The organism is Pseudomonas sp. Marseille-QA0332, assembly GCF_054950175.1.
Genome location: NZ_CM143106.1, coordinates 3,090,954 through 3,202,488, shown reverse-complemented (window position 1 = coordinate 3,202,488; position 111,535 = coordinate 3,090,954). Strand labels below are relative to the sequence as shown.

97 protein-coding genes, 6 pseudogenes and 1 other annotated feature (1 of these 104 running past the window's edge) are annotated in these 111,535 nt (G+C 63.1%); of the genes and pseudogenes, 52 read left to right on the top strand and 51 right to left on the bottom strand.

All coding sequences use genetic code 11. The annotated features are described in order from the left end of the window. On the bottom strand, positions 1 to 473 hold the 5' portion of the coding sequence (locus ACY8GK_RS14830; RefSeq protein ID WP_462401533.1) for a hypothetical protein. 280 nt of this gene lie to the left of the window's left edge; the window shows 473 of its 753 coding nt (coding positions 1-473); it begins with the start codon at positions 471 to 473; its stop codon lies off the left edge, out of view. 113 nt (positions 474 to 586) lie between these two features. On the opposite strand from ACY8GK_RS14830, the gene ACY8GK_RS14825 reads away from it, so the two are divergent. After that, complete coding sequence (locus tag ACY8GK_RS14825; RefSeq protein WP_196180831.1) at positions 587 to 1,219, top strand: 2OG-Fe(II) oxygenase; 633 nt, start codon at positions 587 to 589, stop codon at positions 1,217 to 1,219. An 87-nt stretch (positions 1,220 to 1,306) separates the two neighbouring features. On the opposite strand, the gene ACY8GK_RS14820 is transcribed toward ACY8GK_RS14825, so the two are convergent. Further along, positions 1,307 to 1,795: a transporter substrate-binding domain-containing protein gene (locus ACY8GK_RS14820; protein WP_196180829.1), complete on the bottom strand. Its 489-nt coding sequence runs from the start codon at positions 1,793 to 1,795 to the stop codon at positions 1,307 to 1,309. 223 nt (positions 1,796 to 2,018) lie between these two features. Next, complete coding sequence (gene serA, locus ACY8GK_RS14815; RefSeq protein ID WP_196180828.1) at positions 2,019 to 3,248, bottom strand: phosphoglycerate dehydrogenase; 1,230 nt, start codon at positions 3,246 to 3,248, stop codon at positions 2,019 to 2,021. 172 nt (positions 3,249 to 3,420) lie between these two features. Between serA and ACY8GK_RS14810 the strand changes: the two genes are divergently transcribed. From ACY8GK_RS14810 to ACY8GK_RS14795, 4 genes are all read left to right on the top strand, one after another. Next, positions 3,421 to 4,818: an FAD-binding oxidoreductase gene (locus ACY8GK_RS14810; RefSeq protein WP_462401532.1), complete on the top strand. Its 1,398-nt coding sequence runs from the start codon at positions 3,421 to 3,423 to the stop codon at positions 4,816 to 4,818. A gap of 20 nt (positions 4,819 to 4,838) precedes the next feature. Next, positions 4,839 to 5,504 (top strand): fumarylacetoacetate hydrolase family protein, encoded by a 666-nt coding sequence (locus ACY8GK_RS14805; RefSeq protein WP_196180824.1) that lies wholly within the window; start codon positions 4,839 to 4,841, stop codon positions 5,502 to 5,504. 150 nt (positions 5,505 to 5,654) lie between these two features. Further along, positions 5,655 to 6,581: an SdiA-regulated domain-containing protein gene (locus ACY8GK_RS14800; protein ID WP_462401531.1), complete on the top strand. Its 927-nt coding sequence runs from the start codon at positions 5,655 to 5,657 to the stop codon at positions 6,579 to 6,581. Positions 6,582 to 6,671: 90 nt separating this feature from the next. Continuing rightward, entirely contained in the window at positions 6,672 to 7,580 is a 909-nt protein-coding gene (locus ACY8GK_RS14795; protein ID WP_462401530.1) for an SdiA-regulated domain-containing protein, read from the top strand. A gap of 84 nt (positions 7,581 to 7,664) precedes the next feature. On the opposite strand, the gene rpiA is transcribed toward ACY8GK_RS14795, so the two are convergent. Beyond that, on the bottom strand, positions 7,665 to 8,348 hold the full coding sequence (gene rpiA / locus ACY8GK_RS14790) for a ribose-5-phosphate isomerase RpiA (protein WP_196180818.1): 684 nt from the start codon (positions 8,346 to 8,348) through the stop codon (positions 7,665 to 7,667). Between the two features lie 144 nt (positions 8,349 to 8,492). Between rpiA and ilvA the strand changes: the two genes are divergently transcribed. After that, on the top strand, positions 8,493 to 10,007 hold the full coding sequence (ilvA, locus tag ACY8GK_RS14785; RefSeq protein WP_196180816.1) for a threonine ammonia-lyase, biosynthetic: 1,515 nt from the start codon (positions 8,493 to 8,495) through the stop codon (positions 10,005 to 10,007). 27 nt (positions 10,008 to 10,034) lie between these two features. Here ilvA and ACY8GK_RS14780 read toward each other — a convergent pair. Then, positions 10,035 to 10,412: pseudogene (locus tag ACY8GK_RS14780) on the bottom strand (HAD family hydrolase); the annotation flags it as partial. Between the two features lie 162 nt (positions 10,413 to 10,574). Next, positions 10,575 to 11,119 (bottom strand): annotated as a pseudogene (locus tag ACY8GK_RS14775) (transposase). A 317-nt stretch (positions 11,120 to 11,436) separates the two neighbouring features. Between ACY8GK_RS14775 and ACY8GK_RS14770 the strand changes: the two are divergent. From ACY8GK_RS14770 to ACY8GK_RS14750, 5 genes are all read left to right on the top strand, one after another. Continuing rightward, positions 11,437 to 12,402, top strand: a complete 966-nt coding sequence (locus ACY8GK_RS14770; RefSeq protein ID WP_462401529.1) for a transporter substrate-binding domain-containing protein — start codon at positions 11,437 to 11,439, stop codon at positions 12,400 to 12,402. A gap of 190 nt (positions 12,403 to 12,592) precedes the next feature. Further along, positions 12,593 to 13,234: an amino acid ABC transporter permease gene (locus tag ACY8GK_RS14765; protein WP_462401528.1), complete on the top strand. Its 642-nt coding sequence runs from the start codon at positions 12,593 to 12,595 to the stop codon at positions 13,232 to 13,234. Positions 13,235 to 13,243: 9 nt separating this feature from the next. Beyond that, the gene (locus ACY8GK_RS14760; RefSeq protein WP_462401527.1) at positions 13,244 to 13,909 is read left to right on the top strand and encodes an amino acid ABC transporter permease; all 666 of its coding nucleotides are present in this window, start codon (positions 13,244 to 13,246) and stop codon (positions 13,907 to 13,909) included. Beyond that, a complete protein-coding gene (locus tag ACY8GK_RS14755) occupies positions 13,902 to 14,681 on the top strand; it encodes an amino acid ABC transporter ATP-binding protein (protein ID WP_462401526.1) in 780 nt (259 codons plus the stop codon). Before ACY8GK_RS14760 ends, ACY8GK_RS14755 begins: the two co-directional genes overlap by 8 nt. A 56-nt stretch (positions 14,682 to 14,737) precedes the next feature. Then, on the top strand, positions 14,738 to 15,901 hold the full coding sequence (locus tag ACY8GK_RS14750) for a M20 aminoacylase family protein (protein ID WP_462401525.1): 1,164 nt from the start codon (positions 14,738 to 14,740) through the stop codon (positions 15,899 to 15,901). A 248-nt stretch (positions 15,902 to 16,149) separates the two neighbouring features. Here the strand turns inward: ACY8GK_RS14750 and ACY8GK_RS14745 are convergent, their stop codons facing one another. The 3 genes from ACY8GK_RS14745 to ACY8GK_RS14735 form a co-directional block, all read right to left on the bottom strand. Continuing rightward, positions 16,150 to 17,367 (bottom strand): diaminopropionate ammonia-lyase, encoded by a 1,218-nt coding sequence (locus ACY8GK_RS14745; RefSeq protein WP_462401524.1) that lies wholly within the window; start codon positions 17,365 to 17,367, stop codon positions 16,150 to 16,152. Positions 17,368 to 18,041: 674 nt separating this feature from the next. Then, on the bottom strand, positions 18,042 to 19,628 hold the full coding sequence (ggt, locus tag ACY8GK_RS14740) for a gamma-glutamyltransferase (RefSeq protein ID WP_462401523.1): 1,587 nt from the start codon (positions 19,626 to 19,628) through the stop codon (positions 18,042 to 18,044). A gap of 213 nt (positions 19,629 to 19,841) precedes the next feature. Then, the gene (locus tag ACY8GK_RS14735) at positions 19,842 to 20,657 is read right to left on the bottom strand and encodes an AraC family ligand binding domain-containing protein (protein ID WP_462401522.1); all 816 of its coding nucleotides are present in this window, start codon (positions 20,655 to 20,657) and stop codon (positions 19,842 to 19,844) included. 82 nt (positions 20,658 to 20,739) lie between these two features. Here ACY8GK_RS14735 and ACY8GK_RS14730 point away from each other — a divergent pair, with 82 nt between their 5' ends. Together ACY8GK_RS14730 and ACY8GK_RS14725 are read left to right on the top strand one after the other, a co-directional pair. Then, positions 20,740 to 21,780: a bile acid:sodium symporter family protein gene (locus tag ACY8GK_RS14730; protein ID WP_462401521.1), complete on the top strand. Its 1,041-nt coding sequence runs from the start codon at positions 20,740 to 20,742 to the stop codon at positions 21,778 to 21,780. 133 nt (positions 21,781 to 21,913) lie between these two features. Then, complete coding sequence (locus ACY8GK_RS14725) at positions 21,914 to 22,378, top strand: Lrp/AsnC family transcriptional regulator (protein ID WP_462401520.1); 465 nt, start codon at positions 21,914 to 21,916, stop codon at positions 22,376 to 22,378. Between the two features lie 97 nt (positions 22,379 to 22,475). Here ACY8GK_RS14725 and ACY8GK_RS14720 read toward each other — a convergent pair whose 3' ends face one another. Together ACY8GK_RS14720 and ACY8GK_RS14715 are read right to left on the bottom strand one after the other, a co-directional pair. Next, complete coding sequence (locus tag ACY8GK_RS14720; RefSeq protein ID WP_462401519.1) at positions 22,476 to 22,742, bottom strand: hypothetical protein; 267 nt, start codon at positions 22,740 to 22,742, stop codon at positions 22,476 to 22,478. Further along, positions 22,729 to 23,319: a pyridoxal-phosphate dependent enzyme gene (locus ACY8GK_RS14715; RefSeq protein WP_462401518.1), complete on the bottom strand. Its 591-nt coding sequence runs from the start codon at positions 23,317 to 23,319 to the stop codon at positions 22,729 to 22,731. The genes ACY8GK_RS14720 and ACY8GK_RS14715 overlap by 14 nt, the downstream gene beginning before the upstream one ends. Before the next feature lie 54 nt (positions 23,320 to 23,373). On the opposite strand from ACY8GK_RS14715, the pseudogene ACY8GK_RS14710 reads away from it, so the two are divergent. Continuing rightward, positions 23,374 to 23,945, top strand: a pseudogene (locus tag ACY8GK_RS14710) (transposase family protein); the annotation flags it as partial. After that, positions 23,651 to 23,767 (top strand) — a sequence feature (AL1L pseudoknot). It overlaps the preceding pseudogene by 117 nt. Before the next feature lie 226 nt (positions 23,946 to 24,171). Here the strand turns inward: ACY8GK_RS14710 and ACY8GK_RS14705 are convergent. After that, complete coding sequence (locus ACY8GK_RS14705) at positions 24,172 to 25,461, bottom strand: amino acid permease (protein WP_462401517.1); 1,290 nt, start codon at positions 25,459 to 25,461, stop codon at positions 24,172 to 24,174. Positions 25,462 to 25,852: 391 nt separating this feature from the next. On the opposite strand from ACY8GK_RS14705, the gene ACY8GK_RS14700 reads away from it, so the two are divergent. Next, positions 25,853 to 27,100, top strand: a complete 1,248-nt coding sequence (locus tag ACY8GK_RS14700) for an allantoate amidohydrolase (protein ID WP_462401516.1) — start codon at positions 25,853 to 25,855, stop codon at positions 27,098 to 27,100. A gap of 242 nt (positions 27,101 to 27,342) precedes the next feature. On the opposite strand, the pseudogene ACY8GK_RS14695 reads toward ACY8GK_RS14700, so the two are convergent. Both ACY8GK_RS14695 and ACY8GK_RS14690 read right to left on the bottom strand, forming a co-directional pair. Beyond that, positions 27,343 to 28,006 (bottom strand): annotated as a pseudogene (locus tag ACY8GK_RS14695) (IS5 family transposase); the annotation flags it as partial. A gap of 66 nt (positions 28,007 to 28,072) precedes the next feature. After that, positions 28,073 to 28,147 (bottom strand): annotated as a pseudogene (locus tag ACY8GK_RS14690) (HAD-IB family hydrolase); the annotation flags it as partial. 140 nt (positions 28,148 to 28,287) lie between these two features. Here ACY8GK_RS14690 and ACY8GK_RS14685 point away from each other — a divergent pair. Both ACY8GK_RS14685 and ptsP read left to right on the top strand, forming a co-directional pair. Further along, positions 28,288 to 28,767 carry an RNA pyrophosphohydrolase gene (locus ACY8GK_RS14685; RefSeq protein ID WP_181129267.1) on the top strand — a complete coding sequence of 160 codons (480 nt, stop codon included), beginning with the start codon at positions 28,288 to 28,290 and terminating at the stop codon, positions 28,765 to 28,767. 22 nt (positions 28,768 to 28,789) lie between these two features. Further along, positions 28,790 to 31,069: a phosphoenolpyruvate--protein phosphotransferase gene (ptsP, locus tag ACY8GK_RS14680; protein ID WP_196180812.1), complete on the top strand. Its 2,280-nt coding sequence runs from the start codon at positions 28,790 to 28,792 to the stop codon at positions 31,067 to 31,069. A 40-nt stretch (positions 31,070 to 31,109) separates the two neighbouring features. Here ptsP and ACY8GK_RS14675 read toward each other — a convergent pair whose 3' ends face one another. After that, complete coding sequence (locus ACY8GK_RS14675) at positions 31,110 to 31,856, bottom strand: NRDE family protein (protein WP_462401515.1); 747 nt, start codon at positions 31,854 to 31,856, stop codon at positions 31,110 to 31,112. 133 nt (positions 31,857 to 31,989) lie between these two features. On the opposite strand from ACY8GK_RS14675, the gene ACY8GK_RS14670 reads away from it, so the two are divergent. Genes ACY8GK_RS14670 through ACY8GK_RS14660 form a run of 3 tightly spaced genes read left to right on the top strand, consistent with a single transcriptional unit; the run spans position 31,990 to position 34,618 of the window. Beyond that, the gene (locus ACY8GK_RS14670) at positions 31,990 to 32,772 is read left to right on the top strand and encodes a sulfite exporter TauE/SafE family protein (RefSeq protein WP_462401514.1); all 783 of its coding nucleotides are present in this window, start codon (positions 31,990 to 31,992) and stop codon (positions 32,770 to 32,772) included. Between the two features lie 16 nt (positions 32,773 to 32,788). Further along, complete coding sequence (gene lgt / locus ACY8GK_RS14665) at positions 32,789 to 33,598, top strand: prolipoprotein diacylglyceryl transferase (RefSeq protein WP_196180806.1); 810 nt, start codon at positions 32,789 to 32,791, stop codon at positions 33,596 to 33,598. A gap of 48 nt (positions 33,599 to 33,646) precedes the next feature. Continuing rightward, on the top strand, positions 33,647 to 34,618 hold the full coding sequence (locus ACY8GK_RS14660; RefSeq protein WP_462401513.1) for a thymidylate synthase: 972 nt from the start codon (positions 33,647 to 33,649) through the stop codon (positions 34,616 to 34,618). A 38-nt stretch (positions 34,619 to 34,656) separates the two neighbouring features. On the opposite strand, the gene cadR is transcribed toward ACY8GK_RS14660, so the two are convergent. Beyond that, the gene (cadR, locus tag ACY8GK_RS14655) at positions 34,657 to 35,100 is read right to left on the bottom strand and encodes a Cd(II)/Pb(II)-responsive transcriptional regulator (RefSeq protein ID WP_462401512.1); all 444 of its coding nucleotides are present in this window, start codon (positions 35,098 to 35,100) and stop codon (positions 34,657 to 34,659) included. Between the two features lie 80 nt (positions 35,101 to 35,180). Between cadR and ACY8GK_RS14650 the strand changes: the two genes are divergently transcribed. Beyond that, positions 35,181 to 37,472, top strand: coding sequence for a heavy metal translocating P-type ATPase (locus tag ACY8GK_RS14650; protein ID WP_462401511.1), 2,292 nt, complete (start codon positions 35,181 to 35,183; stop codon positions 37,470 to 37,472). Positions 37,473 to 37,544: 72 nt separating this feature from the next. On the opposite strand, the gene ACY8GK_RS14645 is transcribed toward ACY8GK_RS14650, so the two are convergent. The 3 genes from ACY8GK_RS14645 to ACY8GK_RS14635 all read right to left on the bottom strand — a co-directional run bounded on the left by ACY8GK_RS14645 (position 37,545) and on the right by ACY8GK_RS14635 (position 40,783). Next, a complete protein-coding gene (locus tag ACY8GK_RS14645; protein WP_462401510.1) occupies positions 37,545 to 37,937 on the bottom strand; it encodes a hypothetical protein in 393 nt (130 codons plus the stop codon). A gap of 109 nt (positions 37,938 to 38,046) precedes the next feature. Continuing rightward, positions 38,047 to 39,411, bottom strand: coding sequence for a GTPase/DUF3482 domain-containing protein (locus ACY8GK_RS14640; protein ID WP_462401509.1), 1,365 nt, complete (start codon positions 39,409 to 39,411; stop codon positions 38,047 to 38,049). Further along, entirely contained in the window at positions 39,404 to 40,783 is a 1,380-nt protein-coding gene (locus tag ACY8GK_RS14635) for a DUF2868 domain-containing protein (RefSeq protein ID WP_462401508.1), read from the bottom strand. The genes ACY8GK_RS14640 and ACY8GK_RS14635 overlap by 8 nt, the downstream gene beginning before the upstream one ends. 75 nt (positions 40,784 to 40,858) lie before the next feature. Here ACY8GK_RS14635 and ACY8GK_RS14630 point away from each other — a divergent pair, with 75 nt between their 5' ends. Beyond that, positions 40,859 to 41,377: a dihydrofolate reductase gene (locus ACY8GK_RS14630; RefSeq protein WP_196180789.1), complete on the top strand. Its 519-nt coding sequence runs from the start codon at positions 40,859 to 40,861 to the stop codon at positions 41,375 to 41,377. A gap of 57 nt (positions 41,378 to 41,434) precedes the next feature. Here the strand turns inward: ACY8GK_RS14630 and ACY8GK_RS14625 are convergent, their stop codons facing one another. The 3 genes from ACY8GK_RS14625 to ilvD form a co-directional block, all read right to left on the bottom strand. Then, entirely contained in the window at positions 41,435 to 42,826 is a 1,392-nt protein-coding gene (locus ACY8GK_RS14625) for an L-cystine transporter (RefSeq protein WP_462401507.1), read from the bottom strand. 112 nt (positions 42,827 to 42,938) lie between these two features. Next, positions 42,939 to 43,298 carry a hypothetical protein gene (locus ACY8GK_RS14620; protein ID WP_462401506.1) on the bottom strand — a complete coding sequence of 120 codons (360 nt, stop codon included), beginning with the start codon at positions 43,296 to 43,298 and terminating at the stop codon, positions 42,939 to 42,941. Between the two features lie 123 nt (positions 43,299 to 43,421). Further along, positions 43,422 to 45,263 carry a dihydroxy-acid dehydratase gene (gene ilvD, locus ACY8GK_RS14615; RefSeq protein ID WP_462401505.1) on the bottom strand — a complete coding sequence of 614 codons (1,842 nt, stop codon included), beginning with the start codon at positions 45,261 to 45,263 and terminating at the stop codon, positions 43,422 to 43,424. A gap of 509 nt (positions 45,264 to 45,772) precedes the next feature. On the opposite strand from ilvD, the gene mgtE reads away from it, so the two are divergent. After that, complete coding sequence (mgtE, locus tag ACY8GK_RS14610; protein ID WP_462401504.1) at positions 45,773 to 46,828, top strand: magnesium transporter; 1,056 nt, start codon at positions 45,773 to 45,775, stop codon at positions 46,826 to 46,828. A gap of 222 nt (positions 46,829 to 47,050) precedes the next feature. Here the strand turns inward: mgtE and ACY8GK_RS14605 are convergent, their stop codons facing one another. Together ACY8GK_RS14605 and ACY8GK_RS14600 are read right to left on the bottom strand one after the other, a co-directional pair. Beyond that, positions 47,051 to 48,247: a class I SAM-dependent rRNA methyltransferase gene (locus ACY8GK_RS14605; RefSeq protein WP_462401503.1), complete on the bottom strand. Its 1,197-nt coding sequence runs from the start codon at positions 48,245 to 48,247 to the stop codon at positions 47,051 to 47,053. 76 nt (positions 48,248 to 48,323) lie between these two features. Further along, a complete protein-coding gene (locus tag ACY8GK_RS14600; protein ID WP_196175609.1) occupies positions 48,324 to 48,860 on the bottom strand; it encodes a type 1 glutamine amidotransferase domain-containing protein in 537 nt (178 codons plus the stop codon). 193 nt (positions 48,861 to 49,053) lie between these two features. On the opposite strand from ACY8GK_RS14600, the gene ACY8GK_RS14595 reads away from it, so the two are divergent. Both ACY8GK_RS14595 and mutM read left to right on the top strand, forming a co-directional pair. Further along, the gene (locus ACY8GK_RS14595) at positions 49,054 to 49,866 is read left to right on the top strand and encodes an HDOD domain-containing protein (RefSeq protein WP_462403025.1); all 813 of its coding nucleotides are present in this window, start codon (positions 49,054 to 49,056) and stop codon (positions 49,864 to 49,866) included. A 3-nt stretch (positions 49,867 to 49,869) separates the two neighbouring features. Beyond that, positions 49,870 to 50,682 carry a bifunctional DNA-formamidopyrimidine glycosylase/DNA-(apurinic or apyrimidinic site) lyase gene (mutM, locus tag ACY8GK_RS14590; protein ID WP_196175611.1) on the top strand — a complete coding sequence of 271 codons (813 nt, stop codon included), beginning with the start codon at positions 49,870 to 49,872 and terminating at the stop codon, positions 50,680 to 50,682. 34 nt (positions 50,683 to 50,716) lie between these two features. Here mutM and ACY8GK_RS14585 read toward each other — a convergent pair whose 3' ends face one another. Further along, the gene (locus ACY8GK_RS14585; protein WP_196175613.1) at positions 50,717 to 50,968 is read right to left on the bottom strand and encodes a YfhL family 4Fe-4S dicluster ferredoxin; all 252 of its coding nucleotides are present in this window, start codon (positions 50,966 to 50,968) and stop codon (positions 50,717 to 50,719) included. 107 nt (positions 50,969 to 51,075) lie between these two features. Beyond that, positions 51,076 to 51,555, bottom strand: a complete 480-nt coding sequence (coaD, locus tag ACY8GK_RS14580) for a pantetheine-phosphate adenylyltransferase (protein WP_196175615.1) — start codon at positions 51,553 to 51,555, stop codon at positions 51,076 to 51,078. 294 nt (positions 51,556 to 51,849) lie between these two features. On the opposite strand from coaD, the gene ACY8GK_RS14575 reads away from it, so the two are divergent. After that, positions 51,850 to 52,704: a sulfurtransferase gene (locus ACY8GK_RS14575; protein ID WP_196175616.1), complete on the top strand. Its 855-nt coding sequence runs from the start codon at positions 51,850 to 51,852 to the stop codon at positions 52,702 to 52,704. Between the two features lie 49 nt (positions 52,705 to 52,753). Here the strand turns inward: ACY8GK_RS14575 and ACY8GK_RS14570 are convergent, their stop codons facing one another. The 4 genes from ACY8GK_RS14570 to ACY8GK_RS14555 form a co-directional block, all read right to left on the bottom strand. After that, positions 52,754 to 53,746 (bottom strand): hydrolase, encoded by a 993-nt coding sequence (locus ACY8GK_RS14570; RefSeq protein ID WP_462401502.1) that lies wholly within the window; start codon positions 53,744 to 53,746, stop codon positions 52,754 to 52,756. A 172-nt stretch (positions 53,747 to 53,918) separates the two neighbouring features. After that, positions 53,919 to 54,509, bottom strand: a complete 591-nt coding sequence (gene rsmD, locus ACY8GK_RS14565) for a 16S rRNA (guanine(966)-N(2))-methyltransferase RsmD (RefSeq protein WP_462401501.1) — start codon at positions 54,507 to 54,509, stop codon at positions 53,919 to 53,921. Continuing rightward, positions 54,509 to 56,005 carry a M16 family metallopeptidase gene (locus ACY8GK_RS14560; protein WP_196175622.1) on the bottom strand — a complete coding sequence of 499 codons (1,497 nt, stop codon included), beginning with the start codon at positions 56,003 to 56,005 and terminating at the stop codon, positions 54,509 to 54,511. The genes rsmD and ACY8GK_RS14560 overlap by 1 nt, the downstream gene beginning before the upstream one ends. Next, the gene (locus ACY8GK_RS14555) at positions 55,998 to 57,353 is read right to left on the bottom strand and encodes a M16 family metallopeptidase (RefSeq protein WP_462401500.1); all 1,356 of its coding nucleotides are present in this window, start codon (positions 57,351 to 57,353) and stop codon (positions 55,998 to 56,000) included. Before ACY8GK_RS14555 ends, ACY8GK_RS14560 begins: the two co-directional genes overlap by 8 nt. 230 nt (positions 57,354 to 57,583) lie before the next feature. Here ACY8GK_RS14555 and ftsY point away from each other — a divergent pair, with 230 nt between their 5' ends. From ftsY to rpoH, 4 genes are all read left to right on the top strand, one after another. Beyond that, the gene (ftsY, locus tag ACY8GK_RS14550; RefSeq protein WP_196175626.1) at positions 57,584 to 59,062 is read left to right on the top strand and encodes a signal recognition particle-docking protein FtsY; all 1,479 of its coding nucleotides are present in this window, start codon (positions 57,584 to 57,586) and stop codon (positions 59,060 to 59,062) included. After that, positions 59,059 to 59,730: a cell division ATP-binding protein FtsE gene (gene ftsE, locus ACY8GK_RS14545; RefSeq protein WP_196175628.1), complete on the top strand. Its 672-nt coding sequence runs from the start codon at positions 59,059 to 59,061 to the stop codon at positions 59,728 to 59,730. Before ftsY ends, ftsE begins: the two co-directional genes overlap by 4 nt. After that, the gene (ftsX, locus tag ACY8GK_RS14540; protein WP_196175630.1) at positions 59,727 to 60,752 is read left to right on the top strand and encodes a permease-like cell division protein FtsX; all 1,026 of its coding nucleotides are present in this window, start codon (positions 59,727 to 59,729) and stop codon (positions 60,750 to 60,752) included. Before ftsE ends, ftsX begins: the two co-directional genes overlap by 4 nt. Positions 60,753 to 60,863: 111 nt before the next feature. Next, the gene (gene rpoH, locus ACY8GK_RS14535) at positions 60,864 to 61,718 is read left to right on the top strand and encodes an RNA polymerase sigma factor RpoH (protein ID WP_196175632.1); all 855 of its coding nucleotides are present in this window, start codon (positions 60,864 to 60,866) and stop codon (positions 61,716 to 61,718) included. A gap of 96 nt (positions 61,719 to 61,814) precedes the next feature. On the opposite strand, the pseudogene mtgA reads toward rpoH, so the two are convergent. After that, positions 61,815 to 62,557, bottom strand: a pseudogene (gene mtgA, locus ACY8GK_RS14530) (monofunctional biosynthetic peptidoglycan transglycosylase). A 29-nt stretch (positions 62,558 to 62,586) separates the two neighbouring features. Between mtgA and ACY8GK_RS14525 the strand changes: the two are divergent. From ACY8GK_RS14525 to trmB, 4 genes are all read left to right on the top strand, one after another. Beyond that, positions 62,587 to 62,958, top strand: coding sequence for a DUF423 domain-containing protein (locus ACY8GK_RS14525; RefSeq protein WP_196175636.1), 372 nt, complete (start codon positions 62,587 to 62,589; stop codon positions 62,956 to 62,958). A 97-nt stretch (positions 62,959 to 63,055) separates the two neighbouring features. Beyond that, complete coding sequence (thiS, locus tag ACY8GK_RS14520; RefSeq protein WP_196175638.1) at positions 63,056 to 63,256, top strand: sulfur carrier protein ThiS; 201 nt, start codon at positions 63,056 to 63,058, stop codon at positions 63,254 to 63,256. A gap of 50 nt (positions 63,257 to 63,306) precedes the next feature. After that, a complete protein-coding gene (locus tag ACY8GK_RS14515; RefSeq protein WP_196175640.1) occupies positions 63,307 to 64,101 on the top strand; it encodes a thiazole synthase in 795 nt (264 codons plus the stop codon). Between the two features lie 9 nt (positions 64,102 to 64,110). Then, positions 64,111 to 64,833 (top strand): tRNA (guanosine(46)-N7)-methyltransferase TrmB, encoded by a 723-nt coding sequence (trmB, locus tag ACY8GK_RS14510; RefSeq protein ID WP_196175642.1) that lies wholly within the window; start codon positions 64,111 to 64,113, stop codon positions 64,831 to 64,833. A gap of 75 nt (positions 64,834 to 64,908) precedes the next feature. Here trmB and ACY8GK_RS14505 read toward each other — a convergent pair whose 3' ends face one another. From ACY8GK_RS14505 to ACY8GK_RS14465, 9 genes are all read right to left on the bottom strand, one after another. Beyond that, positions 64,909 to 65,235, bottom strand: coding sequence for a DUF3392 family protein (locus tag ACY8GK_RS14505; RefSeq protein WP_196175644.1), 327 nt, complete (start codon positions 65,233 to 65,235; stop codon positions 64,909 to 64,911). A gap of 9 nt (positions 65,236 to 65,244) precedes the next feature. Then, positions 65,245 to 66,429 carry a radical SAM family heme chaperone HemW gene (hemW, locus tag ACY8GK_RS14500; RefSeq protein ID WP_196175646.1) on the bottom strand — a complete coding sequence of 395 codons (1,185 nt, stop codon included), beginning with the start codon at positions 66,427 to 66,429 and terminating at the stop codon, positions 65,245 to 65,247. After that, positions 66,426 to 67,022, bottom strand: a complete 597-nt coding sequence (gene rdgB, locus ACY8GK_RS14495; protein ID WP_196175648.1) for an RdgB/HAM1 family non-canonical purine NTP pyrophosphatase — start codon at positions 67,020 to 67,022, stop codon at positions 66,426 to 66,428. The genes hemW and rdgB overlap by 4 nt, the downstream gene beginning before the upstream one ends. Further along, positions 67,019 to 67,453, bottom strand: coding sequence for a DUF4426 domain-containing protein (locus ACY8GK_RS14490; RefSeq protein WP_196175650.1), 435 nt, complete (start codon positions 67,451 to 67,453; stop codon positions 67,019 to 67,021). Before ACY8GK_RS14490 ends, rdgB begins: the two co-directional genes overlap by 4 nt. A 22-nt stretch (positions 67,454 to 67,475) precedes the next feature. Then, entirely contained in the window at positions 67,476 to 68,096 is a 621-nt protein-coding gene (gene metW / locus ACY8GK_RS14485) for a methionine biosynthesis protein MetW (RefSeq protein WP_196175652.1), read from the bottom strand. 7 nt (positions 68,097 to 68,103) lie between these two features. Further along, complete coding sequence (gene metX, locus ACY8GK_RS14480; protein ID WP_196175654.1) at positions 68,104 to 69,243, bottom strand: homoserine O-succinyltransferase MetX; 1,140 nt, start codon at positions 69,241 to 69,243, stop codon at positions 68,104 to 68,106. A gap of 101 nt (positions 69,244 to 69,344) precedes the next feature. Further along, the gene (locus ACY8GK_RS14475; RefSeq protein ID WP_196175656.1) at positions 69,345 to 69,935 is read right to left on the bottom strand and encodes a YggT family protein; all 591 of its coding nucleotides are present in this window, start codon (positions 69,933 to 69,935) and stop codon (positions 69,345 to 69,347) included. 10 nt (positions 69,936 to 69,945) lie between these two features. Further along, positions 69,946 to 70,764 (bottom strand): pyrroline-5-carboxylate reductase, encoded by an 819-nt coding sequence (gene proC, locus ACY8GK_RS14470; RefSeq protein ID WP_196175658.1) that lies wholly within the window; start codon positions 70,762 to 70,764, stop codon positions 69,946 to 69,948. 38 nt (positions 70,765 to 70,802) lie between these two features. Next, positions 70,803 to 71,489, bottom strand: coding sequence for a YggS family pyridoxal phosphate-dependent enzyme (locus tag ACY8GK_RS14465; RefSeq protein WP_462401499.1), 687 nt, complete (start codon positions 71,487 to 71,489; stop codon positions 70,803 to 70,805). Between the two features lie 65 nt (positions 71,490 to 71,554). On the opposite strand from ACY8GK_RS14465, the gene ACY8GK_RS14460 reads away from it, so the two are divergent. Then, entirely contained in the window at positions 71,555 to 72,547 is a 993-nt protein-coding gene (locus ACY8GK_RS14460) for a type IV pilus twitching motility protein PilT (protein WP_462401498.1), read from the top strand. A gap of 40 nt (positions 72,548 to 72,587) precedes the next feature. On the opposite strand, the gene ACY8GK_RS14455 is transcribed toward ACY8GK_RS14460, so the two are convergent. Continuing rightward, positions 72,588 to 73,220, bottom strand: a complete 633-nt coding sequence (locus tag ACY8GK_RS14455; protein ID WP_462401497.1) for a C40 family peptidase — start codon at positions 73,218 to 73,220, stop codon at positions 72,588 to 72,590. A gap of 158 nt (positions 73,221 to 73,378) precedes the next feature. Here ACY8GK_RS14455 and ACY8GK_RS14450 point away from each other — a divergent pair, with 158 nt between their 5' ends. Beyond that, positions 73,379 to 73,798 (top strand): NINE protein, encoded by a 420-nt coding sequence (locus ACY8GK_RS14450; protein ID WP_462401496.1) that lies wholly within the window; start codon positions 73,379 to 73,381, stop codon positions 73,796 to 73,798. Positions 73,799 to 73,862: 64 nt separating this feature from the next. Here ACY8GK_RS14450 and ACY8GK_RS14445 read toward each other — a convergent pair whose 3' ends face one another. From ACY8GK_RS14445 to ACY8GK_RS14435, 3 genes are all read right to left on the bottom strand, one after another. Further along, complete coding sequence (locus ACY8GK_RS14445) at positions 73,863 to 74,555, bottom strand: SPOR domain-containing protein (RefSeq protein ID WP_196175668.1); 693 nt, start codon at positions 74,553 to 74,555, stop codon at positions 73,863 to 73,865. A gap of 1 nt (position 74,556) precedes the next feature. Continuing rightward, a complete protein-coding gene (gene argS / locus ACY8GK_RS14440) occupies positions 74,557 to 76,293 on the bottom strand; it encodes an arginine--tRNA ligase (RefSeq protein WP_196175670.1) in 1,737 nt (578 codons plus the stop codon). Between the two features lie 213 nt (positions 76,294 to 76,506). Further along, complete coding sequence (locus tag ACY8GK_RS14435; RefSeq protein WP_196175672.1) at positions 76,507 to 78,726, bottom strand: primosomal protein N'; 2,220 nt, start codon at positions 78,724 to 78,726, stop codon at positions 76,507 to 76,509. Between the two features lie 161 nt (positions 78,727 to 78,887). Here ACY8GK_RS14435 and rpmE point away from each other — a divergent pair, with 161 nt between their 5' ends. The 3 genes from rpmE (at position 78,888) to ACY8GK_RS14420 (ending at position 81,366) form a co-directional block, all read left to right on the top strand. Then, positions 78,888 to 79,103 (top strand): 50S ribosomal protein L31, encoded by a 216-nt coding sequence (gene rpmE / locus ACY8GK_RS14430; protein ID WP_023378219.1) that lies wholly within the window; start codon positions 78,888 to 78,890, stop codon positions 79,101 to 79,103. A 2-nt stretch (positions 79,104 to 79,105) separates the two neighbouring features. Beyond that, positions 79,106 to 79,921, top strand: a complete 816-nt coding sequence (locus tag ACY8GK_RS14425) for a thermonuclease family protein (protein WP_196175674.1) — start codon at positions 79,106 to 79,108, stop codon at positions 79,919 to 79,921. A 176-nt stretch (positions 79,922 to 80,097) separates the two neighbouring features. Next, positions 80,098 to 81,366, top strand: a complete 1,269-nt coding sequence (locus tag ACY8GK_RS14420) for a malic enzyme-like NAD(P)-binding protein (RefSeq protein ID WP_196175676.1) — start codon at positions 80,098 to 80,100, stop codon at positions 81,364 to 81,366. A 141-nt stretch (positions 81,367 to 81,507) separates the two neighbouring features. Here ACY8GK_RS14420 and ACY8GK_RS14415 read toward each other — a convergent pair whose 3' ends face one another. Beyond that, positions 81,508 to 83,946: a penicillin-binding protein 1A gene (locus ACY8GK_RS14415; RefSeq protein WP_462403024.1), complete on the bottom strand. Its 2,439-nt coding sequence runs from the start codon at positions 83,944 to 83,946 to the stop codon at positions 81,508 to 81,510. 171 nt (positions 83,947 to 84,117) lie between these two features. Between ACY8GK_RS14415 and pilM the strand changes: the two genes are divergently transcribed. The 11 genes from pilM to ACY8GK_RS14360 all read left to right on the top strand — a co-directional run bounded on the left by pilM (position 84,118) and on the right by ACY8GK_RS14360 (position 99,158). Further along, complete coding sequence (pilM, locus tag ACY8GK_RS14410; protein ID WP_462401495.1) at positions 84,118 to 85,023, top strand: type IV pilus biogenesis protein PilM; 906 nt, start codon at positions 84,118 to 84,120, stop codon at positions 85,021 to 85,023. Next, positions 85,020 to 85,556, top strand: coding sequence for a PilN domain-containing protein (locus ACY8GK_RS14405; RefSeq protein ID WP_462401494.1), 537 nt, complete (start codon positions 85,020 to 85,022; stop codon positions 85,554 to 85,556). The genes pilM and ACY8GK_RS14405 overlap by 4 nt, the downstream gene beginning before the upstream one ends. After that, complete coding sequence (locus ACY8GK_RS14400) at positions 85,553 to 86,572, top strand: pilus assembly protein PilP (protein ID WP_462401493.1); 1,020 nt, start codon at positions 85,553 to 85,555, stop codon at positions 86,570 to 86,572. Before ACY8GK_RS14405 ends, ACY8GK_RS14400 begins: the two co-directional genes overlap by 4 nt. Continuing rightward, a complete protein-coding gene (locus ACY8GK_RS14395) occupies positions 86,493 to 87,764 on the top strand; it encodes a type IV pilus secretin PilQ (protein WP_196175686.1) in 1,272 nt (423 codons plus the stop codon). The genes ACY8GK_RS14400 and ACY8GK_RS14395 overlap by 80 nt, the downstream gene beginning before the upstream one ends. Before the next feature lie 4 nt (positions 87,765 to 87,768). Then, positions 87,769 to 88,287, top strand: coding sequence for a shikimate kinase AroK (gene aroK, locus ACY8GK_RS14390; RefSeq protein ID WP_196175688.1), 519 nt, complete (start codon positions 87,769 to 87,771; stop codon positions 88,285 to 88,287). 95 nt (positions 88,288 to 88,382) lie between these two features. Continuing rightward, positions 88,383 to 89,480 (top strand): 3-dehydroquinate synthase, encoded by a 1,098-nt coding sequence (aroB, locus tag ACY8GK_RS14385; protein ID WP_196175690.1) that lies wholly within the window; start codon positions 88,383 to 88,385, stop codon positions 89,478 to 89,480. 15 nt (positions 89,481 to 89,495) lie between these two features. Next, positions 89,496 to 91,103, top strand: coding sequence for an AAA family ATPase (locus ACY8GK_RS14380; protein WP_462401492.1), 1,608 nt, complete (start codon positions 89,496 to 89,498; stop codon positions 91,101 to 91,103). 368 nt (positions 91,104 to 91,471) lie between these two features. After that, positions 91,472 to 95,917, top strand: a complete 4,446-nt coding sequence (gene gltB, locus ACY8GK_RS14375; RefSeq protein WP_196175694.1) for a glutamate synthase large subunit — start codon at positions 91,472 to 91,474, stop codon at positions 95,915 to 95,917. A 118-nt stretch (positions 95,918 to 96,035) separates the two neighbouring features. After that, a complete protein-coding gene (locus tag ACY8GK_RS14370; RefSeq protein WP_196175696.1) occupies positions 96,036 to 97,454 on the top strand; it encodes an FAD-dependent oxidoreductase in 1,419 nt (472 codons plus the stop codon). A gap of 180 nt (positions 97,455 to 97,634) precedes the next feature. Further along, entirely contained in the window at positions 97,635 to 98,699 is a 1,065-nt protein-coding gene (hemE, locus tag ACY8GK_RS14365) for a uroporphyrinogen decarboxylase (protein ID WP_196175698.1), read from the top strand. A 111-nt stretch (positions 98,700 to 98,810) separates the two neighbouring features. Next, a complete protein-coding gene (locus ACY8GK_RS14360) occupies positions 98,811 to 99,158 on the top strand; it encodes a YgiW/YdeI family stress tolerance OB fold protein (RefSeq protein WP_196175700.1) in 348 nt (115 codons plus the stop codon). 51 nt (positions 99,159 to 99,209) lie between these two features. On the opposite strand, the gene ACY8GK_RS14355 is transcribed toward ACY8GK_RS14360, so the two are convergent. Beyond that, positions 99,210 to 100,463: an MFS transporter gene (locus tag ACY8GK_RS14355; protein ID WP_462401491.1), complete on the bottom strand. Its 1,254-nt coding sequence runs from the start codon at positions 100,461 to 100,463 to the stop codon at positions 99,210 to 99,212. A 121-nt stretch (positions 100,464 to 100,584) separates the two neighbouring features. On the opposite strand from ACY8GK_RS14355, the gene ACY8GK_RS14350 reads away from it, so the two are divergent. Beyond that, positions 100,585 to 101,481 (top strand): LysR family transcriptional regulator, encoded by an 897-nt coding sequence (locus ACY8GK_RS14350; protein WP_196175704.1) that lies wholly within the window; start codon positions 100,585 to 100,587, stop codon positions 101,479 to 101,481. An 85-nt stretch (positions 101,482 to 101,566) separates the two neighbouring features. Continuing rightward, positions 101,567 to 102,340, top strand: coding sequence for a ParA family protein (locus ACY8GK_RS14345; RefSeq protein ID WP_196175706.1), 774 nt, complete (start codon positions 101,567 to 101,569; stop codon positions 102,338 to 102,340). Between the two features lie 95 nt (positions 102,341 to 102,435). Here the strand turns inward: ACY8GK_RS14345 and trxC are convergent, their stop codons facing one another. The 5 genes from trxC to betA form a co-directional block, all read right to left on the bottom strand. Next, positions 102,436 to 102,870: a thioredoxin TrxC gene (gene trxC / locus ACY8GK_RS14340; protein WP_196175708.1), complete on the bottom strand. Its 435-nt coding sequence runs from the start codon at positions 102,868 to 102,870 to the stop codon at positions 102,436 to 102,438. A gap of 62 nt (positions 102,871 to 102,932) precedes the next feature. Next, positions 102,933 to 104,393: a protein adenylyltransferase SelO gene (gene selO, locus ACY8GK_RS14335; RefSeq protein WP_462401490.1), complete on the bottom strand. Its 1,461-nt coding sequence runs from the start codon at positions 104,391 to 104,393 to the stop codon at positions 102,933 to 102,935. A gap of 94 nt (positions 104,394 to 104,487) precedes the next feature. Further along, positions 104,488 to 107,805 carry a mechanosensitive channel MscK gene (gene mscK / locus ACY8GK_RS14330; protein WP_196175712.1) on the bottom strand — a complete coding sequence of 1,106 codons (3,318 nt, stop codon included), beginning with the start codon at positions 107,803 to 107,805 and terminating at the stop codon, positions 104,488 to 104,490. Positions 107,806 to 107,840: 35 nt separating this feature from the next. Further along, a complete protein-coding gene (locus ACY8GK_RS14325) occupies positions 107,841 to 109,583 on the bottom strand; it encodes a potassium/proton antiporter (protein WP_196175714.1) in 1,743 nt (580 codons plus the stop codon). 178 nt (positions 109,584 to 109,761) lie between these two features. Continuing rightward, the gene (gene betA, locus ACY8GK_RS14320) at positions 109,762 to 111,453 is read right to left on the bottom strand and encodes a choline dehydrogenase (protein WP_196175716.1); all 1,692 of its coding nucleotides are present in this window, start codon (positions 111,451 to 111,453) and stop codon (positions 109,762 to 109,764) included. Between the last annotated feature and the right edge of the window lie 82 nt (positions 111,454 to 111,535).

The window sequence follows — 111,535 nt, the reverse complement described above, 5'->3', positions numbered from 1 at the left end:
GCGATCGCCAGGCTGACTTCGGCGCCCGCCTCGCGCGCCGGCAAGGCCTGGGCCAGGTGACCGATGATCAGCTGACGGGTATCGCTGGCCTCGATCTTCGGCAAGCCCTCGGCATTGCGCGCCAACTGGTCCTTGCGCGTGGCCAGCAGCTCGGCGGCCACCACCTTGCGGCCCAGCGGCGACTGGAAGAAGGCCAGCGCCGGGCCAGGCTCGGCCAGGTTGGCGCGTAGTTGCGCCTGAGCGCGACGATCCATGGCCTGGGGCTCGAAACGTTGGTTGCTGTTGCTGACCAGGGCCTGGTAGACCGCAGGCGGCAGGCTGTTGCGATAGCGCTGCTGGGCGGCTTGCACGGCATCGTTGAAGTGAGCGCGCTGGTCGGGCCAGCCGGCGGCCTTGTACAGTTGCTCAAGACTGTCTGCCCAGACAGGCATGGTGCAGATCATCATCAGGAACAGTAAAAACGAGCGGCGCATTCAGGACTCCTGTCGGCAGGGCGCTATTGTCCGTGGGGTCGCCGGGCTTTGTCGAGATGCCAGTGTGGTCGGCAGCCAAATGGCGCTGTTGGTTTTCCCGGACAGTGGATACTATGCGTGCCATGCACATCTCACCTGATCACCCCCTCCTGTCACGCATCGTCGACGACCTGGCCACGCGTGGCTGGTCGCAGCAGCAGCTGCTGTTTTCTCCAGACTTGCTGGACGACCTGGCGTTCGAATGCCGGCAGCGGGCCGCCGACGGAGCGCTTGCGCCCGCGGCCGTGGGCCGCGGTGTGGCCCAGGAGGTTCGCGAAGGCATTCGCGGCGATCATATCCAGTGGATCGAGCCGGGCCAGGCGGATGCCTGCGACCGTTACCTCGACGTGATGGACAGCCTGCGACAGGCACTCAACCGTGGGCTGTTCCTCGGACTCGAGGATTTCGAATGCCACTTCGCCCTGTACCCGCCTGGCGCGTTCTACCGCAGGCATCTGGACCGCTTCCGCGACGATGACCGGCGCACGGTTTCGGTCGTCCTGTATCTCAATGATCACTGGCGCCCGGAACATGGCGGGCAGTTGCGCATGAGCCTGGCCGGCGAGATCGAGCATGACGTGCAGCCGGACATCGGTTGCCTGGTGATCTTTCTCTCGGGCGACATTCCCCACGAGGTCCTGCCGGCCACTCGCGAGCGCCTGTCGCTGACCGGCTGGTTCAGACGCCGTGGCAATGACCCGTTCTGAGCCGCCCCGAGGTTGCTCAGCGCCTGCCTGCCGTGGCCGCTTCCTACAGGACCATTGCGACACGACGACTCAGGCTTGGCCAGGCTCTCACTGCCCCGCCGTTACCTGCATCGGCACGCTCAGCCATTTCTGTTCCAGGGCCGTGAGCCGGCCATCGGCCTGGATTCGCTGCAGTGCGTTGTTGAGTGCGGTCTCGAACGCCGGATTGTCCTTCTGGAAGGGAATGACCAGCGCGTGCTCGCCGTAGGGCTGGCTAGCGTCCAGGCCGGCTTCTGCCAGCCCCTCGAGTTGCCGCTGGCTCAGGGCAATGTCGTACTTGCCGCTTTCGACACCAGACACGATCTGGTCTGCGGGGGTTTCGAGAAAGGCGGCGCGCACATCCAGCTCGCTTGCCAGAGCCTGGCCCAGTTCGACGCCGAACCCGGTCAGGTGCTGAGCCTGCTTGACGGTATAAGGTGGAGTATCGGCCAGCACGGCGATGCGCAGCTCGCCTCGGTCGTTGACGTCATCCATCAGCTCGGCCTGTGCCCAGGGACAGACGAGGATGGCCAGCATCAGGCCTGTGATCAAGCGCATGGAGATCCCTTCTTGGTTCGGCAGATGAAAGTCGTCTGCCGAGGCTTTTTATCCTCGCCAAGGTCAGACGCAGGCTGTGACAGCGAGTCCCGTGCAATATTTGACGCAGCCTCGACTTTTTCCTGTCATGCAGGCCGGTCCGTTTCGCCGTGGGGAAAGGCGTCGGTCGCCAATCCCAATGAAAAAGGGAGACCCATGGTCTCCCTTGTGGTGCAGCGAAAACTCAGAACAATACGCGGGAGCGGATGGTGCCCTTGACCTGCTGCAGCTTTTCCTGCGCCAGGTCGGAATATTCGGCGTCCACGTCGATCACCACGTAGCCGACTTTCTCGTCGGTCTGCAGGAACTGGCCGGAGATGTTGATGCCATTGTCGGCGAACACGCGGTTGATCTCGCTGAGCACGCCCGGGATGTTCTGGTGGATGTGCAGCAGGCGATGCTTGCCCGGGTGGGCTGGCAATGCGACCTCGGGGAAGTTCACCGAAGAAACCGAGGTGCCGTTGTCGCTGTACTTGACCAGCTTCTCGGCGACTTCCAGACCGATGTTGGCCTGGGCCTCGGCAGTCGAGCCGCCGATGTGCGGGGTCAGGATCACGTTGTCCAGGCCGCGCAGCGGGCTTTCGAACTGCTCGTCGTTGGAGCGTGGCTCGACCGGGAACACGTCGATGGCCGCGCCGATCAGGTGCTTGTCCTTGATCGCGCTGGCCAGGTGCTCCAGCTCGACCACGGTGCCGCGGGCCGCGTTGATCAGGATGCTGCCCTTCTTCATCGCGCGGATTTCCTTTTCGCCGATCATCCATTGGGTGGAGGGCAGCTCAGGTACATGCAGCGAAACGATGTCGGCCAGGCCCAGCAGTTCGTTCAGGCTCGCCACCTGGGTAGCGTTGCCCAACGGCAGCTTGGTCAGCGGGTCATAGAAATAGACCTGCATGCCGAGGCTTTCAGCCAGCACGGAGAGCTGCGTGCCGATCGAGCCGTAGCCGACGATGCCCAGCTTCTTGCCGCGGATCTCGAACGAGTTGGCCGCGCTCTTGATCCAGCCGCCACGGTGGCAGGAGGCGTTCTTCTCGGGGATCCCGCGCAGCAGCAGGATAGCTTCGGCCAGCACCAGCTCGGCAACCGAACGGGTGTTGGAGTAGGGAGCGTTGAATACCGCGATGCCACGTTCACGCGCCGCGTTCAGGTCTACCTGGTTGGTACCGATGCAAAAACAGCCGACAGCGACCAGTTTCTTCGCGCACTCGAAGACCTCTTCGGTCAGCTGGGTGCGCGAGCGGATGCCGATGAAGTGTGCATCGGCGATCTTTTCCTTCAGCTCGGCCTCCGGCAGGGAGCCGGTAAGGTATTCGATGTTGCTGTACCCGGCAGCCTTGAGGGTGTCCACCGCGTTCTGGTGGACGCCTTCGAGAAGAAGGAACCTGATCTTGCTCTTGTCGAGAGACGTCTTGCTCATCTGCGTAAACCTGTGTCCCGGAGATAGAAAAGTGACAGGAAGCTAAGCGGCGCGGCATCGGCCTTAGCATGAACAGCGGGAGCGCCATGCTAGCATACGCGACACAATCTGAGCTGATTCCGACAGGTGAAGAGTGCTCAGGCTGACCATGAATGGTTCGAGAGTTAAACCGATGATCACATCCGCGTTACTTGATGAACTGACCCACCTGGTCGATCCCGGCAAGGTGTTGACCGACCCCGCCTCGCTCGAGGCCTATGGCAAGGACTGGACGCGGCAATATCCCGCGGCGCCCTCGGCGATCGTCTTCCCGCGCTCGGCCGAACAGGTGCAGGCCATCGTGCGCTGGGCCAACCGGCACCGGCTCGCGCTGGTGCCCTCTGGTGGCCGTACCGGGCTTTCCGCCGGGGCGGTAGCTGCCGACGGCGAGATAGTCGTGGCGTTCGACTACATGAACCAGATCCTTGCCTTCGACGAACTGGACCGCACCGTGGTCTGCCAGCCCGGCGTGATCACCCGCCAGTTGCAGGATTTCGCCGAGGAAAAGGGCTTGTACTACCCGGTGGACTTCGCCTCTTCCGGTTCCAGCCAGATCGGCGGCAACATCGGCACCAACGCCGGTGGCATCAAGGTGATCCGCTACGGCATGACCCGCGACTGGGTGGCCGGACTCAAGGTGGTCACCGGTAGCGGCGAGCTGCTGGAGCTGAACAAGGGCCTGGTCAAGAACGCCACCGGCTATGACCTTCGCCAACTGTTCATCGGCGCGGAGGGCACCCTCGGCTTCGTGGTCGAGGCCACCATGCGCCTGGAACGGGCACCGCGCAACCTGACGGCCATGGTCCTCGGCACGCCGGATTTCGATTCGATCATGCCGGTGCTGCACGCCTTCCAGGCCAGGCTCGACCTGACTGCCTTCGAGTTCTTTTCCGATAAGGCGCTGGCCAAGATACTGGGACGTGGCGATGTCCCGGCGCCGTTCGAGAGCGAGTGCCCGTTCTATGCCCTGCTGGAATTCGAGGCCAGCACCGAGGCGCTGGCCGACAGCGCGCTGGCCACGTTCGAGCACTGCGTGGAGCAAGGCTGGGTGCTCGACGGCGTGATGAGCCAGAGCCAGGCGCAGTTGCGCAACCTGTGGAAACTGCGCGAGTACATTTCCGAGACCATCTCGCACTGGACCCCTTACAAGAACGACCTTTCGGTCACCGTTTCCAAGGTGCCAGCGTTCCTGCGTGAGATCGACGCGATCGTCAGCCTGCACTACCCGGACCTGGAGGTGGTCTGGTACGGGCATATCGGCGACGGCAACCTGCACCTGAACATCCTCAAGCCCGATGCGATGGCCAGGGACGAGTTCTTTGCCCGTTGCGCCACGGTCAACCGCTGGGTCTTCGAGATCGTCGAGCGCTACCAGGGTTCGATTTCCGCCGAGCATGGCGTGGGCATGACCAAGCGCGACTACCTAGGCTACAGCCGTTCTGCCGCCGAAATCGCCTGCATGAAGGCGATCAAGGCGGTATTCGATCCGAACGGCATCATGAATCCGGGTAAGATCTTCGCTCCCGAATGAAAGCAGCACAGGAGTCGGCAATGAGCTATCAGCATGCGTACGTGGACGGCACGCCCATTCACTTTCCTCTGGGCAAGGTGGTCTGCATCGGTCGCAACTATGCCGAGCACGCCAGGGAACTGAACAATCCCGTTCCATCCGAGCCCCTGCTGTTCATCAAGCCTGGCAGCTGCGTGGTGCCCTTGAACAGCGGCTTCAAGATCCCGACCGAACGCGGCTCGGTCCACTACGAGGCGGAAATCGCGGTACTGCTCGGCAAGCCCTTGTCTGCCCATGCCAGCGAGGAAGAAGTGCGCGATGCCATTTCCGGTTTCGCCCCAGCGCTGGACCTGACCTTGCGTGACGTGCAGGCCGGGCTCAAGGAAAAGGGCCTGCCCTGGGAGCTGGCCAAGAGCTTCGATGGTGCCTGCGTGCTGGCGCCGTTCGTCTCGGCGGGCACCTTCGCGGACCTGGCCGACATCGGTATCCGCCTGAGCATCAACGGCCAGTTGCGGCAGGATGGCAATAGCGCCCTGATGCTCAATCCGATCGTGCCGATGATCCAGCACATGGCCGCGCATTTCTCCCTGCGGGCAGGCGATGTGATCCTGACCGGGACGCCCGCCGGCGTCGGCCCGCTGACTCCAGGCGACGAGCTGGTACTGGAACTGCCAGGCGCGAGCCGCTTCGAAAGCCGCGTACTCTGAACGATCCTGCGTGACGGCAATTGGCCGTCACGCAGGCCCCGCCGATCAGGTTTACCGTTTTTTCACAAAGCTTGCGGATAATGGCGGATCATCCGCTCAACGCCGGCTCCAGGCGACGCCGTCGGCAAGACCATCAGGAACGTCTGCTCAATGCCTCTCATTTCCAGTGCCCCCCTTCCACCATCCGGCAGGACGCGAACCTGGCTGCGCTGGCCTACCTGGCTGGCCGCCGCGATACTGGCTGGCTGCACCCTGGCCGTGAGCATGCACTGGGACGACCGGGGCCTGCTGTGGGTCAAGGAGTACTTCGAAAGCCCTGTCGAGCGCCAGGAAAGTACCTGGCTGCCAGACTACCGTGTGGATATCGATGCCAAGGTGCTGCCGGGAATGGAGGACGACGAAGCCTCCGACCTGGCGTACGACCCGAAGACCCGTACGTTGTTTTCGGTAATGGGCAAGAATCCCTTCCTGGTCGAGCTGAACCTCGATGGCGACGTGCTGCGCAAGATCCCGCTGGTCGGCTGGAGCAATCCCGAAGGGGTCGCGGTTCTGCCGGACGGTCGGCTCGCCATCGTCGACGAGCGCCGCCACGACATGGTCCTGGTGCGGGTGGATGCCCAAACCACATCGCTGCGGCGCGAAGACTTCGCCAGTCACGACCTGGGCGAATCGCCCAATGGCAACAAAGGCTTCGAGGGCGTGGCCTGGGATCCGCTGCGCCAGCGCATCCTGCTTGGCGAGGAGCGGCCACCGCAGCTCTACGCCTGGAACAGCGATGGGCGTAGCCCGCTCAAAGGTGAGAAGTTCGCCTTGCCCAGCGACCAGCTCGACCTGCGCAACCTGTCCGCGCTGAGCATCGATCCCCGCACCGGCCACCTGCTGGCTCTGTCGGCCGACTCGAACATGTTGCTGGAACTCGACGAACACGGCGAGCAGGTGAGCTTCATGACGCTGCTGGGCGGCTTCAATGGTCTGAAGTCGACCCTGCCCCGTGCCGAAGGCGTGGCCATGGACGAAGAGGGCACCTTGTACATGGTGAGCGAGCCCAACCTGTTCTATCGCTTCAGAAAAGACTGACCGCAGATCACGATTCCACGGATGCTGGCATTAAGCTTTGCTTCAGCTGTCGGTGGTTAGATTCGCTTTCCCGAAATCGAGTCCGATCCCATGCGCCGCCTGATCCGTCTACCTGCCGCCATCTGTGCCCTGCTGGTTTGCGTCCTGCTGTTGGGCGTGGCGGGGCAGCAGTTGCGCCTGTTCGAGCGAGCCTGGTTCAACCTCAGGACCTGGTGGCAGCCGGCCGAGCACGGCATGCTGCTGCACGACTATCGGGTGGTGCTCGAGGCCAGGCCTATCGAAGGCTTGCACGATGATGTGTCGGCGCTGACCTACGACCCCGATCGCAAATCGCTGTTCACCGTGACCAATGCCCGTTCCGAACTCATCGAGCTGTCGCTGGATGGGCAGATCCTGCGCCGGATAGCCCTGGTCGGCTTCGGTGATCCGGAAGCGGTGGAATACGTCGGCCCTGGCAGCTACGTGATCACCGACGAGCGCCAGCAACGCCTCATCCGTGTACGGATCGAGGACGAGACCACCTACCTCGATGCTGCCGAGGCCGAACAGCTGACCCTCGGCATCGGGCTCAACGGCAACAAGGGCTTCGAAGGCCTGGCCTACGACTCGGCCGGCAGGCGCCTGTTCGTGGCCAAGGAGCGCGATCCGATGCAGATCTACGTGGTGCAAGGGTTCCCGCATGCCGATCCCGCACAGCCTTATGCCTTGCGCGTGGTACAGGACAAGGAACGCGATGCGCGACTGTTCGTCCGCGACCTGTCGAGCTTGCAGTTCGACGAACGCAGCGGGCACTTGCTGGCTCTGTCGGACGAATCCAGGCTGGTCGTCGAGCTGGACGAGCAAGGCCGGCCGCTGAGCACGATGTCTCTCAAACGGGGCTACCAGGGGCTCAAGCGCAACGTGCCCCAGGCAGAGGGCATCGCCATGGACGATGCCGGCAGGCTCTACCTGGTCAGCGAGCCGAACCTGTTCTACCTGTTCGAGCGAGCAGCGGATTGAGCCTGACGACACGACGCCATGGGCCGGCACAGGTCATCCATTGCGGGGCGAGCAAGCGGTGCGAGTCCCTTGCCAACCGATGTCCTAGCGCCCTTGGCGGGCTTCGAGCTGCTTGACGCCTGCAGCGGTACCGAGCAGCAGCACATCGGCCGGGCGCGCCGCGAACAGGCCGTTGGTCACCACGCCGACGATGGCGTTGATCTGGCTTTCCAGCGTGACCGGATCGGTGATCTGCAGGTTATGCACGTCGAGAATGACATTGCCGTTGTCGGTGACCACGCCTTCGCGGTAGACCGGGTCGCCGCCGAGCTTGACCAGCTGGCGTGCCACGTGGCTACGAGCCATGGGGATGACTTCGACCGGCAGCGGGAAGTTGCCCAGCACCGGCACCAGCTTGCTGGCGTCGGCGATGCAGATGAAGCGACGGGCGACCGCCGCGACGATCTTCTCGCGGGTCAGGGCCGCGCCACCGCCCTTGATCAGGTTCAGATGCTCGTCGCTTTCGTCGGCGCCATCGACATAGAACTCCAGCTCACTGACCGTGTTGAGTTCGTACACCGGGATGCCATGGGCCTTGAGCCGGCTGGCCGTGGCTTCGGAACTGGCGACCGCGCCGTCGAAGGCCGTCTTGTGCAGGGCCAGGGCGTCGATGAAGAAATTGGCGGTCGAGCCGGTGCCGACGCCGACGATGCTTTTCTCGTCGAGCTGGGGCAGGATGAGGTCGACGGCGGCCTGGGCGACGGCCTGTTTGAGTTGGTCCTGGGTCATGCGGGCTCCGGAAGGGGCAGGCGAAAATCGAAGCTGCCTAGTATAGCCGCAAGTGCCGGCAAAACCTCGGCTTTGCAGTGGTCGCCCGAGGTGACGCTGGGGTAGACTGCCCGGCCTTGTCCCGCGGCCAGTGATGCTTTCCCGATGCTCGAACAGTACGTCAAGAAGATCCTCACCTCGCGCGTCTACGACGTCGCGGTCGAAACCCCGCTGCACAGCGCCGGGCAGTTGAGCAAGCGGCTGGGCAACCAGGTGCTGCTCAAGCGCGAGGACTTGCAGCCGGTCTTCTCGTTCAAGATCCGTGGAGCCTACAACAAGCTGGCGCAACTGAGCCCCGAGGAACTGGCGCGCGGGGTGGTCACCGCCTCGGCCGGCAACCATGCCCAAGGGCTGGCCCTGGCGGCCCGCGTGCTGGGCATCAAGGCGACCATCGTGATGCCCAAGACCACCCCGGAGATCAAGATCGAGGGCGTACGCTCGCGGGGCGGCAAGGTCGTCCTGCATGGCGACTCCTTTCCCGAGGCGCTGGCCTATTCGCTCAAGCTGGTCGAGGAAAAGGGCTACGTCTATATCCACCCCTATGACGACCCGCACACCATCGCCGGGCAAGGCACCGTGGCCATGGAGATCCTGCGCCAGCATCCGGGCCGCCTGGACGCGATCTTCGTGCCGGTGGGCGGTGGCGGCCTGATTGCCGGGATCGCTGCCTACGTCAAGTACCTGCGTCCGCAGATCAGGATCATCGGCGTCGAACCGGACGACTCCAACTGCCTGCAGGCGGCCATGGCGGCCGGCGAGCGGGTGGTGCTGCCGCAGGTCGGGCTGTTCGCCGATGGCGTGGCGGTCGCGCAGATCGGCCAGCATACCTTCGACATTTGCCGGCAGCATGTCGACGAGGTGATCACGGTCAGCACCGACGAGATCTGCGCCGCCATCAAGGACATCTACGACGACACCCGTTCGATCACCGAGCCGGCCGGCGCCCTGGGGGTGGCCGGTATCAAGCGCTACGTCGAGCTCAAGGGGGTCACTGGGCAGACCCTGGTGGCCATCGACTCAGGCGCCAACGTCAACTTCGACCGCCTGCGCCACGTGGCCGAGCGGGCCGAGCTGGGCGAGCGGCGCGAGGCCATCATCGCGGTGACACTGGCCGAGCGGCCAGGCAGTTTCAAGGCCTTCTGCGAGGCCATCGGCAAGCGCCAGATCACCGAGTTCAACTATCGCTACCATGCCGAGGGCCAGGCGCACATCTTCGTCGGCGTGCAGACGCATCCGGAAACCGACCCGCGTAGCGCACTGATCGACCAGCTCGCCAAGCAGGGCTTCCCGGTCATCGACCTGACCGACAACGAGCTGGCCAAGCTGCATATCCGGCACATGGTCGGTGGGCATTCCGCCGGCGCCGGCGACGAAATGGTCCTGCGCTTCGAGTTCCCCGAGCGCCCCGGGGCGCTGTTCAACTTCCTCAACAAGCTGGGCGGGCGCTGGAACATCTCGATGTTCCACTACCGCAACCATGGCGCCGCCGATGGCCGCGTGGTCGCCGGCCTGCAAGTGCCCGAAGAGGAACGTCACCTGGTGCCCGGCGCACTGGCCAAGATCGGCTATCCCTACTGGGACGAGACCGACAACCCGGCCTATAGGCTGTTCCTTGGCTGACCGGCGGCGGGTTGGCCCTGCCCCGGCCTAGTCGCGCAGGGAAATGATCTTCCAGCCCCGACGTTCGGCCTCTGCCCGCAGCGTCGGGTCCGGGTCGACCGCCACCGGGTGCGTCACGCGCTCGAGCAATGGCAGGTCGTTCAGCGAGTCGCTGTAGAAGCAGCTGTCCGTCAGGTCGTGGCCATTCTCCAGCATCCAGCGTTGCAGGCGTGTCACCTTGCCTTCACGAAAGCACGGTATATCGGTACTGCGCCCCGTATAGCGGCCGTTCCGCTGCTCGCACTCGGTGGCCAACAGGGTGCGCACGCCCAGGCGGCGGGCGATCGGGTCGGTGACGAAGCGATTGGTCGCCGTGATGATCACCAACTGGTCACCGGCGCCGCGGTGCTGCTCGATCAGTTTCACGTTTTGCCATTTTCGCAGAATATTCTTAAATCTTGTCAAACCTCAGGACATTCTCTTATCAAAGCTGACCTCCTTCCAACTACGTTCCCATTCCTTCGATCGTGTCCCGGGAAGTGGTGTAACTCATCATGGCTCTGGCCAATGAGTTTGCCGTTTAGTTGATCACGGCGGACAGCTTGGCCTGTGGATTATCGCTGACCGCTTCAAAGGCCTCCAACTGCATGTAACGTCGTTGCAGGCACCATTCGTCGTTCTGCTCCACAGCATCGCCCCGATCAGGCGAGTGATTGCCGGATCATTCGGGAAGATGCCCACGACATCGGTGCGGCGCTTGATCTCGGCATTGCGCCGTTCGAGTGGGTTGGTGCTGTGCAACTGCTGCCGGTGGGCCTTGGGAAATGCCATGTGCGCAGCACTTCATTCTCGCAGCTATCCATGGGTGCCGCGATCTTGGGGTATTTTTCGCAGCTGATCAGCGACCAAACGCCATTGCCGATGACATTCGGCGCGGCTGTCTTGGGCAAAGACTGTGCGCAGCAGGGCCGCCACCATGGTGCGCTGACCTTGCCGACGTGGGCCATGGCGTTGCGCATGAAGTGGACGCGACAGCGCTGCCAAGTAGCATTGAAGACCTTGGAAACGGCCGCCTTCAGACCTTCGTGGGCATCGGAGATGGCTAGTTTCACGCCCCGCCAACCACGCCGCATGAGGCTACGCAGGAGTCTGTCCAGAACGGCTCGGCCTCCCACGGCCCAACCCTTGGAAACCCCGGAAGCTGTTCCCTCGAAGCTAAAACACCGCGAAAGCCTTTGCTTCACGCCATATTTTTGCCCGCACCATACGCGAATTTTTCCTGCTTTCTGCCCCGCACCTCTCTTGGGTTGATTACGGATCTGCAAAAATGATGCGTTTTGGTTCTGTTTTTTCGGAAAAATGTGCACGTCAAGAGCTTAAGCTCGTTTCAAGCCTACTTGCATCTAGGTAAGGGTAGCGTTCCCTAAGGCAAAATAAGAAAGGAGAGAGCATGACATCTGTCCAGAACCCGGCCACAGCTTCAAGTTTTCGTACTGCCCGCCACCAATACGATGGGAAAACAATTATGAAAAATGCAGTGCGCCTTACTTCAGCCGCAAGGTTTATCTCGAGCATGCTCTTGACGGGCGCTACGAGCGTTGCTTTAGCATTAGGTGTCGCATCTCTCGCACAGGCATCCACACTTGAGGAAGTCAAATCCAAAGGTGTGCTGAATGTTGCCACTGAGGATAACTATTATCCTTTCGAGTTCATCAAGGGTGGCGAGCCTGAAGGCTTCCATAAAGATATCATTGAAGAGCTTAAAAAATATGCTCCGTTCAAGGTCAATCAAGAAATCATCCCTTGGACAGGTCTGCTCGCCGGTATTACATCGGGTAAATATGACGGTGCCATCACTGGTGCGGGTGTTACGGAAGAACGCTTGGGCGCTTTCGATTTCGTAGCCCCTGTTGCACCAGAAATTTCCTATTATATCAAGCGCGCGGACGACGACCGGATCAAGGGCATTGCCGACCTGTCTAATCTTACTGTAGGAGTACAGGCGGGAGGTGCTCAGCTTGCACGCTTGTCTCAGCTCGACGATAAGCTGAAGGGCATGGGCGGGTCTCTGGGCAAAATCATCCAGTATCAATCCTATCCGGAAGCTTATGCCGATTTGGCCAATGGCAGGCTGGATTACGTCGTGAACGGGCTTGTTCCGGCCAACATGCTGGTGAAAGAGCGGCCTAAAGTTTTCGCGATCGGTGAACCGACTTCCAACAAGGGCCTCATCGCCTGGCCGGTGGCGAAAGGAAATGATGAGCTTGTCGCTTATTTGTCAGGTTTTGTAAATCATCTGCGCGATACCGGTAAGCTGGCTGAACTGCAGAGTAAATGGCTGGGGCAAGCGTTTAATGATCTGCCGCGCGAAGCTATCACGTCCATTGACCAATTCAAGAAGCTAACTGCCCAGTAAAAAGGGGGAGGCGCTGCCGGCGCAGAAGGCATCGGTAGTGCCCTACATATAGAGCATCTTCGCCAAAAATATAAACTTATAAGGCTAACACGAAAACGGCTGCCTCCAAGGCGACTTGCCCATAGGGTTGCGGTCAAAGAATAGAAGCTTATTAAGTAAAAATCTTAGGCGAATATATCAGGGCTTTCTAATGGAAATCAGCGACTGGTTGATCTTACTCAAAGCGGCGTGGACAACTGTCTGGATTTCAGGCGCGTCTATTGTCTTAGGCGTTGCACTTGGGCTTGTGGTTGCAATGTTGCGTGCCGCTCGAATTCCCATGGTCAGCCAGATGTTGACAGTCTACGTGAGCTTGGTTCGGGCAACCCCCATGGTCACGCTAGTCCTGTTCCTCTTCGTAATCGCACCATCTATGGGCTGGGATGTGGATCCTCGTGTGGTGGCCATCGCCGCCATGACCATCAATACCACCGCCTTCAACGCGGAAATCTGGCGAGGTGCTCTCACCAGTTTTTCCAGAGAGCAAATCGAGGCGGCCAAGGCTGCCGGGATGACCACAAGTCTCACTCTTCGCCGGATCATGCTTCCACAGATGTTGACGACAAGTTTGCCTGGACTGGTCAATGAAATGTCCCTGCTCGTAAAGAGTAGCCCGGCCATTGCGATGATAGGGATCGTCGATCTGACTCGTGTGACCAACCGTATTGCAGCGGTTACTTACGACCCCCTTCCTCCAATCTTGGCCGCTGGGGTTTTATACATCCTCATCATCGGTGGGCTTGTACGGCTCCAGCGAGTGACCGATTCGCGCGCCAAGCGACTGGCAATGTAGGAGGCTGCAATGAATGGCTTTCAAATGATCTGGGATAACTTGGAGATCTTTACACAGGGGCTGCAAAATACGCTTGTATTGTTTTTGTTGTCCGCTGTGGCCGCTTTTGTACTGGCCTGCTTTATCGCCTATTTACTTGAGGGGCACGATAATTACCTCAGGAGGGGTATTCGCCAATCATTGGATGTGATGAGGATGCTCCCGTTCCTCATATTCTTGTACCTGCTCTATTACGGCCTGCCGAACCTGGGTTTACGCTTGGATGTCTGGAAAGCAGGGTTTATTGCTCTCATCACTTATCATGCGGCCTACTTTGCCGAAATATTACGCGCTGCGAGGGCTTCATTGCCTGCCGGCCAGGCTGAGGCCGCGTGTGCACACGGGTTTGTTAACTCAGTGATGTACTGGCGTATTTTGCTACCACAAATGGTTATGCGCTCAGGGCCATTGTTTGGCAACCAAATGGTCTGTCTGCTGAAAGATACTGCGTTTCTTTCGATTATTACCCTGACGGATTTGACCGCTGCGGCTTCTGCGGTTCAAGCACAGTATTTCGTTCCTTTGCCTCCCTTTATCTTTGTTATCGCACTTTATTGGGTGGTGACTTTGATTGTAGAAGCAATTCTGCGTCGTCTGAGTAAGTACGCTCAAGCAAGAGGGTTAGTCCATGAATAAGTCTGCGCCGGTAGTTGAGATCAAAGACCTCCATAAAAGCTTCGGTGGCATTGAAGTACTCAAGGGCATAAACCTCAAGGTTGAGCGAGGGCAGACCGTCAGCGTGCTGGGGTCATCGGGTTCTGGTAAGTCCACGATGCTGCGCTGCATTAATTGGCTTGAGGTGCCCAACAGTGGTGAGATTTACATTGGTGGCGACCGCATGGGCGTTAAGGCCGATGGGATCAAGCCCATGTCCAACAGGGAGCTCGCCGCCATGCGAGCCCGCACAGCCATGGTGTTTCAAAGCTTCAACCTGTGGCCGCACCTGACCGTCCTGCAGAATGTCACAGAGTCCCCTGTGCACGTGCTGGGCACAAGCAAGCGAGAGGCACATGAGCGCGCCGTAGAGCTGCTGGCGAAAGTGGGTCTATCGCACAAGCATGATGCTTATCCGTTCTCGCTGTCAGGCGGGCAGCGGCAACGGGTGGCAATCGCCCGAGCTCTGGCGATGAATCCTGAGGTCATCCTCTTTGATGAGCCCACCTCGGCGCTAGATCCCGAGTTGGTGGGAGAAGTTTTGGCGGTGATGCGCTCGTTGGCAGAGGACGGCTTCACGATGGTCATCGTTACCCATGAGATGGAGTTCGCCAGGGTTGTATCGAATGAAGTGGTATTTATTGAGAAAGGGCTGGTGATTGAACGCTCAGCGCCTGAAAAGTTTTTCACTGATGCGGATAGTGAGCGCGTTCGCCAGTTCTTAGGGCGCTACCGGGCGACAACTGCGTGTTGAACTTAAAACCTCTAAACATACATGCATTAGAAGCAACTTGTCATGAGGGGGTAACGATGGGTAATGAAGGGCAGTTTCAAAACCAACTGAAAGCCTGGCGACACCATCTTCATCGCCATCCTGAGGTTGGTTTTGAAGAAATACAAACTTCCGACTATATCGCCGCAGCGCTCACGGAAATGGGGCTTGAGGTTCATCGTGGTATCGGTGGTACTGGTCTGGTAGCCAGCCTCACCATGGGCAATGGCTCCAAGGTGGTAGGCCTGCGTGCCGATATGGATGCCCTTCATATCCATGAGGATGCTCCGGATCGTTGCCATAGCTCCGTTCACCCAGGAAAGATGCATGCTTGTGGCCACGATGGCCATATGGCGATGATCCTGGGCGCCGCCAAGCTGCTGACCGAAAGCCGCGACTTCAATGGCACTGTTCGTTTCATCTATCAGCCGGCTGAAGAGCATGGCCGTGGTGCCAAAGCCATGATTGCTGACGGTCTGTTTGAGCGATTCCCTGTCGATGCGATTTATGGCGCTCATAACATGCCAGGCCTGCCGGCCGGGATGATCTCCACTCGCTCGGGCGGCATCATGGCGAGTGAAGACAATTTCGTAATCAAGATCAAAGGTCAGGGCACCCACGCGGCTCGCCCTCACATGGGTATTGACCCGATTGTGATCGGCTCGGAAATTGTCTTGGCGCTGCAGACCATCGTTGCTCGCAACCTTGATCCGAGCGTACCTGCGGTCATCTCGTGCACCGAGTTCATCACCGATGGTATCCGCAATGCAATTCCTACCCACGTGACCATCAAAGGTGACACGCGAAGCTACGCCCCTGAAGTCCAGGCGATGCTTGAGAAGCGGATGCGCGAGATCAGCGTAGGAATTAGCGAAATGCATGGCGCAACGTGCGAATTCGAATACACCCATGAATTCGCACCGACCGTGAACTGGGAGCAGTGCACCCCGGTTGCTGTTGAAGCAGCGAGTACAATCGTCGGTGCCCAGAATGTGAACGCCGAGGTTCATCCGATGATGATCTCCGAAGACTTCGGTGCCTTCCTACAGGTCGTGCCCGGCAACTTTGTCTTCATCGGCAATGGTGATGCGAATGAGAAAGGCGGTGTGCCGCTTCACAACTCCAAGTACGACTTTAACGATGACGTGCTTTCGATTGGTGCCCACTACTTCGCCGAAGTCGCTAGGGTAGCATTGCGCTGATTCATCCAGGACACAGGCGCCTGAAAAATTTCGAATAGAAGCGTGCCAGGCACTTAGAGATGGAGCGGGCTTTGGACAAGCTAAAGGGAGTAAGCGCACATCAGCAGCCTGCAGCTGACAGTGGGGCGCGATAGGCGAAACGCCGGTTTTGATTGGTCACACATGGACGACTTACTCAAAATCGGCGTTTCTATTGTTTAGAGATCAAAACCCGTCTCGTGGACCACTTTGATCGATCTCCTAGCGGGTTAGGCAGTAGTGGAAGCCCAGACCTTCTGGCGCGCTTCGACTGCTTCGGGAGACTGGCCGACCAACTCTTCGTAGACTTTTGGTGCAGTGGCCCCTTCGGTGCTGATAAGCAGGACGCGCGAGTTCGCATTGATGCCCAGATCCGCTGCCAGGCTGCTGGACTGCGAGATTTGCTTGAGTGCCGACAGACCGGCAACAGCCGACTCGCCAGCCACGACGGGTATGTCAGTGCCGTTCTCAACGGCTAGGCGACGCATGGAAGCGACGGCTTCATCGTCAGTAATGGTCATGAAGAAATCGACGCTTGGCTGCAGGAATTTCCAGGCCAGAGGCGAGGTCTCGCCACACGCCAGGCCAGCCATCACGGAGTCGACCGAGCCAGTTGCTTTAGCCGCTTTGCCTTCGAGGGCGCTCTGGAACAGGCAATCAGCTTGCTCTGGCTCAACCACCACGAAGGTTGGGCGCTTGCTGCCATAAAACTCCCAGAAGTAGCTGACGATGCCTGCAGCCAGGCCACCTACGCCACCTTGCAGCAGTACGTGAGTGAACTCTTCACCCGGTTCCACAGCGTCAATGATTTCCGAAGCAATGGTGCCGTAGCCCTGCATCACGTCACGCGGGATGACTTCGTAACCCTCGTAGGAGGTGTCGGAAACAACGATCCAGTCATTCTGCGAAGCCAGGGCGGCGGCGTGTTCTACAGATTCATCGTAGTTGCCGGCGATACGGACGATCTCAGCACCGTATGCAGCGATGGCTTCTTCACGCTCCACGCTCACGTTGGCGTGCAGAACTATAACGCAACGACAGCCGATGTCTTGAGCCGCAGCAGCCAGACCTTTGCCGTGGTTGCCGTCGGTGGCACTGATTACGACGAAGTTTGCCAAGGTGTCTTTGTAGTCACCGGCCAGCAGGCGACGAGGGTCGAGATTTGAGTCAGGGAAGGTACGCAGAATCAGACGTACCAGCGCGATCGGAGCACCCAGCGCCTTGAAGCTGCCCAGTTCCGAGCGAACCGACTCATCCTTGACTTTCACTTCCTTGACGCCAAGTTCGCGAGCCAACCCAGGTAGGCTGTGCAGAGGGGTGCCCTGGCTACAGATCTTGTCCCAGGACGATAACCAGGCGCGGCTCTCAGCAGCCTTCTGGATGCTCATGATGTCCTGCAGCTGTTGTGGGTAAGCTTGGCGACTGGCGTTCTTGTTGGCAGTAAACATTGTCTCTCCTAGGGAACCTATGTATCGCTATTTGAATGTGCGCATTTCAGCAAAATCGGTCTGGGCTGAACGGCCGGCGGTTAGTTGTTTTATGGTAGATCCAGCTCTGATCAATTACGGCGTGTTTTTTGCATCGTTACTGGTAGAAATCTGCAATCTTTTAGGAGTATTCGGTTATAAAGTGCGTGATCGGTACTTGCATATGACTAGTCGGCTAACCATCGCGTGCGACTGTCAAGGAGCTTTAGTGCTTTAAGAACGAGCGCTCCACCATTGGATTCGTTCAGCTATGGGCGGTGATCCCCTGGCTGACCCGTTAATCAGTGCCCACGCCTCGCGGGGCTGACGTTATTTTTACGCTGGTCAACGATCTGCTGCGCTGATCGTCCAAGACCCACCAGACGACTGCCATGACGGCCATCGATTCTGAGGTTCGCACTAATGCTAACCACTGTCATGCAGGCAAAATTTGCTTATTGCCCTAAGTGAACGCACAAATGTTGCTTTTCTTGCCCGAGGTTGGCTAGTGCAGAGGAAGGCGGTGGTTTGTTTGTGCGGTTTTGTCCAAAAGTTCTGGATCAGAGTTAGCCTTTTGCGCGATGGCGAGGACTCGACGTATTGATATACGGTGGATGCGGGTCATCAGCCTTTCGGCAGATGACCCGACTTGAGGCTCAGTAGCCTAGAGCGCAACTATCTCGACGAGGATCTGCACCTGCGCGGAGGACGCCTGTATTGTGGTCAATCCAAATCGCCTGAGCGGTGCCCATGGGGTTTTGGGCTACCGTAACGTTGTGCCCCAACGCTTTGAGCGCTTGTACTGTTTGGTCGGGGACGGTCTCTTCAACTTCAAAGGTGTTGTCGCGGGCAAAGAAGCGGGGGAAGTCGATGGCCTCCTGAATGCCCATGCCGTAATCCACGATGTTGGTCAGAACGTGAATCTGCCCCATGGCCTGGTAATGAGCACCGGTAACACCGTAAGACATGACCACTTCGTCGTCTTTGGTCAGGAGTGCCGGGATAATCGTATGCAGTGGCTTTTTCCGGCCAGCCAGACGATTAGGGTGGCCATCCTGAAGGGTAAAGCCGCTACCGCGATTTTGCAGGATGATGCCCGATTTGGGCGCCAAGATTGCGCTGCCGAAATCGTCAAAGATCGAGTTGATGAACGAAACCGCGTTGCCTTCTTCATCGACGATCGAGATGTAGACGGTGTCGGCATGGCGAGTATGCAGAAGCTCGTCAAGGTCGCTGAGGCGTGCATCGAGCTTGATCTTGGCTGCCAGCATCGAAGCTCGTTCCTCCGACAGCAGATGCTCTACCGGGACAGGGTGATGGTCAGGATCACACAGGAAGAGATCGCGCTCGGCATAGGCTATGCGGGAGACCTCGGCTTGCAGATGAAGCCGCTCAGGGCCCAGCGGATCCAGCTCGGAGAGGTTGTATTTTTCAAGAATTTTCGCCATCGCCAAGGCTACGATACCTTGGCCGCTGGGCGGGCACTCCCACAGCTGGTAGCCACGATAGCTGGCTGTAATGGGCGTGACGTACTCAGGCGCAAAGTCGGCGAAGTCAGATGGTTTATGAACGCCACCAATGGCCTGAAGTGTTTCTAGGATATCTTGAGCAATCCAGCCTTTATAGAAGACGTCGGCCCCCTCCTCACCGATGCTGTGTAGGGCTTTAGCCAGCATGGGTTGCTTATGCAGATCCCCAGGCTCTGGCGCGTCACCATTCCTATAGAAGGCGTCGGAGAAGTTCTTGCAGTGTGTGAACTGTCCTTTCCTCAGGAGCCAGTCGCGAGCGAGGCGCTCGGTCACCGGATAGCCCTTCTCGGCAGCGTGGATAGCCGGCTGGAGTAAGCGTGCAAAGCTGAGGTTTCCCTCATCAACCGAGAGCTTGTGCCACGCCGCGACGGCTCCAGGAACCGTCACAGCGTGGGCGGTATAGGGGTCGATCTCAGAAATGTTCTTTTGTTTGAGCGATTCGGCGCTTGCACCCTCCGGCGCCCAACCCGCGCCATTCAAGGCTCGGACGGGCTGGCCCTTGCGTTTGAAAATTACGAAGCAGTCTCCGCCAATGCCTGTTTGTGTGGGTTCAACCACTGCAAGCATTGCAGCTGCTGCGATTGCGGCATCGAATGCGTTACCGCCTATCTGCAGGATCTCCAGTGCAGCAGAAGTCGCCAGGCTATGGGAGGTAGCCGCCATGGCCCTGGTGCTCATGACTTCAGAGCGCCCAGGTTGTTGAAAATTTCGCATACGAACTCCTGTTAGATAGTGCAGACGCATTTGATGCGAACGAGAAACAAAGAAAAATGTGCGTGAGATTCCAACCTGAGCTTACTCTCTGCCGTGTGCAAGATTTGTGCGTTTTACCGACTGAATATGCAACAGATAAGACGGTGCAATAATGGCGCTTGGGTTTCCTAAGCCAATTAGGATTTTTGGCAGCGGTTCTATGTGGTCTTGCACTTATTTGAGGTTAGGAAATTTTTTGTGTGCAGGGAAAAAGTCCCCGGGCGTAACGCCAAAGTGAGCCCTGAAAGCGGAAATGAATGCGGATGTGGATTTGTATCCCGAGTTCAATGCAACCTGGGTCACTCTTATCCCTTGGCCCAGTTCTTCCAAGGCGCCCAGCAAGCGCATGCGCTGACGCCACACGCGGAACGGCAATCCAGTCTCGCGTAGAAGAATCCTTCTCAGGGTCTTTTCAGAGGCACCCAGTTCCTCACCCCACTCGGCCAGCGTCCTGTCATCGTCCGGGCAGTCTTGGAGCTTGCGGCACAATTGCAGCACACGATGGTCTTGAGGGAGGGGCAGCGACATGCTCACCTCTTTGGCAGTTCGTAGCTGGTCGACTAACACCTGGGCAAGACGGCCCCCTTCACCGTGCTCGTCATAGTCGGCACTGAGTTGACAGAACTGCTTGATCAGCTCATGGGTAAGGGCCGTGATTTCAACCACCCTACACCGGCTTAGGTAATCACTAATCAGGTGCTTGTCGATGTATAGGCTCCTCATCTCCGTGTTGGCGAAATTAAAAACTTCATGCTCCATCTCGGAGGGGATCCACACAGCTCTCTGCGGAGGAGCCACGAAGCTCTCGTGTGGGGTGTGGACATGCAATACGCCTGAGATGGCGTACGAGAGCTGAATCCAGGGGTGTTTGTGCATTCGGGTGCGCTCTGCGTGCACCGACGACTCATTCCGAGCAAACAACGGTCTAGGGAGCGTAGCCAGCGCCGGCACCGAGCGTTCATGCACTGCAGGTTGTCCGTTTATAGACATTTATTGCCCTCATCCCGTTAGTCGGATATGGCAATGAAGGCTAAGGTAAGCGGGCAGTTCTGACAACAACAGGATTTTCATCATGGCTCGATCACGCTTTCTGCCGGACAATTTTACCCTCACACTCGTCGCAGTGGTGGCTGCTGCCACCCTGCTACCCGCGCGTGATCAAGTCGCCGTTGTGTTCGATTGGATTACCAACATCGCGATCGGGCTGCTGTTCTTCCTCCATGGCGCCAAGCTTTCACGGCAGGCAATTGTCGCCGGTGCCGGTCATTGGCGGCTCCATTTCCTGGTTTTCCTCTGCACCTTCGTGTTGTTCCCGCTGATTGGTCTGGCGCTCAAACCGCTGCTTATGCCACTGCTCGGTGATATGCTCTACATGGGCTTCCTTTACCTCTGCGCACTGCCGGCGACAGTTCAATCGGCGATTGCGTTCACTTCCCTCGCTCGCGGGAACATTCCCGCTGCCATCTGCAGCGCAGCCGCATCTAGCCTTATTGGTATCTTCGCCACGCCCGTGCTCGTGGCGCTGCTTATGGGGGTTCACGGGGATGGTGGCTCGACGCTAGAAGCCATTCGCAAGATCAGCATTCAGCTCCTGGTGCCCTTCATTGCAGGTCAAATTGCACGGCGCTGGATTGGGAACTGGGTGGGCCGCAACAAAAGCTGGCTCAAGTACGTTGACCAGAGTTCCATTCTCCTGGTTGTCTACTCTGCGTTCAGCGCTGCGGTCATAGGTGGCCTGTGGCAGCAGGTGCCACCCACGATTCTCGGCTGGATTGTCCTAGGCTGTTGCCTGCTCCTGACGCTATCGTTGGGGATCACGGCACTGCTCGGGAAGTGGCTGGGCTTCAATATTGAAGATCGCATCACCATCTTGTTCTGTGGCTCCAAGAAGAGCCTGGCGACCGGCGTGCCCATGGCTCAGGTGCTCTTTGCAGGCAGCACGACTGGTTTGCTCATCTTGCCCTTGATGGTCTTCCATCAAATTCAGCTCATGGTCTGCGCCTCGCTGGCTCAGCGCTATGCCCGCAGGCCTGAGTCTCCAATCCTTAAGAGTGAGCCCACCGTGCAGCTCACTCCTGCTGCTGAGTCCGAGCGTGATGGCGTGAAAGGATGAGCTAATGCACTAGGGATTGTCGAAGGGCTCGGCCATGGTCGGGCTCTTTTGACGCCTAAGCTCAAGACCAAGTGCAGGCTGACGGTTTAACATGACCCATTAGGGTTACCGACGCAGTCGGTGGAGGCGGTATATGCAGCTTGATGTGTACGATAAGAAAATCCTGGCACTGCTCCAAGAAAACAACAAACTACCTCAGCGCGAGCTGGCCGAAGCAGTCAACCTGTCTCCGTCGGCGGTTAACAGGCGGATCTCGGCGTTGGAAAGTGCAGGGGTCATCAAGCACAACGTAAGCGTGGTGGATCCTGTGGCCGTAGGTCGACCCATCACGATTATTGTGGAGGTCAAGGTCGAAAACGAACGCCTTGATCTTCTGGATGAGATCAAAGCCAGGTTCGTTGCCCGGGCTGAAGTCCAGCAGGTGTATTACGTGACGGGCGATTTCGATTTCCTATTGGTGTTGAACGTGAAGGATATGTCGGAGTACGAGGCTCTGACGCGAGACATGTTCTTCTATGGAAACATCAAGCAGTTCAAAACCTACGTGGCGATGCAAAATATCAAGCGCACCTTCGCAGTACCGGTGAACCCGAGCTGAGTGCCGTACTCGCGAAGACAGGGCTTTGGGACAAGGCTGAATGCTGCTCTCCCAGGCCCATCTGGCAAATGGATCAAGCCACTTGCGTTGGTTGACGTCATTCACGCTCATACGAAGCGACGGTTGCGACGGGTTGTCCGGCAGGCTGCGCGAGCGCCTTGGCATTAGCCTCGGCGCCGGTGGTGATCAAGAGCACGCGGGACTGGCCGTTGACTCTGACCTCTGTGGCAAACTGGTCGGCTTGCTTCATGAGCGCACAAAAGCGGGCGAGTGCGGAATCCCCGCCCGCGAAGGGACTGTCGCTGCCGGGCTTGACCGCCAGCTGTCGCATGGACGCCGTCTCTTCATCGTCAGAAATAGTCATGAATAAATCCACGGCAGGGCTTAAAAACTCCAAACCCAGGAACAAATCTTACTATTAACCAAACCTGCATTGCACTCTGATACAGGTAGTCTGCATGAGCTGGCTCAATGATGAGGAAGGTCGGGGGGCTTGTTGCCCTAGGGCTGGTAAAGTAGCTGGCTATAACATCAGCCAGTACTCCAATGCCTCCCGGCAGGATCATGTGAACGAAGTCTTCTCTCTGTTCCCCCGCTTCGACGATCTGGGCAGCATTTATGCCATAGCCCCGCATGATGTCGCGGAGAATGATCTGGTAGCCTTCAGGAGAAACACGGACATCAGACTCCAGCCGTTGGCTTGTAAGCTTTGTAGCATGTTCGAGGGCCTCATGACCGTTATTGATGTTTCGGATAACCTCGACGCGAAAGGCGCTAACCGCCGCCTCACAGTCAGTGCTGGTGCTGAGAAGCAGGACAAGTACGCATTTACAGCCGAGGTGTCTAGCAGCGGCTGCGAGCGCTCTACTGTGGCCGCAATTTGCCGCACTGATCGCCGTGAACTCAGGCAGTTCCCTGTGATACTCACTACGCAGCAGCATGCGAGCTCAATCGCCCCGGGTTTTGTGGAGGCCTCAACTCTTGAGATGATGGCCATGAGAAAGACTACGACCTACTTCCCCGAAGTCCGTGAACGTGCCGTGCGCATGGTTCTGGAGCATTTGAACGCCTACTCCTCCGAGTGGGCCGCTATTAAAGCCATGGCGCCGAAGATTGGCTGTGCAGCACAAAGGTTACATGGCTGGATTCGCCGTCATCAGACCGACGTAGGCCAACGTCCAGGCCCGACCACCGAAGAGCGTGAGCGCATCAAGGCTTTGAACGGGAGAACCGCGAGCTGCCCAAAGCCAACGAGATTCTGCGTCTAGCCAGTGCGTATTTTGCCCAGGCGGAGCTCGACCGCCGCACCAAGTCCTCAGAGCATTTGTCCATCGGCATCGTGACCATCTCGGGGTCGAGTCGATCCGCCGTGTCTTGCAGATCACCCCGTCCGGTTACTCGCAGGCACGCGGCGAAGCAGCGCAATCTGGTCGCCAGCTGTACGGTGGAGCGACTAATGCGGCGAGCTGGGCTGCAGGGAATTAGGCGTGGCCAGCAACAAGTCGCTGTGTCGCTGGATCGTGTTCAGCGCCAGCTCCATGCCGACTGCCCGAACCAGCTGTGGGTGATGACGACCTTGAAATGGGTGCACTGGTACAACCATCAGCGGCTGTTGAGTTCAATCGGATATCCCGCCTGCGGAGGCTGAGGCAAACTTCCACCAGCAACAAACGGGTCAGGCTATAGCGGCCTGACTTAAACGAAACAGCCTCCACGAAACCCGGGGCAATTCACCAAGCAGATTGGGCTGAAAATGACTGGCGCCTCTAAGAGAGACGCCGCTGTTGGTCGTGTCAGAGGGCTGTTAGTAGTCCGTTTACAAGGCAGATTATCCCAATGCACACGACGAACTTATTTGAGAATCCACCAATGTATTTGTTGAGTGGTGCTGATTTTCTGTATGCCACCTGAGGCAGGAAGTACACGACAAACACGCTGATTGGAACAATCGCTACCTTGATTAGGTTCAGGACGTTCCAGTTCAGCAGAGCTGGGATCAGGGTCGCTACGAAGATGAAGGTAGCCAAGCAGACACGGAACAGCTTGCCCTTGGTGGCCGCCACGGTGCCCCCCAGCCAACTGGTCACGAAGCCCTTGGCGCTTTCTTGAGTCGCTAGAAAGTGAGCGAAGAAAGACTTGACCGTAGCGAAGAAAACTATAATTTGCGAGGCATAAGCCAGCATTGGATTATCGAATTTCTTGGCGAGGTAGGACAGCGCGGTCAGGTTGTTTTCTTTGGCGGCCAGGAAATCTTCGGGAGTCAGTGCAAAGATTACGCTCCAGGAGAAGAAGACAACTGTGAATATAATCAGCGCTACGGCCACCGCCAGAATCTGATCGCACTTGCGGGGCGCGTTGGAGCCGTACTCGCGTTTCTGGGCGACTACAAAGCTTGAGATGATCGATGCAAAACTGAATGCATAAATCGCAGTAGGGAGAGCCGACCAGGTGGCGGAGAACAGACCGCTCGCTCCTCCGAAGTCGGAAGCAGTCGTGAAGAACGATGTGTTCCAATGGGGGATAGCCATAAAGCCGAATGCGAAGAGCGAGATGATGAACGGGAAGACCATCACACTCATCATCTTGACGATGGCTTGCGGGTTGAACTGAACTAGGGCTACCAAGGCCGCCACTACAGCGGGTGCGACGATGAAGCGAGAAGGGGCCTCGATGTGAAGCTGTGAGGTGCAGAAGTCGATGATCGTGTTGGTCAGCGTAATAGTATAGATCATCATGACAGGAAATACATGCACGAAGTACATTAGGGTAAGCGACTTTGCCCACTTCCGCCCCAAATGTTCTTCTACAGCATCGATAATATTGCCTTCACGCGCTCCTTCTTTCACTGCTGCTGCTTGCACCAGCAGTGAAAATTTCTTGTTAGTGTAATAGGTGATTGGAACTACTAGGGCTGTGAGGATCAGCATCGGCCAGATCCCGGCCAGTCCGAGACTGACAGGCCAGAAGAGGCTCCCTGCGCCCACGGCGCAGCCGTAAATTCCAAGTACCCAAACGGTGTCGTGCTTTGACCACCTCGATGTGCTGGTTGCAGCATTGGTTTTGTATAGCGCGGACTGGCTCACGATGTTCTCTCCAAATGTTATTACGCTCCATTAGGAGCTGCTTATTGAAGGCAGAGAAAGTAAAAATCTTACGCTTTTGATTTTTCACCGATTACTGGAGCGTCCAGGCTCCAAAGTCTGTGTACGGCGACGCCTTTGGTCACAAGAGTGATTAGGCGTGAATCCATGCTATCCGATGCAAATGCAAGAAAATCCCTAAAACCAGACCAGCAATGCACGCCTGTTGCGTTGGTGCCGGGTTATCGTTACTGGCATGAAGCTGGGGCTTTGAGGGGCGCTGTGTGCTCGCGCAAGTGCGCCGCTTAGGGCGTTCCAGCAGGGCTCGGCGAGCATCCGATTTATCAGCAGCTGGTGAATTATTTCGCAGCCACCGCAGTGGCTAGGAGTGAATATGGCTAACGAAGAACTGAAACTTGACGGCGACAAACTCATTCAGCAGATCAATGCCTTGGGGTTGATCGGGACGGATCACGTTGTAGGTGGGCGCACCCGGATTGCCCTGACTGATGACGAGAAAGCAGGTCGTGATCAGGTGGTAGCCTGGATGAAAGAGCTCGACCTGAATGTTCAGGTTGATCGCATCGGTAACATTTTTGGGATCCTGCCTGCTCTAGATGGTGAGCTCACCAAGAACGCGCTGATGATGGGTTCCCACATCGATACCGTGACAAACGCCGGCGCCCTCGATGGCTGCTACGGCGTGCTTGCCGGTATTGCCGTATGTCGTGCATACAGGGATGCAGGGACTTTGCCGACTCGTCCCATCATCGTTGGTTCGTTCACCAATGAAGAGGGCGTTCGTTATCAACCTGACATGATGGGTTCGCTGGTCTACGCGGGTGGTCTGCCAGTTGAGGAAGCTCTGGAGACCATTGGTACAGATGGCACTCGGCTGGGTGATGAGCTTGCCCGGATCGGTTATGCCGGTACCATGGAGCCAGGCGCCATTCAGCCAGCGGAGTACATCGAGCTCCACATCGAGCAAGGCCCGATTCTTGAGGCTGAAGGGAAGTTGATTGGTGTAGTCGAGAACCTGCAGGGTATCTCCTGGCAGCAGTTCACCATCCAAGGCAATGCCAACCATGCCGGTACCACCCCAACGCGGTTGCGTCATGACGCCGGCCTGGCGGCCAGCTCGATCATCTGTGAGCTGCGCAGGATCGCTACTGACTCCAACAGCTCGACCCTGGCGACGGTCGGCTCGATCAAATTCGAACCGAATGTCATCAACGTGATTCCTCGCAAAGCGACCTTTACGGTCGACCTGCGGGATCCTGATGAAGCGCTTCTGACCTTGGCGGAAGACCGCCTGAGCAGGTTCGCAACACGCATCGCCGAGCAAGAGGGTGTGAAGATCACCACAGAGCGCCTGGTTCGTTTTCAGCCGGTGGTGTTCGATGAGAAGCTTTGTGAAGAGATCGAAACGGCGGTCAAAAAGCGCGGCCTGACCTATCGTCGCATGACCTCCGGTGCAGGTCATGATGCTCAGATGATCGCGCGGATAGCACCAGCAGCGATGATCTTCGTGCCGAGCCAAGCAGGCATCAGCCACAACCCGAGAGAGCACACGGACGACAAAGAGCTGATCGAGGGCGCCCAGGTGCTTCTGGATGTCGTCGTTGCCAGGATGTCCAAGTAGCCAAGAGCTTCAAACCCTTGATGGGGCGGCCATCTCTAGACCCTCGCGGAAAAAGCGGGGGGTCTTTTCGTTTGTGGCTTCAGATCGTTTCGGGCCTTATCAACTTCCCCGGGGTGAGTGGTCAGGTGGAGGGCTCTCGATTTTCTATAGACCGTATCACTCTATTTTCAGGCGTACTTGCTGAACAGCTGTTACACCCACGTGTCGATCCTGATTTCTCAAGTGGTCTTGTTTGGATAATCCTAGGGTTTGTCTGAAAAGTCGGCCCGCAAAAACTTCTCGATGCAGACCAGTGTGACGGTGGCTTTAAAGCTGCTGGCCAGTTTGTCGTATCGCGTACAGAGCCGACGCTTTTCCTTGAGCCAGCTGAATAGCCGCTCGATTACGTTGCGCTTTTTGTACTGTGGTTTATCAAACAGTCGAGGTAGACCGGGTCGAGGCTAGCGATGCATCTTGCGCAAGGGAATGATCGGCTGCATACCGGAGCGGTCGCAGTACTGCCGCAGCACCTGGCTGTCATAACCCTTGTTGGCCAGCACATATCGGCAACGCTTGCGTGGGCGACCCTTGCTGCCAGAAAGGCTAATCTGATCCAGCAACCGCATGAAGTAACGCGCGTCCACCTGTTCGCCAGGCGACAGCATGATGGCCAGCGGGAAGCCATAGCTGTCGCAGGCGAGGTGTATTTTGTGGTCAGTCCGCCTCGGCTGCGGCCGAGACAGTGGTGTTGCGGTTCCTGTAGGCCCCTTTTTTTTCCGAGCCGCTGTCAGCTCGGGTGGCTCGAATTGACGTGGAGTCGACCATGCAGGTCTCCAGATTGATAAAACCGGCTTCCCGCAAACGCAGGTGCAGGTGACGCAGAACCTGCTCGAACGTGCTGTTATCCCGCCATTGCCTGAAACGCTGCGCCCAACGCTCAGATGAAATTTCATAGCGGCCTGTCATGACAGCCCTCTTGGTAACCAGAGGAAGGAGGTAGTCGTCCCAGGCATGGTCGCTGTCGCCGGCGAGCAGGGTGTTGTCAAGGTCGAACAAGGCCAGGCGCATCGCGGTCACTCGCAGAGTTGGCAGGTAGGCCCCGCAGAATACGGAGTTTCCAAGTCGCTGCACATATGCTGGCGGGCGCGTTGCTGCGCTCGCCGGCTTTGTGGAACAATGCCCGAACATGCGTTTGCGAGGTTGCTGCCGTGATCGACCCGGATGGTTTTCGCCCCAACGTCGGGATCATTCTCACGAATGATGCCGGGCAGGTGCTATGGGCTCGACGGATCAACCAGGATGCCTGGCAGTTTCCCCAGGGGGGTATCAACCCTGACGAAACGCCGGAAGACGCCCTGTACCGAGAGCTCAACGAAGAAGTAGGCCTGGAACGCCAGGACGTGGAAATACTGGCCTGTACCCGTGGCTGGCTGCGTTATCGCCTGCCCCAGCGGCTGGTGCGCACCCATAGCCAGCCGCTATGCATCGGGCAGAAGCAGAAGTGGTTCCTGCTGCGGCTGGTCACCAACGAACAGCGGGTTCGCATGGACCTGACCGGCAAGCCGGAGTTCGACGGCTGGCGCTGGGTGAGCTACTGGTACCCGCTCGGCCAGGTGGTGACATTCAAGCGCGAGGTGTATCGGCGCGCCCTCAAAGAGCTTGCCCCGCGTCTGCTGACGCGCGACTGACGACGGAGTTCGACCCCGAGCCATGCTCAATACGCTGCGCAAGATCGTCCAGGAAGTGAACTCCGCCAAAGATCTCAAGACGGCGTTGGGGATCATCGTCTTGCGCGTGAAAGAGGCCATGGGCAGCCAGGTCTGCTCGGTGTATCTGCTCGATCCGGAAAGCAATCGCTTCGTGCTGATGGCCAGCGAGGGCCTGAACAAGCGCTCTATCGGCAAGGTCAGCATGGCGCCCAACGAGGGCCTGGTGGGCCTGGTGGGGACCCGCGAAGAGCCGCTGAACCTGGAAAACGCCGCCGACCATCCACGCTATCGCTATTTCGCCGAGACGGGCGAGGAGCGCTTCGCCTCGTTCCTCGGCGCGCCGATCATCCATCATCGACGCGTGGTCGGCGTGCTGGTCATCCAGCAGAAGGAGCGTCGCCAGTTCGACGAAGGCGAGGAAGCCTTCCTCGTCACCATGAGCGCCCAGCTCGCCGGGGTCATCGCCCATGCCGAGGCGACCGGCTCCATTCGCGGCCTCGGGCGCCAGGGCAAGGGCATCCAGGAGGCGCGTTTCGTCGGTGTGCCGGGGTCGCCCGGCGCCGCGGTCGGGCGCGCCGTGGTGATGCTGCCGCCTGCCGATCTGGACGTGGTGCCGGACAAGGCGGTCGATGACATCGAGGCCGAACTGCAACTGTTCCACAACGCCCTGGAAGGCGTGCGCGAAGACATGCGCAAGCTGTCCGCCAAACTCGCTACCCAGCTGCGGCCCGAGGAGCGGGCGCTGTTCGACGTCTACCTGATGATGCTCGAGGACGCTGCCCTCGGTGGCGAGGTGGTCCAGGCCATCCGGACCGGCCAGTGGGCCCAGGGCGCCTTGCGCCAGGTGGTCGGCGAGCACGTCAAGCGCTTCGAGCTGATGGATGACGACTACCTGCGCGAGCGGGCCTCGGACGTCAAGGACCTGGGGCGTCGACTGCTCGCCTACCTGCAGGAGGCGCGCCAGTCGTCGCTGGTCTATCCCGATAACACCATCCTGGTCAGCGAGGAACTGACCCCGGCCATGCTCGGCGAAGTGCCCGAAGGCAAGCTGGTGGGCCTGGTCTCGGTGCTGGGCTCGGGCAACTCCCACGTGGCCATCCTGGCGCGGGCGATGGGCCTTCCGACAGTCATGGGCCTGGTCGACCTGCCATATTCCAAGGTCGACGGCATCGAGCTGATCGTCGATGGCTACAAGGGCGAGGTGTTCACCAACCCCAGCGACGTGCTGCGCAAGCAGTACAGCGACGTGGTCGAGGAGGAGCGCCAGCTGGCCCAGGGGCTCGACGCCTTGCGCGAGCTGCCTTGCGTGACCCCGGACGGGCATCGCATGCCGCTGTGGGTCAACACCGGCCTGCTTGCCGACGTCGCGCGTGCCCAGCAGCGTGGCGCCGAAGGCGTCGGTCTGTACCGTACCGAAGTGCCGTTCATGATCAATCAGCGCTTCCCCAGCGAGAAGGAACAACTGGCCATCTACCGGGAGCAGCTGGCGGCCTTCCATCCGCTGCCGGTGACCATGCGCAGCCTGGACATCGGTGGTGACAAGGCACTGTCGTATTTCCCCATCAAGGAGGAAAATCCGTTTCTCGGCTGGCGTGGCATCCGGGTCACGCTCGACCACCCGGAAATCTTCCTGGTACAGGCCCGCGCCATGCTTAAGGCCAGCGAGGGCCTGGACAACCTACGCATCCTCCTGCCGATGATCTCCGGCATCCATGAGCTCGAAGAAGCCCTGCACCTGATCCACCGGGCCTGGGGCGAGGTGCGGGACGAAGGCACCGACGTGCCGATGCCACCGGTAGGGGTCATGGTGGAGATTCCCGCCGCTGTCTATCAGACCCGAGAACTGGCCCGCCAGGTGGATTTTCTTTCGGTCGGCTCCAACGACCTGACCCAGTACCTGCTGGCGGTGGACCGCAACAACCCGCGTGTCGCCGATCTCTACGACTACTTGCACCCGGCCGTGCTGCAGGCCTTGCAGACGGTGGTGCGCGATGCCCATGCCGAGGGCAAGCCGGTGAGCATCTGCGGCGAAATGGCTGGCGATCCGGCGGCGGCGGTGCTGCTGATGGCCATGGGCTTCGACAGTCTCTCGATGAACGCCACCAACCTGCCCAAGGTCAAGTGGATGCTGCGTCAGATCAACATGAGCAAGGCGCACGAAATGCTGGCCGAGGCCATGGCCCACGACAACCCGCAGGTGATCCACAGCTCGTTGCAGCTGGCGCTGAAGAACCTGGGGCTGGCACGCATGATCGGGCCAGAGGCGAACAAGACCCTGTGAGCTCGCCAGGGCAGCAGGGGACGCCTTGGCGTACGGCTCTTCAGACCACCAGTCGCACCTCCCCCAGGTAACGGCCGAACGGCCCGTAGCTGCGTTCGACCAACTCCCGCCGACCTCCAGCATCCATGATCAAGGCTGTGCTCGCCCGTGTCCCGTAGTGCTGGCTGGCAATGAACACACTCGACAGCAGACGCTCGGTCGCCAGGCCTACTCCGGTATCCGGCAGCTCGGCATCGGCGACCTGTCGATCATCGCCCAACAGTCCCAGCAGCCGGTCCGTCGACGGCTCGTCGAGCACCCGTTGTAGCCCCGTGCGCGCCTTGAGCAGCTTCGGCCAGGGCGTGTCGAGCGCGGCATTGGACAGGCCGTGGATGCCCGGCTCCAGCAGGCGCGGCACGGCCTCGCGAGCATGCAGGTAGCCCAGCGTCTGGGTATCGCCCACCAGCAGGTTGAAACCGGCGTACTCGGCGCAGTGGGCAGTGACGTGTTCCAGATAGGCTTCCACGCCGAGCTCACCGCGTAGGTATTCGGCGACCAGTGCGCCACGCGAGCGCAGGCCACCCGGCTGGCCAGGCTCGCGGATATTGGTCAGTGCGGCGAAGCGCCCGTGAGGGCCGACGCCGAGCCAGGTGCCACCGGCTTCCAGGTCACGGCCGGCATGCACGCCCGGCGCATCCTGCCAGGCCGCCAACGGCTGGGTCGGGCGCTCGTGGAACTCGTCACGGTTGGCGGCCACGAGCAAGGGCGGGGCATGTCCGGGGCGCCAGGCAAATACGATCAGGCACATGGGCAGTTCTCGCTGTTTCTGGTCACTCTACCTGGCGCCGGAGGGGCAGGTCCATCCAGCGCGCACAGAGTTCACTAGAGCAGCACGCCCGGCTTCCGTTACCATGCCTGACTGTTTTCCAAGGAGGCGGCCAATGGCGTTCGTACTCTACCTGCTGCTGGGCGCTTGCGCCGGTGTTCTGGCCGGGCTCTTCGGCGTGGGTGGCGGCATCGTCATCGTACCGGTGCTGGTGTTCAGCTTCACCTTGCAAGGGTTCGACCCGGCGGTGCTGACCCACCTGGCGGTCGGTACCTCGCTGGCCACCATCGTCTTCACGTCGATCAATGCGGTGCTCGAGCATCATCGCAAAGGTGCGGTGAACTGGTCGATCTTCGCCTGGATGACCCTCGGCGTGCTGGTCGGCGCCGGGATCGGGGCCAAGACCGCTTCGCTGATCCAGGGGCCGATGCTGCAGAAGATCATTGGCGTCTTCGCGCTGGTGATCGCCGTGCAGATGGCGCTCGACTTCAAGCCCAGAGCCAGCCGGGCGATCCCAGGCAAGGGCGGGCTGATCGCGGCAGGTGGGGTGGTCGGCTGGGCTTCGGCGATCTTCGGCATCGGTGGCGGCTCGCTGACCGTGCCGTTCCTGACCTGGCGCAGCCTGCCGATGCAGCAGGCCGTCGCGACTTCTTCGGCCTGCGGCTTGCCGATCGCCATTGCCAGCGCGGCGAGCTTCATGCTGCTGGGGTGGCATGAAGCTCGCCTGCCTCCTCACAGTTTCGGTTACGTCTACCTGCCGGCCACGATCGGTATAGCCGTGACCAGCATGTTCTTCGCCCGTCTTGGCGCTCGACTGGCGCATCAGTTGTCGCCGCGCCTGCTCAAGCGTCTGTTCGCCACGCTGTTGTTCTGCGTAGGACTCAGCTTCCTGATTTGAATCGAGAGGAACCACCATGCTGCCTTACCCGCAGATCGACCCCGTGGCCGTGGCCATCGGGCCGCTGAAAATCCACTGGTACGGCCTGATGTACCTGATCGGCATAGGCGGCGCCTGGCTGCTCGCCTCGCGCCGCCTGAACCGCTTCGATCCGACCTGGAGCCGCGAGAAGCTGTCCGACCTGGTGTTCTGGCTGTCCATGGGCGTGATCGTCGGCGGGCGCCTGGGCTACGTGCTGTTCTATGACCTGCACGCCTACCTGGCCAACCCGACCCTGATCTTCGAAGTCTGGAAAGGCGGCATGTCGTTCCATGGCGGCTTCATCGGCGTGATGCTGGCGGCCTTGTGGTTCGGCAAGCGCAACGACAAGTCCTTCTTCGAGCTGATGGATTTCGTCGCGCCGTTGGTGCCGATCGGTTTGGGCGCCGGGCGCATCGGCAATTTCATCAATGCCGAGCTGTGGGGCAAGCCGACCGACGTGCCATGGGCGATGGTCTTCCCGCCGTTCAGCGACCCGGCGCAGTTGCCCCGGCACCCGTCGCAGCTCTACCAGTTCGCCCTCGAAGGCGTGGCGCTGTTCGTGATTCTCTGGGCATTCTCGCGCAAGCCGCGGCCGACCATGGCGGTCTCCGGGATGTTCGCGCTGTTCTACGGCATCTTCCGCTTCATCGTCGAATTCGTCCGCGTGCCCGATGCCCAGCTCGGCTACATCGCCTTCGGCTGGCTGACCATGGGTCAGCTGTTGTGCCTGCCCATGATACTTGGTGGCCTGGCATTGATCTGGTGGGCTTATAATCGCAAGCCTACGGCGAAACCCGCCCTTTGAATCCCCCGGCAGGGGTGATCCTCCTGCCGTTTCCGTTACAGGTAGGCCATGAAACAGTATCTAGACCTGGTTCGCGACGTCATCGAGAACGGCACGCTGCAGCAAAACCGCACCGGCATCCGCACCATCAGTCTGCCCGGGGCCATGCTGCGCTTCGACCTGCAGAAAGGCTTTCCGGCCATCACCACCCGCAAGCTCGCCTTCAAGTCGGCGATCGGCGAAATGGTCGGCTTCCTGCGTGGCGTGCGCGATGCTGGCCAGTTTCGCGAGCTGGGCTGCAAGGTCTGGGACCAGAATGCCAACGAGAACGCCCAGTGGCTGGCCAACCCGTTCCGTCAGGGGCACGACGATCTTGGCGAGATCTATGGCGTGCAGTGGCGCCAGTGGCCAGGCTACAAGCGCATCGCGCTGAGCAACCCGACGGCGATCGAGATGGCCGAGCAGCAGGGCTTTCGCCAGATCGCCCAGGACCAGGAGGACGGCCAGGCGTTCGTGATCCTGTACAAGGCGATCGATCAGGTGCGCCAGTGCCTGGATACCATCGTCAAGGACCCGGGCAGCCGGCGCATCCTGTTCCATGGCTGGAACTGCGCCCAGCTCGACGAGATGGCGTTGCCGCCTTGCCACTTGCTGTACCAGTTCCACCCCAACGTCGAGACGCGGGAAATCTCTCTGACCCTGTACATTCGTTCCAACGACCTGGGCCTGGGTACTCCGTTCAACCTCACCGAAGGCGCGGCACTGCTGTCGCTGTTCGGTCGCCTGACCGGCTATACCCCGCGCTGGTTCACCTATTTCATCGGCGACGCGCATGTCTACGAAAACCACCTGGAGATGTTACGCGAACAGCTCAGGCGCGAACCGCTCGAGGCGCCACGCCTGGTGATCAGCGAGCGGGTTCCGGAATTCGCCAGTACCGGTGTCTACGAGCCGCAATGGCTGGAAAAGATCGAGCCGAGCGATTTCAGCCTGGAAGGGTACGAGCATCATGCGCCGATGACGGCGCCGATGGCGGTCTGAGGGCTTTCTCCAGGGGGGCGTGAAACGGCCCTCCTGGTTCAGTGGCCATGACTGCGGCCCACATGCGAGTGCTCGGCTTCCGGCACCGACACGCCTCCGTTGACTTCCAGCTGCTGCAGGATCGCGCAGGCCGACCCTTGCGCGGTGCATTGTCGGCGCAGCTCCAGCAGTTGCGCCTGTAGCGCCTGCAGTCCGTCGATCCTGGCCTGGACATGCGCGATATGCGCGTCGATCAGTGCGTTGACGCTGTCGCACTGGCCTTCGGGACTGTCGCGCAAGCGCAGCAGGCTGCGTATTTCATCGAGGGTCATGTCCAGGGTGCGGCAGTTGCGAATGAAGGTCAGTCGCTCGACATGCGCCTGGGTGTAGAGACGGTAGTTGCTTTCGCTGCGTGCCGGTTCGGGCAACAGGCCCTCGCGCTCGTAGTAGCGAATGGTTTCCACGGCACAATCGGTTGCCGTGGCGAGCTCTCCGATCTTCATCGCGAATCTCCGACCAATGACTTGACCCTATAGTGGCTACAGGGTGTTCACTTGGCAACAGGCCTCCAAAGGACACGTCGATGAACCAGCCTGTCAGCCATTCGCATGATCACTCGCCTGTGCACAAGCACGCCCAGCCGCATGACCATGACCATGACCACGGCCATGGGACCCACGATGCCTGCCAGGCAGGCGCCATCGGCAAGGGTTGCTGCGCGGCGCAGGCCGCTCCCACCCAGGTACGGCTGACGGACGTGGCCAGCGACGATGCCCGCCTGGACCGGTTTCGCATCCAAGCCATGGATTGCCCGACCGAGCAAGGCCTGATCCAGGATCGTCTGGGGCGCATGGCCGGCATCGAGCAGCTGGAGTTCAACCTGATCAAGCGGGTGCTCGGCGTCCGGCACACCTTGGGCGACACCGCGCCAATCGAGCGTGCCATCGCCGGCCTTGGCATGCAGGCCGAACCATTGCTTGGTGAAGACCCAGAGCACGAAGCCGGGCAGGACCCCACCCGCGCGCCCTGGTGGCCCCTGGCATTGTCCGGTCTCGCCGCGTTCGCGGCGGAGGTGCTGCACCTGGCTGCCTTGGCGCCGCAATGGCTGGTGGCGGCGCTGGCTGTCGCGGCCATCCTTGGATGTGGCCTGGGCACCTATCGCAAAGGCTGGATCGCCCTGCGAAACCTCAACCTCAACATCAATGCCTTGATGAGCATCGCCGTGACCGGTGCGCTGCTGATCGGCCAGTGGCCGGAAGCAGCCATGGTGATGGTGCTGTTCACCTTGGCCGAGCTGATCGAGGCACGCTCGCTCGAACGTGCCCGGCAGGCCATCGGCAGCCTGATGCAGCTCAGTCCCGAGACGGTCACGCTGCGCCAGGCCGATGGCCAGTGGCGCGAAGTAGAGGTGCGCGATGTTAGCCCTGGGGCGTTGGCGCGGGTACGTCCGGGCGAGCGGATCGGCCTCGATGGCGAGGTGGTCAGCGGACGCTCCACGGTCGACCAGGCTCCAATCACCGGGGAGAGCCTGCCCGTGGACAAGACTATCGGCGACAGACTGTTCGCCGGGACCATCAACCAGTCCGGTGCGCTCGAATACCGGGTCACCGCCAAGGCCGGCGAGTCTACCCTGGCGCGAATCATCAAGGCAGTGGAAAGCGCGCAGGCCGCGCGTGCGCCGACCCAGCGCTTCGTCGATCGCTTCGCTAGGATCTACACGCCTGCGGTGTTCGCCGTGGCTCTGCTGGTCGCGCTGTTGCCACCGCTGTTCTTCGCCGGGGCCTGGTTCGACTGGGTCTACCGCGCCCTGGTACTGCTGGTGGTGGCCTGCCCCTGCGCGCTGGTCATTTCCACGCCGGTGACCATCGTCAGCGGCCTGGCCGCGGCGGCGCGCAAAGGCATTCTGGTCAAGGGCGGGGTCTACCTCGAAGGCGGCCGCAAGCTGGACTTCCTCGCGCTCGACAAGACCGGTACATTGACCCATGGCAGGCCGGTACAGACCGATTTCCAGGTGCTGCGATCGGCGTTCGAAGCGCGAGCACAGGCTTTGGCCGCAAGTCTTGGGGCACGCTCCGACCATCCGGTGTCGCGGGCCATTGCCGAGCGGGCGTCGGCCCAAGGGCTGGACCTGGTGCAGGTCAGCGCCTTCGAGGCGCTGGCTGGGCGCGGCGTGAAAGGACTGGTCGACGGGCAGCTGTATCATCTGGGCAACCATCGCCTGGCCGAGGAGCTCGGCCTTTGTTCGCCTGCGCTGGAGGCCGAACTGGATCGGCTCGAACGGCAGGGCAAGACCGTGGTCCTGCTGCTCGACGCCAGCGGCCCGCTGGCCTTGTTCGCCGTCGCCGACACGCTCAAGGACAGCAGCCGCGCGGCCATCGCCGAGCTGCACGCGCTTGGCGTGCGGACCGTCATGCTGACCGGGGACAATTCGCATACCGCCGAAGCGATCGCCACCCAGGTTGGTATCGACCAGGCACGCGGCAACCTGCTGCCCGAGGACAAGCTCGAGGCCATCGAGGCGCTTCATGGCCAAGGGCACAAGGTCGGGATGGTCGGTGACGGCATCAACGATGCGCCGGCCCTGGCCCGCGCCGAAATCGGCTTCGCCATGGCGGCGGCCGGAACAGACACCGCGATCGAGACTGCGGATGTGGCGCTGATGGACGACGATCTGCGCAAAATTCCGGCGTTCATCAGGCTTTCGCGCCAGAGCGCCGCGATCCTGATGCAGAACATCGTCCTGGCGCTGGGCATCAAGGCGGTCTTCCTGGCATTCACCTTCGCCGGGATGGCGACCATGTGGATGGCGGTATTCGCCGATATGGGCGTCAGCCTGCTGGTGGTGTTCAACGGGCTGCGGCTGTTGCGCAAGTAGGCCAGGCTGGCTCGGCAGCCCATGACGGGGAGAGATGCTGGCCCGCCCGGCCAGTCCAGCAGCGAACTTCGCTCAGCGTTTTTCCAGTGCTTTCACCCGTCCCATCGAGGCGTTGTGGGCGAACACGACATAGGTCAGCTGATGTTCTATTGCGGAGCGAATGCTGGTGATCGTGTCTTCATCGAGATCGGCATTGCGCACCAGCTTAGTTAGCGCCTGCAGATCCTCGGCCATGATGTCGCAGAGCATCTGCAGGCGCTTGAGCGACCAGTCGAAATCAGGCTTGCGTTCCCGTTTGAGGACGTCGTTCACATGGGTTCGCAGACTTTGCAGTACAAGCTCGAGTTCCTGGTCGGCGGACTTGCGGATCTTGATGCTTTCACCAGGGGAAATGGCATTATCTGACTGGAAGGTCTCGATGTAAGCGTCGAAGAATTTCTCGGATGAAACGATTTTCAGGCTCATCGCTACAGACTCCGTTCATTTAGGGACATGCAAACCGAGCTTCACGATAAGTCGAACGAAAACCACCCGCTACTGGCAGAAATGATAGCTCCGGCCAAGCGCGGCGTTCTCAGAGCTGGGTCATGAGCCGGTCCAGCTGCTCCTGTCTTTCGGCCTGGTCGACATGAATCCTGCCATTGAGCGTCGACCATTGCGGGTGCGCGCGTGCCTTGGCCAGGGCCTCGGGCAGCTTGCCTTGGCGCCAGGCCTTGTGGTCCGGTTCGCTCAGCCGGATGCTGTCCTGCGCGGCATGACCACGCTGCTCCAAGGCGGCCAGCAGCTGATGCTGGCGCAGCGCCAGCAGGCGCAGCACGGTATCGTCCACCGTGAGTTCGCGTTGCCCCTTGAGCTTGCCCAACAGCCGCGAGCCGTAGTTGCGCGCGGTCTGCAGGGCACCCCCGGCAAGCGCCCCGACCAATGCCGCCGCACCCAGGGTCACCCCGCCCACCAGCAAGTCGACACCGGCCCCAGCCGCCGCGCCGGCCGCCACGCCACCACCGACCCGCACACCTAACAGCTTCAGCGTTTCCGGGTTGAACAGGTCATCGCCCCAGCGCCCGTCCAGCAACGGCAAGTCGCTGGCGCTGGCATCCTCTCGACGGAAGGCGTACAGCGCGAGCAGCGCTTCGACGCAGCGCTGCTCGCGCTGGCGGATGTCCTGGCGCAGCGCTTCGATGGCCTTGGCCTGCGCCGCAGGTTCGGTAGCGACGCTGCGCCGACAAGCCGCGCAGTCGAGCAACAGGTCGGCGATCAGGCGCTTGCCGGCCTGTTGGCGGGCCACGCGCTGGGCCTGCTGGTCATCGATCAGACGCTGCAAGGCGGGCCGGGCATGTTCCAGCAGCAGGGCCAGGCTTTCGTATAGGCGCCGCTCGCCGTCCTGCGGTGGCGCCACGCTGTCGAAGCGCACCAGCGCGTGCAAGCCAAGGCGAGCCAAGGCTTGGCGCCATTGCTCCTCGCGCTGCGCGCTGCTGGTCACGAAATTAAGCACTGGCAGGAGCGGTTTGCCGCAGCCGGCCAACACTTGCAGTTCGTCGCGGTACTTGGCCAGTACCGGTTCACGTGCATCGATCACGTAGAAGCCGGCATCGCTGGCCAGCAACTGGCGCACTACCTTGGCTTCCTGCTCGAACCGCTGACGCGCCTCGCTGCCTTGCAAAAAACGCTCGAGCCGGGCCGGGCCATCCAGGCGCTCGCCAGGCTGTTCCAGGCGCTCCAGATAGTCGAGCAGCGCGATCGCGTCCTCCAGCCCAGGGGTGTCGTACAGCTCCAGCAGCGGTTGGCCATCCACCGACAAGCGCGCGCCTTCCACGTGCCGCGTGGTGCTGGGACGGTGGGACACTTCGCCGAAACCGACATCACGGGTGAGCGTCCTGAGCAGCGAGGTCTTGCCGACATTGGTGTGGCCGACCACGGCCAGTTTCAGAGGCTCAGTCATGTCCATGCTCCAGCCAGGCCAGGGGCGAAGTGTCCGCGTGCGCCAGGCCGAGCTGGTCCAGCGCATGGCGCCAGTCGCCCAGGCGCGCGGCATCGAGTGTCTGTCCAGCGGTTGGCTGGAGCAGCCAGATACGTGTGGTACCGGCGTAGTGGGCCAGCTCAGCCAGCAAGGCCAGGCTGCCGCGATCGGGCGAGCGCTGGGGATCGCAGGCGATCGCCAGGCGGGCAGGCGGCGAATGACTCAGGCGATCGAGCAGTTGTCTGCGCGACTCGCGGCTGTCGAGGATGCCGCCGTCGGCCACCGGCCCTGGCAGTTGAGGGGGCCAAGGGCGCTGCTCATCCAGTTCGAACCCTACCAGCACGGCACCGCCTTGCCGGACCTGCGCCTGGCCAGCCTCGAAGCGAGGCAGCGTGCGTGGCGCCGTATCCTGTACGCCAAGCCGTTCACTGCTGGGCATCAGGCTGGCGCGCAACTGGCTGTAGGCAGGCTGCTCCAGGTCCAGCAGCAAGGCCCGGCAGCCGCGGCGCCATTGCCACAGGCACAGCAGCGCAAGCGCCAGGCGCGGCAGGATGCCGTACACCAGCACGAGCCCCAGCAGCCATCCGGCCCAGGCCTGGCGCGCCAGCTCCAGCGCCGGCTGCGCTTCGCCGCTGGTGCGGATCATGGCCACGTCCGGGATAGCGAAGCCGAGCAGGGCCGGGAGGGTCCCCAGGCCGCGTGTCAGTTCGACGAAAGTGTCTGCTCCCAGAATGGTGGTTTCCCAGACGAAGCCGTAGCGCCGTGTCGCCAGCAGCGCCAGCAGCATCAGCAGGGCCGCCAGCAGCGCCACCAGCCACAGACCATGCACCAGGGCACCGAGCAACCAGCGGTTCAGGCGCTGGCGCTGCAGCAGTACCAGCAAGGCCGGCGCCAGGTGCACGGCCTTGGCATCCCGGGCGAAGCGTTCACTGAGCCATAGCCACGCCCGGCCCAGGCCGCTGCCTTGCCCGCCAGCCACGCAGAAACCGATGGCCCAGCCCAGAAGCAGGAGAGTATTGACCCCAAGCAGGCTGCCCAGCGCCCAGAACACATTGACCGGACGCTGCCCGTCTCCCAGCGCGGCGAAGGCCAGGCCGGCGCCGCTGAGCAGAGCCATCAGCACGAGCGCCGCCAGCGCCAGGCTGGCGCCTTGCTTCCAGTGCCGCAGGGCCTCGAGCATGCCGTCGCGACGAGCCAGCCACAGCGCGCGGGCAATGATGCGCTCGGCCAGGTCGCCGCCTTGCTGGCGGGCATGCCGGTTGGCCTCCTGATCTTCCAGCGGGCCGGCATGTTGCTCGCGCAGGCGTACCGCTTCGGTGAGCCAGCGCTTGTCGAGTTCGGTCAGTCCAGTCACAGCGGCTTCCGTCGATCAATCCAGGGCACAGCATAACCCAGGCGTTCACGAGGCGGCTTTGCTATCCTCGGCCACATGAAGACATCACTCCCTCTCAGCCTGATCGCGGCGGTCGCCGACAATCGCGTGATCGGCATCGATAACCGCATGCCCTGGCATCTGCCGGGGGATTTCAAGTATTTCAAGGCCACCACGCTCGGCAAGCCGATCATCATGGGGCGCAAGACCTGGGATTCGCTTGGACGTCCTTTGCCAGGGCGCCTGAACCTGGTCGTCAGCCGCCAACCCGGCCTGCGGCTCGAAGGCGCGGAAGTCTTCGCATCGCTGGAAGATGCCCTTGCCCGCGCGCAACAGTGGGCCGGCGAGCAAGGCGTGGACGAACTGATGCTGATCGGTGGCGCCCAGTTGTACGAGCAGGCGCTGGAAGAAGGCCGGGTCAGCCGCATGTACCTGACCCGGGTCGAGCTACAGCCAGAGGGCGACGCCTGGTTCCCGAGCTTCGACAAAGCTGGCTGGCGCCTGCGCTCGAGCCAGCCGCAGCCGCCCGAAGGCGCCGGACCGGCCTACCATTTCGAGGTGTGGGACAAGCGCTGACCGCCGCTGCGAAGGTCGCATGAGGGCCTTCGACCAGCGGCGCGCGCCGGGGTGGCCTCAGGACTGGCTCAACCCCGCATGCGCGGTGCTTTCCAGCACCCGGCGATCGGTTTGCCGCAACAACTGGCTGGTCACCATGCCAGCGGTCATCGAGCCGTTCACGTTCAGCGCGGTGCGGCCCATGTCGATCAGCGGTTCCACCGAAATCAGCAAGGCCACCAGTTCCACGGGCAGACCCATGGCCGGCAGGACGATCAGCGCGGCGAACGTGGCGCCACCACCGACCCCGGCCACGCCGACCGAACTCAACGTGACGATGGCCACCAGCGTCGCGATCCACCACGGATCGAGCGGGTCGATGCCGACGACTGGCGCGACCATCACCGCCAGCATCGCCGGATACAGGCCGGCACAGCCGTTCTGCCCGATGGTGGCGCCGAAGGAGGCGCAGAAGCTGGCAATCGACTGCGGTATGCCCAGGCGCAGGGTCTGCGCTTCGATGCTCAGCGGGATGCTGGCTGCGCTGGAGCGGCTGGTGAAGGCGAAGGTCAGTACTGGCCAGACCTTGCGGAAGAACCGTAGCGGGCTGACACCGGTAAGACCCAGGATCAGCGCATGCACCAGGAACATCAGCCCCAGGCCCAGGTAAGAGACCGCCACGAAGCTGCCGAGCTTGAGGATGTCCTGCAGGTTGGAGCTGGCCACCACCTTGGCCATCAGCGCCAGCACGCCATAGGGCGTGAGTTTCATCACCAGCCGTACCAGGCGCATGACCCAAGCCTGCAAGGTGTCGATCGCAGCCAGCGCGCGCCCACCTTTGTCGGCGTCGTCGCGAACCAGTTGCAGCGCTGCCAGGCCAACGAAGACGGCGAAGATCACCACGCTGATGATCGAGGTCGGCTTGGCGCGGGCCAGGTCCGCCACCGGATTGCTGGGGATGAACGACAGCAGCAGCTTCGCTACGTCGAGGTCGGCGACCTTGCCGGCGTAGTCACCGTGGATGGCTTGCAAGCGCGCGTTTTCCTGGGCGCCGGCGACCAGCCCCTCGGCAGTGAGGCCGAACAGGTTGGTCAGGGTGATGCCGATCAGCGCCGCGATGGCAGTGGTCAGCAGCAGCGTGCCGATGCTCAGTACGCTGATCCGGCCGAGCGAGGAGGCATTGCGCAGATGCGCGACGGCACCGAGGATGGAGGCGAAGATCAGCGGCATGACGACCATCTGCAGCAGCCCGACATAGCCGTTGCCGACCAGGTCGAGCCAGCCGATGGTGGCCTGGATGGCCGGGTGGCCGGTACCGTAGAGCGCGTGCAGGGCCAGCCCGAACGTCACGCCCAGGACCAGGCCGAGCAAGACCTTCCTGGCCAGGCTCCAGTTGGTGCGGTGGGTTTGCGCCAGGCCCAGCAACAAGGCCAGGAACACTAGCAGGTTGAACAGTAACGGCAGGTTCATCGAAGCTCCAGGAAAGACGAGAGGCAGGGTTTGCGCAAAATGGCAAGGTACATGCTAACAGTCTGGAAAACGGAGCTTGTAGTTCCAGCGGAGCGAACCATGTGGCGGGCAGTCAGGGAAGCTCGAGCGTGATCACGAACTGCCCGGCGTCCACCGGCTTGCCGTCGGCATCGGCGAGCGGATAGACGATGCTCCCGTCGGGCTTACCGATCGCCTGCAAGCGGACCCGGGAGGTCGGGTCGGCGACATCCGACAGCGTAGCGACAGGTTCGCTCACGAAGGATTCGACGCGCTGCGCTCCAGCGGGCGGGCAATCCCGCAGGACCAGGCGATGGTGGGCGGCCTGCCAGGACGCCTGGCACTTGGGTTCGTACACATGCCCCACGAAGCGGATGACCTGGGCGGCCTGGGCCTGGTTTCCCGCCACCACCATGCATGCCACGCAATACAGTGCACCTGGAATCCTGCCCATCGGCGATGTCTCCTTGATTGGCCCGAGGCCTTGCAAGTCTAGAAACAAGCCGCTCGGCATTTCGTGACATGGAGCACAAAAAAAACCGGCGCATCGAGCGCCGGTCTGTTTTTCAGAAGGATCCTACAATCCTTCGAGCATGGCCTTGTTGCGCACAGCTCCCTTGTCGGCGCTGGTGGCAAGCAGGGCATAGGCCTTGAGCGCCGTGGTGACCTTGCGCGGACGTGCTTGCGCCGGTCTCCAGCCCTTCTTGTCCTGCTCGATGCGTCGGTGCGACAGCTCTTCGTCGCTGACCAGCAGGTTGATGGTACGGTTGGGGATATCGATCAGGATCCTGTCGCCATCCCGCACCAGGCCAATGGCGCCGCCTGCCGCGGCTTCCGGCGAGGCATGGCCGATGGACAGGCCCGAGGTGCCGCCGGAGAAGCGACCATCGGTGAGCAAGGCGCAGGCCTTGCCCAGGCCCTTGGACTTCAAGTAGGAAGTCGGATAGAGCATTTCCTGCATGCCAGGCCCACCCTTGGGCCCTTCGTAGCGGATGATCACGATATCGCCGGCCTGCACTTCGTCGTCGAGAATGCCGCGCACGGCGCTGTCCTGGCTCTCGAAGATCTTCGCGCGGCCTTCGAACACCAGGATCGACTCGTCGACCCCGGCAGTCTTCACCACGCAGCCGTCCAGGGCGATGTTGCCGTACAGCACGGCCAGGCCGCCTTCCTGTGAATAGGCATGCTCGACGCTGCGGATGCAACCGTTGGCGCGGTCATCGTCCAGGGAGTCCCAGCGGGTCGATTGGCTGAAGGCGACCTGGCTGGGAATGCCGGCCGGCCCGGCCTTGAAGAACTCATGCACCGCCGGATCGTCGGTCTGGGTGATGTCCCACGTGGCGATGGCCTCTTCCAGGCTCGAACTATGGACGGTCGGCAAGTCGGTGTGCAGCAGGCCGCCACGGGCCAGCTCGCCGAGGATGCTGATGATGCCGCCGGCACGATGGACGTCTTCCATGTGGTACTTCTGGATGTTCGGCGCCACCTTGCACAGCTGCGGTACCTTGCGCGACAGGCGATCGATGTCGCGCAGGTCGAACGCCACCTCGCCTTCCTGGGCCGCGGCCAGCAGGTGCAGGATGGTGTTGGTGGAACCGCCCATGGCGATGTCGAGGGTCATGGCGTTCTCGAAGGCCTTGAAGCTGGCGATGCTGCGCGGCAGCACGCTGCTGTCGTTCTCGCCATAGTAGCGCTTGCACAGCTCGACGATGGTGCGGCCGGCGCGCAGGAACAACTGTTCGCGGTCGGCGTGGGTCGCCAGGGTCGAACCGTTGCCCGGCAGGGCCAGGCCCAGCGCCTCGGTCAGGCAGTTCATCGAGTTGGCGGTGAACATGCCCGAGCAGGAGCCGCAAGTGGGACAGGCGCTGCGTTCGTATTCGGCGACCTTCTCGTCGCTGGCCGAGGAGTCGGCGGCGATCACCATCGCGTCGACCAGGTCCAGGCCGTGGTTGGCCAGCTTGGTCTTGCCGGCTTCCATGGGACCACCAGAAACGAAGATCACCGGGATGTTCAGGCGCAGGGCGGCCATCAGCATGCCGGGGGTGATCTTGTCGCAGTTGGAGATGCACACGATCGCGTCGGCGCAGTGGGCATTGACCATGTATTCCACGGCGTCGGCGATGATCTCGCGACTCGGCAGCGAATAGAGCATGCCGTCGTGGCCCATGGCGATGCCGTCGTCGACCGCAATGGTGTTGAATTCCTTGGCCACTCCGCCGGCCCGCTCGATCTCGCGGGCGACCAGCTGGCCCAGGTCCTTGAGATGCACATGGCCCGGGACGAACTGGGTGAACGAGTTGGCGATGGCGATGATCGGTTTCTTGAAGTCGTCGTCCTTCATCCCGGTGGCGCGCCACAAGGCACGTGCGCCGGCCATGTTGCGGCCGTGGGTGGAAGTCTTGGAACGGTAATCAGGCATGAAGCACTCCTGGCGGCTGAATCAGGGTCACGGAATGGGGAGTGAGCCTCTCTTGTCCTTGTCGCCCAGGCCTGTAGCCACTGGCGCGGATGAGGTCGAAGGCACCACGGGATCGCCGCGTGTCCGACCAGAGCTCATAAACCCGCCGGGGATGTCTGGCGATGAATAGGCCGATTCTACACCGCCAGCGCGGGGAAGGAATGGCGAGATGGATGGCTGGCCGGATTGGCGTGACGATGGCGTTGGCATTCGGCGGCAGGAAGCTTTGCGTAGGACATTTCTGAAACTGCGAAAACCTTCCGGTTTCAGGGCTGACGCGGCATCCATCGCTACCTATCATTTCGCCGCCGCATTTGCGGTGTAACGAGACACGACTTCATGGACCTTCCCAGTTTCAGTTCCCCCGGAACCTGTCATCTGGCACTGAGCGCGCCGCCGCCAGGGCTACCGAAGGCCTGAGCCCGTGAGGGCGGGGTCTGCAGGTGCCTGGCCGGCGCCTGGAGACACTCATGCACCACGATTCCAACCTGTCCATCTTCCCAAACGACCTGCGCCAGGCCGCCCAGGCCCGCCGGGACGACCTGTTGCAGCCTGGCCGCTACCCCGAAGGCACGGCCGGCGCGCTGATGACCAGCGACTACTCGAGCCTCGACAGTGGCCTGACCGCCAGCCAGGCCATCGACATGCTCAGGCGCGAGGCGGCCGACGCCGAGACCATCTACCAGTCCTATGTGCTCGATGCCGAGCGCAACCTGCTCGGGACCTTGTCGCTGCGCGAGCTGATCCTGGCCGCGCCGGACCGGCCGATCGAGCGGATCATGACACGCAGCGTGATCTGCGTCGGCACTACCAGCCGCCAGGAGGAAGTGGCGAGCCTGATCCGCGAACACGACCTGCTTGCCGTGCCGGTGCTCGACGAGAGCGGGCGCATGGTCGGCATCATCACCTGCGACGACGCCATGGATGTGGTGGTCGACGAGGCGACCGAGGACTTTCACAAGGGCGCGCTGATCGCCAACCATGTCGGCAACCTGAAGGACGCCACCATCGGCCTGCTGTACCGCAAGCGCGTGTTATGGCTGGTCCTGCTGGTGTTCGGCAACCTCTTCTCGGGCGCCGGGGTCGCCGCCTTCGAGGACACCATCGCCGCGCACATCGCGCTGGTGTTCTTCCTGCCGCTGTTGGTGGACAGCGGCGGCAACGCCGGTGCCCAGTCGGCAACCTTGATGGTGCGCGGCCTGGCCACTGGCGAGGTGGCCTTGCGTGACTGGCTGTACCTGCTCGGTCGCGAATCTGCCGTGGCCTTGGCGCTGGGCGGAACCATGGCGATCGCAGTCGCCTCGCTCGGGCTTCTGCGCGGCGGGCCGGACATCGCTCTGATCGTCGCCAGCAGCATGCTGGTGATCGTGCTGGTCGGCAGCCTGATCGGCATGAGCCTGCCGTTCCTGCTCAGCCGCATCAAGCTCGACCCGGCCACGGCCAGCGGGCCTCTGGTGACCTCGATCGCCGACGCAGCCGGTGTGCTGGTGTACTTCGGCATCGCCTCCCAGGTGCTGGATATCTGACCTGCCGCGCCGTGCCGCGAAGCGGGTCCTGAATCCACCGTCGTGCCTTCGTTGATAAGGCCCGCGCGTAATTAAACGGACTCGCCCCGCCCAGGCATCAGAGTGCCACGGTGGCGAGTCTCGGCGATTGCCGGGTGAACTTCTTGCTTGGAGAGGATTTGAGTAAACGAAGCGGCGCTAGGCATCTAGCGCCGGTTTTAAACGGTGCATTAACGTGTTTGGTCAGCCATTGGGCAACAACCGGCAAGTCATGCTCTTGATATACCGGGTCTCCGCGATCGCCGGGTGCACCGGATGATCCGGGCCCTGGCCGCCGCGCTCGAGCAGCTGCAGGTTGCGGTCCAGGTGTCGGGCGCTGGTCAGCAGCATGTTGTGCAGGTCGTCCTCGGGCAGGTGCATCGAGCACGAGGCGCTGACCAGGATGCCGTCCTTGGTCAGCAGGCGCATGGCTTGTTCGTTGAGGCGGCGGTAGGCGGCCTCGCCGTTCTTCAGGTCCTTCTTGCGCTTGATGAAGGCGGGCGGGTCGGCGACGATGACGTCGAAGCGCTCTTCGGCGGCCTTGAGCTCCTTGAGCGCTTCGAACACGTCACCTTCGATGCAGGTGAGCTTCTCGGCGATGCCGTTGAGCGCAGCGTTGCGTTCGACACCGTCGAGGGCGAAGCCCGAGGCGTCGACGCAGAACACTTCGCTGGCGCCGAAGGCACCGGCTTGCACGCCCCAGCCACCGATGTAGCTGAACAGATCGAGTACGCGCTTGCCCTTGACGTAGGGCGCCAGCCGCGCGCGGTTCATGCGGTGGTCATAGAACCAGCCGGTCTTCTGGCCTTCGCGCACCGGCGCCTCGAAGCGCACGCCGTTTTCTTCCAGCGCGACCCAGTCCGGGACTTCGCCGTGGACGGTTTCGACGTAGCGCTCCAGACCCTCGGCATCACGCGCCGCCGAGTCGTTCTTGAACAGGATGCCGCTGGGCTTGAGTACCTGCACCAGTGCGGCGATGACCTCGTCCTTGTGCCGTTCCATGGTCGCGGAGGCCAGCTGCACCACGAGGATATCGAAGAACCGATCGACCACCAGACCGGGCAGCAAGTCCGAGTCGCCATAGACCAGGCGGTAGCAGGGTCGCTCGAACAGCCGTTCACGCAGCGACAGCGCCACGTTGAGGCGATGCACCAGCAGCGACTTGTCCAGCGCCAGCTTGACGTCGCGTGACAACAGGCGCGCGCAGATGAGGTTGTTCGGGCTCAGGGCGACGATGCCCAGCGGCTTGCCATTGGCCGCTTCGAGGATCGCCTGGTGGCCGGCCTGCAAGCCCTGCAATGGCGTCGCCGCAACGTCGACTTCATTGCTGTAGACCCACAGGTGACCGGCGCGCAGGCGGCGATCGGCATTGGCTTTGAGACGAAGGCTGGGCAGGGACATGACTGTCGCTCCGGAAAAAAGAGCGGGAGTATAGCGCGTCGGCCACGCGGCTGGCGCGGCCGACGACGGGCGTCGATCAGGACAGAGCGGCGAGGATGGCCTTGTTGAAGGCAGGGATGTCGTCAGGTTGACGGCTGCTGATCAGGTTGCCGTCGACCACGACCTCCTGGTCCACCCAGTCACCCCCGGCGTTGCGGATGTCATCCTGCAAGGTCTTGTAGCTGGTCAGGCGGCGGCCCTTGAGCAGGTCGCACGAGACCAGCAGCCAGCCGCCATGGCAGATGACCGCCAGTGGCTTGTTGCTCGCGGCATGGCTCTTGACCAGCTTCTGGGCACCGGGAACCAGGCGGATGGTATCGGAGTTCTGCACGCCGCCCGGCAGCACGATGGCGTCGTAGAGGTTGGCAGCGGCGTCGTCGAACGTGGCATCGACGTCGAACTCGTCCGCCGGCTGGTCATGGTTCCAGCCGCGCACCTTGCCTGGCTGCTGGCTGAGGATGTCGACGGTCGCGCCTGCCTGCCTCAAGGCATCGCGCGGGCCGGTGAGTTCGGCCTGCTCGAAGCCATCGGTGACCAGAAATGCCACGCGCTTGCCGTTCAATGAACTCGTCATGGATTACTCCTTCGCATTTCAAATGGGTCTGGAAAAACAGGCCATCATCTCGAGGCGAAAGTTCCTGGAGAGGGTCGAGCGGTTGGTAGCGCACGGGGGTCGGAGGTTAGAATCGCCTGTCATTCCCGAGTGTGCATCGATGTCCCAGGAACTCACCCCTGAACAGATCCGGCAAGCCTTGCAAGGCATCAGCATTCCACCGCAGCCGCAGATCCTGGTCGACTTGCAGTTCGAGCAGTACATGCCCGACCCTGACCTGGAAACCATCGCCAGGCTGATATCCCAGGACCCGGGGCTTTCCGGAGCCCTGCTCAAGCTGGTCAACTCGGCGCATTTCGACCTTTGCAACAAGATCGGGTCGATCCAGCGCGCGGTCAACATCCTGGGTAGTCGCTCGATCATCAACCTGATCAACGCGCAGTCGATCAAGGGCGAGATGAGCGATGAGACCATCGTCACGCTCAATCGCTTCTGGGACAACGCTCAGGACGTCGCCATGACCTGCCTGAACCTGGCCAAGCGCACCGGTATCCCCGCGGTCGACGAGGCGTATACCCTCGGGCTGTTCCATGACTGCGGCGTGCCCCTGATGCTCAAGCGCTTTCCTGACTACATGGATGTACTGGAAGAGGCCTATGCCCAGGCCGGGACGCAGCGGCGCGTGGTCGACACCGAGAACCAGGTGTTCAACACCAACCATTCGGTGGTCGGCTACTTCACCGCCAAGTCCTGGCGGCTACCCGAGCACCTGAGCGCGGCGATCGCCAACCATCACAACGCGCTCTCGGTATTTCGCGACGAATCGCCACGCAATACCCAGTTGAAGAACCTCCTGGCCGTGCTCAAGATGGCCGAGCACATCTGCGCTTCCCACCAGATGCTCGGCAACCAGGCGCAGGACCATGAATGGGAAGCGGTGGCCCCACTGGTGCTGGACTACATCGGACTGTCGGAGTACGACTTCGAGAACCTCAAGCAGACCCTTCGTGAACTGAGCGGACGCTGATCCATGCCTGAATTGCCAGAAGTAGAAACGACACGCCGTGGCATCGCGCCTTTCCTCGAAGGCCAGCGCGTGACGCGCGTGGTGGTGCGCGATGGTCGCTTGCGCTGGCCCGTTCCAGAAGACCTGGACGTGCGCCTGTCCGGCCAGCGCATCCTCAGCGTCGACCGTCGTGCCAAGTACCTGCTGCTCAACGCCGAGGTAGGCACGCTGATCAGTCACCTGGGCATGTCGGGCAATCTTCGCCTGGTGGAGCTGGGGCTGGCGGCGGCGCGTCATGAACATGTCGACATCGAGCTGGAGTCGGGGCTGGCCCTGCGCTATACCGATCCGCGGCGCTTCGGTGCCATGCTGTGGAGCCCCGACCCGCTCAACCATGAGCTGCTGTTGCGTCTGGGCCCCGAGCCTCTGACCGACCTGTTCGACGGCGAGCGCCTGTTCCAGCTTTCCCGGGGGCGGGCCATGGCGGTCAAGCCGTTCATCATGGACAACGCCGTGGTGGTCGGGGTCGGCAACATCTACGCGACCGAGGCGCTGTTCGCGGCAGGGATCGACCCACGCCGGGCAGCAGGCGGCATCTCGCGAGCCCGCTATGTCAAGCTGGCGGTGGAGATCAAGCGGGTGCTGGCCGCGGCCATCGAGCGTGGCGGCACGACCTTGCGCGACTTCGTTGGCGGCGATGGCCAGCCGGGCTATTTCCAGCAGGAGCTGTTCGTCTACGGGCGCGGTGGCCAGCCATGCAAGGTGTGCGGCACGCTGCTGCGGGAAGTCCGGCTGGGCCAGCGCGCCAGCGTCTACTGTCCGCGCTGCCAGCGCTGAAGAGCGCCACGACCTTGGCGCGTGTGGCGCCAGGTCAGTGCTTGCCAGTGATCCGGCGGTACTTGGCCATCAGCTCGTCGTGGCTCTCCGGATGGGCTTCATCCAGCGGGATGCAGTCGACCGGACAAACCTGTTGGCATTGCGGCTCGTCGTAGTGGCCGACGCATTGGGTACACAGGTTCGGGTCGATCACGTAGATCTCTTCGCCTTGGGAAATCGCGGCGTTCGGGCACTCAGGTTCGCAGACGTCGCAATTGATGCAATCGTCGGTGATGATCAGGGACATGGGGACTCCGGCCGGGGCTCTGGGCCCGGGCATGTACGAAACAATGGGCATGATTGTGCCGCATTCGCGCCCGCAGTGCACGCGAACGCGACGGTCAGCCCGATTGGCTATTGGCTGAAGCGCTCGGTCAGCGCCTGCGCCACGGCCGGGTGCACGAACTTGCTGATGTCGCCGCCCAGCGCCGCGATTTCCCGTACCAGGGTGGAGGAAATGAAGGAGTACCGTTCCGACGGGGTCAGGAACAGGCTCTCCACGTCCGGGGCCAGTTGCCGATTCATGTTGGCCAGTTGGAACTCGTACTCGAAATCGGAGACCGCGCGCAGTCCGCGCAGCAGGATGTTCGCGCCCTGTTCCTTGGCGAAGCCCGCCAGCAACGTGGAAAAACCGATGACTTCGACGTTCGGCAGGTGGCTTGTCACCTCGCGAGCCAGCTGCACTCGTTGCTCCAGCGCAAACAGCGGATTCTTCTTCGGGCTGGCCGCCACCGCGATGATCACGTGGTCGAACAACCGCGAGGCACGTTCGACCAGGTCACCGTGGCCTTTGGTAATCGGGTCGAAAGTACCCGGGTACAACACTCGGTTCATCGCGTCATCCTGGCTGGAGTGCGTTGGGGAGTCGGATGGTAGCGCAGCGACCGCGCCCGGCCAAGTCGCGTGGGCAATGCAGGCACTATAGACAGTGTGGATATTGTTTGTCATGTGGGGCGCACGATGGCCGCATGAGACCAAGGTCGGGGAGCAAGGACGAGGCCGCTGATGCTCTTTCCTTGGTAGCGGGTGCATGTCAGGCTGAGTAGGCCGTAAGATGCAACGACTTGCCCACGCCGGGTCAGCCGGTAGACCTTGGGCCGGCGTCTTTTCGTAGATCAGGAGATTGACATGCCCCTCGCGCAATTGATCACCCCACAACGACTGGCCGAGCGCCTGGAGGCGCCTGCTCTGGTGGTCCTGGATTGCAGGTTTGCGCTGGACGATGCCGACTACGGCCAGCGCAGCTATGCCGAGGGGCATATCGCCGGCGCGCACTTCGCGGATCTTGAACGGGACCTCAGTGGCCCTGTCCAAAAAGGCCGGACCGGTCGCCATCCTTTGCCGGACCCGCAGCGCCTGGTCGAGCGCCTGCGCGAATGGGGCGTGGACAATGACAGCGACGTGGTGCTTTACGATGACGGGCCGGGCGCCTTCGCGGCGCGCGCGTGGTGGCTTCTGGCCTGGCTGGGCAAGCGCAGCGGCGTCTACCTGCTCGATGGCGGGCTCAAGGCCTGGCATGACGCGCATCTGCCACTGAGTCTGGACCCACCGGTCAAGCGTCTGGGCTGTTTCGAAGGCGAGCCTGACCACGGCCTGCTGATCGATGCCGAGCGTCTGGCCAAGCGTCTGGGCAGGGCGGAACTGACGTTGATCGATGCCCGTGCGCTACCGCGTTTCCGTGGCGAGGTCGAACCGATCGACCCGGTCGCCGGGCATATTCCCGGCGCCCAGTGCGCAGCCTTCAGTGACAATCTCGACGCCGACGGGCATTTCCTGCCGCCCGAGCAACTGCGCCAGCGCTTCGAGTCGCTGCTGGCCGGGCGGGCGCCGGAGCAACTGGTAGCCTATTGCGGTTCCGGGGTCACCGCCTGCCATGACTTGTTCGCCCTGGCCTTGGCGGGTTACCCGCTGGGGCGTCTTTATGCCGGCTCGTGGAGCGAATGGATCAACGATCCGCAGCGAGGCGTCGCCTTGGGCGAATAGCAATTGGGCAGGCCGTGCGGGTGGCGGATGGGCGCCTGAGTCGCATGCCTCAGGTGCGCTCCTGCAGCCATTGCGGAATGCGTCGCTCCAGATAGTAGCGTGGCCGGCGCAGGCTGCCTTCGACGAAACCTACGTGACCGCCCTTGTCATGCAGTTCGAACCAGGTGTCGGCGGCCAGTTCGCCTGCCGTCGGCAGGCTGTGGCGGAAGATGAACGGGTCGTCGCTGGACTGGATGATCAGCGTAGGCGTGCGATTGGCGCCGAGGTAGTAGCGGCTCGAGGCGCGCCGGTAGTAATCCTGGGCATCCTCGAACCCGTTGAGCGGGGCAGTGACCTTGCCGTCGAAGTCCCAGAAAGTCCGGAGTCGTCCCAAGGGCCCCAGCCGCTCGAGCGTTGCAAGCGCGTCGGCGTGCCCAAGGTCGCGCAAGTGCTGTCGCTTGGCCTGCAGGTGCGTCGCCAGCTCGCGCATGAAGTGCGCCTGGTAGAGCCTCGAGAAGCCCAGCGCCATGCGGTCGGCGCACTGGTCCAGGCGAAATGGCACGGACACTGCCACGGCCGCCTGCAATTGGCTGTGTCGCCCGGTTTCCCCCAGGTACTTGAGCAATACATTGCCTCCTAGCGAGTAGCCTACCGCGTGTAGTGGCGCCAATGGACGCCGGCCGCGCAGGTAGGCAATCACTTCGGCCAAGTCCTCGCTGATGCCCGAATGGTAGCTGCGTGGCAACAGGTTGGGCTCGCCGGAGCAGCCGCGCCAGTTGACCGCCACGCTGGCCCAGCCCATGGTCGCCAAGGCCTGCTGCAAGCCGATCACGTAGGGCGAGCGAGAGGAGCCAGTCAGACCATGGAGGATCAGGACGAGTGGCGTATCAGATGAATGTGGGCCATGCCAGTCCAGGTCGAGGAAGTCGCCATCGGCAAGCCAGAAACGTTCTCGGTCACGTTCTGGCTGAGCCTGTCGGCGAAACAGCGGCCCCCATAGGGTCTGCAAGTGGGGGTTGCCCAAGGCAGTGGCGGGGCGCAACGGTGTGAAGTCGAACGGCATGCACGGGCACTCTGCAAATGATCCGCCAGCTTGCCACACGGCGCTGGCTTTCGCGCCTACGCCGACACTCTCCAGCCCAGCGGTCTATGGGCGAGGCCTTGCACCGCGATGGATCCCGCCGGGCCCCTGGCCTGCCCGCATGCGCGAGCCGTGCCAGTAGGGCACTGGCTAATCAAGCCTTCTGCCACAAGGCGTAGTGCACCTGGCCGGTTTTCTTCTCGCGGTGCAGGCGCCAGCTTTCAGGCATCGGCAGGGAAGAAGGAGCGGCTTCGCTTTCGGTGTAGATCCATGCATGTTCGCGCAGCCATTGGCCCCGCTCGAGCAGGTCGCAGGTGCTGCCCAGCAGGTCCTTGTGGAAAGGCGGATCGAGGAAAACCACGTCGAACTGCTGCTTCACCGGGCCCTGCAGGTAACGCAGGGCATCGGTCTGCAGGATCTGGCCGCGAGGACAGCGCAGCACCTCGAGGTTGTTCCTGAGGTTGTCGACGGCCGCGGCATTGGTATCGAGCGCCACCGCATCCTTGGCGCCTCGGGACAAGGCTTCGAGAACCATGGCGCCGCTGCCGGCGAAGGCATCGAGGACCATGGCGCCCTCGATCACTGGCGCCAGCCAGTTGAACACGGTTTCGCGAACGCGATCTGGTGTCGGACGCAGCCCGTCGCCCTGAGGTACCGCCAGGCGGCGGCTGCGCCACTCGCCAGCGATGATGCGCAGCTGGCCCGGCCCCTGGCTGGGGCGGGCGGTGTTGGAAGGTCGTGCCATCAATGCTCCGGTACACCAAGCGGCCGCTCGGCGGGTTTTTCGGTGGGAGGCGGCAACGGTTTCTGCGCAACCTTCGGTCCGACCGTGACGATCACCAGCTTGTCGACGGACAAGTGCCTGTTCATGGCGGCCTTGATCTGCTCGACCGTCAGCGCCTGGGACTGCCGCATGAAGTCTTCGAGCCAGGTCAGGGGCAGGTTGTAGAAACCGATCGCGCCCAGTTGTCCGACGATGCTGGCGTTGCTCGCGTTGGACAGCGGGAAGCTGCCGGCCAGTTCACGTTTCGCGTTTTCCAGTTCTGCGGGCGTAGGCCCCGTCTGGAGATAGTCGGCAAGGATGCCACGTACCAGTTCCAGTGTCCCCTCGCTCAATTCGGCGCGGGTCTGCAGGTTGATCATGAACGGGCCGCGGACCTGCATCGGAGTGAACGAGGAGTATACCCCATAGGTCAGGCCGCGCTTCTCGCGCACTTCGCTCATCAGACGGGTACCGAAGGCGCCACCGCCCAGGATCTGGCTACCCATCGAGAGGGCAGGCCAGTCCGGGTCGGTCCGGTCGATACCGAGCTCGGCCAGCAGCAGGTGAGTCTGGTTGGAAGGGAAGTCCAGATGCGTAGTCCCCGGTTTCGGCTCGTCAGGCTGCGGCGGCCTGGCCAGTGCCGGCCCCTTGGGCAGGGCCGCGGACACCTGGGCGGCAACTGCTTCGGCTTCGCTGCGATCGAGGTCGCCGACGATCGCGATGACCGCATTGCCCGCCGCGTAGGCCTTGGCGTGGAAGGCGCGAAGCTGGTCGATGGTGACCGACGGGATGCTCTGTGCGGTGCCGTCGCTGGGGTGGGCATAGGGATGGCTGCCATACAGGTTGGCGAACAACGCCTTGGCGGCAATCTTGCCTGGATTCTGTTTCTCGTACTCCAGCCCCGCCAGCAGCTGGTTCTTGATGCGCTTGAGGGCGTCTTGCGGGAAGGTCGGCTTGCCGACCACCTCGGCGAACAGCTTGAGCGCCGGCTCGCGCTTGTCGGCAGCGCTCAGGCTGCGCAGCGAGGCCACGGCCATGTCACGGTACGAGCCGTTGCCGAAGTCCGCGCCAAGCCCCTCGAAGCCTTCGGCGATGGCGGTGACGTCCTTGCCGGCGATGCCCTCGTTGAGCATGGCGTTGGTCAGGGTGGCCAGGCCCGGCGTGGCGCCATCCTGACTACTGCCCGCGGCGAAGGTCACGCGCAGGTCGAACATCGGCAGCTCGCGCGCTTCGACGAACAGTACCCGGGCACCTTCGGCGGTGTTCCAGGACTGGATGTTCAACTGGCGGCGGGCCGGTGCCTTGCCGTCGAGTTCGGCCAGCGATTGCAGGGCCGGCTGCCGGGCCTCGGCGTCGACAGGCCTCTTCGCGGTGCCCTCGGCATGGGCGCCGCCGGCCAGCAGCAGGCCCAGGGCCACGGCATGCACCAGCCTGCCCAGGCCGAACGGGGTGGAACGCAGAGCGCTGCGATCATTCATGGGCGGACTCCTCGGGCAATACGTGGGCAACGCTCAGGCGCTCGCGGGTGAAGTAGGTACGCGCGGCCTCCTGGATATCCTTGGGGGTGACCTGCTGGAGTTCCTCGAGCTCCTTGTCGATCAGCTTCCACGAGAGGCCGACCGTCTCGAGCTGGCCAATGGTGGTGGCCTGGCTGCTGATGGAGTCGCGGTCGTAGACCAGGCCGGCGATGACCTGGGCACGCACGCGCTCGAGTTCCTCGGCGCTCGGTGGCGTGTTCTTGAGTTCTTCGAGCAGCTGCCAGATGCCTTTCTCGACATCGGCCAGCGTCTTGTGCTTCTGCACGTTCGGGGTCGCCGAAACCAGGAACAGGCTGTCGCCCCGGGTGAAGGCGTTGTAGCTGGACGAGGCGCCTGCCACCAGTTCCTGGCCGCGCTCCAGCCGCGCGGGCATCCGCGCACTGTAGCCGCCGTCGAGCAGGGCCGAGATCAGGCGCAGGGCATGCACGGTACGCGGGTCCTTGGCCGTGGCCAGGCCGGGCACGTTGAAGCCGTAGATCAGGCTCGGCAGCTGGGTGCGCACATGCAGGGTCAACTGGCGCTGGCCCGGCTCGGCCAGCTCCAGGGGCAGCTTGGCCGCTGGGACCTGGCGCCGGGGGATGGCGCCAAAGTACTTCTGCGCCAGTTGCCTGACCTCGTCGGCGCTCACGTCGCCGACCACCACCAGGGTGGCATTGTTGGGCGCGTACCAGGACTCGTACCAGTGGCGCAGCTCCTCGACCTTCATGCGCTCGAGGTCGGCCATCCAGCCGATGGTCGGGGTGTGGTAGCCACTGGCCGGATAGGCCATGGCGCGGAACAGCTCGAACGCCTTGGCGTTGGGCTGGTCGTCGGTGCGCAGGCGGCGCTCCTCCTTGATGACTTCGATCTCGCGGCTGAACTCCTCGGGCGGCAGGCGCAGGCTGGCCATGCGGTCGGCCTCCAGCTCCAGGGCCACCGCCAGGCGGTCGCGAGCCAGAACCTGGTAGTAGGCGGTGTAGTCATCACTGGTGAAGGCGTTCTCCTCGGCGCCGAGATCGCGCAGGATGCGCGAAGCCTCGCCGGGGCCGAGCTTGGCGCTGCCCTTGAACATCATGTGCTCGAGTGCGTGGGACAGCCCGGTCTGGCCAGGGGTCTCGTAGCTGGAACCGACCTTGTACCAGACTTGCGAGACCACGACCGGGGCGCGATGGTCTTCGCGCACCACCACTTTCAGGCCATTGTCGAGACTGAATTCGTGGGTGGGTTGGGGATCGGCGGCAAGCGCGGCCAGGGGCAGGCAGAGCGCGCTTAGCAACAGGCCAGCGGCGCGGCGGGCTAGGGCATTCATACGTTGTTCAACCTGTACGGCGGCCCGCTCGGGTTTAGCGTCTGCGGGCCAGGAGGTGCTAGGATACTGATCTGCCTGCCTGGCGACCATGCCTGTTGCCGTTGTTGCCCGCAGGCCTCACGACAAAATGTTGCGCATGAACCAGCCGGATTCAAAACAGTCTGTTCTGCGTTTAGAGAATTCCGATGCGCCGCTGATGGCTCATCGCTACCCTGAGATAGCCGTCTTCCATGTTTGGTTCCAACGACGACAAAAAAGCGCCGGCCGAGGCTGGCCAGAAGAAAGGCCTGTTCAGCTGGTTTCGCAAGAAGCCGCAGCCCCCTGTCGCCGAACAGCCTCAAGAAGCGCCCGAGTCGGTAGAGGCGCACGTTCCCGCGGAAACGGAACGCGTAGCGTCGACCGCGGCACAGTCGCCTGCGTCGCTCGACGAGGCTCCGCTGGCACCACCGCAGGCACCTGGCGCGGCCATGCCGGCGCATATCGACCCGGACGAACCACCCACCGGCAGCCTGGTGCTCCCGGTCGCCGAAGAGCCGGTGGCGCTGGTGCCCGACCTCGAGCCACAGACGCCGCCGGCGATTCCCGAGCGCTCACCGTCCGCGCCAGCAGCACCGCACCCCGCCACGCAAACCCCGCCAGCGGCCGCCGCGCACAGCCATAGCCAAGTCGAGCCGGCTGTGCCTGCGCCCTTGGATGTGCCGCCGGCCGAAGCCGAGGCCGCGCAGCCCGAACCTGTCGATGAGCCGGCCGCCGCGCCGGCCCGAGCCGAGGAAGTCAAGACCGGCTTCTTCGCTCGCCTGAAGCAGGGTCTGAGCAAGACCAGCGCCAGCATTGGCGAAGGCATGGCCAGCCTGTTCCTCGGCCGCAAGGCCATCGATGACGAGTTGCTCGACGAGATCGAGACGCGCCTGCTCACTGCCGATGTCGGCGTCGAAGCGACATCGCTGATCGTTCGCAACCTGACCCAGAAGGTCGCGCGCAAGCAGCTCGCCGATGCCGATGCATTGTACAAGTCGTTGCAGGGCGAGCTGGCCGACCTGCTGCGTCCGGTCGAGCGCCCGTTGCAGATCCAGTCCCAGGGCAAGCCCTTCGTGATCCTGGTCGTGGGGGTCAACGGCGCCGGCAAGACCACCACCATCGGCAAGCTCGCCAAGAAGCTGCAGCTCGAGGGTAAGAAGGTCATGCTCGCCGCTGGCGATACCTTCCGTGCCGCGGCGGTCGAGCAGTTGCAGGTGTGGGGCGAGCGCAACCGGATCCCGGTCATCGCCCAGCACACCGGAGCCGATTCGGCCTCGGTGATCTTCGACGCCGTGCAAGCCGCCAAGGCTCGCAACATCGATGTGCTGATCGCCGATACGGCCGGTCGGCTGCACACCAAGGACAACCTGATGGAGGAGCTGAAGAAGGTCCGGCGGGTGATTGGCAAGCTCGATGCGGATGCCCCGCATGAGGTCCTGCTGGTGCTCGATGCCGGCACTGGCCAGAATGCCATCAACCAGGCCAAGCATTTCAACCAGAGCGTCGAGCTGACCGGCCTGGCGCTGACCAAGCTGGACGGCACGGCCAAGGGCGGGGTGATCTTCGCCCTGGCCAAGCAGTTCGGCCTGCCGATCCGCTTCATCGGCGTCGGCGAAGGCATCGACGACCTGCGGACCTTCGAAGCCGAGCCCTTCGTCAAGGCTCTGTTCGCCGAGCGGGAGCATTCATGATCCGATTCGAGCAGGTCGCCAAGCGCTACCCAAACGGCCATGTCGGCCTGCATGAGTTGAGCTTCCGCGCGCGGCGCGGCGAATTCCTGTTCGTGACAGGCCATTCCGGCGCCGGCAAGAGCACCCTGCTGCGGCTGCTGCTGGCCATGGAGCGGCCGACCAGCGGCAAGTTGCTGTTGGCCGGGCAGGACCTGGGTCAGATCACCAATGCGCAGATTCCCTTCCTGCGTCGCCAGATCGGCGTGGTGTTCCAGAATCACCAGCTGCTGTTCGATCGCACCGTGTTCAACAACATCGCGCTGCCGCTGCAGATCCTCGGCCTGTCCAGGGAGGAGATCGCCAAGCGCGTGGACTCGGCCCTGGAGCGCGTGGCTCTGGGCGACAAGGGCGAGCTGTTCCCCGCCGATCTCTCCACCGGCCAGCAACAGCGCGTCGGCATCGCCCGGGCCATCGTGCACCAGCCGGCCTTGCTGCTGGCCGATGAGCCGACCGGCAACCTCGATCCGCGGCTGGCTGCCGAGATCATGGGTGTCTTCGAGGACATCAACAGGCTCGGCACCACGGTGCTGATCGCCAGTCACGACCTGGCCCTGATCGCTCGCATGCGTCATCGCATGCTGACCTTGCAACGTGGTCGCCTGATCGGCGACGGGGAGGCGGGCCAATGAGCGCTGCACGCACGCCGAAAGTTTCCGAACGGGTCGCGCCCAAGGCCGCCGACCCCCAACCAGGACGCAAGCGAGGCAACGCCGACGACGACGGACCCGGCCTGCGCGCCCTGTTGCGCGCCTGGCTCGAGAGCCATCGTGCGAGCCTGGCCGACAGCCTGCGCCGGCTCGGCAAGCAACCGATCGGCAGCTTCTTCACCTGCCTGGTGATGGCAGTGGCCTTGAGCATGCCCATGGGCTTGTCGCTGCTGCTCAAGAACGTCGAGCGTCTCGGCGGTTCCTGGCAGCGCGCAGCGCAGATCTCGCTGTATCTGGAGCTCGATGCGGGCAGCCGCGAAGGCGAGGCGCTACGCGATGAAATCAAGGCCATGCCTGGCGTGCTGGAGGCTCAGTACATCAGCCGGGAGCAGGCGCTGGACGAGTTCCAGCAGCAGTCGGGGCTTGGCGAAGCCTTGCGCGAACTGCCAGAGAACCCGCTGCCCGGCGTGGTGGTGGTGACGCCGACCGAAGTCGACAAGCCGGCACTCGAAGCCCTGCGTCAGCGTCTGGCGGAACTGCCGCGCGTGGATGTCGCGCAGCTGGACCTGGTCTGGGTAGAACGCCTGGCGGCGATTCTCAAGCTCGGCGATCGGTTCGTGTTCGGCCTGGCGGTGCTGCTCATATCCGCGCTGCTGCTGGTCATTGGCAACACGATTCGCCTACACATCGAGAACCGGCGTGTCGAGATCGAGGTGATCAAGCTGGTAGGCGGTACCGACAGCTATGTCCGGCGCCCGTTTCTCTACATGGGCGCCTTGTATGGCCTAGGCGCCGGCGTGCTGGCCTGGGGTATCCTGGCGTTCGCCCTGGACTGGCTGAACGACGCCGTCGTCGGCCTGTCGGACCTGTATGGCAGTGATTTCGCCCTGGCAGGTGTACCAGCATCGGATGGACTTTCACTCTTGATAGGTGCTGTACTGTTAGGGTATATCGGTGCGTGGATCGCAGTGGCTCGTCACTTGAACGAGCTGGCGCCCCGCTAATGTTTCCCGGCCAACATTAAGCCTTTTTCACGACCGGAACTTGCCTGCCAGGTTCCGGTCAATGTTGGCGGTGCCTATTGAGCACGAATTCAGTGAGTCGGAGGTTCTTGAATGACCACTTCGTTGCAACCTGCCCATGCCCTGGTGCCCGGTGCGAACCTGGAAGCCTACGTGCATACGGTCAACAGCATTCCGCTGCTGTCTGTCGAGCAGGAGCGTGAACTGGCCGAGCGTCTCTATTACCAGCAGGATCTCGAAGCCGCTCGGCAGATGGTGATGGCGCACCTGCGTTTCGTCGTCCACATCGCTCGCAGCTATGCCGGCTACGGACTGGCCCAGGCCGACCTGATCCAGGAGGGCAACGTCGGCCTGATGAAGGCCGTCAAGCGCTTCAACCCGGAGATGGGCGTGCGCCTGGTGTCCTTTGCCGTGCACTGGATCAAGGCGGAAATCCACGAGTTCATCCTGCGCAACTGGCGTATCGTCAAGGTGGCGACCACCAAGGCTCAGCGCAAGCTGTTCTTCAACCTGCGCAGCCAGAAGAAGCGCCTGGCCTGGCTGAACAACGACGAAGTCCATCGCGTGGCCGAGAGCCTCGGTGTCGAGCCGCGCGAAGTGCGCGAGATGGAAAGCCGTCTGGGTGGCCAGGACATGGCTTTCGACCCGGCCGCCGAAGCCGATGACGACAGTGCTTTCCAGTCGCCTGCACACTACCTGGAAGACCATCGCTACGATCCGGCCAGGCAGCTCGAGGACGCGGACTGGAGCGACAACTCCACCAGCAACCTGCACGAAGCCCTGAACGGGCTTGACGAGCGTAGCCGGGACATTCTCTACCAGCGCTGGCTGGCCGAGGAAAAGGCCACCTTGCATGAGCTGGCGGAAAAGTACAGCGTATCGGCGGAGCGTATCCGCCAGCTGGAAAAGAATGCCATGAACAAGGTCAAGGCGCTGATCGCCGCCTGATCCCGCGCAGCGTCCAAGGCGGGGCAAGTCGGCGAGCCGGCTTGCCCCGCAGTCTTTCCAGAGCCTGCTTTACCGCCACGGCCTACCTCGTGCGCGCTATTGCCGAGGCCTATCCAGTTGCATCAGGTAGCCATGGCCGCCCAGCTGGCTCATCTGCCGCCGGATCCAGCTTGCCCGGCTGGCCACGTAGGTGCTTGGCCGGCTGGCGCTCCAGCGGAGCGGGCTAGGCAGCACGGCAGCCAGCTGGCTGGCCTGCTGGCGACTCAGGCGGCTGGCATCCACGCCGAAATGGTAGCGCGCCGCCGCTTGTGCGCCGAACACGCCAGGGCCCCATTCCGCGCTGTTGAGGTAGACCTCGAGGATCCGCTGCTTGGACCAGAATAGTTCGATCAAGGCGGTGAACCAGGCTTCCAGGCCCTTGCGCAGCCAGCTGCGGCCCGACCAGAGGAACAGGTTCTTGGCCACTTGCTGGGTCAGCGTGCTGGCACCGCGCAGATTGCCGCCTGTCTCGTTGTGTGCCAGGGCGGCCTGGATGGCCGGGATGTCGAAGCCCCAGTGATGGGCGAACTTCTGGTCCTCGCCAGCGATCACCGCCACCTTCAGGTCGTCGGCGATGTCTTCCCAGGGCGCCCAGTCACGCTGCAGGTCGATGCTTTCATCGGCGAACCAGGACTGTACCTTGCGCTCGACCATCAGCGCGGTGCCAGGCGGTGGCACCCAGCGCAGCAGCAGTACCAGCACGAGGCTGCCCGCGGCGAACCAGAGCAGTGCATGGACAAGTCGGCGAACGAGGGATGACAACATGGCAATGGCTTGGCCGGGCTGATGGAACGGGCCATTATACAGACCCCTCTGGAGGAGTCCTCCCATGCTTCGCAGCTTCCTGATGCTTGCCGCGTTCTTCGGTTTCACCGGTGTCGCCCTTGGTGCCTTCGCCGCCCATGGCCTCAAGGGCCGGTTGACGACGGACTACCTGGCCATCTTCCAGACCGGCGTCACCTACCAATTGGTCCATGCCCTGGCCCTGCTGGGCGTGGCGGTGCTGTCGGCGCACCTGCCAGGCCGGCTGGTCGGCTGGGCCGGCGCCCTGTTCGTGCTGGGCATCGTGCTGTTCTCCGGCAGCCTGTACCTGCTGACCCTGAGCGGCCTGGGCCGGCTCGGCATCATCACGCCGGTGGGCGGGCTGTGCTTGCTGGCCGGCTGGCTGTGCCTCGGCCTGGCGGCCTGGCGCCTGGGCTGAAACCGTCGGCAGCCTGGACGAATGGTGGCCGGTACCCTTGGGTTCGGGTCCTGATCGGGGCTAGAATGCCGACCCCAAACAACCGTGGTGGCCGCCCATGCGCATTCAACTGAACGGTGAACCTTACGAAGTGCCCGACGGCGAAACGGTCGCGGCCCTGCTTGGCCGGCTCGACCTGACGGGCCGGCGAGTGGCAGTGGAGCTGAACATGGACATCGTGCCGCGTAGCCAGCATCCACAGACCCTGCTCAATGACGGCGACCAGGTCGAAATCGTGCATGCCATCGGTGGTGGCTGAGCACCCGACGATCAACTCCAAGCCCTTGCAACCTTTCCAGAGGAACAACGATGAGCAACGCTCGTAGCGACAAGCCTTTAGCCCTGGCCGGGCGCACGTTCCAGTCGCGCCTGCTGGTAGGCACCGGCAAGTACCGTGACATGGAAGAGACGCGCCTGGCCATCGAGGCTTCCGGTGCCGAGATCGTCACCGTTGCCGTGCGCCGGACCAACATCGGCCAGAATCCGGACGAGCCGAACCTGCTCGATGTCCTGCCGCCGGAGCGCTATACCATCCTGCCGAACACGGCCGGCTGCTATGACGCGAGCGAAGCGGTGCGCACCTGCCGCCTGGCGCGCGAGCTGCTCGATGGACACAACCTGGTGAAGCTGGAGGTTCTGGCTGACCAGAAGACCCTGTTCCCGAACGTCATCGAGACCCTCAAGGCCGCCGAGGTGCTGGTCAAGGATGGTTTCGACGTGATGGTCTACACCAGCGACGACCCGATCATCGCCCGCCAGCTGGCCGAAGCCGGCTGCATCGCGGTGATGCCGCTCGCTGGCCTGATCGGCACCGGCCTGGGTATCTGCAACCCTTACAACCTGCAGATCATCCTCGAGGAGTCCAAGGTGCCCGTGCTGGTCGACGCAGGCGTCGGCACGGCTTCCGACGCCACCATCGCCATGGAGATGGGCTGTGAAGCGGTGCTGATGAACTCGGCCATCGCCCATGCCCAGCAACCGGTCATGATGGCAGAAGCCATGAAGCATGCCATCGTCGCGGGTCGTCTGGCATACCTGGCCGGACGCATGCCGAAGAAACTCTACGCCAGCGCCTCCTCGCCGCTGGAAGGTCTGATCAAGTAAGAGCCCCTGATGACTGAATCGCAAGAAATGCCGATCCCTGCCGACGGCCAAGCGCGGCCCCAGCGTCGCATCAAGAGTTTCGTGATGCGTGCCGGGCGCATGACCGAAGGCCAGCAGCGCGGCCTGGAGCAGGGCGGCCCGCTGTACATCCTGCCGCTGGCCGACCAGCCGGTGGACTATGACCAGGTGTTCGGTCGCTCGGCGCCGCGTACCTTGGAGATCGGCTTCGGCATGGGGCATTCGCTGCTGGAAATGGCCGCGGCGGCCCCCGAGCAGGATTTCATTGGGGTGGAAGTCCATCGTCCAGGCGTCGGCGCGCTGCTCAACGGCGTCCTGACCCAGAGGCTGACGAACCTGCGCGTCTATGATTGCGACGCCATCGAGGTGCTCAATCGCTGCGTGGCAGACAATAGCCTCGATCGGCTGATGCTGTTCTTCCCCGATCCGTGGCACAAGGCACGCCACCACAAGCGCCGGATCGTCCAGCCAGCCTTTGCCGAACTGGTGCGCAGCAAGCTCAAGCCTGGCGGTGTCTTCCACATGGCGACCGACTGGGAGCCTTATGCCGAGCATATGCTCGAGGTGATGAAGGCCGCGCCCGGCTATCGCAACCTGGCCGCTGACGGCACCTATGTGCCACGACCCGAAGAGCGTCCGATCACCAAGTTCGAACGTCGCGGTGAACGGCTCGGCCATGGCGTGTGGGACCTGAAGTTCGAAAAGCTGGCCTGACAGGACCGGCCTGCCCGGGCCGGTCGCTGTACCGGCCTGGGCGAGCGCAGTGGAGCATGACTGCCTGCGCGGCAATCAGCTCCGGCGATCGGCCACCACGCCGAGCAATACCAGCACCACCAGTAGCACGGGGGCCAGCGCATAGTTGTTGAACTGCGCCAGGCCTTTCTCTACCCAGGGCGTGGCATGGATCAGCGCGGCGCCACTGCCGACCAGCACCAGCGCGGCCATGGCGGGCACTCGCAACGCGCCTGTCAGGCTGCCGAGCCGCTGCTCCACCGTGGACTTGATATCCGTACCGAACAGCACCAGGACGCAGCCCACCAGAGCCAGGGAAATTTCGGACAGGTTGCCGCGACTCCAGCGAGACACGTTCGAGAGCAGGTCCAGTACCAGATCCATGGGTCGTCCTCAGTTCAGGAAATACTGCAGCAGGTCGTTCAGAAACAATTGTCCGCGTGGCGTGGCCACCAGTCGATGCGGTTCGACCTGCAAAAGTCCCTTTCGTTCTGCCTCGCGCCGCGCGACGGCAAGCTGGGCCAGCGGCAGCCCGGTGCGGCGGGTGAACAGTTCGGCCTCGACGCCCTGGGTCAGGCGCAGGGCATTCATCAGGAACTCGAAGGGCAGTTCATCGGCCGGCAGGGATTTCTCGCCGGCCTTGCAAGGCTTGGCAGGATTGAGATAGTCCTTGGGCAGCCGGGTCTTCCAGGTCCGCAGGATGCGGCCGTCCAGATGGCTGAGCTTGCCGTGGGCGCCAGCGCCGATGCCGATGAAGTCGCCAAAACTCCAATAGTTGAGATTGTGTCGGGCTGCCAGCCCAGGGCGAGCATAGGCCGAGACTTCGTATTGCGCGAACCCGTGGTCGGCGAGCAGGGCCTGGCCGGCCTCCTGAATATCCCAGAGGATGTCGTCTTCCGGCAGCTCCGGTGGCTGGCTCCAGAACACCGTGTTCGGCTCCAGCGTCAACTGGTACCAGGACAGATGGGTAGGCCCCAGGTCGATGGCGCGACGAAGATCGCCCAGCGCTTCGTCGAGCGACTGACCGGGCAGGCCGTGCATGAGGTCGAGATTGAAATTGTCGAAGCCGGCAGCGCGGGCCATGCTGGCGGCGCGTACGGCTTCGTCGCCACTGTGGATGCGGCCGAGGGCCTCGAGCTTGCCTTGCTCAAAGCTCTGCACGCCAATCGACAGTCGGTTGATGCCCAACTGCCGGTACGCCTTGAACTTCTCCTGCTCGAAGGTTCCCGGGTTGGCCTCCAGGGTGATCTCGATGTCGGCGGCGAACGCCACCCGCGCCTGCACGCCGGCGAGCAGGCGGCCGAGCGCGGCGGCGCTGAACAGGCTCGGCGTTCCGCCGCCGAAGAAGATCGATGACAGTGCGCGACCCTGCACCGCCGGCAGCTCCTCTTCCAGATCGGCCAGCAATGCGTCCACATAAGCCTGCTCCGGCAGTTCAGGGCCGGCCGCGTGCGAATTGAAGTCGCAATAGGGACATTTGCGCACACACCATGGGATGTGGATGTACAGCGCCAATGGCGGCAGCTCAGGCAGCCCTGGCGACCCCGCCAACGGCCTGTCGGAGGTCGTTGCGATCATGCCAGGCCCAGGCGCTGGCGCAGCACGGCCATGGCGCGAGCTCGATGACTGAGCTGGTTCTTGTCGGCTGGCGTCAGGTCGGCACTGGAACAGCCGCGTTCGGGCACCCAGAACAAGGGATCATAGCCAAAACCATGCTCGCCGCTGGCCTGGAACAGGATGCGTCCATGCCACAGGCCCTCGCAGAGGATCGGCAGTGGGTCATCGGCGTGCCGCACCAGTGCCAGTACACAGACGAACTGGGCGGTACGTCGTTCGCTCGGGACATCCTTCAAGGCGTCGAGCAGCTTGGCGTTGTTCGCCGCGTCCCCCTGGCCGTCGGCGTAGCGTGCCGAATAGATGCCTGGCGCGCCCTTGAGGTGGTCGACCGCCAGCCCGGAGTCGTCGGCCAGCGCCGGCAGGCCGGAAATGCGCGCGGCATTGCGTGCCTTGAGAATGGCGTTCTCGACGAACGACAAGCCGGTTTCCTCGGGTTCGACCTGGCTGAATTCGCCGATCGAGCGCAGTTGCACGGACTCGCCGAGCATGGCTTGCAGTTCCTTGAGCTTGCCAGCGTTGTGGCTGGCCAATACGAGTTGTTGGAGATTCATCATTCGCCTGGGAAGACTTCCTGGTTGAAACTGAGTGGATAGCGGCTGCCGCTGGCCTGGATGTCCAGATCGAACCTCAGGACCTGCGGCTGCTCGATGTCGAACTGGGCCACATAGGACACCGCCCCATGGTCGCTGACCTGGCGGAAGGAAAGCGGCCTGGCGGTGGCGCCTGGCCTGCCGAGCGTGCCGCTGATCGTGGCCATGCTGGTCTTGCCGGCCTTGAGCACGGCGATCACCAGTACGCCTTGGTGGCGACTGCGCAGCACGCCATTGGCCATTGCCACTTCCGGCTGCAGCAAGCTGGAAGCGAAGGCATTGTAGTGGATCGTGACGTCGCCGAAGGCCTGGCTGCGCTGCGCACTGGCCGCATCGGCGACCACTGCTGGCAGGGCCAGGCACAGGCTCAGCAACAGGGAAGCCAGGCGATGCATGGATGCGAACCTCCCGATCGGATCAGACCGCGACCTGCTGCTCCCGCAGGCCGGGGCTGCTCAAGCGATAGATGCCGATCTCGCCCAGCAGGTTCGGCCAGAGACGGCTTGCCCAACCGTGCTGATGCAGGCGATCCACGGCCAGGCGGTCGATGATCCTCGCTCGCCGCTCCAGGCACAAGGCCTCGAAGTCGGCAAAGGTGCAAAAGTGGATGTTCGGCGTGTTGTACCAGGTGTACGGCATGAAATCCGAGACCGGCATGCGCCCCTTGGTGGCCAGGTACCAGCGGCAGCGCCAGTGACCGAAATTGGGGAAGGTGATCACGCACTGACGCCCGACCCGCAGCATTTCATCGAGGATGCGGTCGGGATATTCCACGGCCTGCAAAGCCTGCGTCATGATGACCACGTCGAAGCTGTCGCTGGCGAAGTTGCCCAGGCCCTTGTCCAGGTCCTGCTCGATCACGTTCACACCCTTGGCCACGCAGGCCGCGATGTTCTCGGGGTCGATTTCCAGGCCATAGCCGCTGACCTGCTTGTGCGCCTGCAGCGAAGCCAGCAGCTCGCCATTGCCGCAGCCGAGGTCGAGCACCCGGCTGCCGGCGGGAATCCAGTCTTGGATGATTTCCAGGTCGGCTCTCATGCTGTCCTCAGATGGCGATACGGTTCATGTAGTTCGAGAAGCCCTGCATGTAGCGAGGCGACGGGATCAGGAAGGCGTCGTGACCGTAGGGCGCGTCGATTTCCAGGTAGCAGACGTTCTTGCGCGCGGCCATCAGGGCGTCCACGATTTCCCGCGAGCGGGCCGGGGAGAAGCGCCAGTCGGTGGTGAAGGACATCACGCAGTAGTCGGCCTTGACTCCCGCCAGAGTCGCCGCCAGGTCGCCAGCATGGGCGGCAGCCGGGTCGAAATAGTCCAGAGCCTTGGTCATCAGCAAGTAGGTGTTGGCATCGAAACGCCCGGAGAATTCCTCGCCCTGGTAGCGCAGGTAGCTCTCGACCTGGAACTCGACGCTGTGGAAGTCGTAGTTGAGCTTGTCGCTCTTGAGCTCGCGACCGAATTTCTGGCCCATGGAATCATCGGACAGGTAGGTGATATGCCCGACCATGCGTGCCAGCATCAGGCCGCGCTTGGGGATCACTCCCTGGTCCTGGAACGAGCCGCCGTGGAATTCCGGGTCGGTCAGGATGGCCTGACGAGCAACCTCGTTGAAGGCAATGTTCTGGGCCGACAGCTTGGGTGCCGAAGCGATGTCGACGCAATGCCGGACGCGTTCCGGATAGGTCATGGTCCACTGCATCGCCTGCATGCCGCCCAGGCTGCCACCGACCACGGCCGCCCACTGCTCGATGCCGAGGCGATCGGCCAGGCGCGCCTGGCTGTGGACCCAGTCCTCCACGGTCAGGACCGGGAAGTCGGCACCATAGGGCTTGCCACTGGCCGGGTTGATGCTGCCTGGCCCGGTACTGCCATTGCAGCCGCCGAGGTTGTTGAGACTGACCACGAAGAAGCGGTTGGTGTCGATGGGTTTGCCAGGGCCGATGCAGCTGTCCCACCAGCCTGGCTTGCGATCGGTGGGGCTGTGGTAGCCGGCGGCGTGATGGTGGCCGGACAGCGCATGGCAGATCAGCACGGCATTGCTGGCCGTGGCGTTGAGGGTGCCATAGGTTTCGTAGATCAGCTCGTAGCCAGCCAGCGAACGCCCGCAGGCCAGGGCCAGCGGCTCGTCGAACCGCGCCAGTTGCGGTACGACCAGGCCGACGGAATCTTCGGGAAAGACAGTGGACATCGATCCTGCTCACGCTTGAATGAGGCGTAAGTCTAAAGACCCCCCTAGGCAGCGGCAAGCCGCAGCTTGCCACTGTCGTTCATCGACGTGGGCGCACGGCCTCAGATCATCCGCCACAGTTCCTGCGGCATGCCGGCATAGGCGGCCAGCGGAGGCATGACGAACGACTGGACCACCTGGATCGCCAGGAAGGCGAAGATCGGCGAGATGTCCAGGCCGCCGAGATTGGGCACGATCCGGCGAAACGGCGCCAGTACCGGCTCGCTGATCTGGTAGGCCAGTTCGGCCGCCGGGTTGTGGCTGTTGGGCGCGATCCAGGAAACGATCACCATGACGATCATCGCCACCCAGAAGATCTTCAGGAACAGCGAAGTGACGCCGATCACCGCCCACATCAGCAGGTGTGGAATGTCACCGAAGGTGCCGTAGCTGACCATCAGCACGAAAGCCATCAACAGCGCCTGGATCACGATCGCCAGCAGCAGCGAGGAGGTATCCAGCCCGGCGATGCTCGGGATGACACGACGTACCGGCTTGAGCAGCGGCTGGGTGGCACGCACCGCGAACTGGCTCAGCGGGTTGTAGAAGTTGGCCTTGACCAGCTGCAGCACGAAACGCAGCAGGACGATCACCAGGTACAGGCTGACCAGTGTTTGCACCACGAAGATCATGGCGCCAGACAGTGCATTCATCGAAAGCTCCTCATTTGCCCAATTGTTCGGCCAGCTCGGCAGAGCGCTGCGCGGCGGCTTGCAGCGCCTGCTCGACCAGCGCTTCGAAGCCGTTGCCCTGGAACGACTTGATCGCCGCCTCGGTGGTGCCTGCCGGCGAGGTCACCCGGCGGCGTAGCTCGCCGGCGTCGACGTCGCTGGCAGTGGCCATGTGCGCGGCGCCCAGCGCCGTCTGCAAGGTCAGTTGCGAAGCAGTCTGGCGAGACAGGCCCAGTCTTTCCCCGGCCGTGGTCATTGCTTCGATCAACAGGAAGAAATAGGCCGGGCCGCTGCCGGACACGGCCGTGACCGCGTCGATCTGCTGCTCCTGGTCCAGCCATACGGTGATGCCGACGGCTGACAACAGTTGTTCGGCCTGCTGGCGCTGCTGTGTCGAGACTTCCTCGGTGGCATACAAGCCACTGGCCCCCTGGCGCAGCAGCGAAGGCGTGTTGGGCATGCAACGGACCACCGGGCGTGGCCCGAGCCACGCTTGCAGGCTCTGGCAGGTGATCCCGGCAGCGATGGAAACGATCAGCTGGCCAGGCACGAGGCTCGGCTGCAAGGACTGGCACACGGCCTTCATCACTTGCGGCTTGACCGCGAGCACGATCACGTCTGCATCGGCGATCGCCTGGTCGTTGTGTTCGAAAACCTCGATACCGTGCTCGGCCTGTATTTTCGTCCGGGTGTCGGCGCCCGGGTCGCTGGCGCGGATGCGCGACGCTTCCATGCCTTGGGCGAGCAGGCCGCCGATCAGGCTCGCCGCCATGTTGCCCGCGCCGATGAAGGCGATACGTGTCTTGCTCATGTCAGGTCCTTGAAGGAAAGGGTGAGTAGAACATGGATTCAGCCATGCCCGTAGTCGCGGGCACCGAACAGGGCGGTACCGATGCGCACCCAGGTCGCTCCTTGCGCGATTGCCGCTTCCAGGTCATGGCTCATGCCCATGGACAGGGTGTCCAGGTCGAGAGCGAGGCTTTCCTGGAGTCGACGCAGGCTGGCGAAGGCAGCCTCCTGCGTGACGCGCTCGTCACTGGGTTCGGGAATGGCCATCAAACCGCGCAGGCGCAGCCGCGGCAGGGCTGCCACGGCCCTGGCCAGGGCCGGCAGCTCGGTCGGGTTGCAGCCGGACTTGCTGGCTTCGCCGCTGACATTCACTTGCAGACAGATGTTCAGCTCGGGAAGGTGCGCAGGGCGTTGCTCGGACAGACGCTGGGCGATCTTGAGGCGATCGACCGAATGGACCCAGTCGAAGTGCTCCGCGATGGCGCGGGTCTTGTTCGACTGGATGGGGCCGATGAAATGCCAGGTCAGGTCCAGATCGCGCAACTGCTCCTGCTTGGCCAGCGCCTCCTGGAGGTAGTTCTCGCCGACGTCGCGCACGCCCGCGGTGTAGGCCTGGCGTATCGCGCTGGCCGGCTTGGTCTTGCTCACCGCCAGCAGGTGGATGCTGGTCGGGTCGCGCCTGGCGGCGTTCGCCGCGTGGTCGATGCGCATGGCGAGGGCGTACAGGTTGTCTGCTATGGTGGACATGGATCGCTGCCGACGGCTCTGGGGTCCTCGGCATTCTACCTGCTTGATGGCCTTTGAGGAGTCTCATGGATGTGACCGAACTCTTGGCGCGTGCGGCTGCGTCGGGCGCGTGCGACCTGCATCTGGCGACGGGGCGACCACCGATGCTGCGTCTTGACGCAGAGCTGCGGCAAATGCAGCCCAAGCCATTATCCTGCGATGACCTGCGCCTGGGTTTGGCACCCTGGCTCAGCGAAACCCAGCGCCAGCAATGGTTGCACGGGGACGAGCTGGACATCGCCCTTGCCGTGGCTCCTGTCGGTCGCCTGCGTGCGAGTCTGTTTCGCCAGGCCGCGGGCCTGGCGGCGAGCTTTCGCCTGCTGCCAGCGCAGGCACCTGGCCTGGAAGCGCTAGGGCTCGAGGAAGTGTTTCAGGCTGTTTCGCAGTGGCGCGAGGGCTTGGTGCTGGTCGGTGGGCCAACCGGAAGCGGCAAGTCCTCGACCCTGGCTGCACTGGTGGACCAGCTCGTGTGCCGGCATGCGGTGCATGTCCTGACCCTGGAAGATCCGATCGAGATCCTCCACCAAAGCCACAAGGGGCTGGTCACCCAGCGGGAGATAGGGCGGGATACCCGCGACTTCGCCCAAGGTTTGCGCAGTGCTCTGCGACAGGACCCCGATGTGCTGATGATCGGTGAGCTGCGCGACCTCGAAAGCATCCGCCTGGCCTTGCGCGCGGCGCAGACCGGGCACCTGGTGCTGGCCACGGTGCACACGCGGTCGGCGGCCAATAGCGTCGATCGCCTGGTCGAAGTCTTCAGTGGCGAGGAACGGTCGACGATCAGGGCGCTGCTCGCCGAGTCCCTGCGCATGGTGATTGCCCAGACACTGGTCAAACGGATTGGCGGCGGGCGCATCGCTGCGCGCGAAGTGCTGGTAGGTACGCCAGCGGTACGCAACCTCATCCGCGAGGGACGTATCGCGCAACTGGATTCGGCGATCCAGTCGGGCGCGACGCAGGGCATGCGGACCATGGAGGAGGCCTTGCGTCTGCTCAGAGTGCAAGGCCTGGTAGAGTAGGCGACGGTCAAGCGCGCCGAGCCGGTCGCCTGGTATCAGGTCAGCGCTTGGCCACGCGCAGCCCAGCGTTGCCCTGGTCCTTCGGCAGCACGCGCTTGGCCACGACGTAGTGCTTTTTCCAGTAAGGCTTGTTGAGGCTGTCGATGCTCACGCGCTTGCCCCGACGCGGAGCATGTATGAAGCGATCGTCACCCAGGTAGATGGCTACATGGTTGACCCGGCGGCTCTTGATGTTGAAGAAGATCAGATCGCCAGGCTTGAGGTCACCCCGTGCGACCTTCACCCCATGTCCCTGGGCCATCGCGTTGGACGTGCGTGGCAGGTTGACGTTGGCCACGTCATCGAAGGCATACCTGACCAGGCCGCTGCAGTCGAAGCCCTTGCTCGGGCTGCTGCCACCCCAGCGATAAGGCGTGCCCAGGGCGCTGACCGCGCGGCCAAGCACGGCGCTGCTCTGCTTGCCCGACGCGGCCACGAGCTTGCCGGTGCGTACCTTGGCGGCATTGGCGGGCTTGGCCCGCAGCGACGCGTGGGAGGCCTTGGCATGGCTGGCCGAGGCGTTGCTGGTGTAGGTGGTGAAACCGTTGGGAAGACGTTGCTCACGATTGGTGGCGTGGGCGGCCAGTGGCAATAATAGGCAGAGGGTCAGCCATGTCTTGAGCAAGGGTGGCATAGTTGAAGCTCTTGTTGGTGTCTTGGCGCGCAACTTTATAACAGCTTGTGATCATTTAATGATCCGTTGGTCGATCCAAGACCGCCATACGTCGGGCAGGTTCAAAAAAGTCACAAAAATTTTTAGAAAATTTTCATGCTTTGTTGCGAGGTTTACTAATGAATGGTTATCAGCAACCCCCTATCGCCCATGACACGCACAGCAAGGTGCTGGGCTATCTGCTATGGATCTTCGGTTTCACCGGGTCCCACCGTTTCTACTACGGCAAGCCGATCACCGGGACGATCTGGTTCTTCACCCTGGGTCTGCTGGGCATCGGCTGGCTGATCGACCTGTTCCTGATCCCGGAGATGGATCGCCAGGCCGACCTGCGATTCCAGCCAGGGCGGGTGGATTACAACCTGGCCTGGATCTTCCTGACTTTCCTCGGCCTGTTCGGAGTCCACAGGCTGTACCAGGGCAAGTGGATCAGCGCGCTGGTCTACCTGTGCACCGGTGGGCTGTTCCTGGTCGGGGTCCTGTACGACTTCTGGACGCTCAACGGGCAGATCTCCAGGCTCAATGCCGAGCGTCGTTAAGGGCTCCAGGCTGCAAGCCTGAAGCTGCAAGCCGATCGTGAAATCTCGATGATCTGCTTGCAGCTTACTGCCGCGTCTGGCGCTGTTGCAGGAGCAGGTTGCCGAAGCCGGCGCTCGCCAGCTGCTTCTGGGCTCCGGTCAACTGTTCGCGATTGCTGAACGGGCCGACCAGGACGCGGTACCAGGTTTCTTCCTTCACGGTACCCGACTCGACCTTGACCGACTGGCCGAGCAGGATGATCTGTGCGCGAACCTTGTCGGCATCGGCCTGTTTGCGGAAGGAGCCGGCTTGCAGGAAGTACTGGGTAGTGGCCGCCGGCTTGAGCACCGGTGGCGCGGGGGGCGGCGTCTGGCCGAGCAGGGCGGCCTGGGCGCGGGCCGTGTCGATCTTCGCGGCCTCTTCGGGCGTGACCGGCTTGACCGGCTGCGCCGGGACAGGCGGAGTCTTCTCGGGTACGGCCTCTGGCGGCACGATGACTTCCGACTCAGGCAGCAGCGTATAGAAGTCGTACTTCGGCTTGACCGGCTGCTGGGGAGACGGCGTGGTCCTGGCTGCCTCGGAAGGCTTTTGCGCCTGCTGCTCGGGCTTGGTGCGCTTGATATCGTTGCCGCCTGGCTCGAGCTTCATCAGGAACACGACGAAGGCACCTACCGTCAGGCCTACCGCCAGCCAGATCCAGCCGGGAATCGGCTGCTTGGCCGGCGCCTGGGTACGGCTGGCGCCGCGCTTGGGGGCGGGTTTCTTCTTGGCGGCCAACTTACATGCGCTCCAGGGTTTCCAGGCCCAGCAGTTCCAGGCCCTGCTTGAGGGTGCGACCGGTCAGTGCGGCAAGGCGCAGGCGGCTTTGCTGCTGCTGGGGAGTCTCGGCGGTGAGGATCGGGCAGTTTTCATAGAAGCTGGAGAACAGCCCGGCGATGTCGTACAGGTAGCCGCACAGCACGTGTGGCGTTCCCTTTTCGGCCACGCTGTTGAGCACTTCGCCGAACTGGGCCAGGCGCGCGGCCAAGTCCTGTTCCTGGGCGGCCTGCAGCATGATCTGACCGTCGGCCTGGTCGAAGGTCTTGCCCAGCTTGCGGAAGATGCTCGCGACTCGGGTATAGGCATACAGCAGGTAAGGCGCGGTGTTGCCATCGAAATTGAGCATCAGCTCGAAGTTGAAGCTGTAGTCGCTGGTACGGTGCTTCGACAGGTCGGCGTACTTGACCGCACCGATGCCGACCACTTCGGCGATCTGGCGCAGCTCCTGCTCATCGAGGCCGGCGTTCTTCTCCTTGACCAGGGCATAGGCGCGTTCCTTGGCCTCGTTCAGCAGGTCTACCAGCTTGACCGTGCCACCGTCGCGAGTCTTGAACGGGCGGCCGTCGGCGCCGTTCATGGTACCGAAGCCCATGTGCTCCATGTGCATCGGATGGCCGATGAAGCCGGCGCGACGTGCCACTTCGAACACCTGGTTGAAGTGCAGGGCCTGGCGCTGATCGACGAAGTACAGTGCCCGGTCGGCCTTGAGCACATTGCTGCGATAACGGATCGCCGCCAGGTCGGTGGTGGCATAGAGGTAGCCACCGTCGGCCTTCTGCACGATGACCGGCAGTGGGTCGCCTTCGGCGGTCTTGTATTCGTCCAGGAACACGCACTGGGCGCCCTGGCTCTCGACCAGCAGGCCAGCTGCCGCCAGGTCGGCGACGACATTCGCCAGGTCGGCGTTGTAGGCGCTTTCGCCCTTGACGTCGGCCATGGTCAGCTTGACGTTGAGCAGTTCATAGGTCTTCTGGCAGTGCGACAGCGAGATGTCCTTGAAGCGCGTCCACAATGCCATGCATTCGGCATCGCCCGCCTGCAGCTTGACCACCAGACCACGCGCCCGGGTGGCGAACGCCTCGGACTCGTCGAAACGCTTCTTGGCGGCGCGGTAGAAATTCTCCAGGTCCGACAGCTCGTCGCTGGTGACCGGATTCTCTTCCAGGTAGGCCAGCAGCATGCCGAACTGGGTGCCCCAGTCGCCGACATGGTTTTGCCGAATCACCTCGTCGCCGAGCCATTCCAGCACCCGGGCGACGCTGTCGCCGATGATGGTCGAGCGCAGGTGGCCGACGTGCATTTCCTTGGCCAGGTTCGGTGCCGACAGGTCGATCACCACGCGCTGCGAAGGGCCTGCCTTGCGCACGCCCAGGCGATCGTCGTCCAGGGCGGCATCGAGACGGTTGGCCAGGGCCTGGGTATTCTGGAAGAAATTCAGGAAGCCAGGGCCGGCGATCTCGACCTTGCTGACCTCTTCGCTGGCCGGCAGGGCCGCGATGAGCTTGTCGGCCAGGTCGCGCGGCTTCATGCCGGCCGGCTTGGCCAGCATCATGGCGATGTTGCTGGCGAAGTCGCCATGGCTCTTGTCCCGGGCATTTTCCACCTGGATCGCCGGCGTCAGCCCGTCAGGCAGCACACCGTCGGCGACGAGTTGGGTGAGGGCTTGCTGGATCAGCTGGCGAATGGTGTCTTTCATCGGGATCTCTTTCGACCGCAAGCGCGGCAAGGCGCTTCGATGCGCAGGTGGAAAAACTGGGCATTATCCGTGCCCAGGGCCGGCTTGCCAACCTCCACGGGGTGAGCCGCAGGCGGCGAGCGTCAAGCCGCAGCCTTCAGCCACAAGCTGCAAGCGAAGACAGACCGCGACGCCTGCACCGCCTGCTCTTGTCTGCAGCTTGGAGCCTGCGGCTCAGTACAAATCGACCGGATCGACATCCAGCGACCAGCGGACCTGCCGTCCCGAAGGCATCTGCTCGAGTTCGAGCAGCCAGGCGCCAAGCAGGCGATGCAAAGGTGCGCGGGCGCTGGCCTGCAACAGGAACTGGGCACGGTAGCGACCGGCACGACGCTCCATCGGCGCCGGGACCGGGCCGAGCAGTTCGATTCCGCTGGCGCCTTGTTCGGCCAGCAGGCGCTGCGCCGCGTTGCAGGCTTCGTCCAGAAAGCCTTCGGCCTGACCAGGCTTGTGCGCTTCGGCACGCAGCAGGGCCAGATGGGAAAAAGGTGGAAGGCCCGCAGCCCGGCGCTCGCTGATCGCCTGTTCGGCGAAGGCGAAATAGCCCTGCTCGGTCAGCTGGACCAACAAAGGGTGCTCGGCCAGGTGCGTCTGCACGATGACCTTGCCGGGCTCTTCGGCCCGTCCGGCGCGGCCGGCGACCTGGACGATCATCTGCGCCATGCGCTCGCTGGCGCGGAAATCGCCGGAGAACAGGCCGCCATCGGCGTCCAGCACTGCTACCAGGGTGACGCGCGGAAAGTGGTGACCCTTGGCCAGCATCTGGGTGCCGACCAGGATGCACGGCTGGCCGCGCTGGATGGTGGCGAACAGTTGCTGCATGGCATCCTTGCGCGCGGTGCTGTCTCGGTCCACGCGCAGCACGGGGTAATCGGGGAACAGCGTGGCCAGGCGCTCCTCGGCGCGTTCGGTGCCAGCGCCGACCGGACGCAGGTCGACGTGGTCGCACTGTGGGCATTGCCGTGGAATCCGTTCCTCATGGCCACAGTGATGGCAGCGCAGCACGCCGGAGCGCTGGTGCACGGTCATGCGCGCATCGCAGCGCGGGCACTCGCAAAGCCAGCCGCAATCGTGGCAGAGCAAGGTGGGCGCAAAGCCGCGTCGATTGAGAAACACCAGCACCTGCTGGCCGGCGGCCAAGGTCTGCCCGATCGCCTGCTGCAACGGGCCGCTGATGCCGCTGTCCAGCGGCCTGCTCTTCACATCCAGGCGCAGGAAGCGCGGCTGACGGGCACCGCCGGCACGCTGGTTCATGCGCAACAGCCCGTAGCGGCCGCAGTGGGCATTGTGCAGGCTTTCCAGCGACGGAGTCGCCGAACCCAGGAGGATGGGAATGCCCTCCTGTCGAGCACGCACCAGTGCCAGGTCCCGGGCATGGTAGCGCAGGCCTTCCTGCTGTTTATAGGAGCTGTCGTGCTCTTCGTCGATGATGATCAGCCCGGGATGCTTCATGGGCGTGAACAGTGCCGATCGCGTGCCGATGATGATGTCTGCCTCGCCGTCGCGGGCCGCGAGCCAGGCGTCCAGGCGCTCACGATCATTGACCGCCGAATGCAGCAGGGCGATGCGGGCGTTGAAGCGCTGTTCGAAGCGCGCCAGAGTCTGCGGGCCGAGGTTGATTTCCGGAATCAGGATCAATGCCTGCTTGCCGGCCTCCAAGGTTTCGCGGATCAGTTGCAGGTAGACCTCGGTCTTGCCGCTCCCGGTGACGCCTGCCAGCAGAAACGCCTGGAAGCCGCCGAAGGCCGAGCGCACCGCATTGAACGCGGCGCGTTGCTCGTCATTGAGCGGCAGTTCCGGCTGCGCCAGCCAGTGTTCGTGGCGAGGCGCCGGCAGATGGCGCCGCACCTCGACCGCCACCAGCTCCTTGGCCAGCAGCAAATCGAGGCTGTCCTTGTTCAGGCCCAGCTTGCCGAGCAGGGCATGGGCTACCCCATGGGGGTGCTGGCTCAAGGTACGCAAGGCTTCGCGCTGGCGAGGTGCCCGTGCCATGCGTGGGTCGTCCAGGCGCGCGCCTGGCGCCACTTGCCAGAAACGGTCCTGGCGCATCTGTGCCGGTTCGCCTTGGCGCAGCAGGGTCGGCAAGGCCCAGTTGAGCGTGTCGCCCAGGCTGTGCTGGTAATACTGGGCCGTCCACAGGCACAGCTTGAGCAGGGATGCCGGCATCGGCGAGGTGGAGTCGAGCACGGCGACGGCGGGCCTGAGCTTGTCGGCGGGCACCTCGCTGGTATCGCACACCTCGATCAGCACGCCGATCAGCTCTCGGCGACCGAAGGGCACGCGCAGGCGCATGCCCGGAGCAAGCGAATGACTTGCCGTGCCCGCTGGCGCCCGGTAGTCGAACAGACGGCGCAGGGGCGAAGGCAGGGCGAGGCGCAGGATGACGTCGGACACGCGGCAATCTCTGAAGGGGCGGTAGCCCAAGCGAGCCTAGCACGACGGTCGGTGGGTGCGAAAACTTGCGCTCGAGCGCGGCTCTGTTATTATTCGCCGCCTGATTCCGTGCGGTATTCAACAATGGTGTTGGATGGCGGCACGCAGCCGAGGAAGTGACCATGAAAGCAGATATTCATCCGAATTACGAAGTCGTAGCAGTCACCTGCAGCTGCGGCAACAAGTTCGAAACCCGTTCGACCCTGGCCAAGCCGCTGGCGATCGACGTGTGCTCGCAGTGCCACCCGTTCTACACCGGCAAGCAGAAAGTCCTGGACACCGGTGGCCGCGTCCAGAAGTTCGCCGACCGCTTCGGCATGTTCGGTACCAAGAAGTAAGCATGCACATGGCGAAACCTTCGGGATTCGCATGGCTGTCGAAGAAGGCGCCCCTCGTGGGCGCCTTTTTCATGGGCGCGATCTGGCATGCGTCGGCCCATGCGCATTGTCCCGTGCCGGCCAAGGCGCAGCAGGCCGCGGTTCGCCAGGTGGTCGATGGCGATACCTTGCGTCTGGCCGATGGTCGCAGCGTTCGCCTGATCGGCATCAATGCGCCGGAAGTCGGCCGCAGGGGACAGGCCGGCGAACCTTATGCCGAGGCTGCGCGGCGTCGGCTGCAAGCGTTGGTAAGAGCCAGCGATGGTCGTGTCGGCCTGGTATTGGGCCGACAGGCGAAGGATCACTATGGCCGAACCCTCGCGCATGTATATGGACGCGAAGGTGACAATTTCGAGGCGCGTCTGCTGGCCGAGGGGCTGGCCTACCAGGTTGCCCTGGCGCCGAACCTTGCCCTCGTCGACTGCCAGCGCCAGGCCGAGCGCCAGGCTCGGCAGGCGCGCCTGGGGCTATGGCGACACGCCCCGGTACGGCGAGCCACAAGCATCATGCGCCCGGGGTTCGCGCTGGTCGCAGGGCGTGTCGGCAGCATCGAGCGCAATCGTGGCGGGACCTGGCTGGAGCTCGATGGTCATCTGACCGTGCATATACCGGCAGGCCAGCAGCGCCGGTTTCCGGCTGGTTTCTTCGATCGCCTCCAGGGCCGCACGATGGAAGTCCGTGGCTGGGTGCGCGAGCGCGGCACGACGGCCGCGCGCCGAGGGAAAAGGCCGCGCTGGCTGGTTTCCGTCAGCGACCCGGTCATGTTGCAACGACATTGAGCCTGCCGCGCGGCGAGCGCAACGGTCGTTGCGAAAGCGCGTTGCGCCTGGCCAGATATAGCGTAAAGTCGTAGGCAACAGGCCTTGACACAAGTGACCGGGCAGTCTTGTCGCTATTCGGCTCTTTGCGTATCCTCGGCGGTCCGTCAGAACAGTCCAATAGCGGAATGCCCATCATGTCAGATCTAAAAACCGCCGCTCTCGAATACCACGCCCATCCCCGTCCGGGGAAACTGAGCGTCGAACTCACCAAGCCGACCGCCACCGCGCGCGATCTTTCCCTGGCCTACAGCCCAGGCGTCGCCGAGCCCGTGCGCGAGATCGGTCGCGATCCGGAGCTGGCCTACAAGTACACCGGCAAGGGCAACCTGGTCGCCGTCATCTCCGACGGCACCGCCATCCTCGGCCTGGGCAACCTTGGTCCGCTGGCCTCCAAGCCGGTCATGGAGGGCAAGGGTGTTCTGTTCAAGCGCTTCGCCGGTGTCGACGTCTTCGACATCGAAGTCGATGCCGAAAGCCCGCAGGCGTTCATCGACACCGTCAAGCGCATTTCCATCACGTTCGGCGGCATCAACCTGGAAGACATCAAGGCGCCAGAGTGCTTCGAGATCGAGCGCACCCTGATCGAGCAGTGCGACATCCCGGTGTTCCACGATGACCAGCACGGCACCGCCATCGTCACCGCGGCGGGCATGATCAACGCGCTGGAAATCGCCGGCAAGACCCTGGACGAGGCGAAGATCGTCTGCCTGGGCGCCGGGGCCGCGGCCATTTCCTGCATGAAGCTGCTGGTCAGCATGGGCGCCAAGGTCGAGAACATCTTCATGATCGACCGCAACGGCGTGATCCATGCCGGCCGTGACGACCTCAACCAGTACAAGGCCCAGTTCGCCCACGCCACCGACAAGCGCACCCTGGCCGATGCCCTGCAAGGCGCCGATGTGTTCGTCGGCCTGTCCGGCCCGAACCTGCTCAGCGCCGAAGGGCTCAAGTCCATGGCGGCCAACCCGATCGTGTTCGCCTGCTCGAATCCGGATCCGGAAATCAAGCCGGAGCTGGCGCACGAAACCCGCAATGACGTGATCATGGCCACCGGTCGTTCCGACTATCCGAACCAGGTCAACAACGTGCTGGGCTTCCCGTTCATCTTCCGTGGCGCCTTGGACGTACGCGCCAAGCGCATCAACGAAGAGATGAAGATCGCAGCGGCCGTGGCCCTCAAGGACCTGGCCAAGCTGCCCGTGCCAAAGGAAGTCTGCGCTGCCTACAACGTCGAATCCCTGGAGTTCGGCCGCGAGTACATCATCCCCAAGCCGATGGATCCGCGCCTGATCACGGTGGTTTCGGACGCTGTAGCCAAGGCTGCGATCGAGTCCGGCGTCGCCACTCTGCCGTATCCGCAGCACTATCCGCTCAAGAGCGTGGATGACGTGTTCAACGGCTGATCGGTGACCCTGTCGTGAAGAAAAGCCCCGGCTTGCGAAAGCCGGGGCTTTTTCGTTGATCAGACCCTGGCGCTCCCGGCGTGCTTGCGGCGCCATGGTGAGTGTTTGCAGGGCCGCTCCTACGACTCGCGGCCGCTCCCGTCAGAACAGGTCCATCGGTGCGGCTTCGTCCGCCGGCAGCGGGCTGCCTGGCGCCACGCCGTTGCCCAGCTCGCTGGACGAAGGCGGCGAATCTTCGGCCTTGAACAGCTCGAAGTAGGCGTTGGGCGTCGAAGGCGTGGCGGCGCGTCCGCTGACCGGGTCGACGCGCAGGCTGAGGATACCTTCCGGCTCGGCTGGGGGATGGCTTGGCTTGTCCTTCAGCGCAGCGCCCATGAATTTCATCCAGATCGGCAGCGCCACGGTACCGCCGTACTCGCGACGACCCAGGGTCTCAGGCTGGTCGAAACCGGTCCAGACAGTGGTGATGTAGTCAGCGTTGTAGCCGGAGAACCAGGCATCCTTGGACTCGTTGGTGGTACCAGTCTTGCCTGCCAGGTCGTTGCGTCCGAGCGCCATGGCCCGGCGACCTGTGCCGCGCTTGATCACGTCCTGCAGCATGCTGGTAAGAATATAAGTGGTGCGCCCGTCGACGATGCGTTCGGCCACCTGCGGCGCTGCGGCTGGCTGGGCATCGGCCGGCATGGCCTCGCCTGGCAACTGGACACCGACAGGCTGCTCCGGCGCGGCGATGCCGGCCTGGTCCTGGTTGGCCTGTGGCACGCGCGCGGGATTGGCCGTGAACAGGGTTTCGCCGGTACGGCTCTCGATCCGCTCGATCAGGTACGGGCTGATCTTGTAGCCACCATTGGCGAAGGTGCTCCAGCCGGTGGCGATCTCCATCGGAGTCAGGGTCGCGGTGCCCAGCGCCAGGGACAGGTTGCGTGGCAGGTCCTGCTTGTTGAAACCGAACTTGGCGATGTAGTCGATGGTACGGTCGACGCCCATCGATTGCAGCAGGCGGATCGACACCAGGTTGCGCGACTTGTACAGCGCCTCGCGCATGCGGATCGGGCCGAGGAAGGTGTTGGTGTCGTTCTTCGGGCGCCAGACCTTGTCCAGGTAGTCGTCGACGAAGACGATCGGGGCATCGTTGACCAGACTGGCTGCGGTATAGCCATTGTCCAGGGCCGCGCTGTAGATGAACGGCTTGAAACTCGAGCCGGGCTGGCGCTTGGCCTGCATGGCACGGTTGTAGTTGCTCTGTTCGAAGGAGAAGCCGCCTACCAGGGCCCGAATGGCACCGTTGTAGGGATCGAGGGTCACCAGTGCGCTCTGCGCGCCTGGCACCTGGCTGAACTTCAAGGTGCCATCGGCCAAGCGCTGCAGGCGCACCAGGTCGCCGACCTCGGCGACATCGGCAGGCCCGCGTGGCACGCGCCCCAGGCTGTTGGTATTGATGAACGGTCGGGCCCACTTCATGGTTTCCCAGGCGACATGCTCCTGCTTGCCATCACGCATCAGTACCTGCAGGCCGGTCTTTTCCACCTGGGTGACGATGGCCGGCTCAAGCCCGCCGAGGCTGCGCTGCTTGTTCAGCGCCTGTTGCCAGGCTGCAATGTCCTTGCCCGGGAAGCGTGCCTCCGGGCCCCGGTAGCCGTGGCGCTCGTCGTAGCTGGCCAGGCCGTCGCGCACGGCATCGTTGGCCATTTCCTGCAGGTCGCTGGGCACCGTGGTGGTCACGCGAAAGCCTTCGGTGTAGGCGTCGCTGCCGTACCGGCCGACCATCTCGGCGCGGGCCATTTCCGCGATCCAGGGCGCATTCACCTCGGGCGTTGGCACGTGATAGCTGGCATTGAGCGGTTCGGCCAGGGCGGCCTGGTAGCTGGCCTGATCGATCTTGCCGAGGCGGTACATGCGCCCCAGGATCCAGTCGCGACGCTCCTTGGCGCGGACCGGGTTGGCCAGCGGGTTGAAGCGCGACGGCGCCTTGGGCAGCCCGGCGATCATCGCCATCTGCGCCAGGCTCACGTCACGGATCGACTTGCCATAGTAGACCTGCGCCGCTGCCTCGATACCGTAGGCGCGGTTGCCCAGGTAGATCTTGTTCACGTACAGCTCGAGGATTTCGTCCTTGGTCAGCTCGCGCTCGATCTGCAAGGCCAGGAGGATTTCCGTGGTCTTGCGCGAGAAGCTGCGCTCGCTGCTGAGGAAGAAGTTCTTCGCCACCTGCATGGTGATGGTACTGCCACCGGTCTGGATATGCCCCGACTTGAGCAGCTGGGTGGCGGCACGCATCAGGCTGCCAGGGTCGACGCCATAGTGATTGAGGAAATTGTCGTCTTCGGCTGACAGAAGCGCCTGTATGAACTGCGGGGGGATTTCCTCGAAGCGGATCGGCGAGCGACGCATTTCGCCGAACTCGGCGATCAGCTTGCCGTCGCTGCTGTAGACCCTCAGCGGGATCTGCAACTGGATGCTTCTGAGCGCGTCGACCGAGGGCAGGCTGGGACTAAGATAAAGGAAGGCACCGCTTACACCGAGTACCAGCGCGCAGATGACAGCGACGAAAGACCACCAGAAAAACTTCAGCAGGCGTATCAAGGTTCTAGGGCGTCCAGGTTGAGGATTTAGGTTGCGCGCAATGGCCGGGCTCAGAAAAAAACGCTGGGCATTATAAGCATTTTTCACTCTGCCGGGTGACCGGCCGACGGGCACGCCTGTGCCACCGTCGGGCCATGCCGCCCGCGAAAAAACACGAGGAAAGCAGTCATGCTGGGACGCTTCGGCAAGGATGCCGGTTCATTCTCAGGGATGGAGATAGGTCCGGATTCCGTGCGCGCCCTGCGGCTTCGAAGGCAGGCTGGCCGGTACCAGGTCCTGGCCTGGGGCATCGAGCCATTCCCACCGACGGCACTGGACGAGGGCCGTGTTCGCGACCCCCAGCCCCTGGTCGCCGCGCTGCGCAGGCTGGCGCAACGCCTCGGTGGCCCGCGGCATATGGCCCTGGCCTTGCCGGCCAACCAGGTGATCGTCAAGCGGCACCACCTGCCAGCCGGGCTGGGCGAGGAGCGAATGGAAGCGCAGCTGCTGGCCGAGGCCGATCGCTTCGTGCCGTTCGCGCTCGACGAACTGGCCCTCGACTTTCACGTGCAGAGGCCTTGCCCGCGCGACCCGGCAATGCTGGACGTATTGGTCGCAGCCTGTCGCCAGGTCCAGCTGGACACGCTGCAGGACCTGCTCCAGGCAGCCGACCTGCGGGCGAGCGTGCTCGAAGTGGACACCCTGGTCCTGCGCCGCTTGCTGCCGGCCAGCGCGGGGCCCCACGCCCGCCTGCTCCGAATCGACGGCGCTAGGGCGGCCTTGCACGCCTGGCCGGAAGACGAAGCACCGTGGTGCCGGGTGATGCGCACCGATTCGCAAGGGACGTGGATCGATGAGCTGGCGCGCTGGCTCGGCGACCCGCCATCGACGTACCGCGCGCAAGGGTTGTATGTGCTCGGTGCGCACGCGACCCTGGGGCGCTCGCTGAGCGAGCGCCTGGCGATGCGCTGCCATTTCATCGAATCATTACCGGTGCACACGGCTGACATGCCTCGCGACAGCGACGACCTGCGTCGCCACGCATCCCTGATGAGCCTGGCTTGCTGCCTGGCCATGCGCGGGCTGGAGCCATGAACCGTATCAACCTGCTGCCTTGGCGCGAACATCGGCGCCAGGCCAGGGTTCGTCGCTGGCAAGTCTCGATGGTGGTGGCCGTGCTGTTGGCTGGAGCCCTGGTTGCCAGCTGGGAGCTGCGCCACCGACACCGTTTGCACATCCTGCAGGCCGACAATGCCTCGTTGCAGGCACAGCTCGAGTCCCTGGAAGCTTCCGTGCAGCAACTGGCCGAACTGCAAGAGCGGCTCGAAGCCTTGCGCAGCAAGCATCGGGCCTTGGCCAGGCTGCGCGAGCAGGCGGGCGATCCGCTCGCCCTGCTGCGTCATCTAGAAGATGTCTTGCCGCCAGGCCTGTACCTCACGGAACTGAAGTTCGAGCAGCGTCGCCTGCACATTCGCGGCGAAGCCGCACGCGCAGCTGCGGTTGCAGACTTCTTGCGCGCGCTGCAGGCGGCGCCCGCGGTACGGTCGGCTCAACTGCATGAACTGCGTGCTGGCGGGCAGGGCCATGCCTTTCGACTTTCGCTGCAATTGCAGGAGCGCTTGTCATGAGCGGCTGCGCGGGATTGACATGGCAACAGGCGGCGCTGCTGCCCTGGCCCGTGAAGGCGCTGTTACTGACGTTGTTCGTGCTGGTCGCGCTCGGACTGGGCTGGGCCTGGCGTATCGAGCCACTGACCGAGACCTATCGCATGGCCCGCCTGAATGCGCAGGCGCTTCAGGCCCGAGAGGCCGAGCGGCGCGTGGCGCTTGGCCGTGCACAGGCCGTCGAGGCGGCTATCGGACAAGCGGAGCAGGCCTTGCAGGATGCTTCCTGGCGGCTATCGGCGGGTGCCGGTTTCGACGAGCTTCAAGAGCAACTGAGCAGGCAGGCCAGTGAATACGACTTGGTGTTCGAACGGATCGAGGCCAGGGACCAACAAGACGCCGATGGTTATCGCAGCATGCCCTTGCAGCTGCAGGTGGTCGGTCGTTATGCAAGCTTGCGGCTCTGGCTGGATGACTGGCTGGGCCAGCTGCGACTGCTGCAGGTAGAGGATCTGCACCTGGCCCAGCTTGCCCCGTATCCCGGGGCAGTGCGCCTGCAACTGCAGGTCCGGGCTTACCAGGGCGAGATCGCGCGATCGCCAGCCCCGTCATCGCTTGCCCACGAACCCTCGCGAGCCGCGCCAGCGGCGCCAGGCGTGGATCCGTTTCAGCACGCGACCGCCACGGCAGGTCCCCAAGGCCTGGAGGAGGTGCCGCTCGAACGGCTGGAAATGGTCGGCGTCCTGGCTCGGCGCGGCGTGCACCAGGCCGTACTGCGCCTGGACGGACGCTTGCACCGGGTCGCCGTGGGCGAGCGACTCGGGCACGGCGAGGGACGGGTCATCGGCATCGATGCCCGCCGCGTACAGGTGAGCGCCCCGGCCTTCGTGGCCGGCCAGGGATGGGTACAGCGCTCGCGGTTCATCGTGCTCGGAAAAGGCACGACCAAGGAGAATCAGGATGGGCAGGCTCAAGTGGCTGGGATGGATGCTGGCGCTGTTGGCGCTGCCGCTCTCGAGCGGGGCGGACGAGCGGGATGAACCGCTTTCGCTGCATTTCCAGGATGTGGAGGTGCGTTCGGCCTTGCAGACGCTGGCGGACTATGTCGGCGTCAACCTGGTCGTCAGCGACACGGTGCAAGGCAATGTGACCTTGCGCCTGCAGGATGTGCCATGGAGCCAGGCCCTGGACCTGGTGCTGCGCAGCAAGGGACTGGGGCGCAGGGAGGTCGCCGGAGTGCTGCTCGTGGCGCCTCTGGCCGAGCTGGCGGGACAGGCCCGGGACAGCCGCGTCGAGCGCGAGCTGGAAGATGACCGCCAGCCGCTCGAGCGGGCCTTGCTGGCGGTCCACCATGCCCGGGCTAGCGAACTGGCTTCGCTGGTCATGGCTGCCTTCGAGGACGATGGCATCCTGGCTGGGCGTGGCGCGATAAGTGTCGACGAGCGCACCAATACCCTGGTGGTGACCCAGCCTGCCCGGCGCCTGGCGCAGATACGCGAACTGGTCGGGCAGCTGGACGTGCCGGTGCGCCAGGTGATGATCGAGGCGCGTATCGTGGAGGCGGATGTCGATTACGAAAAGCACCTGGGGGTGCGCTGGGGCGGGCCGCTGTACGGCGAGAAGGTCCGCCTGGGCAGCGAGCTGTTCGTCGACCTTGGCGTGGAACGGGCGACTTCCGGCCTCGGCCTGGGCTTGCTGCGCAGCGATATCATGCTGGACCTCGAACTCACCGCCATGGAGAAGAGTGGCAATGGCGAGATCGTGTCGCAACCGAGGGTCTTCACCGCGGACAAGGAAACCGCGCGCATTCTCAAGGGCACCGAGGTGCCGTATCAGGAGACCAGCCGTAACGGCGCGACATCCGTGTCGTTTCGCGAGGCATCCCTGTCGCTGGAGGTCACCCCGCAGATCACGCCGGACGACGGCGTGATCATGGCCGTGCGGGTCACCAAGGACGAACCGGACTATCTCAACGCGCTCAACGACGTACCGCCGATCCGCAAGAATGAGGTCAACGCCAAGGTACGGGTGAGAAATGGCGAGACGGTCGTGATCGGCGGGGTGTATTCGACCGTGCAGAGCAATGTGGTCGACAAGGTGCCATTTCTCGGCGATCTGCCGTATGTTGGGCGACTGTTTCGACGCGATGCTTTACAACAAAGAAAATCCGAGCTGCTGGTCTTCCTGACTCCGCGTATCATGAATGACCAGGCGATTGTCGTGAGTCGTTGATTCTGTGCGAAATTTGATACTAGTGGGACCGATGGGGGCCGGAAAGAGCACCATCGGGCGGCTGTTGGCCAAAGAACTGCGCCTGCCGTTCCGGGACTCCGACAAGGAGATCGAGCAGCGTACCGGAGCGAATATCCCGTGGATCTTCGACAAGGAAGGCGAGCCGGGCTTTCGCGACCGTGAGCAGGCGATGATCGCCGAGCTCTGCGCGCTTGATGGCGTGGTACTGGCCACCGGCGGCGGCGTGGTGATGCGCCCAGCCAACCGCGCGGCCCTGCACCAGGGGGGCAGGGTGATCTACCTGCATGCCTCGGTGGAGCAGCAGGTCGGGCGAACCGCGCGTGATCGCAACCGCCCCTTGCTGCGTACCGCCAACCCGGAGCAGACCTTGCGCGAGCTGCTGGCCGTGCGCGATCCGCTCTATCGGGAAATTGCCGACCTGATCGTGGAAACCGACGAACGGCCGCCACGCATGGTCGTGCTCGACATCCTCGAGCGCCTGGAGAAGTTGCCGCCCCGATAAGCCGGCACTATGCTCGGCGACCGGTGCCGAAGGCAGGGTTAAAACTCAGCGCGGGTCGCACGTCGATGCCGCGCCCAAGTTCATTGTGGGGATACATGCAGACACTAAAGGTCGACTTGGGTGACCGTAGCTACCCGATCTACATTGGCGAAGGCCTGCTGGGCCAGGCGGATCTGCTCAGGCCGCACATTGCCGGCAAGCAGGTTGCCATCGTCTCCAACGAGACCGTCGCTCCTCTGTATCTCGAGCGCCTGAGCCGAACCCTGGGCGCCTGGTCGGTTCTGCCGATCGTGCTGCCCGATGGCGAAGCCTTCAAGAACTGGGAAACCCTGCAGCTGATTTTCGACGCCCTGCTGGGGGCCCGGCACGATCGCCGTACCACCATCGTCGCCCTGGGCGGCGGCGTCATCGGCGACATGGCGGGCTTCGCCGCCGCCTGCTACCAGCGTGGCGTGGATTTCATCCAGGTGCCGACCACCCTGCTTTCCCAGGTGGACTCGTCGGTGGGCGGCAAGACCGGCATCAACCACCCCTTGGGCAAGAACATGGTCGGGGCCTTCTACCAGCCCAACGCGGTGCTGATCGATACCACCAGCCTGTCCACCTTGCCCGATCGGGAGCTGTCGGCCGGGCTGGCCGAGGTGATCAAGTACGGCCTGATCTGTGACGAGCCCTTTCTCGGCTGGCTGGAAGAACACATGGCCGCACTGCGCCGGCTCGAGCCGCAGGCACTCACCGAGGCGATTCGTCGCTCCTGCGCGGCGAAGGCCGCCGTGGTCGGTGCCGACGAGCGCGAGTCCGGTGTGCGGGCTACCCTGAACCTGGGCCACACCTTCGGCCATGCCATCGAGACCCACATGGGCTATGGCGTCTGGCTGCATGGCGAGGCGGTCGCCGCTGGCACCGCGATGGCTCTGGAGATGTCCATGCGGCTGGGCTGGATCGAGCGGGCAGCGCGTGATCGCGGCATTCGCCTGTTGGTCGAGGCAGGCCTGCCGGTCGTGCCGCCCACGCAAATGACCCCGGCCCATTTCATGGAGCACATGGCGGTCGACAAGAAGGTGCTCGACGGCCGCCTGCGCCTGGTGCTGCTACGGCAGATGGGTCAGGCCGTGGTGACCGACGATTATCCGAAAGAGATCCTTCAGGCAACGCTCGCGGCGGATTATCGCGCGATCGTGGCCCAGCTTTGAGGTTGTGACAGCGCAATGACTAGTTTGCATGCCGATGAGGCGTTTCTCGAGCACTACCAACTGAGCCATGACCCGTTCGCCGCGCGTGTACCAGGCTTCAAGTTCTTCCCGGCGCAGCGCAAGCCGGTGCTGGGGCAACTGCACCACCTGGCGCGCTATAGCCAGCTGATGCTGGTGGTGACCGGGCCGGTCGGCAGTGGCAAGACCCTGCTGCGCCAAGCACTGGTCGCCAGTACCAACAAGCAGGCCGTGCAGAGCGTCGTGGTGTCGGCTCGCGCGGCCGGTGACGCCGCCAGCGTCCTCGGCCAGGTAGCCCAGACGCTGGGTGTGGCTCGGCCAGAGGTGCCGGATATCCTCGCCCAGGTCGTGCAACTGGCCCTGACCGGACAGGAAGTCTATTTGCTGGTGGACGATGCGGAACAACTTGACGAGTCGGCACTCCAAGCGTTGCTGGAACTGACCGCTGGCGTCCCCGAGGGGCGTCCGCATGTGTTCCTGTTCGGCGAGCCGTCACTGATCGCTGGGCTGGAGGAGCTCAATGAAGACCAGGAGCGTTTCCACGTCATCGAGCTTGCGCCCTACAGCGAAGACGAAACCCGCGAATACCTGGAGCAGCGCCTGGAGGGCGCCGGTCGAGGCATCGAGGTGTTCACCCGTGAGCAGATCGCCGATATCCATGAGAATTCCGATGGCTGGCCTGGCAATATCAACCAGGTCGCCAGGGAGACCTTGATCGAAGCCATGATCGCCAGCCGCAGCTCGGCCAAGCGACCATCCATGGGGTTCAATATGCCTAAGAAACATGTCCTGGCACTGTCAGCTGTCGTCGTGGTCGCCGTGGCCGCCGCCGTGCTCATGCCCAAGAAGAGCGACAAGCCGGTCGAGGCGCCGGCCCAGCAAGCGCAGCTTCCACTGGGGCAGGGCCAGCCTGCCGATGGCCGCTCTTCCGGCGGCAATCCGGCCATCGAGTTCTCCGGTTCATCGCAGCCACTGCCGCTGGGCGGGCAATCGCAGCCAATCATGCGCGAGCCACTGGCCGAAGCGGCCGGCATGGGCGAGGGCGACGAAGGCGGTCCCGCTGGCACTACCGCCTTGCAGCCGTCCAACCCGCCGACCGTGACCACCACCGCTCCACCGCAAGGCATGGCCGCAGGCCCCGCGCCAACGCCGGTGCAGCCTGGCAGCAGTGCCCCATCCGCGCCGGCGACCGCTCCGGTACAGAAGCCGGTGGCTGCTGCGCCTGCCAAGCCTGTCGCACCGGCCGCCAAGCCCTCCGCGCCGGCCAATCCGGTGGCTGCCGCCAAGCCTGCTGAAAAGCCCGCTGGCGGTAATGCCGGGGGCGGCTGGTATGCAGCGCAGAAGCCTGGCAATTACGTGGTGCAGATCCTCGGCACCAGTTCCGAAGCGTCGGCCCGGGCGTTCGTCAAATCCCAAGGTGGTGACTACCGCTATTTCAAGAAAACCCTGCAAGGCAAGCCACTGTACGTGGTCACTTATGGCAGCTTCGCCAGCCGTGATGCCGCCGTTGCCGCAATCAAAGCCTTGCCAGCCAAGGTCCAGGCTGGTAAACCTTGGCCTCGTACGGTGGCCAGCGTCCAACAAGAGCTGGCGACCGCCCGCTGATACCTTCCGGGCAGCATCACCCCGCTGCCCTGTAGCTGAGCGATTCCGAACTTTCCAGGCCTGCTGCGCGTCGTGCGGCAGGCTTGCCTGTCCCAGGCTGCCGGCCACGAGCCTCTCTTGCAGTCCAGGCTGAAACGCTTCAGACTCAAGTCGATCCGTTATCACGGAAACTGACAAGAAAAATTCAAAATGGCGACACAAGTTTTCGATGATTCGTCATGAAAATTTGTGGGTCTGATTGTCGCTGTGCAACAATGGTCATCCATTACCCCCTGCAAAAAGCTGGCGATTGATCGGCGCGGATGGTAAGTGTTTGTTAAAAAAAGAGATTTGCCTTGGTTGAGAGGCAAACCTGGTGAGAAGTGTCTATGAAAACAGGTCTGTACCATCCCGAAGAATTCAAGGACAACTGTGGCTTCGGCCTGATCGCCCACATGACGGGCGAGCCGAGCCATCATCTTCTGCAAACCGCGATGCAGGCGTTGACCTGCATGACCCACCGCGGTGGCATCAACGCGGACGGCAAGACCGGCGACGGTTGCGGTCTGCTCATGCAGAAGCCAGATGCCTTCCTGCGCGCCGTCGCTAGCGAGCATTTCGCCATCGAGCTGCCGAGGCAGTACGCCGTCGGCATGGTCTTCTTCAATCAGGATCCGGCGAAGGCCGAGGCCGCTCGCGCCAACATGAATCGCGAGATCCTTGCCGCCGGCCTGCAGCTGGTCGGCTGGCGCAAGGTGCCGATCGATACCAGCGTGCTCGGCCGCCTGGCGCTCGAGCGCCTGCCGCAGATCGAGCAGGTGTTCATCGGAGGCGAAGGGCTGAGCGACCAGGCGTTCGCCATCAAGCTGTTCAGTGCCCGTCGTCGTTCCTCGGTGGCCAACGCCGAGGATGCCGATCACTACATTTGCAGCTTTTCGCACAAGACCATCATCTACAAAGGCCTGATGATGCCGGCGGACCTGTCCGCCTTCTATCCCGACCTGGGCGACGAACGCCTGAAGACCGCGATCTGCGTATTCCACCAGCGTTTCTCCACCAATACCCTGCCGAAGTGGCCACTGGCCCAACCATTCCGCTTCCTCGCGCACAACGGCGAAATCAACACCATCACTGGCAACCGCAACTGGGCGATGGCGCGTCGTACCAAGTTCGCCAACGATCTGATCCCCGACCTGGAAGAGCTTGGCCCGCTGGTCAACCGTGTCGGCTCGGATTCCTCGAGCATGGACAACATGCTCGAGCTGATGGTCACCGGCGGCATCGACCTGTTCCGCGGCGTGCGCATGATCATTCCGCCGGCCTGGCAGAACGTCGAGACCATGGACGCCGACCTGCGCGCGTTCTACGAGTACAACTCCATGCACATGGAGCCCTGGGACGGTCCGGCCGGCGTGGTGATGACCGAAGGCCGGCATGCCGTCTGCCTGCTCGACCGCAACGGGCTGCGTCCGGCGCGCTGGGTGACCACGACCAATGGCTACATCACCCTCGCCTCGGAAATCGGCGTCTGGGACTACAAGCCTGAGGAAGTGGTGGCCAAGGGCCGCGTGGGGCCAGGCCAGATTTTCGCCGTGGATACCGAGACCGGGCAGATCCTCGATACCGACGCGATCGACAATCGCCTCAAGTCGCGCCATCCCTACAAGCGCTGGCTGCGTCAGCATGCGCTGCGTATCCAGGCCAGCCTGAGCGACGATCCGGGCGTCGCCAGCTACGATGCCGACCAGCTCAAGCAGTACATGAAGATGTTCCAGGTCACTTTCGAGGAGCGCGACCAGGTTCTGCGTCCGCTCGGCGAGCAAGGCCAGGAAGCGGTCGGCTCCATGGGCGACGATACGCCCATGGCGATCCTGTCCCAGCGGGTGCGTTCGCCGTTCGACTACTTCCGCCAGCAGTTCGCGCAGGTGACCAATCCGCCGATCGACCCGCTGCGCGAAGCGATCGTGATGTCTCTGGAAATCTGCCTGGGCGCCGAGCGCAACATCTTCCAGGAGTCTCCCGAGCATGCCTCGCGGGTGATCCTCAGCTCGCCGGTGATTTCCCCGGCCAAGTGGCGTTCGTTGATGGCGCTGGAGCGCGAAGGTTTCGAGCGCCAGCTGATCGACCTCAACTACGAGCAGGGCATCGGGCTGGAAGCGGCCATCCGCAACATCGCCGACCAGGCCGAGGAGGCCGTGCGCGGTGGCAAGACCCAGCTGGTGCTCAGCGATCGCTTCATCGCTCCGGGCAAGCTTCCGGTGCATGCATCCCTGGCCGTCGGGGCGGTCCACCACCGCCTGACCGAGCAGGGCCTGCGCTGCGACAGCAATATCCTGGTCGAGACCGCGACCGCGCGTGACCCGCATCACTTCGCCGTGCTGATCGGCTTCGGCGCCTCGGCCGTCTACCCTTACCTGGCCTATGAGGTACTGGCCGACCTGATCCGCACCGGCGAAGTGCTGGGCGACCTGGACGAAGTCTTCAAGTACTACCGCAAGGGCATTTCCAAGGGCCTGTTGAAGATTCTCTCGAAGATGGGCATCTCGACCATCGCTTCCTACCGCGGCGCCCAGCTGTTCGAGGCTGTCGGTCTGTCGGACGAAGTGGTCGGGCTGAGCTTCAAGGGCGTGCCCAGCCGCATCAAGGGCGCGCGTTTCGTCGACCTGGAAGGTGACCAGAAGCTGCTGGCGGCCGAAGCCTGGAGCGCGCGCAAGCCGATCCAGCAAGGTGGCCTGCTGAAGTTCGTCCATGGCGGCGAGTACCATGCCTACAACCCTGACGTGGTCAACACCCTGCAGGCCGCGGTACAGCAGGGCGACTATGCCCGGTTCAAGGAATACACCGCGCTGGTCGACAAGCGCCCGGTCTCCATGATCCGCGACCTGCTCAAGGTCAAGGAAGCCGAGCAGCCGATCCCGCTGGAGCAGGTCGAGCCACTGGACGCGATCCTCAAGCGCTTCGACTCGGCCGGCATCTCCCTCGGCGCACTGTCGCCGGAAGCCCACGAGGCCCTGGCCGAAGCCATGAACCGCCTGGGCGCGCGCTCCAACTCCGGCGAGGGCGGCGAGGACCCGGCGCGCTACGGCACCCTGCGCAGTTCCAAGATCAAGCAGGTGGCCACCGGCCGCTTCGGGGTCACGCCCGAGTACCTGGTCAATGCGCAAGTGTTGCAGATCAAGGTGGCCCAGGGCGCCAAGCCCGGCGAAGGTGGCCAGCTGCCAGGCGGCAAGGTCAATGGCCTGATCGCGCGGCTGCGCTACGCGGTGCCTGGAGTGACGCTGATTTCGCCACCGCCGCACCACGATATCTATTCCATCGAGGACCTGGCCCAGCTGATCTTCGACCTCAAGCAGGTCAATCCGCAGGCGCTGGTCTCGGTCAAGCTGGTGGCCGAGGCCGGCGTTGGCACCATCGCCGCCGGTGTGGCCAAGGCCTATGCCGACCTGATCACCATTTCCGGCTACGACGGTGGCACCGGCGCTTCGCCGCTGACCTCGATCAAGTATGCCGGCGCGCCATGGGAGCTGGGCCTGGCCGAGACCCACCAGACCCTGCGCGGCAACGACCTGCGCGGCAAGGTGCGGGTACAGACCGACGGCGGCCTGAAGACTGGCCTGGACGTGATCAAGGCGGCCATCCTCGGTGCCGAGAGCTTCGGCTTCGGCACCGCGCCGATGATCGCCCTGGGCTGCAAGTACCTGCGCATCTGCCACCTGAACAACTGCGCCACCGGCGTGGCGACCCAGAACGACAAGCTGCGCAAGGACCACTACATCGGGACCGTCGACATGGTGGTGAACTTCTTCACCTTCGTTGCCGAGGAGACCCGCGAGTGGCTGGCCAGGCTTGGCGTTCGCAGCCTCGGCGAGCTGATAGGCCGCACCGAGCTGCTCGAGGTGCTGCCAGGCGACACCGAGCGTCAGCATCACCTGGACCTCAGCCCATTGCTGGGCAGCAGTCATGTCCCGGCGGACAAGCCGCAATTCTGCCAGGTCGAGAAGAACCCGCCGTTCGACCAGGGTGAGCTGGCCGAGAAGATGGTACAGATGGCCATGCCGTCGATCCGCGACCTGGCAGGTGGCCAGTTCAGCCTCGACATCTGCAACTGCGATCGCTCCATCGGTGCCCGGGTGTCTGGCGAGATCGCCCGGCTGCACGGCAACCAGGGCATGGCCGGCGCGCCGATCACCTTCCGCTTCAAGGGCACCGCGGGGCAGAGCTTCGGCGTGTGGAACGCCGGTGGCCTGCACCTGCACCTGGAAGGCGATGCCAACGACTATGTCGGCAAGGGCATGACCGGCGGCAAGCTGACCATCGTCCCGCCAGCCGGCAGCCCGTTCCAGACCCAGCACAGCGCCATCGTCGGCAACACCTGCCTGTACGGCGCCACGGGCGGCAAGCTGTTCGCCGCCGGCACTGCCGGGGAACGCTTCGCGGTGCGCAATTCCGGCGCCCATGCCGTCGTGGAAGGCACCGGCGATCACTGCTGCGAATACATGACCGGTGGCTTTGTCTGCGTCCTTGGCAAGACCGGTTACAACTTCGGTTCTGGCATGACTGGCGGCTTCGCCTACGTGCTCGACCAGGACAACACCTTCGTCGACAAGCTCAACCACGAGCTGGTGGAGATCCAGCGCATCAGTGGCGAGGCGATGGAGGCCTATCGCAGCCATCTGGCGCGGGTCCTGGCCGAATACGTGGAAGAGACGGGCAGCGAGTGGGGCCGCGAGCTCTCGGAAAATCTGGATGACTACGTGCGGCGCTTCTGGCTGGTCAAGCCCAAGGCGGCCAACCTCAAGCACCTGCTCTCCAGCACCCGCGCCAACCCGCAGTAAAGGCAGCTGCACGGGGTGAGCTTCGAGCTGCAGGCAGCCGCTCGGGCTCCCCGGCTTACGTGATCGACTTGCGGCTTGGAGCTTGAGGCTCGCGGCTGCTGTAAAGAGGTTTTGAAAAATGGCTGAACGTCTGAGCAACGACTTCCAGTTCATCGAAGTAGGGCGCAAGGATCCCAAGAAGAAGCTGCTGCGCCAGCGCAAGAAGGAGTTCGTGGAAATCTACGAACCTTTCAAGCCGCAGCAGTCCAGCGAGCAGGCACATCGCTGCCTGGGCTGCGGCAACCCATATTGCGAATGGAAGTGTCCGGTACACAACTTCATCCCCAACTGGCTGAAGCTGGTGTCGGAAGGCAACATCCTGGCCGCGGCGGAGCTGTCGCACCAGACCAACACCTTGCCCGAGGTCTGCGGTCGCGTCTGCCCGCAGGACCGTCTGTGCGAGGGTGCCTGTACCCTCAACGATGGCTTCGGTGCCGTGACCATCGGCTCGGTGGAGAAATACATCACCGACACTGCCTTCGCCATGGGCTGGCGTCCGGACATGTCCAAGGTCAAGCCGACCGGCAAGCGTGTCGCCATCATCGGTGCGGGCCCGGCGGGCCTGGGCTGCGCCGACGTGCTGGTACGCGCTGGGGTGACGCCGGTGGTGTTCGACCGCAATCCGGAAATCGGTGGCCTGCTGACCTTCGGCATTCCGGAGTTCAAGCTGGAGAAGACCGTATTGAGCAATCGCCGCGAGGTGTTCTCCGGCATGGGCATCGAGTTCCGCCTCAATACCGAGGTGGGCAAGGATGTCACCCTGGAGCAACTGCTCGCCGAATACGACGCGGTATTCATGGGGATGGGCACCTATACCTACATGAAAGGTGGCTTCCCCGGCGAAGACCTGCCGGGCGTGCATGATGCGCTGGACTTCCTGATCGCCAACGTCAACCGCAACCTGGGCTTCGAGAAATCGCCGGCGGATTTCATCGACATGCAAGGCAAGACGGTGGTAGTGCTCGGCGGGGGCGATACCGCGATGGACTGCAACCGCACCTCGATCCGCCAAGGCGCCAAGTCGGTGACTTGCGCCTACCGGCGTGACGAGGCGAACATGCCAGGTTCGCGCAGGGAAGTGAAGAACGCCAAGGAAGAAGGGGTAAAGTTCCTCTACAATCGCCAGCCTATCGCCATCGTCGGCGAGGACAAGGTCGAAGGCGTCAAGGTGGTCGAGACCCGTCTCGGCGAGCCGGACGCACGCGGGCGGCGCAGCCCCGAGCCGATTCCAGGCTCCGAGGAAATCCTCCCGGCCGATGCCGTGGTGATCGCTTTCGGCTTCCGTCCCAGCCCGGCAGCTTGGTTCGAGCAGTTCGACATCCAGACCGACAGCCAGGGCCGCGTCGTCGCCCCGGAGAAAGGCCGGTTCAAGCACCAGACCAGCAATCCCAAGGTGTTCGCCGGGGGCGACATGGTCCGCGGCTCGGACCTGGTGGTCACGGCGATCTTCGAAGGCCGTACCGCGGCCGAGGGAATCCTGGACTACCTGGAAGTCTGATCGAGCGCTGCCGGCGCGTGGGCTGCGCCGCCATTGGTAGGTATCTGCCGAGCGGCGGCCGCTCCTGCGCGGCGTCATGGGTGGGTGTTCACCGCGCCACCCCGGCGGCGGCTACAGAACAGCCGTGCCTTTTTACCGTGCGTCTGAGAAAATGCCCTCACTTTTCTCCCGGATGCCGACATGACTGCCTTGAAGAACGACCGTTTCCTGCGCGCACTGCTCAAGCAACCCGTGGACGTGACGCCTGTCTGGATGATGCGCCAGGCCGGGCGCTACCTGCCGGAGTACCGGGCCAGCCGTGCCAAGGCGGGGGACTTCATGAGCCTGTGCAAGAATCCGCAGTTCGCTTGCGAGGTCACCCTCCAGCCACTGGACCGCTATGCCCTGGATGCGGCGATTCTCTTTTCCGACATCCTCACCATTCCCGATGCCATGGGCCAGGGATTGTATTTCGAGACCGGCGAAGGGCCTCGTTTCAGGAAGGTGATCGGCAGCATGGCCGACATCGAGGCGCTGCCGATTCCGGATCCACACCAGGACCTGGGCTATGTCATGGATGCGGTCGGCACCATTCGCCGCGAGCTTGATGGCCGTGTTCCACTGATCGGTTTCTCCGGCAGTCCCTGGACCTTGGCCACCTATATGGTCGAAGGCGGGTCGTCCAAGGACTTTCGCAAGACCAAGGCGATGCTCTACGACCAGCCACAGGCCATGCACCTGCTGCTGGACAAGCTGGCGCAGTCGGTTACCAGCTACCTCAACGGGCAGATCCAGGCGGGCGCCCAGGCCGTGCAGATCTTCGATACCTGGGGCGGCAATCTTTCGGCCGCGGCCTACCAGGAGTTCTCCCTGGCCTACATGCGCAAGATCGTCGCTGGCCTGATCCGCGAGCACGATGGACGCAAGGTTCCGGTGATCCTGTTCACCAAGAATGGCGGCCTGTGGCTGGAAAGCATCGCCGAGGCCGGAGCCGATGCCCTGGGCCTGGACTGGACCTGCGATATCGGCGATGCCCGCCGCCGGGTCGGCGACAAGGTCGCGCTGCAGGGCAACATGGACCCGACCGTGCTCTATGCCAAGCCCGAGGCAATCCGCAAGGAGGTGGCCCGGATCCTGGCTAGCTATGGTCACGGAAGCGGACATGTGTTCAACCTCGGCCATGGCATCACGCCCGAGGTCGATCCCGAGCACGCTGGTGCCTTCATCGAGGCCGTACATGAGTACTCGGCGCAGTATCACCGGTAACGCACCGAAGCGGCCGCGGGGGGCTCCCAGCTCGCGGCCTTGTGCCATTAAGCTTGAATTCAGCCCCCGCCGCTAATCTGGTCCCATCCCAACCCGCACAGGACCAGAACCATGAAGACTCGTCATCTTGCCTTGCTGCTCGCCCCGCTGTTCAGCACTGCCGCCCTCGCTGCCGGCTATACCGGCCCTGGCGCGCAGCCCGTGACGACCGTCGCCGCCGCCAAGGAAGCCGCCGACGACACGCCCATCGTGCTGCAAGGCTTCGTGACCAGGAAGATCGACAATGACGACAAGTACGAATTCAGGGACAACACCGGCACCATCACCATCGAAATCGATGACGAGGACCTGCCGCCGACGCCGTTCGACGACAAGACCAAGGTCAAGCTGACCGGCGAGGTGGAAAAGCACCTGATGAATCGTGAGGTGGACGTGGACAGGGTCGAAATCGTCAACTGATCCTCGAAACCGGCGACAGCAGGCCATCGTCGCCGGGTCGATCCGTCGGGCTCAGGCGGTCTTTGGCGGCAGGCGGCTCAGGTGCCAGGCGATGAACAGGGCGACGCCCAGCAGGCCGCCGATGAACAGTCCGATGCCGTTCCAGCCACCCAGGTGCCAGAACACCCCGCCTGCCGTCCCGGCAACGCTCGAACCTGCGTAGTAGCTGAACAGGTACAGTGACGAAGCTTGTCCCTTGGCCTGCAATGCTCGCCGGCCGATCCAGCTGCTGGCTACCGAATGGGCGCCGAAGAAACCGAAGGTGAACACCAGCATGCCGAAGATCACCAATGGCAGAGGTGTGGCCAGCGTCATCGTCATGCCGCTCGCCATCACCACGATGCTGGCCCAGAACACCTTGCGGCGTCCGAGCCGGTCGGCCAGCGCGCCGATCTGGGCGGAACTGTAGATCCCCGAGAGATAGACTACCGAGAGCAGGCCGACCAAGGTCTGATTCATGTGGTAGGGCTCGGCGAGCAGCCGGTAGCCGATGTAGTTGAAGAGCGTGACGAAGGCGCCCATCAACAGGAAGGCTTCGAGGAACAGCCAAGGCAGGCCGGCGTCTCTGAAGTGCATCACGAAGCCGTCGAGCAAAGTGCGTGGGCGAAGCGGTTGGCTGCGAAAGTTGCGCGATTCGGGCAGTACCTTCCAGAACACCAATGCCGCCACCAAGGCCAGGCCACCGATGCACAGCATTGCCGTATGCCAGCTGACGAAATCGATCAGTACCCCAGCGATCAGCCGGCCACTCATGCCACCGATCGCGTTGCCGCCGATGTACAGGCCCATCGCCAGGCCAATGTGCCGTGGATGGATTTCCTCGCTCAGATAGGTCATGGCCACGGCCGCCAGGCCGCTGAGCGACAGGCCGACCAGCGCACGGGTGGCCAGCACGCTTTCCCAGGTCGGCATGATGGCACTGGCCAGGGTCGCCAGCGCTGCGCAGACCAGGGCAAAGACCATCACGGGCTTGCGCCCGATGCGGTCGGAGAGCGGGCCGGTAACCAGCAGGCCAATGGCGAGCATGGCGGTCGAGACCGACAGCACCAGGCTGCTTTGTGCGGCGTTGATGGAAAACTCCCGTGACAGCAGGGGCATCATCGGCTGTACACAATAGAGCAGTGCGAACGTGGCGAAGCCACCGCTGAACAGGGCCAGAACGGTCTTCATGAAGGCCGGGGTGCCTTTCTCGATCCAGGCATCGCCGGCCACCCCAGCGGTCGCCGGCTTGGCTTGAAGGGAAGACGAGGCTAGGGCGGTTTTCACGAACAGGTGACCTCTGGAGTCGATGAGCAACGCTATGTGGAAAATCATATAGCTGGCTAATGATTAGATCCAATATATTGTTCGACCTATTTGATAGGTCTTGCGAATCATTGGGGGTGTCATGGAATTGCGTCACTTGCGCTATTTCGTTGCCGTGGCCGAAGAGCTTCATTTCGGACGCGCCGCGCAGCAGCTGGGTATCTCCCAGCCGCCGTTGAGCCAGCAGATCCAGGCACTGGAGCAGGAACTGGGGGCCCGGCTGTTCGAGCGTACCAACCGCCGGGTCGAACTCAGCGAGGCGGGTCGGCTGTTCCTGGACGAGGCCCGCCTGGTGCTGGCTCAGGTCGAGAAAGCCGCCGACGTGGCACGCCGGGCACAATTGGGCGAGTTGGGGGACATGAAGATCGGATTCACCTCTTCCGCTCCGTTCACCTCGAGAATTCCCAAGGCACTGCGCACGTTTCGCCAGCGTTATCCGGCGGTGCACCTGGATCTCAAGGAAATGAGCAGCCGGGAGGTGGCCGATGCGGTGTTCGATGAGTCGATCGAAGTCGGCATCATGCGACCGATGCCGCTGCCCGAGGGGCTGAGGATGACCGAACTGTTTCGCGAGCCGCTGGTGGCGGTGCTCAACGCGGCCCACCCGCTGGCCGAGGGCAGCGAAGCCGGGTTGTCCATGCAGGCTCTGGCCCATGAGCCCTTCGTCTTCTTCCCACGCAGCTATGGCAGTGGGCTGTACGCGCAACTGCTCAGCCTGGCGCGCCAGGCAGGCTTCAATCCCTATTTTGCCCAGGAGGCCGGAGAGGTAATGACCATCATCGGGCTGGTCGCCGCCGGGCTTGGGGTCTCGGTATTGCCAGCCTCCTACCAGCGCATGCGAATCGAAGGCGTGGTCTACCGCACCTTGACCGATGAAGAGGCAGTCAGCGCGGTCTGGCTGGTCCAGCGCCAGGGCCCCAGTTCAGCCATGGCCAAGGCATTCGTCGAGCTGCTGACCAGCGAGGTGATCATGGCCTGATGCCGGCCCAGTCGATCGCAAACACGCTGGCCAATCAGTTCCAGGCGACACATACTCGGGCATTCCCGAGACATGGAGGCCAGTCATGCGACGTGTGGTGTTCAACCAGAAAGGTGGCGTGGGCAAGTCCAGCATCGCCTGCAACCTGGCGGCGGTCAGCGCCAGCGACGGCTACCGTACCTTGCTGGTCGACCTGGATAGCCAGGCCAACTCGACCCAGTACCTGACGGGCCTTGCCGGCGATGACATCCCCACTGGCATCGCCGACTTCTTCAAGCAGACCTTGGCCGGTGGCCCACAGGCCAAGAAGAACAAGGTCGAGGTCCACGAAACCCCCTTCGAGAACCTGCACCTGGTCACCGCGAACGCCGAGCTCGCCGACTTGCAACCCAAGCTCGAGGCCAAGCACAAGATCAACAAGCTGCGCAAACTGCTCGACTCGCTGGACGAAGACTATGAGCGTATCTACATCGATACGCCGCCTGCCTTGAATTTCTATGCAGTTTCCGCCCTGATCGCTGCCGACCGCGTGCTCATTCCTTTCGATTGCGACAGCTTCTCGCGCAATGCCCTGTACGGCCTGCTCGCCGAGATCGACGAGTTGAAGGAGGATCACAACGAGGATCTGAAAGTGGAGGGCATCGTGGTGAACCAGTTCCAGCCCCGCACCACGCTACCCCAGCAGATGCTCGACGAACTGCTCGCCGAAGGTTTGCCCGTGTTGCCGGTGTATCTGGGCAGTTCGGTGAAGATGCGCGAATCTCACCACGCCAGCCTGCCACTGATTCACCTCGATGCCAGGCACAAGCTGACCCGGCAATTCGTCGAGCTGCATGCGCTGCTCGAAGCCGACAGCTAGTCGGATCAGGGCCGTTCCGGCGGCTGCAAAGCTTGCCGGGGCTGGCCTGGTCCGCTTGTGGCAGCCTTGCGCACCGCACAGGCGAAACGCTGGCCTCAAACGCCCTGGCTGCCCAGCCATTGCAGCAGGCCTGGCAGCGGCAGGGCTCCGGCCTGGCGCGCCACCTCACTGCCATTGCTGAACAAAATCAGGCTGGGAATCGAGCGTATGCCGAGCTGCCCGGCCAGTTGCCGGTTGGCCTCGCTGTCGAGCTTGGCCAGACGGCAGCGACCGAGCAGTTGCCGGGCAGCCTGCTCGAACACCGGGGCGAAGGCTTTGCACGGGCCGCACCAGTCGGCCCAGACGTCCAGCAGCAAGGGCAGGTCGCCCTTGATCTGGCTGGCATAGTCACCCTCGGCCAGATCGAATGGCTTGCCAGGCAGGACGGGCTGCTTGCAACGCCCGCACCTGGGCGCATCGCCAAGGCGTTCGGTCGGCAGCCGGTTCAGGCCGTTGCAGTAGGGACAGGGGACCAGTAACGAGGACATCATGGAGGGCTCCGTCGAAGTCGTTGGCAGTGCATGGACATGGCCAGTGTACCTTGCGGGCGCGATCACGAAGAACAGCTGATCTCCAGGTGCTTGCCCCACTCCGGTGGACGCTCGGCGTACGCTTGCATCCCCGGTTGCTCCTCGAAAGGCCTGGTCAGTACCTGGTGCAGGCGCCTCACCTCGTTGTAGTCGCCTGCCTGGGCGGCCTCGATGGCCTTCTGGGCCAGGTAGTTGCGCAGAACATACAGCGGGTTGACTGCATGCATGCGCTCCCGCCGGCCGGCGGCATTGTCCGGCTCGCGCTCGCAACGCGCCAGGTACGCCTTGCCCCATTCATCGAAGCCTGCCAGGTCGACGAAGTCGTCACGCACGACTCGCAGGGCCTGGGCTACCGGCTGGTCACCGAGCTTGCGGAAGAACAGGGTGTAGTCGACCGCGCCTTTGTGCATCAGTTGCAGCAGGCGCTCGACCAGCTCCATGTCGTCGTCTTCGGCGACGGTGAAGCCCAGGCGGCGGCGCATCAGGTCCAGGTAATGGGCCTGGTACAGCGGCAGGAACATGTCCAGCGCCTGCTTGAGGGGCTCTACCTCGATGAAAGGCGTCAGCGCCTGGGCCAGCGCGCTGAGGTTCCAGCGGGCGATCGGCACCTGATTGCTGTAGCTGTAGCGGCCGCGATCGTCGGAATGGTTGCAGATGAAGTTGGCGTCGAAGTCGTCGAGGAAGGCATAAGGGCCGAAGTCGAAGGTGATGCCCAGGATCGACATGTTGTCGGTATTCATCACGCCGTGGCAGAACCCATATGCCTGCCAGCGGGCAATCAGCTCGGCGTTGCATTCGACGATGCTGCGGAACATGGCCAGGTAGGGCTGCTCGGCCTGGCGACATTCGGGATAGTGGGCCTCGAGCACATGGTCGAGCAACACGCGTTGCTGTTCCGGTTGACGCGTGTAGTAGAAATATTCGAAGTGGCCGAAGCGTACATGGCTTTCGGCCATGCGCAGGACCATCGCGGCGCTTTCGCGGGTTTCGCGCCATACCGGCGTGCTGGAGCCGATCACGCAGAGGGCGCGGCTGCTCGGGATGCCCAACGCATGCAGGGCCTCGGAAGCGAGAAACTCGCGGATCGACGAGCGCAGCACGGCACGGCCGTCACCCATGCGCGAGTAGGGTGTCGGCCCGGCGCCCTTGAGGTGCAGATCCCAATGCTCGCCTGCATCGTTCAGCACTTCGCCGAGCAGCAGGCCGCGGCCATCGCCCAGGCGTGGCGTATAACCGCCGAACTGGTGGCCCGAATAGACCATCGCCCGCGGGTCGGCTGCTTCCCATAGCTGGTGCCCGCTGAAGATTTCGGCGAACAGCGGCGTTTCGGCCTGCCGAGGGTCGAGGTCGAGCAGGGCCATGGCTGCTTCACTGGCCACCACCAGGCGCGGCTCGGCGATCGGTTCGGGGAGCACTTGAGTGGAAAAGGCATCGCCCAGTCGGGCGAAGCGATTGTCGAAGGTCAGTTGATCGAGGGTTTTCAAGGGCCTGCTCCTATCGAATCCGATCGCACGTCGGGACGGCGCGATACGAAGGGGGTGCGCCCGTATCCGGGCGCTCATGTGCTATGGAGTCCGCTCAGGCCGGTCGAGTGCCATCGGGTTTGTCGACGCCGTCGCCTTGGGTAGCGATGCGTTTCTGCCGGCTGCCGTTCGGCTCCATCAGGAACACCTCGACCTGACGTACCGATATCTTGATGTCGTGGGCCCTGAATTCCCGGTCGATGTAGCGGTTGATCTCGTCGAGGGTGGGGTTGCGGTCGCCCAGGTCGCGTACATGCATGCGCAGTTCATGCTCCAGCGCGTTCTCGCCGAAGTTCAGGAAATAGACCAACGGTTCCGGATCCTTGAGCACGCGCGGGTTCTCATGGGCGCCCTTGAGCAGCAGTTCGCGCACCAGATCCAGGTCCGAGCCGTAGTCGATGCCCAGCTTCAAGGTGACCCGGGTCACCGTATCGGTCAGCGACCAGTTGATCAGCTGCCCGGTGATGAAGGTCTTGTTCGGGACGATGATGTCCTTGCGGTCGAAGTCGGTGATGGTGGTGGCACGGATGCGGATCTTACTGACGGTGCCGGAGAGGTTGCCGATGGTGATGGTGTCGCCGATGCGCACCGGGCGTTCGAACAGGATCATGATGCCCGAGATGAAGTTGGCGAAGATCTCTTGCATGCCGAAGCCCAACCCCACCGAAAGCGCTGCCACCAGCCATTGCAGCTTGTCCCAGCTGACCCCAAGGGTCGAGAGCGTGCTGACGAAGCCGATGCCGGCGATCGCGTAGGACAACAGGGTGGTGGTGGCGTAGGCGCTGCCCTGGGCCAGGTTCAGGCGCGACAGCACCAGCACTTCGAGCAGGCCCGGCAGGTTGCCGGCCAGGGCGAAGGTGATGCCGACGATCACCAGCGCGCCGAGCAGGTCGCCGAGGCTGATCGGTACCATGCTGGCGGCCGCTCCGGTGCCGCTGGTGTATTCGTACAGGGTGACATTGTTCAGGTAGGAAAAGACCGTGATCAGATCCGACCAGACCCAGTACAGGCCACCGATGAAGCCACCGAGCAGGGCCAGGCGGATCAGCCGCAAGGACTGCTGGTTGACCTGCTCGATATCCAGTGTCGGCTCCTCGCTGATCAGCTCGCCGTCCTGGTTGTCCTTGGCTGCCTGGCGCTTGCTCAGGGCTCGCTGGTAGGCCAGGCGCCGGGCAGCCACGCTCAGCCCGCGCACGAAAGCCGCCTCGATCACCAGCCAGAAGAGCAGCAGGTAGAGGGTATAGATCAATCGGTCGGTGAGCTTGAGCGCCGTGTAGTAGTAGCCGAAGCAGACAGCGACGAACAGCGCGATGGGCAAGGCGGTGAAGGCCACGCCCACCGCCTTGCGGAACAGCGAGGTGCTGCGGTGGGCCGGGCTGCTGAGCAGCAGGCGACTGAGCAGCCAGGCCATCGATGCGTAGCAGGTCAGCACCACGCCTATCCCCAGGACATCGTCGGCCAGGGCCGAAGGCTGGTGTTCGGCGACCGCGACCACGCCAACCAGGGCCAGCACCACGATGCCCAGCCGCCGCACCCAGCCGCGAAGAAACTCGACCTGCGGCTTGTACCAGCGGAAATGCACCTCGGCCACGCCACCTGGGGCGAGTATCCGATAGGCGGTGTAGAACACCAGCCAGGCCTGTGCCAGTTGCCACAGCGCGGCGCCAAGGTTGGCGTTCTGCCCACGCGCATCGATCTGCAGGGCGTAGCCACACAGCGCCAGGGCCAGGGCCACTGGCAGCGCCAGCAGGACATTGATCAGGATCGCCTGGGGGGTGTGCCACTGGCTGTCGCGCTTGAAATGGCCGATATCCTGGTGGACCTTGCTCAGACGCTGGTAAAGGTAGGTCCGGCGCCACAGCAAGGCGCCGATCAGCAGCAGCAGGGGGAGGAACAGCAAAGGCCTCTGGGCCAGCCCGTCACCCAGCTCCTTGACGCCCGAACCCCAAGGCAGGCTGGCGACCTGCTCGACCAGCCGTTGTGGCACCAGGCGCAGCCACTCCCAGTCGAGCGGCTTGTTGCTGGGGATCCAGAACATCTGTTCGTCGAGGGTGGTGCGCAGGTTCTGGGCCATGGCCAGCAGCTGCTTCTGGTTCAACTGCAACGTGATCGACTCGTTGAGCAGCGCACTGAGTTCGCGGTTGAGGCGCTCGAGCAGGTCGCTGCGCGTGATCGCCAGTTCCAGCAAGGCCTTGCGCAACTGCGGCGTGGCTTCTTCCTGGGGCTGGTTGGCCAGCAGGCGATCGACATGGCTGCCCGGCGTGCTCATCTGCTCGCGTTGCTGGTTGACCTCGAATTGATACAGGCGAGTGTCGGCGATCTGGTCGGCCAGGTCACGGTCGAGCTTGAGGTGTGGCAGGGCCTGCTTCTGCTTGTAGAGGATCTTCGACAGCAACAGGCTGCCCTTGAGTACGCTGATCTGTTCGTCCAGGGCCTGGTCGGCCTGGGTCAGGCTGTCGAGCTGCTGTTTGGTCTGCAGGTTCTGCTGGGTCAACTCGTTGAGCCGATCGGTACTCCTGAACAGGTAGTCGGACAGCTTCAGATTGGTCGCGCTCTCGTTGGCCAGCAGGGCGCTGCCGCCAGCTTTCTGCGCTTCGATCGACTGTTGCGTGACGGTCTGCCGAGACTGTTCCAGACGCTTTTCGTTGATCAGCGTCTGCAGGTCCTGGATCTCCTGCTCCAGGCGCGCTGCCCGTTCGAGCAGCAGGTCATGGCGAGCGTTGCCCAGGTCCTGCAGCAGGCTGTTGCCAGCCAGTTCCTGACGGCGCAGCAAGATGAGGGCATTGAGCGAAAGCAGCTCGGCGTTGAGCTGGTTGCGCTGGTCGGCATTGAGCGTCTTGCCGTTGTCCTTGCCAGCCTTGAGGCTGTTGTTGATCTGCTGGATACGTGTCTGGTTGTTGCTGATCTCGGCCTGCGCCCGCTCGGGTCGGGTCTGCGAGTTGATGATCAGGCTGTTGGCCTCGGACAAGGCCCTTTGCAGGTCGCCTTGCTGGGCGGTGCGTTCGCTGAGCATCTGCTCGAGCTGCGGCACGCTGAAGCTGGCGTAGCGCTGCGCGACCGGCAGCGTCTTGCTGGCGTGGAGCTTGGCCAGCTCCTGCTGGCTATCGCGAATTTCAGCAGGCGCCTGGGCGAGCTGTTGCTTGAGCGCCGCGAGCCTGCCATCGCTGTCCTGCTTGCTGGCGAGCAGGGCCAGGGTCTGCTCGAGCACCTGTTGCAGCGCCTTCTGCTCGGCCTCAGGCAGCTTGCGCTCGGCGATCTTGTCGAGGCTGTGCTGGACGCTGGCGGTGGTAGGCGCTTCTTCGGCCAGGCTGGCGAACGAAAGCGAGAGGCACAGCCCCAGCAGGGCTGCGCGAAGGGTCACGCGCAGGGACATAGTCAGGATCTTGCGAAACGGGGCGACAACGGATTCTAGAGGAACAACCCGGGGCTGGGTCGAGTACCTTCGGGGAATTTGACGCCGACCTTGAGGATCTTGTTCCCCTCCATGGCCGCCACGGTCCACAGCGTGCCGGCCCATTCGATCTGGTCGCCCACCACTGGCGCGCCCTTGACCTTCTGTCGGATGAACTGCGCGAGCGGCATCTTCGGGTCCTGGGTCTCGATCTGCAGGCCATACAGCGCGGCGATCGCCCCCAGCTCGGCATCGCCCTCGAGCACGAAGTCGCCGAAGAAGCGCAGGTCTAGACCACGCTGCGGCGGCTTGCTGAACAGCTTGCCGAGCGCCGGAAGATGATGTTCGTGGCCGATCACGCAAAGCAGGTCATCGACTTCCAGCACCGTGCTGCCTGAAGGGTGAAGCAACCGTTCGCCACGGAACAGCGCGGCGATGCGGGTACCTTCGGGCATCTTCAGTTCACGCAGGGCCGCGCCGATGCACCACTTTTCCGCACCGAGCCGATAGACGAACAGCTCCCATTCGCTGGTGATGTTCACCTCCAGGGCAGAGCGGGAGATCGGCGCCGGATCCGGGGGGACGGTGACCTTCAGGAGCTTGGCCATCCACGGCAGGCTGGTGCCTTGTACCAGCAGCGACACCAGGACGATGAAGAAGGCCAGGTTGAAGAACAGCTGTGCATCCTCGAGCCCTGCCATCAAGGGGAACACGGCGAGGATGATCGGTACCGCGCCGCGCAGGCCGACCCATGAGATGAAGGCTTTCTCGCGGCCATGGAAGGCCTTGAACGGCAGCAGCGCAGCGAGCACCGAGAGCGGCCGGGCGAACAGGATCATCCACAGCGCCAGACCCAGTGCCGGCACTGCGATAGGCAGCAGGTCATGGGGCGTGACCAGCAGGCCGAGGACCAGGAACATGCCGATCTGCGCCAGCCAGGCCATGCCGTCGAGCATGTGCAGGATGCCGTGGCGACTGCGGATCGGCCGGTTGCCCAGCACCAGCCCGCACAGGTAGACCGCCAGGAAGCCGCTGCCATGCAGGGCATTGGTCAGGGCGAAGACCGCCAGCCCGCCGGCGATCACCAGGATCGGGTACAGGCCGCTGGCCAGGTGGATACGGTTGACCAGTTGCAGCAGCAGCCAGCCACCACCCAGGCCTAGCAGGCCACCGATGCCGAATTCGCGGATCAGATGGGTCAGCAGGCTCCAGTGCAGACCGGTCTGGCCGCTGGCGATCATCTCGATCAAGGTGACGGTGAGAAACACCGCCATGGGATCGTTGCTGCCTGATTCGATTTCCAAGGTCGCGGTGACCCGCTCGTTCAGGCCCTTGCCACCGAGCAGCGAGAACACTGCCGCGGCATCGGTGGAGCCGACGATCGCACCGATCAGCAGCCCCTGGATGAGGCTCAGGTCGAACAGCCAGGCGGCGACCATGCCGGTCAGCCCGGTGGTGATCAGTACCCCGACGGTCGCCAGCGACAGTGCCGGCCACAAGGCCACGCGAAAGCTTGCCACGCGGGTGCGCAGCCCGCCATCGAGCAGGATCACGGCGAGCGCCAGGTTGCCCACCAGATAGGCGACGGAGTAGTTGTTGAAGATGATCCCGCCGCCATCGACGCCGGCAACCATGCCGACCGCGAGGATGATGACCAGGATGGGAATGCCCAGGCGCGAGGACAACGAGCTGACCAGGATGCTTGCGCTCACCAGCAAGGCGCCGATCAGGAACAGGCTGTTGATGGTGCTCGCATCCAAAGGCTTCACTCCGGTACATCGCGGGAAGGGGACCTGGCTGGGGCTACGGCAAGCAGGTCGCGTGCCAATCGATTCTAACCTGAGGAATCAGGTGCAAGCCACAAGCTGCGAGCCGCAAGCGGATCGGCGCCACCGGTCTGCTCTTGCTTGCAGCTTGCAGCTTGCAGCTTGCAGCTTCTTAGCCGCGCTTGACCTCGCGTACCGGCTTGCCTCGTACCGGGGCGCCGTTGGCCACGTAGTACTTGGCGTTGCTGCGGGGCAGCGGCGGGCGGTTGCGGATCCGGTCGGCGATCTTCTCGGCGATCATGATCGTGGTGGCATTGAGGTTGCCGGTGATGATGATCGGCATGATCGAAGCATCGACCACTCGCAGGCCTTGCATGCCATGGACGCGGCCCTGGCCATCGACCACCGCCATTTCATCTTCGCCCATCTTGCACGAGCAGGAAGGGTGGAAGGCTGTCTCGGCATGCTCGCGGATGAACTGGTCCAGCTCCTCATCGGTCTGCACGTGTTCGCCAGGGCTGATCTCGCGGCCACGGTACGGGTCCAGGGCTGGCTGGGCCATGATCTCGCGGGTCAGACGGATGCCATCACGGAATTCCTGCCAGTCCTGTTCGGTCGCCATGTAGTTGAAGAGGATGCTCGGGTGCTGGCGTGGGTCTTTCGACTTGAGCTGCACACGGCCACGGCTGGGCGAGCGCATCGAGCCCATGTGCGCCTGGAAGCCGTGCTCCTTCACACCGTTGCTGCCGTTGTAGTTGATCGCCACGGGCAGGAAGTGGTACTGGATGTTCGGCCATTCGAACTCGGGACGGGTACGGATGAACCCGCCGGCCTCGAACTGGTTGCTGGCGCCGATGCCAGTGCCACTGAACAGCCATTGGGCACCGATGGCCGGCTGGTTCCACCACAGCAGCGAAGGGTACAGCGAGACTGGCTGGGTGCAGGCGTACTGCAGGTACAGTTCGAGATGATCCTGAAGGTTCTCGCCCACGCCTGGCAGGTCGTGCACCACGGGGATGTCGAGGCTTTCGAGCAGCGCGCGCGGGCCAACCCCGGAGCGTTGCAGAAGCTGTGGCGAAGCGATGGCGCCGGAGCTGACGATGACTTCCTCGCGCGCACGCGCCTCGATGCGCTCCTCGCTGTCGCCCACCAGGTAGGTAACGCCGATGGCACGCTTGCCTTCGAACAGTACCCGGTCGGTCAGGGCGTGGGTGACGATGGTCAGGTTGGGGCGTTTCCTGGCCTGGTCCAGATAGCCTCGCGCCGTGCTGGAGCGACGGCCTTGCTTGGTCACCGAGCGGTCCATCGGGCCGAAGCCTTCCTGCTGGTAGCCATTGAGATCTTCAGTGCGCGGATAACCCGCCTGCACGCCTGCCTCGACCATGGCGTGGAACAGCGGATTGTTGCCTGCCTTGGGCGTTGCCACGCTGACCGGACCATCGCCGCCGTGGTAATCGTTGGGGCCGATGTCACGGGTTTCCGCCTTGCGGAAGTAAGGCAGGCAGTCCAGGTAGGTCCAGTCTTCCAGGCCGGGCAGCTTGGCCCAGCCATCGAAGTCCAGGGCGTTGCCGCGGATGTAGCACATGCCGTTGATCAGCGAGGAACCACCCAGGCCCTTGCCGCGCCCGCACTCCATGCGCCGGCCATTCATGTGCGGCTCCGGGTCGGTCTCGTAGGCCCAGTTGTAGCGGCGCCCTTGCAGTGGGAATGCCAGCGCGGCGGGCATCTGGGTGCGGAAGTCGAAACGGTAGTCAGGCCCGCCTGCCTCGAGCAGCAGTACACTGACGCTGGCGTCTTCGGTCAGGCGGGTGGCGAGGGTGTTACCGGCCGAGCCGGCTCCGACGATGATGTAGTCGTATGTCATGGCTCTCTCCTGGGAGCAGCTGCAAGCCTCGAGCGGCAAGCTGCAAGCAAAGGCAACTCGGCGCGCTTGCGCAATGGATGGG

What these genes read in the sequence shown, in the direction of transcription:
- ACY8GK_RS14825 (WP_196180831.1), top strand. Translation starts at nt 587, where the DNA reads ATGCGTGCCATGCACATCTCACCTGATCACCCCCTCCTGTCACGCATC.
- ACY8GK_RS14820 (WP_196180829.1), bottom strand. Translation starts at nt 1,795, where the DNA reads ATGCGCTTGATCACAGGCCTGATGCTGGCCATCCTCGTCTGTCCCTGG.
- serA (WP_196180828.1), bottom strand. Translation starts at nt 3,248, where the DNA reads ATGAGCAAGACGTCTCTCGACAAGAGCAAGATCAGGTTCCTTCTTCTC.
- ACY8GK_RS14810 (WP_462401532.1), top strand. Translation starts at nt 3,421, where the DNA reads ATGATCACATCCGCGTTACTTGATGAACTGACCCACCTGGTCGATCCC.
- ACY8GK_RS14805 (WP_196180824.1), top strand. Translation starts at nt 4,839, where the DNA reads ATGAGCTATCAGCATGCGTACGTGGACGGCACGCCCATTCACTTTCCT.
- ACY8GK_RS14800 (WP_462401531.1), top strand. Translation starts at nt 5,655, where the DNA reads ATGCCTCTCATTTCCAGTGCCCCCCTTCCACCATCCGGCAGGACGCGA.
- ACY8GK_RS14795 (WP_462401530.1), top strand. Translation starts at nt 6,672, where the DNA reads ATGCGCCGCCTGATCCGTCTACCTGCCGCCATCTGTGCCCTGCTGGTT.
- rpiA (WP_196180818.1), bottom strand. Translation starts at nt 8,348, where the DNA reads ATGACCCAGGACCAACTCAAACAGGCCGTCGCCCAGGCCGCCGTCGAC.
- ilvA (WP_196180816.1), top strand. Translation starts at nt 8,493, where the DNA reads ATGCTCGAACAGTACGTCAAGAAGATCCTCACCTCGCGCGTCTACGAC.
- ACY8GK_RS14770 (WP_462401529.1), top strand. Translation starts at nt 11,437, where the DNA reads ATGACATCTGTCCAGAACCCGGCCACAGCTTCAAGTTTTCGTACTGCC.
- ACY8GK_RS14765 (WP_462401528.1), top strand. Translation starts at nt 12,593, where the DNA reads ATGGAAATCAGCGACTGGTTGATCTTACTCAAAGCGGCGTGGACAACT.
- ACY8GK_RS14760 (WP_462401527.1), top strand. Translation starts at nt 13,244, where the DNA reads ATGAATGGCTTTCAAATGATCTGGGATAACTTGGAGATCTTTACACAG.
- ACY8GK_RS14755 (WP_462401526.1), top strand. Translation starts at nt 13,902, where the DNA reads ATGAATAAGTCTGCGCCGGTAGTTGAGATCAAAGACCTCCATAAAAGC.
- ACY8GK_RS14750 (WP_462401525.1), top strand. Translation starts at nt 14,738, where the DNA reads ATGGGTAATGAAGGGCAGTTTCAAAACCAACTGAAAGCCTGGCGACAC.
- ACY8GK_RS14745 (WP_462401524.1), bottom strand. Translation starts at nt 17,367, where the DNA reads ATGTTTACTGCCAACAAGAACGCCAGTCGCCAAGCTTACCCACAACAG.
- ggt (WP_462401523.1), bottom strand. Translation starts at nt 19,628, where the DNA reads ATGCGAAATTTTCAACAACCTGGGCGCTCTGAAGTCATGAGCACCAGG.
- ACY8GK_RS14735 (WP_462401522.1), bottom strand. Translation starts at nt 20,657, where the DNA reads ATGTCTATAAACGGACAACCTGCAGTGCATGAACGCTCGGTGCCGGCG.
- ACY8GK_RS14730 (WP_462401521.1), top strand. Translation starts at nt 20,740, where the DNA reads ATGGCTCGATCACGCTTTCTGCCGGACAATTTTACCCTCACACTCGTC.
- ACY8GK_RS14725 (WP_462401520.1), top strand. Translation starts at nt 21,914, where the DNA reads ATGCAGCTTGATGTGTACGATAAGAAAATCCTGGCACTGCTCCAAGAA.
- ACY8GK_RS14720 (WP_462401519.1), bottom strand. Translation starts at nt 22,742, where the DNA reads ATGACTATTTCTGACGATGAAGAGACGGCGTCCATGCGACAGCTGGCG.
- ACY8GK_RS14715 (WP_462401518.1), bottom strand. Translation starts at nt 23,319, where the DNA reads ATGCTGCTGCGTAGTGAGTATCACAGGGAACTGCCTGAGTTCACGGCG.
- ACY8GK_RS14700 (WP_462401516.1), top strand. Translation starts at nt 25,853, where the DNA reads ATGGCTAACGAAGAACTGAAACTTGACGGCGACAAACTCATTCAGCAG.
- ptsP (WP_196180812.1), top strand. Translation starts at nt 28,790, where the DNA reads ATGCTCAATACGCTGCGCAAGATCGTCCAGGAAGTGAACTCCGCCAAA.
- ACY8GK_RS14675 (WP_462401515.1), bottom strand. Translation starts at nt 31,856, where the DNA reads ATGTGCCTGATCGTATTTGCCTGGCGCCCCGGACATGCCCCGCCCTTG.
- ACY8GK_RS14670 (WP_462401514.1), top strand. Translation starts at nt 31,990, where the DNA reads ATGGCGTTCGTACTCTACCTGCTGCTGGGCGCTTGCGCCGGTGTTCTG.
- lgt (WP_196180806.1), top strand. Translation starts at nt 32,789, where the DNA reads ATGCTGCCTTACCCGCAGATCGACCCCGTGGCCGTGGCCATCGGGCCG.
- ACY8GK_RS14660 (WP_462401513.1), top strand. Translation starts at nt 33,647, where the DNA reads ATGAAACAGTATCTAGACCTGGTTCGCGACGTCATCGAGAACGGCACG.
- cadR (WP_462401512.1), bottom strand. Translation starts at nt 35,100, where the DNA reads ATGAAGATCGGAGAGCTCGCCACGGCAACCGATTGTGCCGTGGAAACC.
- ACY8GK_RS14650 (WP_462401511.1), top strand. Translation starts at nt 35,181, where the DNA reads ATGAACCAGCCTGTCAGCCATTCGCATGATCACTCGCCTGTGCACAAG.
- ACY8GK_RS14645 (WP_462401510.1), bottom strand. Translation starts at nt 37,937, where the DNA reads ATGAGCCTGAAAATCGTTTCATCCGAGAAATTCTTCGACGCTTACATC.
- ACY8GK_RS14640 (WP_462401509.1), bottom strand. Translation starts at nt 39,411, where the DNA reads ATGACTGAGCCTCTGAAACTGGCCGTGGTCGGCCACACCAATGTCGGC.
- ACY8GK_RS14630 (WP_196180789.1), top strand. Translation starts at nt 40,859, where the DNA reads ATGAAGACATCACTCCCTCTCAGCCTGATCGCGGCGGTCGCCGACAAT.
- ACY8GK_RS14625 (WP_462401507.1), bottom strand. Translation starts at nt 42,826, where the DNA reads ATGAACCTGCCGTTACTGTTCAACCTGCTAGTGTTCCTGGCCTTGTTG.
- ACY8GK_RS14620 (WP_462401506.1), bottom strand. Translation starts at nt 43,298, where the DNA reads ATGGGCAGGATTCCAGGTGCACTGTATTGCGTGGCATGCATGGTGGTG.
- ilvD (WP_462401505.1), bottom strand. Translation starts at nt 45,263, where the DNA reads ATGCCTGATTACCGTTCCAAGACTTCCACCCACGGCCGCAACATGGCC.
- mgtE (WP_462401504.1), top strand. Translation starts at nt 45,773, where the DNA reads ATGCACCACGATTCCAACCTGTCCATCTTCCCAAACGACCTGCGCCAG.
- ACY8GK_RS14605 (WP_462401503.1), bottom strand. Translation starts at nt 48,247, where the DNA reads ATGTCCCTGCCCAGCCTTCGTCTCAAAGCCAATGCCGATCGCCGCCTG.
- ACY8GK_RS14600 (WP_196175609.1), bottom strand. Translation starts at nt 48,860, where the DNA reads ATGACGAGTTCATTGAACGGCAAGCGCGTGGCATTTCTGGTCACCGAT.
- mutM (WP_196175611.1), top strand. Translation starts at nt 49,870, where the DNA reads ATGCCTGAATTGCCAGAAGTAGAAACGACACGCCGTGGCATCGCGCCT.
- ACY8GK_RS14585 (WP_196175613.1), bottom strand. Translation starts at nt 50,968, where the DNA reads ATGTCCCTGATCATCACCGACGATTGCATCAATTGCGACGTCTGCGAA.
- coaD (WP_196175615.1), bottom strand. Translation starts at nt 51,555, where the DNA reads ATGAACCGAGTGTTGTACCCGGGTACTTTCGACCCGATTACCAAAGGC.
- ACY8GK_RS14575 (WP_196175616.1), top strand. Translation starts at nt 51,850, where the DNA reads ATGCCCCTCGCGCAATTGATCACCCCACAACGACTGGCCGAGCGCCTG.
- ACY8GK_RS14570 (WP_462401502.1), bottom strand. Translation starts at nt 53,746, where the DNA reads ATGCCGTTCGACTTCACACCGTTGCGCCCCGCCACTGCCTTGGGCAAC.
- rsmD (WP_462401501.1), bottom strand. Translation starts at nt 54,509, where the DNA reads ATGGCACGACCTTCCAACACCGCCCGCCCCAGCCAGGGGCCGGGCCAG.
- ACY8GK_RS14560 (WP_196175622.1), bottom strand. Translation starts at nt 56,005, where the DNA reads ATGAATGATCGCAGCGCTCTGCGTTCCACCCCGTTCGGCCTGGGCAGG.
- ACY8GK_RS14555 (WP_462401500.1), bottom strand. Translation starts at nt 57,353, where the DNA reads ATGAATGCCCTAGCCCGCCGCGCCGCTGGCCTGTTGCTAAGCGCGCTC.
- ftsY (WP_196175626.1), top strand. Translation starts at nt 57,584, where the DNA reads ATGTTTGGTTCCAACGACGACAAAAAAGCGCCGGCCGAGGCTGGCCAG.
- ftsE (WP_196175628.1), top strand. Translation starts at nt 59,059, where the DNA reads ATGATCCGATTCGAGCAGGTCGCCAAGCGCTACCCAAACGGCCATGTC.
- ftsX (WP_196175630.1), top strand. Translation starts at nt 59,727, where the DNA reads ATGAGCGCTGCACGCACGCCGAAAGTTTCCGAACGGGTCGCGCCCAAG.
- rpoH (WP_196175632.1), top strand. Translation starts at nt 60,864, where the DNA reads ATGACCACTTCGTTGCAACCTGCCCATGCCCTGGTGCCCGGTGCGAAC.
- ACY8GK_RS14525 (WP_196175636.1), top strand. Translation starts at nt 62,587, where the DNA reads ATGCTTCGCAGCTTCCTGATGCTTGCCGCGTTCTTCGGTTTCACCGGT.
- thiS (WP_196175638.1), top strand. Translation starts at nt 63,056, where the DNA reads ATGCGCATTCAACTGAACGGTGAACCTTACGAAGTGCCCGACGGCGAA.
- ACY8GK_RS14515 (WP_196175640.1), top strand. Translation starts at nt 63,307, where the DNA reads ATGAGCAACGCTCGTAGCGACAAGCCTTTAGCCCTGGCCGGGCGCACG.
- trmB (WP_196175642.1), top strand. Translation starts at nt 64,111, where the DNA reads ATGACTGAATCGCAAGAAATGCCGATCCCTGCCGACGGCCAAGCGCGG.
- ACY8GK_RS14505 (WP_196175644.1), bottom strand. Translation starts at nt 65,235, where the DNA reads ATGGATCTGGTACTGGACCTGCTCTCGAACGTGTCTCGCTGGAGTCGC.
- hemW (WP_196175646.1), bottom strand. Translation starts at nt 66,429, where the DNA reads ATGATCGCAACGACCTCCGACAGGCCGTTGGCGGGGTCGCCAGGGCTG.
- rdgB (WP_196175648.1), bottom strand. Translation starts at nt 67,022, where the DNA reads ATGATGAATCTCCAACAACTCGTATTGGCCAGCCACAACGCTGGCAAG.
- ACY8GK_RS14490 (WP_196175650.1), bottom strand. Translation starts at nt 67,453, where the DNA reads ATGCATCGCCTGGCTTCCCTGTTGCTGAGCCTGTGCCTGGCCCTGCCA.
- metW (WP_196175652.1), bottom strand. Translation starts at nt 68,096, where the DNA reads ATGAGAGCCGACCTGGAAATCATCCAAGACTGGATTCCCGCCGGCAGC.
- metX (WP_196175654.1), bottom strand. Translation starts at nt 69,243, where the DNA reads ATGTCCACTGTCTTTCCCGAAGATTCCGTCGGCCTGGTCGTACCGCAA.
- ACY8GK_RS14475 (WP_196175656.1), bottom strand. Translation starts at nt 69,935, where the DNA reads ATGAATGCACTGTCTGGCGCCATGATCTTCGTGGTGCAAACACTGGTC.
- proC (WP_196175658.1), bottom strand. Translation starts at nt 70,764, where the DNA reads ATGAGCAAGACACGTATCGCCTTCATCGGCGCGGGCAACATGGCGGCG.
- ACY8GK_RS14465 (WP_462401499.1), bottom strand. Translation starts at nt 71,489, where the DNA reads ATGTCCACCATAGCAGACAACCTGTACGCCCTCGCCATGCGCATCGAC.
- ACY8GK_RS14460 (WP_462401498.1), top strand. Translation starts at nt 71,555, where the DNA reads ATGGATGTGACCGAACTCTTGGCGCGTGCGGCTGCGTCGGGCGCGTGC.
- ACY8GK_RS14455 (WP_462401497.1), bottom strand. Translation starts at nt 73,220, where the DNA reads ATGCCACCCTTGCTCAAGACATGGCTGACCCTCTGCCTATTATTGCCA.
- ACY8GK_RS14450 (WP_462401496.1), top strand. Translation starts at nt 73,379, where the DNA reads ATGAATGGTTATCAGCAACCCCCTATCGCCCATGACACGCACAGCAAG.
- argS (WP_196175670.1), bottom strand. Translation starts at nt 76,293, where the DNA reads ATGAAAGACACCATTCGCCAGCTGATCCAGCAAGCCCTCACCCAACTC.
- rpmE (WP_023378219.1), top strand. Translation starts at nt 78,888, where the DNA reads ATGAAAGCAGATATTCATCCGAATTACGAAGTCGTAGCAGTCACCTGC.
- ACY8GK_RS14425 (WP_196175674.1), top strand. Translation starts at nt 79,106, where the DNA reads ATGCACATGGCGAAACCTTCGGGATTCGCATGGCTGTCGAAGAAGGCG.
- ACY8GK_RS14420 (WP_196175676.1), top strand. Translation starts at nt 80,098, where the DNA reads ATGTCAGATCTAAAAACCGCCGCTCTCGAATACCACGCCCATCCCCGT.
- pilM (WP_462401495.1), top strand. Translation starts at nt 84,118, where the DNA reads ATGCTGGGACGCTTCGGCAAGGATGCCGGTTCATTCTCAGGGATGGAG.
- ACY8GK_RS14405 (WP_462401494.1), top strand. Translation starts at nt 85,020, where the DNA reads ATGAACCGTATCAACCTGCTGCCTTGGCGCGAACATCGGCGCCAGGCC.
- ACY8GK_RS14400 (WP_462401493.1), top strand. Translation starts at nt 85,553, where the DNA reads ATGAGCGGCTGCGCGGGATTGACATGGCAACAGGCGGCGCTGCTGCCC.
- ACY8GK_RS14395 (WP_196175686.1), top strand. Translation starts at nt 86,493, where the DNA reads ATGGGCAGGCTCAAGTGGCTGGGATGGATGCTGGCGCTGTTGGCGCTG.
- aroB (WP_196175690.1), top strand. Translation starts at nt 88,383, where the DNA reads ATGCAGACACTAAAGGTCGACTTGGGTGACCGTAGCTACCCGATCTAC.
- ACY8GK_RS14380 (WP_462401492.1), top strand. Translation starts at nt 89,496, where the DNA reads ATGACTAGTTTGCATGCCGATGAGGCGTTTCTCGAGCACTACCAACTG.
- gltB (WP_196175694.1), top strand. Translation starts at nt 91,472, where the DNA reads ATGAAAACAGGTCTGTACCATCCCGAAGAATTCAAGGACAACTGTGGC.
- ACY8GK_RS14370 (WP_196175696.1), top strand. Translation starts at nt 96,036, where the DNA reads ATGGCTGAACGTCTGAGCAACGACTTCCAGTTCATCGAAGTAGGGCGC.
- hemE (WP_196175698.1), top strand. Translation starts at nt 97,635, where the DNA reads ATGACTGCCTTGAAGAACGACCGTTTCCTGCGCGCACTGCTCAAGCAA.
- ACY8GK_RS14360 (WP_196175700.1), top strand. Translation starts at nt 98,811, where the DNA reads ATGAAGACTCGTCATCTTGCCTTGCTGCTCGCCCCGCTGTTCAGCACT.
- ACY8GK_RS14350 (WP_196175704.1), top strand. Translation starts at nt 100,585, where the DNA reads ATGGAATTGCGTCACTTGCGCTATTTCGTTGCCGTGGCCGAAGAGCTT.
- ACY8GK_RS14345 (WP_196175706.1), top strand. Translation starts at nt 101,567, where the DNA reads ATGCGACGTGTGGTGTTCAACCAGAAAGGTGGCGTGGGCAAGTCCAGC.
- trxC (WP_196175708.1), bottom strand. Translation starts at nt 102,870, where the DNA reads ATGATGTCCTCGTTACTGGTCCCCTGTCCCTACTGCAACGGCCTGAAC.
- mscK (WP_196175712.1), bottom strand. Translation starts at nt 107,805, where the DNA reads ATGTCCCTGCGCGTGACCCTTCGCGCAGCCCTGCTGGGGCTGTGCCTC.
- betA (WP_196175716.1), bottom strand. Translation starts at nt 111,453, where the DNA reads ATGACATACGACTACATCATCGTCGGAGCCGGCTCGGCCGGTAACACC.